General features: G+C 40.9%; 100 protein-coding genes, 1 pseudogene and 1 riboswitch (2 of these 102 running past the window's edge). Of the genes and pseudogenes, 40 read left to right on the forward strand and 61 right to left on the reverse strand.

Annotated features, from left to right (window positions below; all coding sequences use genetic code 11):
• The 3 genes in view from QR721_RS13300 to QR721_RS13310 are tightly spaced (at most 30 nt apart) and all read left to right on the forward strand, a layout consistent with a single transcriptional unit that may run on beyond the window.
• On the forward strand, positions 1-80 hold the final stretch of the coding sequence (locus QR721_RS13300; protein WP_348027783.1) for a tyrosine-type recombinase/integrase. It extends 1,948 nt beyond the left edge of the window; 80 of the gene's 2,028 nt are visible here — the last part of the coding sequence; its start codon lies off the left edge, out of view; the stop codon is at positions 78-80.
• The gene (locus QR721_RS13305) at positions 70-453 is read left to right on the forward strand and encodes a DUF6262 family protein (protein ID WP_348027785.1); all 384 of its coding nucleotides are present in this window, start codon (positions 70-72) and stop codon (positions 451-453) included. Before QR721_RS13300 ends, QR721_RS13305 begins: the two co-directional genes overlap by 11 nt.
• Before the next feature lie 30 nt (positions 454-483).
• Positions 484-1,680, forward strand: a complete 1,197-nt coding sequence (locus tag QR721_RS13310) for a hypothetical protein (RefSeq protein ID WP_348027787.1) — start codon at positions 484-486, stop codon at positions 1,678-1,680.
• 222 nt (positions 1,681-1,902) lie between these two features.
• On the opposite strand, the gene QR721_RS13315 is transcribed toward QR721_RS13310, so the two are convergent.
• The 3 genes from QR721_RS13315 to QR721_RS13325 form a co-directional block, all read right to left on the reverse strand.
• Entirely contained in the window at positions 1,903-4,347 is a 2,445-nt protein-coding gene (locus QR721_RS13315) for a DEAD/DEAH box helicase family protein (protein WP_348027789.1), read from the reverse strand.
• Between the two features lie 7 nt (positions 4,348-4,354).
• Entirely contained in the window at positions 4,355-6,274 is a 1,920-nt protein-coding gene (locus tag QR721_RS13320; protein ID WP_348027791.1) for a site-specific DNA-methyltransferase, read from the reverse strand.
• 113 nt (positions 6,275-6,387) lie between these two features.
• Entirely contained in the window at positions 6,388-6,615 is a 228-nt protein-coding gene (locus tag QR721_RS13325) for a helix-turn-helix domain-containing protein (protein ID WP_348027793.1), read from the reverse strand.
• Between the two features lie 143 nt (positions 6,616-6,758).
• On the opposite strand from QR721_RS13325, the gene QR721_RS13330 reads away from it, so the two are divergent.
• Positions 6,759-7,286, forward strand: coding sequence for a hypothetical protein (locus tag QR721_RS13330; protein WP_348027795.1), 528 nt, complete (start codon positions 6,759-6,761; stop codon positions 7,284-7,286).
• 151 nt (positions 7,287-7,437) lie between these two features.
• Positions 7,438-8,415, forward strand: coding sequence for a type IA DNA topoisomerase (locus QR721_RS13335; protein WP_348027797.1), 978 nt, complete (start codon positions 7,438-7,440; stop codon positions 8,413-8,415).
• A gap of 75 nt (positions 8,416-8,490) precedes the next feature.
• On the opposite strand, the gene QR721_RS13340 is transcribed toward QR721_RS13335, so the two are convergent.
• The 3 genes from QR721_RS13340 to fdhF all read right to left on the reverse strand — a co-directional run bounded on the left by QR721_RS13340 (position 8,491) and on the right by fdhF (position 12,315).
• Positions 8,491-8,853 carry a Na-translocating system protein MpsC family protein gene (locus QR721_RS13340; protein WP_348027799.1) on the reverse strand — a complete coding sequence of 121 codons (363 nt, stop codon included), beginning with the start codon at positions 8,851-8,853 and terminating at the stop codon, positions 8,491-8,493.
• A gap of 73 nt (positions 8,854-8,926) precedes the next feature.
• A complete protein-coding gene (locus QR721_RS13345) occupies positions 8,927-9,406 on the reverse strand; it encodes a helical membrane plugin domain-containing protein (RefSeq protein WP_348027801.1) in 480 nt (159 codons plus the stop codon).
• On the reverse strand, positions 9,406-12,315 hold the full coding sequence (fdhF, locus tag QR721_RS13350; RefSeq protein WP_431189547.1) for a formate dehydrogenase subunit alpha: 2,910 nt from the start codon (positions 12,313-12,315) through the stop codon (positions 9,406-9,408). The genes QR721_RS13345 and fdhF overlap by 1 nt, the downstream gene beginning before the upstream one ends.
• Positions 12,316-12,759: 444 nt before the next feature.
• On the opposite strand from fdhF, the gene QR721_RS13355 reads away from it, so the two are divergent.
• On the forward strand, positions 12,760-13,101 hold the full coding sequence (locus QR721_RS13355) for a DUF1811 family protein (RefSeq protein WP_348027805.1): 342 nt from the start codon (positions 12,760-12,762) through the stop codon (positions 13,099-13,101).
• Positions 13,102-13,128: 27 nt separating this feature from the next.
• Here QR721_RS13355 and QR721_RS13360 read toward each other — a convergent pair whose 3' ends face one another.
• From QR721_RS13360 to QR721_RS13370, 3 genes are all read right to left on the reverse strand, one after another.
• Positions 13,129-13,755, reverse strand: a complete 627-nt coding sequence (locus QR721_RS13360; protein WP_348027807.1) for an NAD(P)-dependent oxidoreductase — start codon at positions 13,753-13,755, stop codon at positions 13,129-13,131.
• 51 nt (positions 13,756-13,806) lie between these two features.
• A complete protein-coding gene (locus tag QR721_RS13365; protein ID WP_348029849.1) occupies positions 13,807-14,598 on the reverse strand; it encodes a nucleotidyltransferase domain-containing protein in 792 nt (263 codons plus the stop codon).
• 135 nt (positions 14,599-14,733) lie between these two features.
• A complete protein-coding gene (locus QR721_RS13370) occupies positions 14,734-15,666 on the reverse strand; it encodes an NADP-dependent oxidoreductase (RefSeq protein WP_348027809.1) in 933 nt (310 codons plus the stop codon).
• A 163-nt stretch (positions 15,667-15,829) separates the two neighbouring features.
• Between QR721_RS13370 and QR721_RS13375 the strand changes: the two genes are divergently transcribed.
• On the forward strand, positions 15,830-16,417 hold the full coding sequence (locus tag QR721_RS13375; protein WP_348027811.1) for a YdhK family protein: 588 nt from the start codon (positions 15,830-15,832) through the stop codon (positions 16,415-16,417).
• A 763-nt stretch (positions 16,418-17,180) separates the two neighbouring features.
• On the opposite strand, the gene QR721_RS13385 is transcribed toward QR721_RS13375, so the two are convergent.
• A complete protein-coding gene (locus QR721_RS13385) occupies positions 17,181-20,450 on the reverse strand; it encodes an NPCBM/NEW2 domain-containing protein (RefSeq protein ID WP_348027813.1) in 3,270 nt (1,089 codons plus the stop codon).
• Positions 20,451-20,667: 217 nt separating this feature from the next.
• Between QR721_RS13385 and QR721_RS13390 the strand changes: the two genes are divergently transcribed.
• On the forward strand, positions 20,668-21,390 hold the full coding sequence (locus QR721_RS13390) for a gamma-glutamyl-gamma-aminobutyrate hydrolase family protein (RefSeq protein ID WP_348027815.1): 723 nt from the start codon (positions 20,668-20,670) through the stop codon (positions 21,388-21,390).
• A gap of 106 nt (positions 21,391-21,496) precedes the next feature.
• Positions 21,497-22,264, forward strand: a complete 768-nt coding sequence (locus QR721_RS13395; RefSeq protein ID WP_348027817.1) for a TSUP family transporter — start codon at positions 21,497-21,499, stop codon at positions 22,262-22,264.
• Between the two features lie 82 nt (positions 22,265-22,346).
• Here the strand turns inward: QR721_RS13395 and csaA are convergent, their stop codons facing one another.
• The 4 genes from csaA to QR721_RS13415 all read right to left on the reverse strand — a co-directional run bounded on the left by csaA (position 22,347) and on the right by QR721_RS13415 (position 25,173).
• Positions 22,347-22,679 (reverse strand): chaperone CsaA, encoded by a 333-nt coding sequence (gene csaA, locus QR721_RS13400; RefSeq protein ID WP_348027819.1) that lies wholly within the window; start codon positions 22,677-22,679, stop codon positions 22,347-22,349.
• A 20-nt stretch (positions 22,680-22,699) separates the two neighbouring features.
• The gene (locus tag QR721_RS13405) at positions 22,700-23,575 is read right to left on the reverse strand and encodes a DMT family transporter (RefSeq protein ID WP_348027821.1); all 876 of its coding nucleotides are present in this window, start codon (positions 23,573-23,575) and stop codon (positions 22,700-22,702) included.
• Between the two features lie 91 nt (positions 23,576-23,666).
• The gene (locus QR721_RS13410; protein ID WP_348027823.1) at positions 23,667-24,362 is read right to left on the reverse strand and encodes a helix-turn-helix transcriptional regulator; all 696 of its coding nucleotides are present in this window, start codon (positions 24,360-24,362) and stop codon (positions 23,667-23,669) included.
• A 457-nt stretch (positions 24,363-24,819) separates the two neighbouring features.
• Complete coding sequence (locus QR721_RS13415; RefSeq protein ID WP_348027825.1) at positions 24,820-25,173, reverse strand: winged helix-turn-helix transcriptional regulator; 354 nt, start codon at positions 25,171-25,173, stop codon at positions 24,820-24,822.
• A gap of 116 nt (positions 25,174-25,289) precedes the next feature.
• Between QR721_RS13415 and QR721_RS13420 the strand changes: the two genes are divergently transcribed.
• The 3 genes from QR721_RS13420 (at position 25,290) to gshAB (ending at position 29,638) form a co-directional block, all read left to right on the forward strand.
• A complete protein-coding gene (locus tag QR721_RS13420; protein ID WP_348027827.1) occupies positions 25,290-26,405 on the forward strand; it encodes an S-(hydroxymethyl)glutathione dehydrogenase/class III alcohol dehydrogenase in 1,116 nt (371 codons plus the stop codon).
• Positions 26,406-26,409: 4 nt separating this feature from the next.
• The gene (fghA, locus tag QR721_RS13425; RefSeq protein ID WP_348027829.1) at positions 26,410-27,243 is read left to right on the forward strand and encodes an S-formylglutathione hydrolase; all 834 of its coding nucleotides are present in this window, start codon (positions 26,410-26,412) and stop codon (positions 27,241-27,243) included.
• Between the two features lie 136 nt (positions 27,244-27,379).
• Entirely contained in the window at positions 27,380-29,638 is a 2,259-nt protein-coding gene (gene gshAB / locus QR721_RS13430) for a bifunctional glutamate--cysteine ligase GshA/glutathione synthetase GshB (RefSeq protein ID WP_348027831.1), read from the forward strand.
• A 70-nt stretch (positions 29,639-29,708) separates the two neighbouring features.
• Here the strand turns inward: gshAB and QR721_RS13435 are convergent, their stop codons facing one another.
• The 4 genes from QR721_RS13435 to QR721_RS13450 all read right to left on the reverse strand — a co-directional run bounded on the left by QR721_RS13435 (position 29,709) and on the right by QR721_RS13450 (position 34,289).
• Positions 29,709-30,077 (reverse strand): DUF805 domain-containing protein, encoded by a 369-nt coding sequence (locus QR721_RS13435; protein ID WP_348027833.1) that lies wholly within the window; start codon positions 30,075-30,077, stop codon positions 29,709-29,711.
• Positions 30,078-30,196: 119 nt separating this feature from the next.
• Positions 30,197-31,363 carry an acyltransferase family protein gene (locus QR721_RS13440; protein WP_348027835.1) on the reverse strand — a complete coding sequence of 389 codons (1,167 nt, stop codon included), beginning with the start codon at positions 31,361-31,363 and terminating at the stop codon, positions 30,197-30,199.
• A 221-nt stretch (positions 31,364-31,584) separates the two neighbouring features.
• On the reverse strand, positions 31,585-31,824 hold the full coding sequence (locus QR721_RS13445; RefSeq protein ID WP_348027837.1) for a hypothetical protein: 240 nt from the start codon (positions 31,822-31,824) through the stop codon (positions 31,585-31,587).
• A 537-nt stretch (positions 31,825-32,361) separates the two neighbouring features.
• Positions 32,362-32,447: riboswitch (cyclic di-GMP riboswitch) on the reverse strand.
• 366 nt (positions 32,448-32,813) lie between these two features.
• The gene (locus QR721_RS13450; RefSeq protein ID WP_348027839.1) at positions 32,814-34,289 is read right to left on the reverse strand and encodes an MDR family MFS transporter; all 1,476 of its coding nucleotides are present in this window, start codon (positions 34,287-34,289) and stop codon (positions 32,814-32,816) included.
• A 339-nt stretch (positions 34,290-34,628) separates the two neighbouring features.
• On the opposite strand from QR721_RS13450, the gene QR721_RS13455 reads away from it, so the two are divergent.
• Positions 34,629-35,225: a TetR/AcrR family transcriptional regulator gene (locus QR721_RS13455; protein WP_348027841.1), complete on the forward strand. Its 597-nt coding sequence runs from the start codon at positions 34,629-34,631 to the stop codon at positions 35,223-35,225.
• A 130-nt stretch (positions 35,226-35,355) separates the two neighbouring features.
• Here QR721_RS13455 and QR721_RS13460 read toward each other — a convergent pair whose 3' ends face one another.
• Entirely contained in the window at positions 35,356-35,652 is a 297-nt protein-coding gene (locus QR721_RS13460; RefSeq protein ID WP_348027843.1) for a putative quinol monooxygenase, read from the reverse strand.
• Positions 35,653-35,681: 29 nt separating this feature from the next.
• A complete protein-coding gene (locus QR721_RS13465) occupies positions 35,682-36,323 on the reverse strand; it encodes a nitroreductase family protein (RefSeq protein ID WP_348027845.1) in 642 nt (213 codons plus the stop codon).
• 193 nt (positions 36,324-36,516) lie between these two features.
• Here QR721_RS13465 and QR721_RS13470 point away from each other — a divergent pair, with 193 nt between their 5' ends.
• From QR721_RS13470 to QR721_RS13480, 3 genes are all read left to right on the forward strand, one after another.
• Positions 36,517-37,179: a TetR family transcriptional regulator gene (locus QR721_RS13470; RefSeq protein ID WP_348027846.1), complete on the forward strand. Its 663-nt coding sequence runs from the start codon at positions 36,517-36,519 to the stop codon at positions 37,177-37,179.
• A gap of 575 nt (positions 37,180-37,754) precedes the next feature.
• The gene (locus tag QR721_RS13475; protein WP_348027848.1) at positions 37,755-38,594 is read left to right on the forward strand and encodes an STAS domain-containing protein; all 840 of its coding nucleotides are present in this window, start codon (positions 37,755-37,757) and stop codon (positions 38,592-38,594) included.
• 311 nt (positions 38,595-38,905) lie between these two features.
• The gene (locus tag QR721_RS13480) at positions 38,906-39,367 is read left to right on the forward strand and encodes a staygreen family protein (RefSeq protein WP_348027850.1); all 462 of its coding nucleotides are present in this window, start codon (positions 38,906-38,908) and stop codon (positions 39,365-39,367) included.
• Positions 39,368-39,545: 178 nt separating this feature from the next.
• Here the strand turns inward: QR721_RS13480 and QR721_RS13485 are convergent, their stop codons facing one another.
• The 7 genes from QR721_RS13485 to QR721_RS13515 form a co-directional block, all read right to left on the reverse strand.
• Complete coding sequence (locus QR721_RS13485) at positions 39,546-41,288, reverse strand: cache domain-containing sensor histidine kinase (RefSeq protein ID WP_348027852.1); 1,743 nt, start codon at positions 41,286-41,288, stop codon at positions 39,546-39,548.
• Entirely contained in the window at positions 41,285-42,055 is a 771-nt protein-coding gene (locus QR721_RS13490; protein ID WP_348027854.1) for a response regulator transcription factor, read from the reverse strand. The genes QR721_RS13485 and QR721_RS13490 overlap by 4 nt, the downstream gene beginning before the upstream one ends.
• A 71-nt stretch (positions 42,056-42,126) precedes the next feature.
• The gene (gene msrB / locus QR721_RS13495) at positions 42,127-43,245 is read right to left on the reverse strand and encodes a peptide-methionine (R)-S-oxide reductase MsrB (RefSeq protein WP_348027856.1); all 1,119 of its coding nucleotides are present in this window, start codon (positions 43,243-43,245) and stop codon (positions 42,127-42,129) included.
• Positions 43,246-43,264: 19 nt separating this feature from the next.
• Positions 43,265-43,759 (reverse strand): redoxin family protein, encoded by a 495-nt coding sequence (locus QR721_RS13500; RefSeq protein WP_348027858.1) that lies wholly within the window; start codon positions 43,757-43,759, stop codon positions 43,265-43,267.
• 15 nt (positions 43,760-43,774) lie between these two features.
• Entirely contained in the window at positions 43,775-44,494 is a 720-nt protein-coding gene (locus tag QR721_RS13505) for a cytochrome c biogenesis CcdA family protein (RefSeq protein ID WP_348027860.1), read from the reverse strand.
• Between the two features lie 194 nt (positions 44,495-44,688).
• Complete coding sequence (locus QR721_RS13510) at positions 44,689-46,494, reverse strand: methyl-accepting chemotaxis protein (RefSeq protein ID WP_348027862.1); 1,806 nt, start codon at positions 46,492-46,494, stop codon at positions 44,689-44,691.
• A gap of 307 nt (positions 46,495-46,801) precedes the next feature.
• Entirely contained in the window at positions 46,802-48,037 is a 1,236-nt protein-coding gene (locus QR721_RS13515; protein WP_348027864.1) for an arylsulfotransferase family protein, read from the reverse strand.
• A gap of 468 nt (positions 48,038-48,505) precedes the next feature.
• On the opposite strand from QR721_RS13515, the gene QR721_RS13520 reads away from it, so the two are divergent.
• The 3 genes from QR721_RS13520 (at position 48,506) to QR721_RS13530 (ending at position 54,898) form a co-directional block, all read left to right on the forward strand.
• Positions 48,506-49,951: a DEAD/DEAH box helicase gene (locus QR721_RS13520; RefSeq protein WP_348027866.1), complete on the forward strand. Its 1,446-nt coding sequence runs from the start codon at positions 48,506-48,508 to the stop codon at positions 49,949-49,951.
• Between the two features lie 486 nt (positions 49,952-50,437).
• A complete protein-coding gene (locus tag QR721_RS13525; RefSeq protein WP_348027868.1) occupies positions 50,438-53,233 on the forward strand; it encodes a sensor domain-containing phosphodiesterase in 2,796 nt (931 codons plus the stop codon).
• A gap of 21 nt (positions 53,234-53,254) precedes the next feature.
• Positions 53,255-54,898, forward strand: a complete 1,644-nt coding sequence (locus QR721_RS13530; RefSeq protein WP_348027870.1) for a thiamine pyrophosphate-binding protein — start codon at positions 53,255-53,257, stop codon at positions 54,896-54,898.
• A gap of 86 nt (positions 54,899-54,984) precedes the next feature.
• Here QR721_RS13530 and QR721_RS13535 read toward each other — a convergent pair whose 3' ends face one another.
• Positions 54,985-55,593: a hypothetical protein gene (locus tag QR721_RS13535; protein WP_348027872.1), complete on the reverse strand. Its 609-nt coding sequence runs from the start codon at positions 55,591-55,593 to the stop codon at positions 54,985-54,987.
• Positions 55,594-56,295: 702 nt separating this feature from the next.
• On the opposite strand from QR721_RS13535, the gene QR721_RS13540 reads away from it, so the two are divergent.
• Complete coding sequence (locus QR721_RS13540; protein ID WP_348027874.1) at positions 56,296-57,444, forward strand: serine hydrolase domain-containing protein; 1,149 nt, start codon at positions 56,296-56,298, stop codon at positions 57,442-57,444.
• A 124-nt stretch (positions 57,445-57,568) separates the two neighbouring features.
• Here the strand turns inward: QR721_RS13540 and QR721_RS13545 are convergent.
• Together QR721_RS13545 and QR721_RS13550 are read right to left on the reverse strand one after the other, a co-directional pair.
• Positions 57,569-57,844, reverse strand: a pseudogene (locus QR721_RS13545) (hypothetical protein); the annotation flags it as partial.
• Positions 57,845-58,589: 745 nt separating this feature from the next.
• On the reverse strand, positions 58,590-60,818 hold the full coding sequence (locus QR721_RS13550) for a type I restriction-modification system subunit M/S (RefSeq protein WP_348027876.1): 2,229 nt from the start codon (positions 60,816-60,818) through the stop codon (positions 58,590-58,592).
• A gap of 70 nt (positions 60,819-60,888) precedes the next feature.
• Between QR721_RS13550 and QR721_RS13555 the strand changes: the two genes are divergently transcribed.
• Positions 60,889-61,653, forward strand: a complete 765-nt coding sequence (locus QR721_RS13555) for a M48 family metallopeptidase (RefSeq protein WP_348027878.1) — start codon at positions 60,889-60,891, stop codon at positions 61,651-61,653.
• A gap of 68 nt (positions 61,654-61,721) precedes the next feature.
• Here QR721_RS13555 and QR721_RS13560 read toward each other — a convergent pair whose 3' ends face one another.
• From QR721_RS13560 to QR721_RS13570, 3 genes are read right to left on the reverse strand one after another with little or no spacing between them, the layout of a single operon-like run.
• Positions 61,722-64,655, reverse strand: coding sequence for a type I restriction endonuclease subunit R (locus tag QR721_RS13560; RefSeq protein WP_348027880.1), 2,934 nt, complete (start codon positions 64,653-64,655; stop codon positions 61,722-61,724).
• Positions 64,652-65,986, reverse strand: coding sequence for a restriction endonuclease subunit S (locus tag QR721_RS13565; RefSeq protein ID WP_348027882.1), 1,335 nt, complete (start codon positions 65,984-65,986; stop codon positions 64,652-64,654). Before QR721_RS13565 ends, QR721_RS13560 begins: the two co-directional genes overlap by 4 nt.
• Positions 65,976-67,460 (reverse strand): type I restriction-modification system subunit M, encoded by a 1,485-nt coding sequence (locus QR721_RS13570; RefSeq protein ID WP_348027884.1) that lies wholly within the window; start codon positions 67,458-67,460, stop codon positions 65,976-65,978. Before QR721_RS13570 ends, QR721_RS13565 begins: the two co-directional genes overlap by 11 nt.
• Before the next feature lie 410 nt (positions 67,461-67,870).
• Between QR721_RS13570 and QR721_RS13575 the strand changes: the two genes are divergently transcribed.
• The 4 genes from QR721_RS13575 (at position 67,871) to radC (ending at position 70,208) form a co-directional block, all read left to right on the forward strand.
• On the forward strand, positions 67,871-68,074 hold the full coding sequence (locus QR721_RS13575) for a hypothetical protein (protein WP_348027886.1): 204 nt from the start codon (positions 67,871-67,873) through the stop codon (positions 68,072-68,074).
• Between the two features lie 49 nt (positions 68,075-68,123).
• On the forward strand, positions 68,124-68,633 hold the full coding sequence (locus tag QR721_RS13580) for a hypothetical protein (RefSeq protein ID WP_348027888.1): 510 nt from the start codon (positions 68,124-68,126) through the stop codon (positions 68,631-68,633).
• Between the two features lie 25 nt (positions 68,634-68,658).
• On the forward strand, positions 68,659-69,396 hold the full coding sequence (locus QR721_RS13585; protein WP_348027890.1) for a hypothetical protein: 738 nt from the start codon (positions 68,659-68,661) through the stop codon (positions 69,394-69,396).
• A 203-nt stretch (positions 69,397-69,599) separates the two neighbouring features.
• Complete coding sequence (gene radC, locus QR721_RS13590; RefSeq protein ID WP_348027892.1) at positions 69,600-70,208, forward strand: RadC family protein; 609 nt, start codon at positions 69,600-69,602, stop codon at positions 70,206-70,208.
• Positions 70,209-70,626: 418 nt separating this feature from the next.
• Here radC and QR721_RS13595 read toward each other — a convergent pair whose 3' ends face one another.
• A complete protein-coding gene (locus QR721_RS13595; RefSeq protein ID WP_348027894.1) occupies positions 70,627-72,381 on the reverse strand; it encodes a DUF262 domain-containing protein in 1,755 nt (584 codons plus the stop codon).
• A gap of 159 nt (positions 72,382-72,540) precedes the next feature.
• Positions 72,541-73,020 (reverse strand): 23S rRNA (pseudouridine(1915)-N(3))-methyltransferase RlmH, encoded by a 480-nt coding sequence (gene rlmH / locus QR721_RS13600; RefSeq protein WP_348027896.1) that lies wholly within the window; start codon positions 73,018-73,020, stop codon positions 72,541-72,543.
• Positions 73,021-73,426: 406 nt separating this feature from the next.
• Here rlmH and QR721_RS13605 point away from each other — a divergent pair, with 406 nt between their 5' ends.
• The 6 genes from QR721_RS13605 to QR721_RS13630 all read left to right on the forward strand — a co-directional run bounded on the left by QR721_RS13605 (position 73,427) and on the right by QR721_RS13630 (position 78,512).
• Complete coding sequence (locus QR721_RS13605) at positions 73,427-74,854, forward strand: YfcC family protein (RefSeq protein WP_348027898.1); 1,428 nt, start codon at positions 73,427-73,429, stop codon at positions 74,852-74,854.
• A gap of 39 nt (positions 74,855-74,893) precedes the next feature.
• Positions 74,894-76,054, forward strand: coding sequence for a M20 metallopeptidase family protein (locus tag QR721_RS13610; protein ID WP_348027900.1), 1,161 nt, complete (start codon positions 74,894-74,896; stop codon positions 76,052-76,054).
• Positions 76,055-76,173: 119 nt separating this feature from the next.
• Complete coding sequence (gene ymzB, locus QR721_RS13615; protein ID WP_348027902.1) at positions 76,174-76,527, forward strand: protein YmzB; 354 nt, start codon at positions 76,174-76,176, stop codon at positions 76,525-76,527.
• Between the two features lie 120 nt (positions 76,528-76,647).
• Positions 76,648-77,754 (forward strand): DUF2157 domain-containing protein, encoded by a 1,107-nt coding sequence (locus QR721_RS13620; RefSeq protein WP_348027904.1) that lies wholly within the window; start codon positions 76,648-76,650, stop codon positions 77,752-77,754.
• Positions 77,747-78,289 (forward strand): GDYXXLXY domain-containing protein, encoded by a 543-nt coding sequence (locus QR721_RS13625; RefSeq protein WP_348027906.1) that lies wholly within the window; start codon positions 77,747-77,749, stop codon positions 78,287-78,289. Before QR721_RS13620 ends, QR721_RS13625 begins: the two co-directional genes overlap by 8 nt.
• 16 nt (positions 78,290-78,305) lie before the next feature.
• Positions 78,306-78,512 carry a zinc ribbon domain-containing protein gene (locus QR721_RS13630; protein WP_348027908.1) on the forward strand — a complete coding sequence of 69 codons (207 nt, stop codon included), beginning with the start codon at positions 78,306-78,308 and terminating at the stop codon, positions 78,510-78,512.
• 471 nt (positions 78,513-78,983) lie between these two features.
• Here the strand turns inward: QR721_RS13630 and QR721_RS13635 are convergent, their stop codons facing one another.
• From QR721_RS13635 to QR721_RS13715, 17 genes are all read right to left on the reverse strand, one after another.
• Positions 78,984-79,766 carry an ABC transporter permease gene (locus QR721_RS13635; RefSeq protein ID WP_348027913.1) on the reverse strand — a complete coding sequence of 261 codons (783 nt, stop codon included), beginning with the start codon at positions 79,764-79,766 and terminating at the stop codon, positions 78,984-78,986.
• The gene (locus QR721_RS13640) at positions 79,763-80,410 is read right to left on the reverse strand and encodes an ABC transporter ATP-binding protein (protein WP_348027914.1); all 648 of its coding nucleotides are present in this window, start codon (positions 80,408-80,410) and stop codon (positions 79,763-79,765) included. The genes QR721_RS13635 and QR721_RS13640 overlap by 4 nt, the downstream gene beginning before the upstream one ends.
• 149 nt (positions 80,411-80,559) lie before the next feature.
• A complete protein-coding gene (locus tag QR721_RS13645; protein ID WP_348027916.1) occupies positions 80,560-83,376 on the reverse strand; it encodes an ATP-binding protein in 2,817 nt (938 codons plus the stop codon).
• Complete coding sequence (locus QR721_RS13650; protein ID WP_348027918.1) at positions 83,373-83,732, reverse strand: response regulator transcription factor; 360 nt, start codon at positions 83,730-83,732, stop codon at positions 83,373-83,375. The genes QR721_RS13645 and QR721_RS13650 overlap by 4 nt, the downstream gene beginning before the upstream one ends.
• A 97-nt stretch (positions 83,733-83,829) precedes the next feature.
• The gene (locus QR721_RS13655; protein WP_348027920.1) at positions 83,830-85,500 is read right to left on the reverse strand and encodes a diguanylate cyclase; all 1,671 of its coding nucleotides are present in this window, start codon (positions 85,498-85,500) and stop codon (positions 83,830-83,832) included.
• Positions 85,501-85,826: 326 nt separating this feature from the next.
• Positions 85,827-86,117 carry a 4a-hydroxytetrahydrobiopterin dehydratase gene (locus tag QR721_RS13660; RefSeq protein WP_348027922.1) on the reverse strand — a complete coding sequence of 97 codons (291 nt, stop codon included), beginning with the start codon at positions 86,115-86,117 and terminating at the stop codon, positions 85,827-85,829.
• Positions 86,118-86,211: 94 nt separating this feature from the next.
• A complete protein-coding gene (locus QR721_RS13665; RefSeq protein WP_348027924.1) occupies positions 86,212-87,927 on the reverse strand; it encodes an ABC transporter ATP-binding protein in 1,716 nt (571 codons plus the stop codon).
• A gap of 337 nt (positions 87,928-88,264) precedes the next feature.
• On the reverse strand, positions 88,265-89,506 hold the full coding sequence (locus tag QR721_RS13670) for a S1C family serine protease (RefSeq protein WP_348027926.1): 1,242 nt from the start codon (positions 89,504-89,506) through the stop codon (positions 88,265-88,267).
• A 97-nt stretch (positions 89,507-89,603) separates the two neighbouring features.
• A complete protein-coding gene (locus QR721_RS13675) occupies positions 89,604-90,431 on the reverse strand; it encodes an MBL fold metallo-hydrolase (RefSeq protein WP_348027928.1) in 828 nt (275 codons plus the stop codon).
• A complete protein-coding gene (locus tag QR721_RS13680; RefSeq protein ID WP_348027930.1) occupies positions 90,428-91,366 on the reverse strand; it encodes a two-component system regulatory protein YycI in 939 nt (312 codons plus the stop codon). The genes QR721_RS13675 and QR721_RS13680 overlap by 4 nt, the downstream gene beginning before the upstream one ends.
• A 3-nt stretch (positions 91,367-91,369) precedes the next feature.
• Positions 91,370-92,662 carry a YycH family regulatory protein gene (locus QR721_RS13685; RefSeq protein WP_348027932.1) on the reverse strand — a complete coding sequence of 431 codons (1,293 nt, stop codon included), beginning with the start codon at positions 92,660-92,662 and terminating at the stop codon, positions 91,370-91,372.
• On the reverse strand, positions 92,662-94,494 hold the full coding sequence (walK, locus tag QR721_RS13690; protein WP_348027934.1) for a cell wall metabolism sensor histidine kinase WalK: 1,833 nt from the start codon (positions 94,492-94,494) through the stop codon (positions 92,662-92,664). The genes QR721_RS13685 and walK overlap by 1 nt, the downstream gene beginning before the upstream one ends.
• A 9-nt stretch (positions 94,495-94,503) precedes the next feature.
• Positions 94,504-95,205 carry a response regulator YycF gene (gene yycF / locus QR721_RS13695; RefSeq protein ID WP_348027936.1) on the reverse strand — a complete coding sequence of 234 codons (702 nt, stop codon included), beginning with the start codon at positions 95,203-95,205 and terminating at the stop codon, positions 94,504-94,506.
• Positions 95,206-95,491: 286 nt separating this feature from the next.
• Positions 95,492-96,853 carry a replicative DNA helicase gene (gene dnaB / locus QR721_RS13700; RefSeq protein ID WP_348027938.1) on the reverse strand — a complete coding sequence of 454 codons (1,362 nt, stop codon included), beginning with the start codon at positions 96,851-96,853 and terminating at the stop codon, positions 95,492-95,494.
• 135 nt (positions 96,854-96,988) lie between these two features.
• A complete protein-coding gene (gene rplI, locus QR721_RS13705; RefSeq protein WP_348027940.1) occupies positions 96,989-97,435 on the reverse strand; it encodes a 50S ribosomal protein L9 in 447 nt (148 codons plus the stop codon).
• Positions 97,432-99,417, reverse strand: coding sequence for a DHH family phosphoesterase (locus QR721_RS13710; RefSeq protein ID WP_348027942.1), 1,986 nt, complete (start codon positions 99,415-99,417; stop codon positions 97,432-97,434). The genes rplI and QR721_RS13710 overlap by 4 nt, the downstream gene beginning before the upstream one ends.
• A gap of 57 nt (positions 99,418-99,474) precedes the next feature.
• A complete protein-coding gene (locus QR721_RS13715) occupies positions 99,475-100,407 on the reverse strand; it encodes a YybS family protein (RefSeq protein WP_348027944.1) in 933 nt (310 codons plus the stop codon).
• Positions 100,408-100,578: 171 nt separating this feature from the next.
• On the opposite strand from QR721_RS13715, the gene QR721_RS13720 reads away from it, so the two are divergent.
• On the forward strand, positions 100,579-101,079 hold the full coding sequence (locus QR721_RS13720; RefSeq protein ID WP_348027946.1) for a hypothetical protein: 501 nt from the start codon (positions 100,579-100,581) through the stop codon (positions 101,077-101,079).
• A 188-nt stretch (positions 101,080-101,267) separates the two neighbouring features.
• Here QR721_RS13720 and QR721_RS13725 read toward each other — a convergent pair whose 3' ends face one another.
• Positions 101,268-102,758: a glucosyltransferase domain-containing protein gene (locus tag QR721_RS13725; RefSeq protein WP_348027948.1), complete on the reverse strand. Its 1,491-nt coding sequence runs from the start codon at positions 102,756-102,758 to the stop codon at positions 101,268-101,270.
• A 327-nt stretch (positions 102,759-103,085) separates the two neighbouring features.
• Entirely contained in the window at positions 103,086-103,760 is a 675-nt protein-coding gene (locus QR721_RS13730; RefSeq protein WP_348027950.1) for a universal stress protein, read from the reverse strand.
• Positions 103,761-103,980: 220 nt separating this feature from the next.
• On the opposite strand from QR721_RS13730, the gene QR721_RS13735 reads away from it, so the two are divergent.
• The 7 genes from QR721_RS13735 to mnhG are packed head-to-tail and all read left to right on the forward strand — an operon-like array spanning position 103,981 to position 109,732.
• A complete protein-coding gene (locus tag QR721_RS13735; RefSeq protein ID WP_348027954.1) occupies positions 103,981-106,374 on the forward strand; it encodes a Na+/H+ antiporter subunit A in 2,394 nt (797 codons plus the stop codon).
• Positions 106,371-106,793: a Na(+)/H(+) antiporter subunit B gene (locus QR721_RS13740; RefSeq protein ID WP_348027956.1), complete on the forward strand. Its 423-nt coding sequence runs from the start codon at positions 106,371-106,373 to the stop codon at positions 106,791-106,793. The genes QR721_RS13735 and QR721_RS13740 overlap by 4 nt, the downstream gene beginning before the upstream one ends.
• A 3-nt stretch (positions 106,794-106,796) precedes the next feature.
• Positions 106,797-107,135 (forward strand): Na(+)/H(+) antiporter subunit C, encoded by a 339-nt coding sequence (locus QR721_RS13745; protein WP_348027958.1) that lies wholly within the window; start codon positions 106,797-106,799, stop codon positions 107,133-107,135.
• Complete coding sequence (locus QR721_RS13750) at positions 107,128-108,609, forward strand: Na+/H+ antiporter subunit D (protein WP_348027960.1); 1,482 nt, start codon at positions 107,128-107,130, stop codon at positions 108,607-108,609. The genes QR721_RS13745 and QR721_RS13750 overlap by 8 nt, the downstream gene beginning before the upstream one ends.
• A 16-nt stretch (positions 108,610-108,625) precedes the next feature.
• A complete protein-coding gene (locus QR721_RS13755; protein ID WP_348027962.1) occupies positions 108,626-109,108 on the forward strand; it encodes a Na+/H+ antiporter subunit E in 483 nt (160 codons plus the stop codon).
• Positions 109,108-109,392: a Na(+)/H(+) antiporter subunit F1 gene (locus QR721_RS13760; RefSeq protein ID WP_348027964.1), complete on the forward strand. Its 285-nt coding sequence runs from the start codon at positions 109,108-109,110 to the stop codon at positions 109,390-109,392. Before QR721_RS13755 ends, QR721_RS13760 begins: the two co-directional genes overlap by 1 nt.
• Complete coding sequence (gene mnhG, locus QR721_RS13765) at positions 109,370-109,732, forward strand: monovalent cation/H(+) antiporter subunit G (protein ID WP_348027966.1); 363 nt, start codon at positions 109,370-109,372, stop codon at positions 109,730-109,732. The genes QR721_RS13760 and mnhG overlap by 23 nt, the downstream gene beginning before the upstream one ends.
• 167 nt (positions 109,733-109,899) lie before the next feature.
• On the opposite strand, the gene rpsR is transcribed toward mnhG, so the two are convergent.
• From rpsR to QR721_RS13800, 7 genes are all read right to left on the reverse strand, one after another.
• Positions 109,900-110,130, reverse strand: a complete 231-nt coding sequence (rpsR, locus tag QR721_RS13770) for a 30S ribosomal protein S18 (RefSeq protein WP_348027968.1) — start codon at positions 110,128-110,130, stop codon at positions 109,900-109,902.
• A 19-nt stretch (positions 110,131-110,149) separates the two neighbouring features.
• The gene (ssb, locus tag QR721_RS13775) at positions 110,150-110,707 is read right to left on the reverse strand and encodes a single-stranded DNA-binding protein (RefSeq protein ID WP_348027970.1); all 558 of its coding nucleotides are present in this window, start codon (positions 110,705-110,707) and stop codon (positions 110,150-110,152) included.
• Positions 110,708-110,732: 25 nt separating this feature from the next.
• Positions 110,733-111,023: a 30S ribosomal protein S6 gene (gene rpsF / locus QR721_RS13780; RefSeq protein WP_348027972.1), complete on the reverse strand. Its 291-nt coding sequence runs from the start codon at positions 111,021-111,023 to the stop codon at positions 110,733-110,735.
• Positions 111,024-111,203: 180 nt separating this feature from the next.
• Positions 111,204-112,304, reverse strand: coding sequence for a redox-regulated ATPase YchF (gene ychF, locus QR721_RS13785; RefSeq protein WP_348027974.1), 1,101 nt, complete (start codon positions 112,302-112,304; stop codon positions 111,204-111,206).
• 180 nt (positions 112,305-112,484) lie between these two features.
• The gene (locus QR721_RS13790; protein WP_348027976.1) at positions 112,485-112,697 is read right to left on the reverse strand and encodes a DUF951 domain-containing protein; all 213 of its coding nucleotides are present in this window, start codon (positions 112,695-112,697) and stop codon (positions 112,485-112,487) included.
• Between the two features lie 24 nt (positions 112,698-112,721).
• Positions 112,722-113,630, reverse strand: coding sequence for a mechanosensitive ion channel family protein (locus QR721_RS13795; protein WP_348027978.1), 909 nt, complete (start codon positions 113,628-113,630; stop codon positions 112,722-112,724).
• A 136-nt stretch (positions 113,631-113,766) separates the two neighbouring features.
• Positions 113,767-114,789, reverse strand: a complete 1,023-nt coding sequence (locus QR721_RS13800; protein WP_348027980.1) for a YkvI family membrane protein — start codon at positions 114,787-114,789, stop codon at positions 113,767-113,769.
• A gap of 86 nt (positions 114,790-114,875) precedes the next feature.
• Here QR721_RS13800 and yyaC point away from each other — a divergent pair, with 86 nt between their 5' ends.
• A protein-coding gene (yyaC, locus tag QR721_RS13805) for a spore protease YyaC (protein ID WP_348027982.1) crosses the window boundary here: on the forward strand, positions 114,876-115,343 show its 5' portion. 180 nt of this gene lie beyond the right edge of the window; 468 of the gene's 648 nt are visible here — the first part of the coding sequence; it begins with the start codon at positions 114,876-114,878; its stop codon lies beyond the right edge, outside the window.

The following is a 115,343-nucleotide window of genomic DNA, read 5'->3' on the forward strand; positions in this document are numbered from 1 at the left end:
CAGAAAGTGAAGGAATAAGTGGAATTTCAAAAGAAAGGCGAGAATATACAGGGGAGGAAAGGTTAAAAAATGGCAAATAAGAGTCCTAATACTAATAAAATTATCGAGTTAGCGAGACTAAAATCACATGAAACAGAGAAAAAGGTTTTTAATGCTATTAAAGCCATGATAAAAAATAAAGAGAAAATAAATTATAATAGTGTCTCTATAAAAAGCAATGTCTCCAAATCCTTTCTCTATAAAAACAGTAGTATAAGAGGAAAAATTGATATGCTTAGAGGAGAACAGTTAAAGTTAGAAAAAGTAACGAACCACAAGCCAAACACCTCTGATAAATCAAAAGATGTAATTATAGAAACCTTAAAAGGGAAAATTGAAAACCTTATAAAAGAAAACGAGAGTTTAAAAGAAGCTTTAGCAAGTAAGTATAATAATTTCTACAATAATCTTTAGTCCCATTTATTTAAAGATGAGGAATCGAAAATGAATAAAAGCCACTTAAAAAAAGACGAAATAAGGCATAATAATTTTATATCTAAAATTAACAGTTTAGTGGGTGAAGAGTATTCGGTTTTGAGTGAGTATGTTTCCTCACGCGAAAAAGTATTAATGAGGCATAATGTATGCGGCAATGAGTATTGGGTAAGAGCAAGCCATTTTACTTCCTCGGGATCAAGGTGCAAACCTTGTGCTTTTAAAGGAATAAATGGTAAGTCTCACGAACAATTTATCCTAGATGTTTATAACAAAGTAGGAAATGAATATACAGTTTTGGGAAAGTATACAAAAGCACATGAAAAAATAAAAATCCGCCATAATAAATGCGACAATGAATACTTAGTAGATCCAGCTAGCTTTTTACATGGATCTAGATGCAGAGAATGCAATCGCAAATTATTAAGTAGTTTAAAAAGAAAACAACATAGCGATTTCATTAGAGAATGTCATGATCTAGTTGGAAATGAGTATACAGTTCTTTCAGATTATATTTCGACTCATACCCATGTGAAAATGAAACATAACTATTGTGGTTATAATTTTGATGTAATGCCTTCGAATTTCCTTCGTGGCAGGAGATGCCCAAGCTGTAAAGGAGAAAAAATAAGCAAAAAAAAGACCCATACGCATACTGACTTTATAAAAAGAGTATATGAACTGGTTAAAGATGAATATAAAGTTTTAGGAACCTATGAAAGAGCAAGAAAAAAAGTACTTATTCAGCATGTAACATGCGGATATAAATACGAAGTAACGCCCTCTCATTTTGTTTTGGGTACTAGATGCCCCTTATGTAACGAAAGTAAGGGAGAACGTGTTATTAAGCAATATTTAGAGTCAAAAAAAATTAAATTTAAAAAAGAATTCTCTTTCCCAGATTGTAAGGACGTTGATCGATTAAGATTTGATTTTGCCATTTTTGATAATGTTGGTTCATTAATGTGCCTTATTGAATTTGATGGTGAGCAACATTTTAAACCTGTACATCACTTTGGCGGAGAAGAGAATTACCAATTAACACAAAAAAGGGATGAGATAAAAAATAAGTATTGTCAGGATAATAATTTAGAACTTATTAGAATTCCTTATTATGAAACGGAAGTTGAATTATTTTTGGATAAATTTTTAAGCCATAATCCTAAGGATGATGATAAAGTTGATGCTTCTAAAACACTTTTTTAACCTCGTCCTAGCATAGGACGAGGTTAAGTTCTTTTAAACTTTTGAAATTAATAAGTTACTGACAACAAACCTATTGTTAATTATTCTTACCCACATCTAAATTACTCTTCTGAGATAGTAACTTCTCTTTAAAGTCGTTTCTGAATTCCTCCTTCTCCCTTGCTTCCCTGGAATAAAATTTAATTCCTAGGAGCCTAACCTTTTCATTTTCGTTCAGAATCTCTACTCTTGGGTCTTCAGACAATTGCTCCAAAAATCTTGTTTCCACTTGTCCTTTTCAAGTAGGTGAGCTCCTTTGGGCTCCATGAATACTTGGTACGTATACTGCTCATTTTTTAAATAAAGCAGAAAGTCCGGCATAAATCCCCTAACACCATCAATTTCCGTAACTCTAACCTGTTTCTCGTTACGAATTAAATAAACCTCTTCATACTCCTCCTGTAGCTTTTCAACGTACTCTATTATAAAGTCTATCATGTCTGACTCTAAGCTATTAACAATTGCTTTATCGTAAATAAACCAATCATGTTGCCTCATTGGCCTTTCACGAATGATATCTCCCATAGTCCTACCTGAGACTTGATTAACTTGCACTACATAATCCTTTATCATAGAAGATATAGAGTATCCTTCAAATTCAGGTGTCCCCATCTGTTTCATAAAGTTATTTTTAATACTATCCTCTGCATGTCTTAGAAATTTCTCGAATATATCTAGTTGATCCTTAGGAGTCAAATCTTCTATTTCATATGCCGATGGGATAGATACATAAATTTTTAAGTTACCGAGGAAATTCTCACTTTCAATAAACTCTCTTATACTCTTTAAATGAGGAATGTATTGTGATAGGTGATTAAAATGAAAGAATGGGTTCCTTTGAATACCTTTTTGTAAAATTTCCTTCGTAAAAAAAAGTTCTATCTCTTTGCGTTCAACATTCCCTAATCTTTCTCTTCCCGTGCGATAATCTTGTTCAACAACTGAATCTAAGGTCGTTTCAAAAGCTAGATTCACTCTGTAATCCTCCAAGGTTTGGTAATATTCTTCAGAGGTTTCTATAAGGCGATTAATATAAATCTTTCCGTTCTTAAAGAAGTCATTCTTTTTAAATCCCGGTTTAAGAGTTGCCCTGAACTCTTGAATACTATCCTCCTTAATCTGTATCTGAGCAGCATCAAGTGATTTTTGCAAATTTTTTATATAGGAGTTATCGTTGATAGTATGATAGTGTAAAGTTTCAATTACCTTAAGATCGGATACGTTATAGTCTTGACGACGACGATAAGATACTTCCCCTTCCAAGCAATAAGGGTAGTATCTTGCACCTCTTCCTATAAGTTGTGCTTCACTATCCGTTATACCTTTAGTCCTTGGAGCACCTTCACTGATACGTACAATATCAAATAAATTGAGGACATCCCATCCCTCATTAAGCTTAGCTACTGCAAATATTACTCTAACCGGGTTATCCGGGCTTTCTAAAGTGTTTAGTAACAAGCTATTTTCCTCTGACAAGAATTCTTTAGAGTTAACATTTAAAACAGTTTCTTGCTTAAAATCCCATTTAATTTCTTTTATAACTTCCTCTAAATCTTTTGTCAGATAATATGTGTACATTTTTTGATATATACTTTGGCTCTTCGAATACACCAAAGAGCCCTTTTTTATAAGTCGATGAAGCTCTGGTGTATTTAATCCCTCAATAAGATCGTTAAATATACCATTGACTTCGTTAGATTTTTTTATTGTATTAGATTTAAACATAATAATTGGTTTAAGTTGTATACTATTATCTTTAGCAATATATTTGCGATACTGACTTAGTAAAATTGCTGATAGAAGCTTTTCTTCATCAGATTCATTTGCACGCAGTAAAACAACATTCTTCGAATAGCCATCTTCCATAAACCTTTTTAAATCATATTGGTACACAATTTTATTCTGGTATTTATAGAATAGCTCATCTTTTGTTAGATCAATTGTAGCCGTAAATTCTAATAGACGATTTGCTGTATTTAATGTTAATAATCGGTTAATTGTGTACTCCCATGTTCTCTCGTCTTCCTTTTGTGCTTTAGTTGAAGCATTCATATGATGTGCTTCATCAGCTAGAAGTACTATATCTGTTCCTTCAAGCGTCTCGAATGTCATTCCATTTTCACGTGGATTTGTTAGATCCTTATGTAATTTTTGTATAGTGGTCAACTTCAGGTATATTGTATTATCAGCAGGGCTTTCTGGAAAGCTGTTAACCACACGAATAGAAACTCTCCTCCCTTTAATAACAATGCCCTTTCTATTAAATAGATATTTTGGAGAGGATATATTAGTTAAATTATCAATGGTTTTCTTTATAATGGCATCACTATTCACAAAGAAGATAAAATTTTGTTTACCTTTTTCATAGAATAGATATAATATCGTTGAAGCAAGTACCATGGTTTTTCCTGACCCAGTCGCCATATGAAATAGTAAATGATTAAATGATAAATCAGCACTGTCTAATCGCTGGGTATAAATAAAATGACGTAACGCTTCTTCCTGGTAAGGTCTAAGATTATGATTAAGATTATCATTTAAGTATTCATCAAGCTCGGGTCTATAATCCATAGTTAATAGACTTTGGAAAGTTTCTTGAATACGATGATGTAATATTTCATTTTTCATATTCTTTTCATCCTTTCCCATAAAAAGATTCGTTAAATTGTCGGTCATTAGCAGAGATACAGAATTGCTCATCGTCTATTTCAGAGTAATTTAGATATAGCTGATTCATATCCAAAATTTCCAATAGTGACTTCTTCTGTTCATCTATAGATAATTTAAGGAAATCTTCATTGTCTAAAGTAACTTGATTAAGTTTTACCTGAAAGTCTAAGTAAGCACTCTCTTTCATATCATAAATCAATTTTTCTATATCATTTTGATTTGAAGCTTTTTGTATTTCATTTATATATTTATTATTTAAATTGTAAAGCTCAACATATACAAATGAACCTCCACCGTGCCAATCAACATCCTTAGAAATCCCACCCTGTTCTCCTTTAATGACTTTCTCTAAACGGGGTATAGAAATGCTTTCAATATAATCCATTTGTTCTATGCCAATAAACTTCCGATTCATTTTCAATGCTACAGCTTGAGTGGTTGCCGAACCCATAAAGAAATCTAAAACAAGGTCTCCTTCATTAGTTGTATACTCAATAATCTTTTGTAAAAGTATTTCATTTTTAGGGTATGGAAAGACTTTCTCACCGAACAAATCGACTATTTCGTCCGTTCCTTTTTTGTTAACTGCCTGCTTTAGCAAAACATCCATGGTCTGATTAATAAATTCGGTTGATACATAAGCTTTATTAAAGCCCTTTCCATATTTCTTTATTTCTTCAGATTTAAAAACCCTCATAGAGGGCTGTTTAATATTCAAAAATTCATAATCACCGGGGAAAACAATTTTTCCACGCTTTAAATAATCGTCGACAGTATCTTTAGTAACAGCCCAGCTTCTATTCGGATTAACAGGAAAACTCTCACCATTTCGCGGATTAACTAAAGTGAAATCTGAATTTGGCCTTTCTTTAGTTGAGGTCTGCTTTGTTAAATCTGATAATCTCCATTCATCATTAGGGAAGTCCTCAGAAATATAGTATTTCCTTTCTACTTCTCTTTGGAATAGCTTATCTGTTTTTGCGCTGCCTTTTGTATATACTAGAATCCAGTCATAGTCTTGGGACAACTTATAAGGAACATCACTTTTACCACTTCTTGTTTTCCTGGGGATTGTTGCAACAAAGTTTTCTCTCTCAAAGATGGAGTCCATCATTACTTTAAGATAATGCATCTCTTGATCACCAATATGCACAAATATAAGACCTTTGTCCTGCATCAGTTCTCTTGCAATTTCTAGCCTGTTCTTCATAAAAGTTAACCAAGTTGAATGGCTAAAACGATCGTTATATTTAAAAGAATCCTGTTCTGTATTATATGGTGGGTCAACATATATTAACTTTACCTTATCTGAATATCTTTCTTTTAGGCTATGTAATGCTAATAAATTATTTCCCTTTATAACAAGATTATCCTCATCTGTTATAAAATTGACTGCTTCAGTTTTATTCTCATTATACTTTCTAACGTTTACAAAAACTTTCTGTGCAAGTAGTTGGTCTATCTCCTTCTTTGCTATAATCTTATTATAATAAACTTCTTTTCTTCCTACGTTTTCCTTCTCCATACCCCCTTCTAAAATTGAATCTTTATATGGGAAATCTAATATAACATCTGAATTATAGTCCAAGTACCTTCCACCAGATGTTAAACCTATTTTATTTTGATATTTAGTATAGCTGTTAGCCCAATAATTTTTGTATCTTAGCATATCTATAAATTCATCAATCTTAAATAATAGACTGCCGGCGATCTCCACAGCGTACATTTCTCGTATCTCTTGATCGCTCAAGAGTACTTCAAGCAATTCTGGTTTATATGCTCTAAGGTCTTCTATGACCATGTTTCTTAGTAACTGTTCACCTTCCCAGTACTGTGGAAATAACTTAAGAAGACTCCCCACCTTTTTAATAAGTTGCTCTTCCATCACATAACTCCTCCAATAATCTTCAAAACCTCAGCACAATTTAATAAACGTTTTTGTATGAAATCTTACATGTATAGGTATCTCAAACTTTACAGTAATTAAGATAATAAATATTATAGGCCACATTTTTGCTCAGTCTTCGATACTAATAGGCTTGGTAATATTTCTAAGCCAGCAGCTAATACAAAAATTGTTGTTATTGTAGGTTTTCTTTTACCCCGTTCCATCAAACTGATGTATGTACGATCAAGCCCGCAAATAAAGGCTAACTCTTCTTGCGAGAGCTTCCTTTCCTTTCTAAATTCCTTCAATACCTTACCAAATACTACCTCTATCTCCATTCAGCATAGCACCACGCTCTTTTTCCTCATAATCGAAGAAATGTGCTATTCAGTCCACGGACTATGGTCTGCAAAACAGAGCGCAATATGCTACACTGATTATACTGTATCCTCTATACTACAGCCGAAATGGAGGAAAATCCATGGACAATTTAAATCAGATAATAGATGAACTAAACTTACCTACCCAATTGAAGGTGTACCTCAATTCAAGTGAACAAACTAAAGAACAACTAACAGTAGGTATTTTAAAGGAAATTGAGGATCTATATAATTTTTACCAGGCTCTTTACCTATTTGACACCTCAGAATTCAGTGCATTTACAATCACTTCTTTAAAGAGGTGTAAAGATAAAGAAACTTTTTATTATTATTTAAAAAAGGTGATTGATAGCAATGTCGACTTTAAATCAAGAGATACAGCATATAGTCATAAAGATGATTGCTTTAGTCTCCAAAAAGAGATAGTAAACAAAACATTTGAACAAGCAGTGCTAGAATTCTGCACTTATATAGATGGTGTATATAAAAGAACGGACAAACTGAATTTAACACAAACTTTTATAAACTTAGGTAAACTCGAGTTAATAACTACTCTAATTAACAACCAAAATTACGAGCAAATACTAAATGCAGGTAAACTTGTCCTTGAGAAACATAAACTTTTATAAAAAAATCCCCCCCTGTTATTAACTTTGACTATATGTTTTTAAAGAATAGAATAGTATGGGCACTAATTTCGATTTTTTTTACACTTGATATCAAGAACACCATGCGATCATCCCGACGAAGAAGCGCCCGACTGCTGCAGCTCTTGGCAAAATGTCACCGCTCGAACGTAATTTGTACGAGGAAGTTGTAAGAACAGCACTCGCCATGTTTCACCGTGACTACTCGTATACGGAAACTAAGGTGACAACAGACGTAAAAGGGCTTCCTTTCTATACAATCGGAAAGACAGAACGTGATAAAGGATGGAAAGAGATCTTCCCGGTTTCAAAGAAAAGCAAAGATTCGGAGGAGCCTGCTCTCCCTCCTCTTGAACAAAATGAAACAGTTCAAAGTGAGATTGCTGTCAAAGAAGGGAAAACTCAACCTCCTAAGCCTTACACAGAAGGTCAACTCATTACGATGATGAAAACATGCGGCAAGCTTGTAGAGGATCAGAGTGAGACAGACGTTTTAAAGGAGATTGAAGGACTTGGCACAGAGGCGACTCGAAGCGGTATTATCGAGACGATCAAGAAGCATGGATACATCTCTGTCATAAAAAATATTGTTTCCATTACGGATAAAGGACGTGTCCTTTGCCAAGCGATTGAAGGGAGCTTGCTCGCAAGCCCTTCCATGACTGCAAAATGGGAATCATATTTGCGAAAAATCGGGAATGGCGAAGGGACCGGAGAGCACTTCTTGAACAATGTATCGAAGTTCATCAACAGCATGCTTGAAGCTGTTCCGAATCAATTGGAGGGGCAGAAAATTGATATTGAGCTGCCACCTGCCGAAAAATCAAGCCGCAGAAGCTATGCACCGAAAGAAGTTGCCCCATGTCCTGCATGCGGGAATGGTACAATCTTGTCCCGAAAGTCGTTCTATGGATGCAGTAATTATAAAAATGGCTGCAAGCAGACATTCCCCGGTGTCTTTCTTAAGAAAAAGCTTACCCCGGCACAAGTGAAACTGCTTTGCACGAAAGGTCGCACGAATGTGATTAAAGGGTTTACTTCTACTGGCGGCAAGAAATTTGACGCTCCACTTGAGTTGAAAGATGGAAAGCTGATGTTGGATTTTAAATGATTAGCAGGCATCTTAATACGATGCCTGTTTTTCAAAATGGCTTTTGCTCATTCGTACTTACATCCTGTATTCCGCTCACCCCTGCTTCCTCTGCACCTCATCCTCAAACACAAACACAGTCATCGCAATATCTTCTTCAATATTCAAGTCGGAGAACAGGCGCACGACCCTCGTTCCAGTTAGTTTCTCGAATTTCACGAGTACTTCTGGCCGTTTGTAAATCTCCTTCACTAGCTTCGTTCGTGCTTCGTGTACCGTCTGTCTGCCCTGCTCTGATGTAATCATGAATTTCTCCACGTTCGTCAGATTGCCTCTCATCTCGCTGATCGCCCAGTTGCCAATGAAACGAGTACTGATCTCCTTAGGCCCATTACCGACGTATTCCTTTCTAATTTCACGGACGAGCATACTGAATTCATGCTCAAGATTTCTGCCCATAACATTTCCTCCTATTGAAAGAAGCCAAGCGTGGAGTAACTCCGACGCCTGGCATCCTGCTTTTTCTTCTATTCTACTCTTTTAATTCTTCACCGACACCTTTTAGGAGGTTGAGACCAAACCCGATAGCACGGTTAATGTCCGGGTCGTTCAGTACTTTTAAGAGGTCGAACATTTTTACCTTCGAATTGTCCTCCAGTCCTTGCTCGGCTTTCTGAAGGCCATTCGCAAGGCCAGAGACAAGCTTGCCTGTCACTTCTGGATTAAGCTCAGTCAGCGCACCGCCCGCTGCCATCGCATTATTAATCAAGTTCGTCACTGGTTCACGCAGCGCCTGATCGACGGCAATCTTTGCGACTTTTTCCTTCGCCTTCAATAGATCCTTCAAAGCTTCCAACAGCCCGCTCTCATGCAGTTCTTTCAATAAGAGCAATGTTTCCTGTAAAGAATCTTTATTCAAAGCAACTTCGGAGAGGAGGCTCTCCAAAGTCTGTTGCTGTTTCTGTTCTTCTGTCAGCTCTGTTCTAATAATTTTCTTGATCGGGCTTGCCATTAGCGGTTCCTCCTATCAAACGTGCCCGGCAGCACATGCTCATTAATATCAGCAATCGGCTCATAGTCGCCGCGCTCCCATTTGCGATAAATCTGCAGTCCCATCTGTGGTGTCCGTGTCGCATGACGATGGTTGAACTTTGGTAGCGGATTTTCTCCATCTTTCGAAATCACTTCCATGCGTGCTTTCGCCTGTTTGTACGCAGGCGTATGAGTTGCAACATCTACCGCCCCACCGGTAAGTAAGTTAACCGCACTGTCATGGCTTGTTGAGTGCATTGGTACATAAACAGTTTTGCCTTGAACACGATCCGTGACAAGGACTGGAAGCTTAATGGCACCATATGGAGAGATAAGACGAACAAGGCCACCGTCCTTTACGTCACGCTCTTCCGCAAGTTCATGGGAAATTTCAACGAACACTCTCGGGAATTTGTACTCGAGCCCTTTTGACTTGAATGTCAAATTCCCTTCATGGAAATGCTCCAGCAAACGTCCGTTGTTCAGCGACAGATCGAACTCTTCCGGGAATTCCATCGGCGGTACGTATTCAAAAATACCGAAGCGTGCCTTTTTATCTGGGAAGTTGAAACCATCCAAATACAGAACCGGTGTATCTGTTCCGTCCATCGAACCCCAAGAGAAGCTGTTCCATCCTTCAAGCACTTCGTAATTACAATGGGTAAAGAATGGTGTCAGTGAAGCCATCTCATCAAAAATCTCACTCGGATTCTCATAATTCCAGTCGAAGCCCATTTTGCAAGCGACTTCCTGGACTATCTGCCAGTCCGGCTTACTGTCACCGGCCGGTTCAAGAGCCTGATACAATCGCTGTACACGGCGCTCTGTGTTTGTGAATGTCCCTTCTTTCTCGAGTGAAGGTGCTCCCGGTAGAATGACATCTGCGAACTGAGCTGTCGTTGAGAGGAATATATCCTGCACAACGAGGAAATCAAGATTTGCCAACATATCCTGCGTATGGTTGGAATCGTGATCAACCCACGCCATATCCTCACCCATGACATACATTGCTTTCAACTTGTCATTCTCTACCGCCTCAAGCATTTGGATATTGTCCAGTCCAGGCTTAGCCGGAATCTCCACACCATAAGCTTTTTCGAACTTGTTGCGAATTTCATCGTTGGCTACTTGCTGATAGCCAGGGAAGATGTTCGGCATCGTCCCCATGTCACTTGCACCCTGTACGTTATTATGACCACGCAATGGGAAGGCTCCTGCATTTTTTCTAGCCATGTTACCTGTTGCGAGAAGCAAGTTCGCAATCGCTGCAGAGGTGTGAGAGCCGGCAATGTTCTGGGTAACACCCATTCCCCAGCAAATTGCTGTTCCGTCTGCATCTCGGATCATCTCAGCCATCTCAATTAGAACCTTTTCGGATATATTCGTAATCCTGGATGCTTCTTCTAGTGTATACGGTGCAAGCATCTCCAGGAATTCATCGTAATGGTTCACATGCTCCTTGATGAAAGCATCATCATGCCATCCTTGATCGATCATATATTTCGCCACCGCTGAAAGCCATACATAGTCGGTTCCCTGCTTCGGTCGAATAAACAAGTCTGCACGGTCGCCCATTTCATGTTTGCGTAAATCTACAGTGATCAGTTTCTGTCCATGAAGCTTATGGGCACGCTTTATTTTGGATGCAAGAACCGGATGCCCTTCAGCAGGCGCACAGCCGATCAAGATCACAAGCCCAGCTCCAGCTATATCTTTAATGGAAGCAGTGTCACCACCTATACCACCTGTCTGTTGCAGACCCCATGATGCTGGTGACTGGCAATAGCGAGAGCAGTTGTCGACGTTATTCGTTCCGAACACTTGACGGCTCAGCTTCTGCATCAGATAGTTCTCTTCATTTGTAACTTTGGAAGAAGAGATGAAACCAAGTGCATCGCTTCCGTATTTGTCCTTAATTCCACCTAATTTCTCAGCAACAAGGCTGATTGCCTCTTCCCAGCTCGCTTCAACAAAAGCATCACCTTTGCGGATAAGCGGTGTTTTCAGACGCTCTTCTGAATTAACAAAGTCCCAGCCGAATTTGCCTTTCACACAAGTAGAAACACTGTTTACTGGAGCATTTTCAGACGGCTCAATTTTCAAAATCTCACGGTCTTTTGTCCAAACTTCAAAGGAACAGCCGACACCACAGAATGTACAGACTGTCTTTGTTTTCTTCGTCCGTGTCTCGCGCATTGCTGCTTCCACTTCAGAAACCGCAAAGATCGTCTGATAATCCGGCTCTACTGCTTTGACAAGGTCAATCATCGGCGTCAGCAATTCATCTGACATTCCCGTCATGTAACCCGCGTTGCCTAGCATTGACTTTTCCATCAATGCATTACAAGGGCAGACACTTACGCACTGGCCACAAGAAACACAGGACGATTCATTGATCAGCTTGCCATTATCCCAGAGTACACGAGGCTGTTCCATTTCCCAGTCGATAAGCAGCGTTTCATTCACTTGCACATCTTGGCACACTTCAACACAGCGCCCGCACAGAATACACTGATCCGGATCGTAGCGGTAGAACGGGTGCGACATATCGACGTCATACCCCTTGGAACGGAAAGGACGTGTCTGATGCTCGACCCCCATCATTTCCGCCGTATTATGTACACGACAATTCCCGTTATTGTTATCACAGACCGTACAGTAAAGCAGATGGTTCTCCAAGATACGATCCATTGCCTCTGCCTGCGCTTCCTTTGCCGCATTCGAAACCGTCAGAATTTCCATTCCGTCTTCCACGACTGTCGAGCAGGCACGCATCATCTTGCCATCGACCTCACACATGCACGTGTCACAGCTCTGAACCGGCCCCAGTGCCTCCGAATAGCAAATATGAGGATGCTGGATATCCTGTGAAATCAAATAATCCAAAATCCGGGAGCCATCTTCAACTTCATGCTCTGTTCCATTAATGTAAACGCTCACTTTATTCGCCACAGCATTTTTCCCCCTTAAAGAAAAACTCCCCCAAAAAACAGTCGTCCTCTATGTGGATCGAGCTGCTTCTTGGGGGAGAACATCTAAGCATACGTGTATACTAGCTATCAATCCCGCAATATCGTAAGCAAACGAGACAGGATATCCGGGCAACCTACGTTACCTGATATCAATGCGTCGTTCACTGTTTCATTCATAGTATAATTATACCAGAAGTTTTGGTTTTAGAACGAAGAAATCATTTTTGTCCTGCTTTTTTGTGAAATCCTCCTAACAATGCCAAAGAATCATGCATTTAGAATAACTTTTGACAAAAAGAACGTTATACTAAGCTGATACTCAACCTACTAACGTTATCCCAAAAGAGAAAGGAGCCTCACATTGGCACATCCTTATAAAACATATACAATCCCCCAGTTCGTCGAAGAAGAGAAAATGCTCAAAGAGAAGCTCAGACAAGCAAAAATTGAAAAGAGTAAGAACCATATCGCCATCTACACAAGAAAGATTGAAATTGTGCGCTCTTTCATGCTCAACCCTGCTGACTTCCAGCAAGGTGACCTATTTGAACTTATAGAAGATCCGGATCATCTATTTGAAATAAACGAAATAAAAGGTGTATTTGCTTGGGGTTATAAAATAAATAAGGTGACTGGTGAACGCTCCTTGGAAGAAGAGGGCTTTCTACTAGCAATGCTTGGGCAAAAAACAAAATACGAGTGATCGATAGAAACCGATCACTCGTTCAAATTAATAGCATATACCGACACGCTTGCCTATAAATTCGTCGCTTCCAAGCTGTTTATACGCAAATGCAGCTGTATCTGCAACCGAAATCATCTTCCCATCTGCCGGAAGCATATCAGCTTCGACCCGATATCCCCCCGACTCTTCACCATCTGGCAAATAAGTCGGACAGACGATTGTCCAATTAAGGCTTGAGTCCTTCATAGTCTGATAAGCCCCAAGGTGATCCTCTGCCGCAGTTGTCAGCCTGCGTTTGGACTCACTCGATTGGAATCTGTATACCCCTGGATCCACCCTGCTATCAAGAATTCCAGCTGTACCAATCGTAATAAGACGCTTGATCCCATGCTGCTCCATTAGACGGATGAGTGAAGGTGTACTTCTTGATAATGTATTGTTTTTGTCCGTATTGAGCCCACTCAGGACCGCTTCAACATGTATTGTAGTCATTGCTTTTTCCAAAGCTTCCTCATCCAATATATTCCCTTGGATAATGTGAAGATGTGGATTTTGGACTGATATTTTTTCAGGAGAGCGGACAAGCGCTACAACCTCATGCCCGTCTCGCAAGGCCTTTTCCAACAGTACACTGCCGACACGGCCTGTTGCGCCTAGAAGGAGAATGTTCAATCAGACTGCCTCCTCTCTTTTCCATAAATGTCTTCCTCAAATTTACTTACTCTAACTACTCGGATAAACTTCCATCAGCGTACTTCTGAACAATGCATTTAGTGCCGGTGTCGGGTCCCCGGCCGGAGCTTTTCCTCTTTTGGAATACGCCTCAATTCGCTCCAATTCGGACTCCAAATATTCATCAATGATCGTATTACGAGACTCCGTATCCAGCTCATCGCCTTCCATTTTTCTCTTCTGCAGCTGTTCAATCTCATCTTTCAATTCACCATCTGGCAAAATGTCCTCTAACAACATCTTGAATTCAACAGGTGGTGCCGTCTTATACTTTTCAATCCATTCACAAGCAAGTGCTGCGCGCAAAGCATAGAAGTATTTCTTCGCCTTTACGATTGGACCTTGCAAATGTTCATGATAATTGCTTTCTGCTATGTTCATGTAGTGATAAAGACATGTACTCGGCTTGAAAACCATCGGCTCCAGACGTTTCAAGTCTTCGATAAAGGAATATTTCTCATAGTAGACGATACTGCTCCTGAGCCACTCCAGCAAGGAAGGATTACTCTTCCTGAAAAGCCGCAATGCCTTTGTGATTTCCCAACCGCTCATATCCAGCATTTCATCGATCGGCAATTCAATTACATTTTGCTTCGTGCCAACTCCTTGCTGATCAATGGATAAATACCAATCGGGCTGATGGATGTAAATGAACCGCACATCATAGTCGCTGTCCTGAGATGGAAATCCCCATGCTCTGCTCCCTGCGTCAATGGCAAAGAGCACTTTGACGTGGAATCTTTTTTCAACTTCCAATATTTTATCCTTAATAAGCTGTTCTATGGAAAACACCTCACTCATGTTAATTTTCCATTCGCTAATTTGATGTGTCACTCACCAGTTTAGAACTGTACGGTTCAAGTATATCAAGAAGGCGCAGAAACATTCAAAATTGTTCCTACGCCGTGACCATCATTCCTATTTTATCTCGATTATAATCTTTCCTTTTGCATGATGAGTTGCACTGAGGCTATGTGCCTCGCGAAGCCCCTCCTGTGTCAAAGGGTAAGTGTGACCGATATACGGCTTGACCTCCCCTTTATCCATCAGCTCTCCAAGCTCAGCAAGCTGCTTGCCATCCGGTTCGAGCCACATGGAGTTCGCATGGATTTGCTTTTCCTTTGCCTTCTCTTCATCAATCTGTCCAATTGTCGTGACAAGATATCCTCCTGGTTTTACCACATCATAGCTCTTCTCAAGAACCTCTCCGCCCATTGAATCCAGTACAATATCCATGTCCTTGACCACTTCCGTGAAATCCGTTGTTTTATAGTTGATAAATTCATCGACTCCGAATTCTTTCAACAAGTCTTCATTTTTCTCTGATGCTGTTGAGTATACGTAAGCTCCGAAACTTTTCGCAATCTGAATTGCAAAGCTGCCGACACCTCCGGATCCTGCCTGGATCAATACCTTGTCACCTTTTTTAATTTTCCCGTAGTCGACGAGGCATTGCCAAGCGGTCAATCCAGCAAGCGGCACAGCTGCTGCAGTATTGAAGTCGACACTTTTCGGTTTCAGTGCCACTAAATTCTCATCGACAGCTACATACTCCGCGTACGTGCCATTTTCCATCGCTGGACGTGCAAATACTTCGTCACCCACTTTAAACTGCGTCACTTTGGATCCAACTTCACTTATGACCCCTGCAGCGTCCCAGCCAAGAATGATCGGAAAATCAAGTTTGATAAAATCTTTCAAATGGCCTTCTCGCAGTTTCCAATCAATCGGATTGATTGAAGTCGCATGCATCTCTATAAGGACTTGGTTTTCATTGATTTCCGGTTTTGGCAAATCCTTATCTATAAGTTGTTCTTCTCCGCCATATTGTTCAATTACTATTGCTTTCATTTCCGCACGCTCCTTTTAAAGAATCACTTATATGTTATTCCCCATCTTCACATCTTCGAGACATCTCTTGATTTAAACTGCTTTTTTAAAAGATTGGCGAATAACCTGTCTATGGGTGTTCAGGCATATAAGTTCGGGAAATGATAGAGTTGAGGTGATCAATATGAAAAAGTTAGGGTACGGCCTTGTTTTGGTTCTCATGCTAGTCCTTGCAGCATGCGGTCATACCGAAGGCAAAGATAGTAAAAAGAAAGAAAGTACAGAGACAACAGCGGGACACCATCAAAACGAGGAGATGAGTGAAGACCATGAATCAATGGATCATTCAAGCTCTGGGGATATTCCTAAAGACCTGCAAGCAACTAAAGACCCCAAATATCCAATCGGTAGCAAAGCAACCATTGAGACAGACCATATGAAAGGTATGAAGGGTGCTAAAGCTACAATTGTAGGTGCTTTCAACACAACAGCTTACACCGTATCTTATGATCCAACGAACGGTGGCAAGAGAGTCGAGAATCATAAATGGGTCATTCAGGAGGAAATCAAAGGCGGCAACAAAGCAATGAAGCCGGGAGATCAGGTGACGCTTGAAGCAGATCACATGAAAGGTATGAAAGGTGCCAAAGCTGAGATTGGCAGTGTCAAAAACACAACCGTTTATATGATTGATTATGTCCCAACAACTGGCGGAGAAAAGGTTAAGAATCATAAGTGGGTAACCGAGGATGAACTCTCCCCTGTGAAATAGCAATATGCCCGGCTCCGTAAAGCAGATCATAGACGGAATCGGGCATTTTTCTTATGAGCCCACCCTCCTTGAGACATTTGACCATATAGTAAAAGCAGCCAAGTTCAAGGAGGATATTAAATGAATTATTACGAGGATCCTTATTACTCATATTGGGAAGAAGAAGATGCTGAAGACTTTTCCAGTTACCATGATGGGAGACAAATTTTCCCGGGTATGTTTAACCCTTCATTCCCAGGAGGAGGGTTCTTCCCTGGAACGCCCCCTGGTTTTCCTTCACCAGGGCAAGGACCAGGCGGATTCCCTAACTTTCCGGGTACCTCACCATTTCCCGGAGGAGGCCCAGGACAGTTTCCTGGAGGCCCGGGAGGTCCAGGGCAGTTTCCTGGGGGCCCAGGAGGTCCAGGACAGTTCCCCGGAGGTCCGGGAGGTCCAGGAAGCCCGGGAGGCGGCCAAAACGTACCACCTTCAAGTCCACCGCCGTCATTCACGCCGCAACTACAACAATTTCAACCAAAGGCGATTGACCCGGGAGCCATCCGCGGATGCCTCTTCAGATTCACATACGTGTGGCTGGAACGAGATGCCTTCTGGTTCTACCCTACATTTATCGGCAGAAGATCAATCTCCGGCTTTAGATGGAACGGTTTCAGATGGGTGATATTCGGGATTGACCTGAACAGGATTGTATCCTTCCAGTGCTTCTAAATTCACCAAAAAACGAGACTAGGCGAATCAGCCCGGTCTCGTTTTCTTCTTTACATTAGAATTGTACCGGCTTCATTCCCGGCTTATAGACTTGTCCAATATTCTCAACGTAATTCGTCAATGTCCCTGTAACAATTTTCATATCTTGCAAGGAAAGCTCTCCAGCCTCCAGTTTCTTCTCAACTTCTTGAGTAGTCATTACAACGTTTGCAAGCCGAATCGCCTTCATGCTTAATGAAGGCTTAACAAAAGTTGTATCCGTAATCGGCTTTGTGAACTCAAGCAAAGCACGCAAATCTTTCTCTTCCTGTGACATTGAATCAGTCGTTATGAATTTAGCATCACCCCATGCACCGTGGTCCGAACCGATCCCATTACCGCCATCATTGAGAACAAGCTTCACTTCAGAAGCACCGGTAATATCCACTTGCACAAACTTCTCTGGGGTTTTGTGCTTCATCACGCTACTGTCATATTTCTTCACACCGTCCACGTAAATCTGGAAGATGACAGAAGACATATTATTGTCAGCGACATGCTGCTCAACACCAATTCTTGCCTCGAAAGTATCAAAGCCTTTTCCGCTCACATCATAGACAACAGCAGAGTTGGCGTGTGTACCGATACCCTTTTGATAGACATTCGCCTGGATGCCGTCGAACAATTGGAGCGGCTCGCCATTAATCGTTTTATCGTATTGAGTTTGCTTATATGTGTTTGTGACAGACTTCCAAGGAATATCGCTCGCATAGACTACTTTTGATACGACTTGAACCCTCGTTTTTCCCGTTGTCTTATGGCCAGCCTGGTCTGCCACCTCATAGATAACTTCATAAGCGCCAACTTTACTCACGTCAACATTTGACTGGATAACCTTCACATTCGCTGTAATGTCTTCATTGTTAACATCGAATGCTTTCACCCTAGCGAACGGATCAAATTGGTCTCCTTTTTGAATAGTAATTGCATCAAGCACCTTCAAATGCGGTTCTGCTGTTTGCTTTTCATAGACACTACTTGATTGAGAAGCGTTTAGTTTCTTATCATAAGCGACGACTGAATACCCGTATGTCTTGCCAATCTCGGCAGACTTATCAACGTAGCTTGTATCTTTTGTAAAGCCGATTACTTTTCCATCTCGAATGATTTCATAGCCGAGGACGTCCTTCTTGGCCTCTTCTTCAATCGAGTACGAAAGTGTCACTTTTTTATCTGAAGTAACAACAGATTTGATGCTCGGTTTATATGCTTTTGTGAAGCCTTGTCCTTTGTATTGATATGCCGCTGTATGCAAATACCACAGCTTTTTATCCAGCTTCGGCAGTTTCAAAGCAGCCATCTTCTCTTTCCCTGCATCTGAAAGGGTGAATTTATAGCGATTGAAGTATTCGGTCAAGTCCGCACCCATCACTTCAGAAGAATAGAGAATCATAGTGTCGCGCTTTTGTTGCTCATTGCTTACAGCAGGTTTTCTTTCACGGTACAAGCTCTCGAGATCCGCCCAGTAGTGATCGTTTTTAATCTGCAACTGCCAGAACATCGCGAGCTTCTCAAAATAACCATAGTCGTAAAATCCTTTTGTGCTTCCGTATTCATCCGGCGACTGATTTTCGAAGATGGATGAGTACTGGACTCTATCTCCAAGTCCGCGCTTCATATAAATATAACTTGACCACATATTATTCGTGATCTCTGTCCACTCTGCAGCACTAATATCCATCTCATGGCCGAACTCATGAACAATACCCCACATAATACTGTCTATACGAGAAGGATCGAGGTAGATTGACATATCCCCGCGCTGAATGCCTACATGCTCCATGCCTGCATAAGCAGCGCCATATGGCTGCATAAGGCGGATGAAGCTCCTTGCGTTCCCTTTGGAGTGAACAGCGCTCCGTCCGTCAATGCCTGCGAATGCAAACATATCGTCCATGATGCTATTCCATGCTCGGATCGTATCTTCGGGCTGCACACCTCTTGTCACATACGCATCGTATGCACCCGTAGTTGTACCAGTAAATGTTACATTTTTCATATTCAGTTCAAAGATATCAATCATCTTGTCCTTATGAGCATCCAACTTCGTCTTGTATGCCTTCAGCTCTTTGAGGAAAGCAGCCGGGTCATCACCGGATGTGAAGATCGGGAATTTCTCACCACCAGCGATACGAACACGAGGCGCTTTTGGTTGCTCACTCGCTGTATAGGGGTTGATGAAATAAACTGCCCCACCCGGATTGCTCTTCATCGACCAGTTGTTGTCATAGATTTTCGGTACAGTAAAAGTGTTTTCGCCCGGCTTCAAATTGTAAGTACGATTCCAATTGTTGAAAGAAGCTTCCTGCTGCGTGAAGGCGATGCTCGGCAGTGGTCCATTTGGATCTGCATCTACATACACCTTGAACGTTTCACCCGGCAATGCAACAATGCCTGTCGAGAGGAAGTTCGTACCGAAACGGCTCATTCTCAATACTGTCCTCGACTGATGAACAGAGTTTCCGTTTTGCGGCAATGTCAAAATATCTTTTTTAAAATCTGCACCATTCACAATTTCCTTTGCCAAGCTCAGGCGATGAATCAAATGTGCGCGCAATGGATGCGATTCCGCCTGGGCTATGAGCTCCTCTAAATAAGAAAGGTTCGCGTATTTTTCATTTACAGCTGTCATCGTTCCGTCTGTAAACAGATTGTCGACAGTTTTCGAAAGCACATCTTCTTTATAGAAAGCAACTTCGGATGCACTTGTCCAATCCTGATGTGCCTCAACAAAGACGAACTTCACACGTTTTGCTGTCGTCTTCTTGAAAGTGTATTCCATCGTCTCCGCTGTCACATTGCCGGAGTAACTGCCTTTACCAATTAAAGCATAGTCATTACCTGATTCAGATTGAGAGGCATAAATCTCGAAAGACTTTGGAAACCCTTTTGGCTTTGTCCCATCCTGTCTCGTTGCATACGTCATTCTGTTAATTGTCTGTGGTTCTTTGAATGTAACTTCAAACTGATTTTTGAATGTGTCTGAGTTCGGCTTTCCCGTTTCCCAGAATGTGTCTGGATCCCCGTCAATGGCCCGGCTGATCACACGGTCTCCATATGTTCCGCCATTGTTTTTAATTGATTGGATTGCTTCCGCGGGTACTCGGAATGCTTTGTCGTAAGCCGCCATATCCTCAGAAGGTATTGAGAATATGCTTGAATCAATCGCAGAAGCACTCGACTCCTCAGCAAAAGCAACTTTGCTGTTCGGATACGGAAACAGATCAGAAATCGTGAAGGCTGCTGTCCCTAGCAGAATAATGGATAAAAAGAGCTTTTTCTTCATGATGCACACCTTCCTTATACATTTTTTTGTTTCGCTATTAATATCGGTATAATTTGGAATCACATCATGAGTATATTGGTACAGATTACAAAACAATTTAATGAATGGATTGAACTAAAAATATACAGATTTCACCTGTTACACACAGATTATCATTTTTACATAGGTTCTTGGGGAGAATAGAGCCACTAACACCTTTGGAAAGGGATGGATCATATTGCGACCAATCATTGGGGTCTCCGGCAATATTGAAATTGAACAGAACGGCAGATTTCCAGGCTATAAAAGCGCATTTGCCTATGATGACTATATTCAGGCAGTAGAAATGGCAGGTGGCACAGCTTGCGTAGTGCCGGTCACAACAAGAATGGAAGTCATTTCCTCACAGGCGGAGCATATAGACGGACTTCTCTTGACTGGTGGGGTGGACATTAATCCATTGTTTTATGGAGAAGAGCCGGAACAGGGCTTGAGCACAATATCTCCTGAAAGAGATGAATTTGACATTACCTTATTCCGAACGGTCATGAATCTTGGAAAGCCGGTATTCGCCATTTGCCGAGGCATCCACGTTGTCAATGTAGCGCTTGGTGGTACACTGTTTCAGGATCTGAAATCAGAACCTACTACCCACGTGAAACATGAACAATCATCAGAACCCCAAGCTATCTCCCATACGGTATATTTTGAAGAAAGTTCTTATTTCCACGGGCTATTCGGGGAAAGAGCTTTGACCAACTCCTTCCATCATCAGGCGATACGGAAACTCGCTGGAGGCATTAAAGCAGTTGGCCATGCGGCGGATGGAGTTATAGAAGCGATTCAGAACGATGACCGCTCAATTGTTGGAGTTCAGTGGCACCCTGAACGCTTAGCGAGAAATCACTTCGGGATGCTTCGTCTTTTTGAAGATTTCGTTGAGCGAACAAAAGGAAAATGAACAAGAGGAAACACCTTCAATCATGGTACACTGGAACATGTGCCTCGAAGGTGTTTTTTCGCAGATCACGATAGTTACATAAAGTAAGCTTTGAAAGGAAAAGAACATGCATCTTGATATTGAACCATCTGTACTCATTATTATAATTCTCTTCGGATTTATGGCAGCTTTTATTGACTCAATCGTAGGTGGTGGCGGACTGATTTCATTGCCTGCCCTGCTGTTCGCTGGACTAAATCCTGTTGCTGCTGTCGCTACGAACAAGCTCGCCAGCACAATGGGCGCATTGACGAGTACATATATGTTCTACCGCTCCGGCAAGCTGGATATGAAACCCATTTATAAATTGTTCCCCCTTGCCTTCTTCGGCTCAATACTCGGCTCCTGGACCGTCCATCTTATGAATCCAGAAGTGCTCAAGCCACTCATGCTCGTCATGCTTGCTGCAGTAGCCGTTTATACGTTCTTCAAGAAGGACTGGGGCAGCATTTCAACACATAGAAAACTCTCTACTCACCATCTACTGCTATTCATGGTTCTTATATTTGCCATCGGTTTCTATGACGGATTTCTCGGCCCTGGAACCGGCTCATTTCTCATATTCTCATTCCTATTGATTGGCTTTGATTTCATTAGAGCAGCCGGCAGCGCGAAGTTCCTGAACTTCGGAAGCAATATCGCAGGGTTGATGATGTTCATGTATCTAGGACAAGTCCATTATGTATACGGATTGGTTATGGGAGCGGCCCAGATTACCGGTTCCATTTGCGGCTCAAGGCTCGCAATCAGAAAAGGGACCGGCTATGTAAGAGCGTTGTTCATTGTAATGACGGTTGTGCTGTTGGCCAAAAATATGTGGGATTTTTTAAAGTAAACATTGTGTAGGGAGAAAGGTAACATTGCTTTAGCCTTTCCCCTGCTCCTAAGCTTGCTATAAATTTTCCAATTTCGCCTAACTATGAAATTTTCGTCCCATTTTCAACGACTTCGTCTGGTTTCAATAGAACGACATCCCCATCTTCTGGTACACCGCCTATTACCAATACTTCAGATTTGAAGCCAGCAATTCGCATTGGCGGAAAGTTAACGACTCCTACAACTTGGCGGCCAATAAGTTTTTCAGAATCATATCGACGCGTTATTTGAGCGGAGGATTGCTTGATGCCAATTTCCTCTCCAAAGTCAATTTCTAATTTTATTGCAGGTTTCTTCGCTTCGGGAAAAGGCATAGCATTTATAATTGTCCCAATACGCATGTCCAATTCCAGAAAATCTTCTATTTTCGCCATAGTAAATTAACCTCCGTTTTCTAGGCCGTCATTTTTTCATTTTTCGGTGACCATATTAAAATACCGATTCCAATGACTAAAAGAAAAATTCCCGTCCAAGCCGTTATATTCAGAGATTCTTCCAACACAAGGAAACCTAGTAAAGCTGCTGTCATTGGCTCCGCTAGAGCAAATGTCACTGCAGTGGATGGAGAAACATTGGATAGTCCCTTTGCAAACAGCAAGTATGCAGCACCAGTTGCTACAATACCAAGCTGAAGACTGGCAACCACACCTCTGACACTTCTAATCCAAGATAAATCATATATCAATAAGAATGGGGATAAGAAGATTGCACTAAGCGTAAATACGATAGCGACCAATGATAAAGAAGAATGATCTCCAGCTATTCCCCGGCTTATTAACGTGTAACTGGCAAAAGATAAACCAGCCCCCAGTGCCAACAAAATTCCAACCGGATCTGCACTAACCGATTCTTTATCCGCAAACAATAAAAGACAACCTATAATTGAAATCCCCGTAGAGAACCACCAGATTCTCGTCGGACGAGTATTTAAATAAGCCCACTCGATCAGCCCTGACAATATCGGAGCACTTCCAATCGCGACGACTGTACCGATGGCCACCCCCGTCGACGAAACTGCCGAGAAAAATAATGGTTGGTATAAGGCCATGCAAAAAGAGGCACCTACTATAGCTTTAATAGGCCAGTCTCTAAGACTGAGCTTCCCTGTCACAAGCACAAGAATTAATAGGAAAAGACCTCCAACTGCTAACCGAACGGCCCCAATAGAAATCGGATGTGCTGTCTCAGGAGCCAGAGCCTGTGTAGTTCCCGTCGTTCCCCAGAGCATCGCTGCAAATAATATTAGAAATGAAGAAGCTTTACCACCCATTTAATCCACTCCAACAAAAAATAAAAAAGAATCGCTGAACCTATTGTAGAAAATACACGGACAATTTTCTTCACCAAATTCAACGTTCTTTTTATCCTTTTTGAAGCTTTCTATATTTGTACGGAGGTACCTCTTCCAAATTTACAAACCACCTCGTAAATGATGACGGGTTCTCGAAGCCCAATTCCTCGCTTATCTTCGTCATAGACCATCCTGTTGAATGCAATAAATGCTTAGCCTCTTTGAGGCGCAGCTCATTAATATAAGCCTTGAGGCTTTTCCCTGTTTTCTTCTTGAACCACGATGAATAATAGACTGGATGATAATGCTCCAACTCAGCTAAGATCTCCAATCGGATAGCTTCCTTGTAGTGTTCGTGAATGTAAGCAATTGAAGCCGGGGCGGACGTTTCCAATTTGCTCGTTACATAACGGGTCAAATCAGCAAGTGAGGACTTATTCCTTCGACTCTCCGACTCTTCCATAAGCAAATAACGGATGGAATCCCACTGCCGATCCATTGTGATAAACATGCTATCTGTGTCACCCGGCAAGTATTGCGTTGGTATGTCCAAAATTAAAAATTCATTCCGATCTACAGATCGATACTTATGCTCACAATTCGGCGGGAGATAAAAACAATGTTCGGGATTCAGATTGATTTCTTGCCACTTTGTTTTAATCTCCAGCGATCCTTGAAGCGGAAAAAGAAACTGTCCGAACTCATGTTGATGCGCATTAAACTCTCTAGAGTAATTTCTTTTTTCGCAAGTTAGTACATTCTCCAATTAGCTCTCTCCTTCCTTTTCAAATACACGACCTCTTTCGCTCTATGTCACTATTTTATCATTTTCAGGAAAACTTTAAGAATAGTTGATTATAGTCCCTATTAACAACGAATTGCGAGGGAAAAATCAATGAAAATGAATAAAAATCACATCAAGTTCGCTATAGATTTGATCATGGTCATTATGTTTGTGTTCTTTTTCAATAAACAAGTGTTGGGCGGATTCCCTTATCATAAAATAGAGAAAACCTTCTAAAGCTTAGATGATTTATTAGAACCCTAGACTAACAAAAAAGGATAGATGAGCAATTTTTCAATGCACATCTATCCTTTTCTTATCCTTATATCTAAAAGCTCATAGGTACTGAGCACAATCTGTGTAAAGATGTTATCTTTCGGGTAATCTATCTTTATACTAAAAGACCGCCCAATTAGCAAAAGGCTATAGTCTATTTAACTTACGATCTACCGGCCTTTTCTGATACGAATTCACTGAACTGGTCTCCCCAGTCGCAGATAGATGTCACAACAGGCTCCAGAAGATAGCCAATTTCACTAAGTTGATATTCAACTTTTGGAGGAACAACTGGATACACAAATCTATTCACGATTTTATCATTCTCCAGCTCCCTCAGTTGCCTGATCAACATGCGCTGGTTGGCATCTGGAAGCTTTTTTTGCAATTCACTTAATCTCAATGGAGACTGCTGAAGTAGGCACCATATAATTGCTATCTTCCAACGTCCTCCTATAACCGATAAAGCCAAATCCTTGGCAGTATAGTAATCCTTACCTTTATAATTAATAGCCATGTATATTTATTCCCTTCCTTTCGTATGTATAGTGACAAAAGCGTCAGTATTGTACAGGGCATTATATTATGACAGTATAGGTATGTAAACACTTAAAAAAGAAAGAAGGGCTTCCTTTGAAAAGTAGAGCTGCTGTTGCATTTAAACCGGGTGAACCGCTTCAGATCGTTGAACTCGATGTTGAAGAGCCAAAGGCAAAAGAAGTACTTGTAAAAATCCTTTATACTTCAGTCTGCCACACAGATGCATATACATTGTCAGGTGATGACCCTGAAGGTATCTTCCCTGCTGTACTAGGCCATGAAGGTGCTGGTGTAGTTGTTGCTGTAGGAGATGAAGTTACTTCAGTAAAACCGGGCGATCATGTTATCCCGCTATATACACCTGAATGCGGAGAGTGTAAATTCTGCCGCTCTGGCAAGACAAACTTGTGCAGCGCAATTCGGGAAACTCAAGGTAAAGGTCTTATGCCTGATGGAACAACTCGCTTCTCTTACAATGGAGAGCCAATCTACCACTATATGGGAACAAGCACATTCAGTGAGTATACAGTCGTATCTGAAATCTCCCTTGTAAAAGTTGAGCCAGATGCGCCTCTTGATAAGGTCTGTCTATTCGGATGCGGTGTCACAACTGGTATTGGCGCAGTTCATAACACAGCAAAAGTTGAAGAAGGTGCTGTAACTGCTGTCTTTGGTCTCGGCGCAATCGGACTTGCCGTTATCCAAGGGTTAAAAAAGGCAAATGCCGGACGAATCATCGCTATTGACATAAATGAAAGCAAATTTGAACTTGCTGAGAAAATGGGCGCAACTGATTTTGTCAATCCTTCTAAATTCGATAAGCCAATTCAAGAAGTTATCGTTGAAATGACAGATGGCGGCGTTGATTACAGCTTCGAATGTATTGGTAATGTTGAAGTAATGAAATCCGCTCTTGAGTGCTGTCATAAAGGTTGGGGAGAGAGCATTATCATCGGTGTTGCAGGCGCAGGCAAAGAAATTCACACTCGCCCATTCCAATTAGTAACAGGCCGTGTATGGCGCGGATCAGCATTTGGCGGTGTTAAAGGACGCTCTGAATTACCTGGTATGATTGATGAATATATGAATGGTGAAATTGATTTGGATTCCTTTATTACACATCACCTGGACTTCAAAGACATCAATGAGGCATTTGATTTGCTTCATAAAGGTGAGTCCATTCGTACAATCTTGACATATGGAGAGTGAAATCATGAGTCTTGAATGCATTGATCAGCACCGTTCATTTGGCGGTGAGCAGCGCAAATACAGCCATTATTCAGACGTTCTGCATTGTGATATGAAATTCAGCCTCTATTTGCCATCCAATAAAGAGGGGAAGAAGATTCCCCTTATCTGGTGGCTATCTGGTCTGACTTGCACAGACGATAACTTCAGCCAGAAGAGTGGTTTTCAGGCACTGGCTGATAAATATCAGGCTGCTGTCATTATTCCTGACACTTCCCCTCGTGGTGAAGACGTTGCTGATGATGAAGGATGGGATCTTGGTCAAGGTGCAGGATTCTATTTGGATGCCACGCAGGAACCATGGGCAAAGCATTACAAAATGTATACGTATATCACTGAGGAATTAACATCCATTGCTACTGAACTGGTCCCTAATTTTTCTGGTGAAGAAAGCATTATGGGGCACTCAATGGGAGGGCATGGCGCTCTCGTAATCGGTATGAGAAATCCTTCAAGATTCAAGGCGATTTCTGCCTTTGCGCCAATTTCCAGCCCAAGTCAAGTTCCTTGGGGTATTAAAGCATTCTCTACTTATCTTGGAGATGACAAGACTTCCTGGAAGGAATGGGATGCTTCGGAACTCGTCAAAAAGTCCGGTATGCCACCTATCTTCGTTACACAAGGAGACAAAGATCAGTTCTATCCAGGACAGCTGGATGAAACGAACTTCTTGAACAATGCGAAGGAAGCCAATACGGAAGTGAGCTTTAACAAAGTGGAGGGCTATGACCATAGCTACTTCTTTGTATCTACTTTCCTGGATGATCATTTCGCATTCCATATAAAACACTTAAGATAATTCCCATTTCAATGTAAAATAGGGAATGAAAGATATCCACATTCAATTGTAATGTGGATATTTTTCATTACTATATTTTGTCATATTATAATTAATGCTACATAAAACAATAAGGCACTAAGGAGGTACAGTTTACATGGATTTAAAAAAAATGCTGGCCGATGCTCATGTTAAGCCATATTTATTAAAAGCTCGTTTCGGAATTGAAAAGGAAGGTCAGCGTGTTGACCTGGCAGGGAATCTAGCTGAGACGGATCATCCTGAGTGCATTGCGAAGAGAGATGAACACCCATACATTCAGCGCGACTTCGCTGAGACACAAATGGAATTGATCACACCGATCTGCGAGACATTAGAAGACCTGTTTAACTACTTATCAGCCATTCATGACGTTGCCCACCTTACCATGGGCAAGCAAGAAATGCTTTGGCCTTTAAGCATGCCTCCTCAGCTGCCGAAGAAAGAAGAAGACATTAAGATTGCGAAGTTGAAAAACTTCCAAAGCGTTTTGTATCGCCGTTCCTTATCCAAGTCCTATGGACGCCGTATACAAATGATCAGTGGCATTCACTTTAACTTTGAATTCGCTGAAGAACTGATTCAGACTCTATTCAATCTCCAATCAGAATTTAAGAATTATCGGCAATTTAAAACAGAAATTTATCTTAAGGTAACAAGAAATTATTTGCATTATCAGTGGTTCGTCACTTATTTCTACGGTGCCTCTCCTTTGAGCGAAAAGAATTTCTTTGATAACGACTGTTTAACTAAGCCAGTAAGAAGCATTAGAAACAGTAAATATGGATATTCCAATCATGACGATGTTCACGTCTCTTACAGCAGCATAGAGAAATATATAACAGACCTCACTCAGATGGTTGAAAAAGGTCTGTTAATCGAAGAAAAGGAGTTTTACTCCTCTGTTCGTTTAAGAGGCGGCCGACAAGTTGCAGATTTAGCAGATCATGGTGTCAGATATATGGAATTGCGGAATATAGATTTGAATCCTTTTGAAACAATTGGAATCAGCTATGAGCAAGCAGAGTTTCTGCATCTCTTCCTCCTTTATATGCTATGGAAAGATGAAGGCAATCATTGTGATGAGTGGGTAAAAGAAGGTGACGCCCTTAATGAAGCAGTCGCTCTTGAGCACCCACTATCACATACACAGCTTGAGCAGGATGCCAATGCAATAATTAAAGAGATGGAACAATTGGCCGAAGCATTGAACTTACCTGTATCAGACACGCTATTTGCTAATTTGAAAGAGATGCTTCAGGACCCGAGCAAGACCTTGGCTGGAAAACTCTATCAGAAGAGCGAAGAAAGCTGCCAGGCCGACCTCGCCACTTCCATTGCTAAGGAGAATTATAAATCAGCCTGGGATAAACCATATCAATTGACAGGATTTACTGATATGGAATTGTCCACTCAGATCTTAATGTCTGATGCGATCCAGCAAGGAATTAAGATTGAAATTCTTGATAGACAAGACCAATTCTTGAAGCTTCAGTTTAATGACCGTATTGAGTATGTGAAAAATGGCAATATGACGAGCAAAGACAGCTATATAGCTACCTTAATTATGGAGAATAAAACAGTAACGAAAAAAGTTCTCCAGCAGCACGGTTTTCGCGTACCAGCCGGCGAAGAATTTAATCGTATTGAACAAGCACTGCGTTCCTATGACATGTTCTCGACCAAAGCTTTTGTCGTAAAGCCAAAATCAACTAATTACGGACTTGGCATTTCAATTTTCAAGGATGGCGCAAGTCGTGAAGACTATGAAGAAGCAATCAAAATCGCCTTCCAGGAGGATTCTTCGGTACTAGTTGAGGAGTTTCTCAGTGGAACAGAATACCGCTTCTTCGTATTGGATGACAAAGTTCTCGCAATCCTACTGCGTACACCTGCAAATGTCGAAGGTGACGGCAAACGTACGATTGAGGAGCTTGTCGCCGAGAAGAATCGTGACCCGCTACGAGGAAGAGATCATCGTACACCTTTGGAGGTTATCCAGCTTGGAGAAATTGAAAAACTTATGCTGAAGGCCCAAGGGCATAAAATCGATTCAATTCCGAAGAATGGTGAAACTGTCTACTTACGTGAGAATTCCAATGTTAGCACAGGCGGAGATTCCATTGACGTAACGGATCAGATTTCTGATGATTATAAGAAAATCGCTGTTGATGCCGTCGCTGCCCTCGGAGCTAAGATTAGTGGAATTGATCTAATTATTGAGGATATAACTGTTCCCGCATCTGACAAGGGTGCTTATGGCATTATTGAGGCGAACTTCAATCCGTCCATGTACATGCATATTTATCCTTATAAAGGCGAAGGCCGACGAGTGACGACAGATATCTTGCGGTATGTGTTTCCAGAAATAAATTAAGCATTGAATCAGAGAAACATTGAAAGGCTGCCCTCCATTATTTCTATCATGGAGGGCAGCCTTATTAATTTTATATTGCTTCATACAAATCAGTTTCTATTTTTGGATTAGGACCATATTTATTCGTTCCTGGTGTACTATCTAAGCATTGGAAGACTGTCAGAATAATAGGACCTACTAGTGGAATAATATTTATTAACACCCACCAGCCACTTCTATTCGTATCATGTAGCCTTCTAACGGAAACAGCAAGATTAGGCACAATCATTCCAAAAACATAGACATATCCAATAGCCGCCGGAAGAGTGATAATTTCATTTGAAAATCCAATAATAAGTGTGAAAATGTAATTAAAAAGAACGAACATCCAATATTCTTTCCTCCGTGCTCTTCCCTGAAAATCTGCAAAATTCTTTATTGCTTTTATGTACCACTTCATTGTGTAACACCCCCATATAATGTATATATACCATTATATGGGATTACTGTGAAAACTCAACACGCTGTTCTTCTTACATGAGATTTCTTCCTCTTAAATTCCGAGCATTAAAATTGGACTTAAGAAATAACTTTCTTTGCCTGCTTTAAATCTGGTCCAGTTCTTCTGATTTTTACACCAAATACATATTGAGTGATTTTTGTACGCTTAATGATCAAATCATAAATCAACACTGAAAGTATTAAAGTAAGAATCATAATTATAAGAAACTTAGGCATAACCCCAATGTCCAACTTGATCATGTAATAACCTACCGCAACGAGTACACTTTGGTGAATAATATAGACCGGAAATGCAGCTTCATTGAAATACGGCAAAAACCTATGTTGGATATTCAAATATTTATTCCCAAAGCCGAGAATCGCAATAAGACCTAACAATACATTCAGAGATCTTAAAAAGATCAAAGAGATACCTAATATTGAAAACTCCTTCACACCTTGATTCTGAGCAACCAAAACTATCCAAAGCGGAGTCGTAATCAGTACGACGATGAGAGCTTTTAACCGAATACGGTTAAACATTTGCTGATATCTCTCGTCACTGCAAGTGATATATCCCATGAGAAGGAGAAGAAAGTAATAGAAAGGGTTTTGTCCGCCCGGAGAGGGCAGTTTTAAAGATAAAGTTAATACAATAAAAATAAGAATAAAAATGGCTGGATGACTGAGTCTCTTATGAAACTTATCGAAGAACCTCTTCCCTTTTTCACCTTTTATAGTTTGGAAAACAGGCAGCGCAGCAAAGGATAAGACAAATAAATAAAGAATGAACCATAAGTGTGCTGGTGTAAAAGTGCCAAAGTAACCTGATAAATCACTAAAATCACTGAAAAAGGATTTTAAGAAAATAAAATAAGAGTCCGGGAATTCCCCAGTATGACTCAAAATTGCAAAGTAGCCTTGAGGTGGGACAATAATTAAGATTCCAAAAAGGAGTGGTATGAACAATCTCTTAAACCTTTCTTTTATAAAGTGCTCGTTTGATTTCACACGAAGTGCATACCAGCACGCCGATCCCGCTAACCAAAAAAGCAACGGCATGAACCAAAGATTTGCTACAGAAATAAACCAGCTTAACCCCCAACTTAACTCCTCGTTTTTTACATAAAAAGGATCCCAATGATCAAAGACCCTTGCAGAGTGAAAAGGGAATAATAATAAGATTCCAAAATTTCTAAGCCAATCAATATCATACCTGCGTGTTACAATGATTTCATTTCCCATTCTCTCTCCTCCATCCCCCTGAGGATGTTGTATGTGGTTATTTAAAACAAAAATATCGTATCCTCATTCATTGATTAGGTCAATTACCTATTCGGGGACAAAAAATTATTGAGGCGCTCCCTTCCTTGTTTCAGGAAGGGGCATTCGCGTTCAATGATTCTTGTATATATTCCTTAGAAAAGCAATGGGTTAATTACGCACCTTCCTCAGAGAGGCTTACATTATCTTAGACTAACGCTCTCCAAAGAACTTCTAACCTTTTCATATGCTTTTTCAAAATTAACTAGCAGTTCTTCCCTCATCGTTTCGCTGCAAACAAAATCATACAGAAGATCATATTCTATTGCTGAATAGACCACTTCTAAACTTCTTCCAAAAGACAAATTTCGCAATTGTTCTTTAGTCATATTAGTTGCTATTTCTTCTTGGAAATACTCGACTGAACCAAATAATACTGTCAAAATAATCATCACCTTTCTATGTGCATACCATGTTGTGTCATTCAGGTTAAGGCTCAAGACCGATTAAAAAAATTAAGATTAAATATGCCGACTTTTTTGTTTATCATTATTTAAAATCATCTGAAATAACTTTTTTCTGTGTACTCTAGCCTCACGACATTTTGAACAATTTAAAAAGCGACCTCCTCTCTCATAAAACTCACTAACACACTTTCGTTCATTGCAATTGAAACAGACTTGCTTCTCTTTGGTAGCTTCCATCTTATTTCTACCTCTCTTCTTATTAATCTCGGTTCGAGTCTTCAATAGAAGTGCCATTCCTACCAAAACACCATGAGATTAAGAAGTGTCTCTGCCTCCAGTCCCACTTACTAAATTAATGAAAAACAAAATCCAGACATGAATACCTTCGGGAATATTAATTTTAGTAATTATGTAAATTATTTACTCAAAACAAAAAAATCCACCAAAAAGATGGTGGATAAATTTAAATCAATGGTTGTTCCTATAACCGATATATAAATTTATTCACAAACTTTTGGAAACCCGGCGATCCTAGTTCACAGAACCTTAGACCCGTAGCTTTGCGTCCTTACCTTTCAGTAAGTTTGCCTTTTTCATTTTTCTGTAAATAATTTTAATGAACTAATTCAGCAGTTACTCTAAAACCCCTTGACAAGTATGGTGTAGTGGCTTTTCCAAAGTAGCTTTATAGAAAATAATACATTGGCTACTCTGATAACATTTTCAGGGTATCTTATTCGCACTATATAGTCTAATAGACTCCCCTTTATAATATATCGACATTTTTCCACAACTATTTACATATTTTTTAAAACATTTTTTATTAAAGCTCGACTTTTAGATAATCACTTAGCACTAATGATAAGAAAAAAGCTACAATAACTGATTAATCTAGACATGCAATAAGTTATACACTTTAGAAAAAAAAAGAATCTTTTCTCATTGTAGAGAAAAGATTCTTATATTTAATGCCCTGCCATCATCGCAGGGTTCGTTGTTTCTGATTCATCATCCGGACCCTGTACCGGCTGCTGTTTTGGTTTGCTAAGCAATATTCCTAGTATTGCACCAATTATCGCTATTCCTGCGGCAAAGAGGAACGTATCGCCATAGGCAGCAACAGAAGCTTCAACAGGATTCTTTGTTTCGGTCATATGATCTGTGATTCTTGCCGTCAAGAGCCCAGTCATACCTGCAACCGCAAATGAAACCATTACTTGCTGCGCAGCAGTTGTTAATGGTGTTACACGACTAACAAGCTGTCTTGGAGCAGATTGAAGAACATGGGTATTAACCGGCATCATCGTCAATCCCATTCCTGCACCCAACATTACCAAACATGCAATAATGGACCCGATCGACGTATCCATTGTAATACGTGAAAGCATAAACAGTGCTGCAGCAATAATAGTTAAACCTGTCATCGCAAGAGGGCGAGCACCGATTCTATCATATAAACGACCGCCAATTGGCATCATAATACCAGATGCAATAGCTTGTGGAAGCAGAATTAGACCTGTATTTAAAGCCCCATAACCACGAACGGTCTGCAAGAATAACGGAACAATAATCATCACGCCAAACAACGCAATTTGAGCAATCCAAGCAATGACAATCCCTTTAGTAAAATTAGGTGATCTGAATACCCTCAACTCCAATAAAGGCTGTTCTTGACGGAGTTCAACGAAAATGAATATAAGGAGTGCAACGCCACCTACAATTAAACCCGTAAGTGTTTCCTTAGAAGACCAGCTCTTTCCTCCTTCACTAACGCCATAGGCAAGCATTGCGAATGCAATAGGAGCTAGTATAATTCCTAAGTAATCAAGAGAAGGAACAGTTTTGCGTTCCACTTTTGGCAAATATTTAAGACCAACTAAAAGTGCAATAATACCAATTGGCAAATTAATAAGGAAAATCCAGTGCCACGTAACGTACTCTACAAGATATCCAGCCAATACAGGACCTAACGCAGGTGCCAATAGCATTGGAACCCCAAGTGTCCCCATAATCGATCCCATCTTGTCTGGAGGAGCAAGACGGAATACAATGGCCATACCAATCGGTGCAACCATTCCACCACCCAACCCTTGAATCACTCGATAAAAAATCAACTGTTCAGGTGTGTTTGCAAAAGAGCATAAAACAGAACCGAGCGTAAACAAGATAATTGTTGTTAAAAATATCCTCTTTGCACCAAATCGGTCTGACATCCAACCAGCTAGCGGGATAACGGCTGACAATGCAAGCGTATAGCCTGTTAAAGACCACTGCATTGTGGAAACATCAGATTTAAAATCATTCACAATCCCTGGAAGGGCAACATTCATTGCCGTACTATCAAGAATAACCATTATCATACCAATAATGACTGCCAATATTGGTCCTATAATGGTCTTGATGGAAAATGTATCATTATTATTTTCGGGTATTCCAGTCATACATTCAGCTCTTTTCTTCTATCTAATTTTTCAATCCTACGTTCACGACAAATTAAGTACGTGCTCCTCTCACTCATATTTCATAAACAAGGAAAAATGCCGTGATTTCAACATTTTCTTCATTGTGTTAGAATAATTTAAACACCGTTTAAAACAATGTTCAAATAAAAATTTAACTTTTAGGCATTTAATTGTCAAGAAAAAATTACTTCATAACTAATCGGCAGCAAACTGTTCGGGCAGAAGCTTGACAGGTCACAAACAGTAGTATTATCGTGATTTTAACACCAGGCTCGACTTTCACATTAATAACTATAGTTAACTTAGGAGCGTTCCAAGATGAGCAAAGGCTCTGATAATGCAAATACGACAAAAGAGAATATCTTAAATACAACTTTGGAATTAATCACAACAGAAGGACTGGAAAATGTAACGCTGAGAAAAATTGCTGCATCAGCGAACGTAAATCTAGCTCTGATTAATTATCATTTTGGTTCAAAAGATAAATTGGTCAATGAAGCATTGAAACGATTGTTAGCTTCATTAAAAAAGCTCTTTATCATTTTGGACGATTTCAGCATGCCACCAAAGGAAAGATTAAAGACCTTCATGATTCAATATGCCAATTCAGTTTTACAATATCCTGCTCTTTTCCGAGAAGTTCTCGGTAAAGGCGATTTGATATTTGAATCCCAATTTGAATACAAAGATTACATGAGAACAATGGGCGTCAACAAAATAAAAGATACGTTGAAGGAAATTACAGGCGAGGAAGATTCAGATACACTCTCCATGATGATGGTGCAACTCCACTCGGCCATTTTCTTCCCCTCCCTCATGGCTTGCAAAAAAAATGCGCCTCTAGTCTGGAAGCAGATTCCGATAGAGACGCAGATTGATTATCTGTTTGAGCATTATTTTGCTAAGTATATTTGAGAATAAAGGGTGCAGTGACATTTGAGGGAAGCTGAAATAAAGGCTTACAATTAATGTTAAAAAAAGATCCCTGTATAAAGGGATCTTTTTTGCTGAGATTGCAAAAACATTTTATTTGAAAGTGCGAAATCTATATTTCCAATGGCTCCGCCTCAAATGCTTTAGCCTCTAATGGTGCAGTCAAAAAGTTCTTTGCATTTGCCACGAACTTGGTAAAATGCTCGCTTGAGTTATGATTGGCAACAGCTTGCATATCCTGCCAAACTTCCACCATCGTAAATACATTTTCACTTTCTGTGTCTTTTTGAAGGCGGTATGAAATATTTCCGTTTTCCTCTTTTGAGGCAGTAACTAAAGGCTTAGTTTCCTCTAAAAATAAATCCCGTTTAGCTGGATTTATATGGAGGTTTGCGTGAATAATAATCATCGAACGTCAATCCCTTCTTATTTAGATTTTTACTTCCATTGCGCGACTTGATCGATAGGCAGACGAACTGATGTATGTCCGTTATCTGCTGCTTTACCAATAGAAATGAGCATAACTGGAATGTAACGATCTTTATCCAATCCAAATACTTCTGTAACTTTGTCTTTTTCATATCCACCGATTGGATTTGTATCGTACCCATAAGCGCGGGCAGCAAGCATAATCTGCATAGATACGAGTCCACCATCTATTAAAACAACATCTTTCATGTCTTCACGTGAAATTTCTTCAAAATATCCTGAAAAGGCAGCATGAATTTCTTCTTTTACTTCTAAAGGCATAAATCCTTTCTCTACAGCTGCTCCGTAGATTTCTTCAAATTTCTCATAATTATTCATATCACCAAAAACAGCAATCACTGCTGATGATGTTTCAACTTGGGTTTGGTTAAAACGTACCAGTGGTGTAAGTGTTGCTTTTGCCTCAGGACTTTCAATCACAAGAAAACGCCATGGCTGCATATTAACGGAAGAAGGAGCACGTGTTGCTAATTTAAGAATTTCTGTCATCTCTTCCTGGCTGATCTTTACGGACTTATCATAATTTTTTATTGAACGGCGTTCTGTCACAATTTTATTGAAATCATTAGTTATTTGCGCTGTGGAAGTCATTGTTGTATCTCCTCTTTTCAGTTTGTTTTCATATACACTTTAGACAAAAATTATATAAAGTGTCTAAAATATTAACTGTATATAACCTTACTCCCCTATCTTCCAGTTGTAAACTAAAAAGATTTGGGAATATCAGGAGCCGAATGAACACGATTAAATTATGATATAATTTCCCGGTAAAGGGAGTGGTAGTTTGAAAAAAATTACACCTGATGAAAAACAGATGATGAGAAAAACCTATGTAAAAAATTTAATCCATATCATTCGGACTCAAGGATTCCTTTCCCTTACCATTCAAGATATCGCAAAAACGATGAATCTAAGCCGAGCTTCCTTGTATAACTACTTTTCTTCAAAGGAAGACATTATTATGGAGCTGACTAATCTCTGTACTGATTATATAAATGAAGCTGGTAAAACCATTTCCAATGAAGAAATATCTTATCCAATTCGTTTACAAAAAGTGTTTGAACAAGCTGTTTCTTCAGCTGTTTACGCTTCAGATATTTATTTAACTGATTTAAAAACAAGTTGTAGGCATCTTTACGATAAGAAGATGCAGTCTAGAAAAGAACAACTATCTGCCCTTCATACGTTTTATCGAAATGGGATGCATGCAGAAGTTTTTAATCAATTGAATCCCTCCATCTTGGTTATTCAGGATGAAACTGTTCTAGGAAAATTGGTGAATACAGCCTTTTTAGCGGAGGAAGAATTGTCATTGAAACAAGCTCTAGTCGATTATTATGTTGCGAAGAAAACCCAGATTCTAAAGCCTGAGTATTTACAATCCAAGGAGAATGAAGATATTAATGCAATGGTGGAAGGCATCCTCAAAAAGCTGGCAGTCATCTAATGACTAAAAAGACTCTTACTCACTGGTAAGAGTCTTTTTTATTTATCGTTTTGCAGCCAAACGTTTTAAACGAGTTTTCTTTTTAAGTTTGATGAGTAGCGCTATTTAATTACCCGGAGGACGATTTCGTTTGTATTTGTTATCGTTTTTCATGTCATTGATTTCTTCTTTGCTCTTGTTCTTTGTCTTCGGTTTTTTACCCTTTGGCATTAACAATAACCTCCCTTTTGATTTTAGTCTGTCTTATATCGTTTAAAGAATTCAGAATGCGTATAACTTAATCAGAATCCTTTATATGGGGTAATTACAATGATTTATTTCCTACGCGCTTTCAGGGAATACCTTTATGAACTTCGCAAATATTAACTTCTAAAAGGAACCTCCCGTCAGAAGCTGCCTTAAGGTATTCGATAAAAGGACAATTCTGAATCATTTGCTTACCTGATGTGTTTTGCTAAATGGTTTTAAAATATATGCTCTAAAAGGTTAAATTTGTGAATTTAACTTTAGAATGCACTACAAAGTTAGGTACTTAAAGAATTTCTTATATATAATTGAGAAAAGGGGAGAACTATATGTCATCTGAGAATCAACATCTAAGTTTTGAAGAAACCACTAGCCGTATCCTTGAGTTAATGAGCAAATTCATCAAGGTAAATACCCTATTTATCGCAAAGAATGACAACTGCACAAATCAAATAATAAAAGCCTTGAATCAGGGAGCAACTCTTGTTGAAGAAAGCAGCACACTTCCCTTTAAGGAGACCTATTGTAAATTGGCTGTTGATCATGGGAATCAACCTCTCATAATCCCTGATATCACAAAAAGCCCATTGACGGATCATCTCAATGTAACCAAGAACCTAGGAAGCGGCTGCTTTATCGGCATTCCCATTTACTATAAAAGTGGTGAGAATTACGGAACGATTTGCGGGCTGGATACGAAGCCTTTTACATTCACCGATGATCATATCGAAATGTTTCAGACCATGGCTTCTTTGTTGACAAATGCGCTTGATTTGGACAAGGCATATAGTGATATAAAAAACCTGTCCACTCCCTTAGTGCCGATCACAGAAGGAGTTGCCATCCTTCCGTTAATCGGGGAAATGAATACGTACAGATCCCAGACGATGACAGAGGTGGTTGTGAGTGAAAGCGCGCGACTCTCACTCAGTCATTTAGTGATTGATTTATCAGGATTAATCATTCTGGATGATGTAGCCGTCAACAACCTTTTGAACTTGGCTAAAATGCTGAAGTTACTGGGAGTTACAGTGGTCATCACCGGAGTTCGCCCTGACATGGCACTCCAAATCACTCATATCTCGATGGAGTTAAATGAAATCATCCTCGAAGCAAACTTGAAAAAGGCCCTTGCTTCTATCGGTTTTACTATAAAAGCTACAACATAAAGATATAGCAAACGAGCGCCGTAATTAGCTGAAGCGATTAAGAGGTGACATAAGCTAATGAACCAGCCCCTCTCCACATATAAGAGAGGGGCTGATTCATTTTTTCCAGATTAAGGAGGAGCTTAAGCCCTCCCTTTTGTAGGCATATCTTAGCTGTTGAATTGTTTCATTAACCCACCATTGTTGGTAAATACAGTGTGCTTCCTCTCTCGTTCATCAGGCGGGAGGCTTAATTTCCACACCTATCTTTATAAACGTTTTGCTTCCAAACTGAATAACATTGATAAATAGATCCAATTGGAGTTGATGACTTGAGTAAGTTCAATTCTGAGAAGCTTTTTACTGAGTACAGAGATGGTGTAACAGCCTCGAGACCAATTATTCCAAGAAAGTACACACTAACGCACTCAGATTATACTGGAGAATTATTCTTAACAATCGGAACTGAAATTGCGTGGGAACAGGTTAACCCTGACATGAGAGACGAAGTCATAGGTGAATGGAAGGCCAAAGGAAATTGTTTACACTACAACGTATTTCTATATATAGATCAAGGAGAGCATGACCTAAACACAGCTACAACGCGAAATGAAATTTTCCGACGCGAATTGCCACTTGCCTTAACGGCTATTCAATACGGTGACAGAGCTTTATTCGACTGTTATTCAGAATTAAATCACGCACCAATAATCGTATACTTTTTATCCAATTACCCTCAGTTTGCCAGGCGAGAGAATTGGGGCAGTTTTAGTCTGTACTCAAACAAGCAATAATACAGTAGGAAAAGAGCCGCTCCAAACCGTTCCAGTCAAGATCAATCATAAGAAAAAGCAACGGCTCTAACCCGGTCTGTACAGGACCATTCGTGGTTAAGAACTATTGCTTTTCTAATGAACCGCTCCTCTTAAAATAGCTTCTCTGGCGTTCCTTTCGTTGCCAAAAAACAGTATCTCAGTTTCCGTTCACCCGTTTGGGCAGCTTGATTGTCACTGTTGTCCCTTCCAGCGCGCCGGACTGAATGCTTATCCCATAGCCATCACCATAATACAGGCGGATACGTTCATCTACATTCGCAATACCTATGCCGCCAAGTTTAACACCTTCATGGCTACGTACATGCTCCAATGCGTCCATATTGAAACCCTTACCGTTGTCTTCGACTGACAGAACAATATTATCATCATGCAGAGAAGCCGCTACCTTAATCAGCCCTTTATGCGGGAGGGGGCGAATACCATGGTAAAGCGCATTTTCTACGATTGGTTGGAGAATCAGTTTCGGGATTCCCACCTCTCTCAGTTTGTCATCGCAATGAATTTCATATTGCAACTTATCGCTGTATCGCTCTTTTTGAATGAACAAATAATGACGGACGTGTTCCAGTTCATGCTCAATTGTTGTCCATTCACTGCCGCCACTTAAGGAAAGGCGGAAGAATGCAGCCAGTGCTTTTGTCAGGTCGATCACTTTCTCATGATCTCCAAACTCCGCCATCCAAATAATCGTATCCAGCGTATTATAAAGGAAGTGCGGGTTAATCTGACTGTGCAGCACATTGATCTCGGCTTTACGTAGATACTTTTCATTTTTCCTTATCTCCTGCATTAGTCCGTCAATCCGTTGCATCATGCTGTTAAAATGCCTTGCCAGACTCTCCGCCTCATAACAACCCTTCTCATCAACTGCAACTTCGGATAAACCAGTTTGCACCGCTTGCATTGCCTGTTCAAGCCGCTGGAACGGTGCGGTAACCCGCCGTGCAAACAGCCAGACACTCAACACTGAAAGTCCGAGCAGAACAAGACCGACCAAGACGAAAATTTCGATCAATTGCCTTTTTACCGCAATTAGACTGTCTTGGGAGGATACGCTGACGAGCTCCCATTCAGCATTTTTTAAATGATACGTATATGTCAGGGTGTTCTCTTTCTTGTCGTATCCTAATTGGTCAGCAACAATCCCCTTTAGCTCCTGTTGTTTCTGCTCATCCTGGAAATAGGCCGGGTTCTTATGGTAAACGACTTCCGACTGGCCGTTTAAAATAAAGGAAAATCCTTTTTCCCCAAGGTTCAGATTGGACAAATAGTCCTCGATAACTTGGTAATCCAAGTCAATGAGCAGCACTCCGATATTGTCGCCCTTTGTATCCTGAATTTCTCGGCTTATTGAGATGACCCAAGCATCCCGGTCCATTGTAAAGCCTTGCATCCTGGCAGAAGTCAGAAAAGGCTGGCCGCCCTTTGCAATTGCCTTCCGGTACCATGTTTCTTCCATCATATTCGCCGACTTGCTCATGATCAGACCCTTCTCATTAGAGATGACCTCGCCATCCTTGCTGACCATGACAACAGACTTGATGAAGCGGTCGGAGGCAAGCGTTGTATTAATCGTTTCTCGAATATCCCTTTTCAAACTCTGTGGCCGAGCTTGTCCTGAGAAATAGCGCTCAAGCTGTGGATTCTCGGCAAGCAAGCGCGAAACAGCTGTCAGCCGATCAATATAAAGATCGATGTACATACCACTTCTATTGACTGCCGTCTTCATGTTAGATTTGGTATCACCCAGCACAATCGAAGACATGCTCAAATAGAGAATTACCGCCATTGGTACGAGCGCAAGCAGGCTGGCAAGCAAATAGTGAAAGGTGATTTGTATGCGCAGTTTCCTGAATTTCTCCCTCAAATGGTGCTTCATTTCTTGGATTGCTCCTTATACCGATTCGGTGAGGTACCAAACTGCTTCTTAAAAGCTGCACTGAAATAATTCGGGTCCTCAAAGCCGACTGCAGCTGCAATTTCATATATCTTCATATCGGTGCTGAGCAGAAGAATCTTCGCCCGATCCAGCCTCGCCGTGATCATATATTGTTGAAACGTAGTGCCGTACAATGTCTTAAACAAAGAACTCAAATAGGACGGGCTGAGAGACAAGGCGTTTGCCAAATAGGAGAGTGAAAAATCCATGTCCCCGATATGGGCGTTGATTTCCTGCTGAATCTGTCTTTTGTAATTGGAAGCTTCCACTGCGCCCCCTGCTTCTGGAATCAGGCCACCCACCAGCCGTGACACTTCATGAGCACGCTTCGCCTCCTGCACCCTCGCTGTAAGCTTGCTCAAAATCTCCTGAATATCCGTCTTTGATACAGGCTTCAAAATATAATCATCCACACCTAGCTTAAGTGCAGTCAGGGCATAGTCGAAGTAATCATAACCTGTAATCATCGCAATTTTGACATCTGGCTTCAGTTCCTTGGCACGCGCAGTAAAATCCAGGCCATTCATTTTCGGCATATTGATGTCGGCGAGCACAATGTCCGGCCGGTATGTTTTAAACAATTCAAGTGCTTCCTCTCCGTCCGATGCTACATACAGGTCGGAAATTAAGAGAGCATCAAAGTCGATAAACGCGCGAATCCCACGAATGAGAAGCGGTTCATCATCGACCACAAGCAATGTATACATCGTGCTCACCCTTTCTAAAAAAAGAAAGGCAGCTACTGCCGCCCTTCTCTTGTTTTGCTATATATTCTACCTTATTTTACGAAACCCTTCAGGTGTCCGTAGCCTTTTTCATCCATCTGATCAAGCGGAACAAAATCAATTGCTGCACTGTTGATGCAGTAGCGCAAACCACCCTTGTCTTGCGGTCCATCATCAAACACATGCCCAAGATGACTGTCACCGACACGACTTCTCACTTCTGTGCGCACCATGTTGAAGCTAGTATCCTTCTTCTCGACAACGACGTCCGGCTCAATTGGTTTTGTAAAACTTGGCCAACCGCATTGGGAGTCATACTTGTCGCGACTGGAGAAAAGCGGCTCCCCAGTTGCTACATCGACATAGATACCGTCTTCAAAGAAGTCCCAGTATTTATTGTCAAAAGCGAGTTCCGTATCTCCGGTCTGTGTCACTTCGTATTGCGCCTTGGATAGTTTCTTTTTCAACTCTGCATCAGTTGGCTTTTTATAATCTTTAGGGTCTATCTGTGAAGGAACATCTTGGTCTTTCAACGAATCGAACGACACATGGCAGTAGCCATCCGGATTTTTTTCCAAGTAGTCCTGATGATATTCTTCTGCCAGCGTATAGTTCTTCAGCAGTTCTACCTCTGTAACAATCTTATCATCGTAGCGCTTCTGTTCTTTTGCCAATGCTTCCTCAATAACTTTCTTTTCCTTTGGATCTGTATAATAAATGCCGGAGCGATATTGTGTCCCGACATCATTGCCCTGCTTGTTCAAAGAAGTCGGATCAACAATTGTGAAATAGCGTTTAAGCAGCTCCTTTAAGGAGACTCGTTCCGGATCATATTTTACATGCACTGTTTCAGCATAGCCCGTATCCCCGGTCACTACTTGTTCGTAGGTCGGATTCCTTGTATCTCCATTCGCATAGCCAGACGTCACATCTGCCACTCCGTAAACCCTTGCCATATAAGCCTCGACACCCCAGAAGCAACCACCGGCAAAGTAAATATCCTTGAGTTTATCTTCGTTAAAATCGAGGCCCTTGTTCGGGTTATCCGGATATTTAGAAGAGGCTGCAGTTTCACCTGTTCCGCTTTCGGGATTTTGGCTCGCAGTGCCAAGTGAACAGCCAGCTAGCATTAGAACAAGTCCAAACAAACCCCATAGATACTTTATTTTCATATTAAACTAGCCCCTTTCCTTAGTTTAACTGATCCATTTCCTTTTTAATTTGCTCATTAGACAAATGGCCTGGCTGGGTTTTCACCAACTCTCCTTTTTCATTAATGAAAGCAGAGGTCGGATAGCCGCGTACCTTGAATTTCTTAACAACCGCCCCGCCTTCGTCAAAGAGCACTGGAAGATTGTCTGTATTGTCCACGCCTTTGAACCACTTCTTAAACGCTTCCTTATCCTTCTCATTGTTGTAATCCGGCGCAACAATAGTGAGCACTTTAAAATCCGTATCTTCCCCGGCAAGCTTGTTCACATCATCAAGCCCTGACAAACAGATCGGGCACCAGGACGCCCAGAACTTCAGATACACTTTCTTGCCTTTGTAGTCAGCCAGATTCACTGTCTTGCCGTTCATATCTTCCAAGACAAATAGTGAATCTTCTTTGCCAGCATCAGTAGTTTGTGAACAAGCTCCAAGTACAACAGCAACAGCCAGCAAGATAAGCAGTTTCTTCAACATAACAGCCGCCTCCTTTTATTGAGGAATAAGAGTCGTAAAGAAATTCAACTGATTCGTCATGAGGAAAATCCCCATGATTACAATGATTACGCCACCTGTAATTCGGATCGTTCGCAAATGACGGTTGAGCTTCTTCGTTTGCCGTAGCAGCACATCCGAGAATACCGCAAGCAATAGAAACGGAATCAGCATGCCCAGCGCATACACAAGCATGAGAAATGCACCATATGCCGCCTGTCCTTCACTCGCAGACAGCCCAAGCACCGCACCAAGAATCGGCCCAATGCACGGTGTCCAGCCGAAACTGAAAGTGAACCCGAGCAAGTACGTACCAATAAGATCCCGCTTGCCGCTCCGCTTCAAGCTGAGCTTATTCTCCCGCTCGAGAAAAGGGATACTGACCAACCCAGTCTGATGCAAACCGAGTAAAATAACTACAATGCCGCAAACAATGAGAAATCCGTCCGTATTGATCAAGCTGCCAAGCGCTCCGGCACCGAATCCAAGCAGGACAAAACTTGTCGAGAGCCCAAAGACGAAGATTACCGTTTTAAAAATGAGCCAAAGATTGATCGTCACCTTGCCAATTGTCAGCTGTCGTCCTCCTGTAGCTGTTTCACTTCCAGAGGAAAGAACTGACACATACACAGGCAACAACGGCAAAATACACGGACTGAGGAATGAGAGTACCCCGGCTATAAGTACCGAGCTTAGTACCAGCGGATCTCCAATCATCCCAGACACCTCCCTGTTTTGAATAACTATCCTAAGTTTATCCGGATTGAATGAGAAATCGTATAGAATGACTTACGGAGAATCTTAGAAATGATAAGGTGCTGAGAAAGCAGCCTTTAGAAAAAAACGAGCTTTATTGTAAAATGACTTAGCATTCTACAATAAAGCCCGAATTATAAATATAAAATAACAGCCTACTCTACACGGAAACGGTCAACACTCTGATTTAGTTCATCTGCCAGTCCATGGAGCATTGCTGCGAAGCTGGCTACCTCTTGCATGGCTGCAAGCTGCTCTTCTGACGAGGCTGCGACATGAGCAGCGTCACCCGAAGATGCATCTGTAATTTCCTCCAAGACGGCAAGCGCGTTCGCTACCAACTCACTTCCTGCTGAAAGCTGTTCTGAGGCAGCAGAAACTTCCTCAATCTGCTCTGACACATCCCGAACAGATTCTACGATTGCACGGAATGTATGCCCTGCTTTATTGGCAATCTGGGTACCCGTCTGGGCTTCTGTCATGGACTGATCCAGAGCAACGACGGTATCACTCGTGTATGCACTGATACCTTGAAGTGTGTCTGTTATCTTCTCTGAAGACGTTTTCGACTGTTCAGCAAGTTTGCCAATTTCTTTTGCCACCACAGCAAAACCTTTACCATGCTCACCTGCCCGCGATGCTTCGATCGATGCGTTGAGTGCAAGCAAATTCGTCTGATTCGCAATGTTGCTGATGAGGGCTGCCATTTCACTGACTTCGTCGCTCAAATGCTTCAGTCCATGGATAGCTTCCACCGATGTTTTCAAGTTTTGTTCAATGATACTCATTTGCGTAACAGTCGTTTCCATGTCCTTCATTCCGGCGTTTGCACTATCAGCTGTAACTGAAGCCAGTTCTGAAACGACAGAAGACGCGTCTGCAATTCGGTAAATACCTGTTGTCATTTCCTTCATGGAGTGCTGAGAATCCTTCGTATGACGCAGTTGTTCATCGAGTCCTCCAGCAATGTTTTGAATAGCTTCTGTGATTTCCTGTGTAGCTGCTTCAGTCTGAGCAGCGCTCTCTTGCAATTGAGAAGATGACGCCGCAACATCACCGGAAGATTTCTTTATGTTGTGGGTCAAATCCCGAAGTCCACTGACCATCTGATTAAACGAGCCTGCCGCCTGTCCAATCTCATTCCCGCTCAGTACAGGGATTTCCACGGTCAAGTCACCTTGTGAGGCTTGTTCAGATACTTCCGCTAAACGGACAAGCGGACGCAGCATTTTGCGAAGAATAAATGCTACGAAACCGATTAACAGTGCAACAAACAATAGACCCATCGCGATATTCGTCCAAAGAATTCGTTGAAGTTCCTTTTTGACAATCCCATAATCAAAATCGACTCCAAACAACGCAACCGGTTTGCCGTTCACGTCCTCGATCGGCGACAAATATGAGATGAACGTCCCACCTTCATCCGTATAAACATCAGTCAAGGAACTACCGTTTCTCATGGCTTCTTCGTAACCTTGAAGAAATACCGAGTCCAATTCGTATAACGATCCTAAAACTTCAATCCTCTCACCTGGCTCCCGAGCTTGCTCTGAATTATACAAGTAGGCTTTGCCATTTTCTCTAAAAATGTCCGGCGTTAATAAATAGACATCCTTTACCAATCGATTGGATTTCATGGCATTTAGAGTACGCGGAAGTTCCTCGAATGCTTCTCCTTTAAATGGCTTATGCTCAAGGATTGCCTCCGTTGCCTCAGCAACAAGCGGTTCTTTTTGCTGAGTGATGGCTTTGAAAGCCTTCCCATACTCTTCAAATTGCTGGAAATATGCCTCTCGTTGATCACGAATGGACAGGGAAATCATCAAACCGATTACCGTAATAATGAGGGCTGAGAGAACAAGTGAACTCGTAACTGCCAAACTCCTAGGCTTTGTTTTTACAGAGTCACTGTTGCTCTTAATATTTCGTAATTCTTTTCGTTTATTTAAGGAAAAACCCATTTACATTACACCTACTATTTCTGCTCTTATTTGAAATCCTAAATCAGGTAAGTCATATATAAATTATACAATTATAGTACTTTTGACGCAAAACAAATTTTAGTATAGCTTTAAAAATTAGTACCAAATAAATATATTATTTCTGATAAATGAGGTATTAAGATACAACAAAATATGAAGATAAGACGTCATTTTTGCATTACGCTCTTAGATAGAGAATAGCCATTACCTTTTAACAGCAAAGGAAAAAGCGTGTACTCACCCAACGGAGTACACGCTTTCCTTATTTCCAACCTTCTTACTTCTTTTATATCTCAGGAACCCAATCAAAAGGTACAGCTTGAGCTCGGTATACCATTGGGTTTTCAATCGTATTCGTCCCTGCCGAGGTGAAACCAGGATAAGGATTAATATATTCCCACACGATTTCGCCAGAAGCGGTAATCTGGAAGATGCGCCCATTCATCCCTTCATTGATCAAAGTGTTGCCATTTGGCAATCTCTGCACGTTTCCAACGAATGATGTATGGAATGACCAGACCGGATCGCCTGAATCTTCAGCAGTGTATTGCCATACAATTTCTTTCGTTACTGGATTAATCTCAAGAACTCTTGAACCAGCATATGTAGCAAGCGAAACTGGCGGGTAACCGGCCCCTCCCTGATTATCTAATAGAATTAAATTTCCTGCTCCAGGAAGACCTTCAGGGATTAAGTGCGGTTTATGCTGACCAGAAGTTTGATCGAGTGGACGCGGAACTTCTCTGTTCAGTAATCGATAATAAGGATTCGAATCAACACTGCTATAAGGCCCGATTCGCCACACAATATTTCCACTTTTCTTCTCAATAATCGCAACAAAATTACCTTTTCTTGAGCTAATGATGATATTGTCCGGGTGGAATACCTCATTCCTACCGTCATACCACTTGTTTGGACCTAATATCTGCGAAGTATTCAATTCAAGGTAGCCCCATGGATCTTGATCTTTTCTTTTTAAGGATTGGCGCAAATCATTCAACCCTTCTTCCGAAAACCCAAACTCTTCGATATGATCGCCTGCAAGCCAACTCCATACAATCTCTCCAGCTGGATTAACTTCATAGATGCCTTGGTCACCCACCTCTACATCACCCAATAGCGGGACAACACGAGGCTTCGTAATCAATAACAAAGTATTGCCATTAGCTAGACGCTGCCAGTCATGATTTTGTCTTGCTGCACCACTTGGAGCTTGCTCTCCCCACTTCCAAACGGGGTCACCATTCCAGTCAACCTCAGCCACAATCCTGTTACCGTAAATGCCAAAAACCAACTCTTCGATCATTTCGTATTGAACCAAGACATGACCACGCTTACCACCAATCAAATTCGGATCAATGACATCACCAGGCAGCCCTTGATAATCCCACTGATGTACTTGCTGACCTTCCATATTAATTAAATGAGTCTTTCCATCAAGTGCACTAAAGCTTATCAAAGATTGGTAAGCCTTATCCTGATCCGCATAAATCAGTCCTGAACGACGAGTTCTAGTGTTCATTCGTATCCCTCCTGAAATAAAAAAGGCTAATCAAACCATCGCCGAGTGGATAGTCTGATTAGCCTCCAGTTATCTGGTCAGCTTTATACATTAGTATTCATACCTATTTAATTGTATTTAGGATACATTAGAAATAGAATTTTGTAAACATCTATAATTCCTTTTGAATTCAATGGTTAAGGACTGTTGCTAAATCAAAGGATTTTCAGCTCAGCCATTTTCATTTACATAAGTTAGCTGCTACAGTACCAATTCGAAAAAGTTGTTTCAGGAAACTGACGCCACTACGTCCTTTCTCTTTTTAAGAATATAAGCCAGTTACCGTACGGCCATTGTTTTAAAATTTACCAAAGAAGCGTTTTGTTCCAAACTTTTCAAGTATAATGAACGATATCAGATCATGCATACAATACTTGTTGAAGAGAATTCTATACATAGGACGAAAAAACAAATAAACGGGGTTACAACATGAATAGATTAAGTTTCGCGGATTACCATGTAAGCGATGAAATAAAAAGAGCACTAGCTGTATTAAAATACGAAACTCCAACAGAAGTTCAGCGAGAAGTCATTCCACTAGCATTGGAAGATCAAGACCTCGTCGTAAAAGCTCAAACAGGAAGCGGCAAGACGGCCTCGTTTGGTATCCCTGTTACCGAAAAGGTTGAATGGGAAGAAAAGAAGCCACAGGCGTTAATTCTTACCCCTACTAGAGAGCTGGCTGTTCAAGTCCGCGAAGATATTACCAATATCGGAAGGTTTAAACGCATTAAAGCAGTCGCGCTCTACGGAAAAGAACCTTTTGCGAAACAAAAAGAAGAATTGAAACAAAAAACACATGTAGTTGTTGGTACACCTGGACGGGTCATGGACCATATTGAAAGAGAAACCCTCGCTTTAGATCAAATCAAGTACCTGATCATCGATGAAGCTGATGAAATGCTGAATAAAGGTTTCATTGATGAAGTAGAAGCGATTATTAAAAAGCTGCCTTCAAATCGCGTCAGCATGGTCTTTTCTGCTACCTTGCCCAAAGATGTTGAAAACCTTTGCCATGAGTATATGAAAGAACCGGTTCATATTGAAATTGAGTCAACTGGAGTAACGGCCAATACAATTGAACATTTCCTAATTGAAGTGAGAGAAGATGAAAAGCTTTCACTCCTCCAGGACGTCACAGTTGTAGAAAATCCAGATAGCTGTCTCATTTTCTGCAGAACAAAGGAACACGTTGAAGATGTGTATAGTGAATTGAAGGAAGCTGGATATGCTTGTGAACGACTTCATGGAGGACTGGAACAAGATGATCGATTTGGAGTCATGGAAGGTTTCAAACTGGGGAAATTCCGCTATCTCGTGGCCACCGATGTAGCTGCCAGAGGCATTGATATTGACAATGTAACACTTGTCATCAACTATGACGTTCCTATGGAAAAGGAAAGCTACGTACACCGAACCGGCAGAACCGGCCGTGCTGGAAATAAAGGAAAAGCCATTACATTTATGACACCGTATGAAGAAAAGTTTATAAAAGCAATTGAAAGATACATCGGCTTTGAAATACCAGTTATAGGAGCTCCTAATCAGAAGGAAGTAGCTGGTGGAAAAGCTGCTTTTGAAGAAAAACTGAGCAGCAAACGAATTGTAAAGAATAATAAAACAGCCCGAATCAATCAAGATATTCTGAAACTCCATTTCAATGGGGGTAAAAAGAAGAAACTCCGTGCTGTTGATTTCGTTGGGACGATTGCTAAAATCCCTGGTGTCACAGCAGAGGATATCGGCATTATCACAATCCATGATCAAATGTCGTATGTCGATATTCTGAATGGCAAAGGATCACTCGTACTACAGGCTATGGAGAATACGACAATTAAAGGGAAGAAGTTGAAAGTGAGTAAAGCGATTAAATAATAGAAACTTTATATCCCCCTCATCTCTTTGGAGTGAGGGGGATATTTGCCTTCTTTAGAATTTAAGGGATACTTCATAACTGTGAACAGGAGGCAATTCATTTTTGGTTACGTTAATTTATTCAACTTCTTTTTTTCATATACCATGTCGATCATTGGCTTTTGATCTTCTTATGATACCTTTAAAACAGAGATCCTCATACAGCAATACCGTATTGTGATTGTCACTATAATCATTCCCATAACCTTTTTCAAGAATGGATTGGCAGTGAATCTCCGAAATATATTACATTTGCTTTCTCATCAGGAATCCGTTCCTAATCATCCGGGTACATAAGCAGTAATCGGTGGCCTCCCTTAACAACTACATTTCTCTAAATCCTAACAAAATCTTTTTTGCTAAAAAAGGCTTAAGTTTTATTTCCTTTAAAATTTTATAATGTATAATTTTAGTTACTATATTTTTCTAATAAAGGATGGGTACTGCATGTGTAAAGAACAAACAAGATATTCCCGCCTTGCTAATATAACTAAATTAATCAATATGAAGCTCGAATTACGTGAAGTATTGGAACAGGTAACAATTGCAATATCAGATGAAATCGTCCGGTGTGATTCAGTCGGTATATACTTGCCGCAGGAAGATGGATCATTTAGAGGATTTGTCGGAAAACCAGAGTCTCTAAATGGTTGGACTTTAGATATGCATGTCATTGATACTGAATTCGACTTACTGGCAAAAGAAGTAATTGAAACAAAGAAAACCATATATATCCCCGATACATCAAAGGATGATCGCCCTGACCCCCGTGCAGTTGCAGGCTTTCAAATCAAATCTTTATTAGCTATTCCAATATCCTTTGAAGATGAGCTGTTTGGACTTGTATTTTTATTTGATTATGGCATACCAATGAATCTAACAGAGAATGAAATACAAACAGTTGAAGCATATGTCAATATGGCTGCTGTCGCTATACAAAATGCAAATAACCTAACTTATAAAGAGCGTCTCATTAAAGAAAAGCAGCTGCTTCTGGATGCGACGCGGGATTTATCGATGTGTTCCTCTATGCAAGAGAGTCTTGATAAATGTTTTTTCTATTTAGCTCAAGTTTTAGATACGTATAATACTGCGGTGCACTTATTAGATCCAATTGCCGAGAAAACAATTAAACCAGCAACGCTAAGCAAAAGGAGTGACTGGACAGAGGCAGAGTGGCTCCATACACATAATAAAATTAAAATCGACCAAAGTAATGACCTAGTAATGCAAGAAGTATTTGAGACACGAAAAGCTGTACTCATTCCAGATGTATTTAAAGATGCTCGACCTAATCATGATGTTTGTCGTAATTTTGGTATTAAGGGTCTACTCATGTTCCCTTTAATTTCCATGGGGGAGATTTTAGGACAAATATCCGTCGTGAATCTGGGAGAGGAGGAAGTTTCCTATTCGGAAACTAAACTACAGCTAGCCCAATCCATTATAGATGCGACAGCTGCGACTCTATCTAACCTTTTATATATGGAAAAGCAGGAAGTCATTATTGAAGAAAGAACATCTGAAATAACAGTAAAGAACCAAGAACTTGAAGTGGTTGTAGCAGAATTACAGCAACTTAGCCGAGAAAAAGAGTTAATTCTCAACTCTGCAGGTGAAGGAATATTTGGTTTAGACCTAGATCGAAACATTACATTTTGTAATCCAGCAGGCGCACACATGTTAGGTTACGAAACAGAAGACGAGTTAATTGGGAAAACAGTTAATGTTATCTTTAAAAACACAGAAACAATCCGAAGAAATAGTATGGCATATAAATTAAAATCAAATCAAAAGCACTCTTTAGAAGAAGGGGAATTTTTCAGAAAGGACAATACCAATTTCTCCGTTGAATATGTCATCTCGCAAATAGAAGAAAAAGGTGAAGTTGTTGGGGAAGTCGTCACATTTAAAGACATTACAGAGAGAAAACAACTAGAAGAAGAAATTACTTACCATGCCTATTACGACAGCTTAACCAATTTACCTAACAGAGTTCTTTTAAATGATCGGTTAGCTCAAGGAATTATCCACTCAAAAGAGAACAAAGAAAAGTTAGCCGTATTGTATTTAGATTTAGACCGCTTTAAATATGTAAATGACTCGCTTGGCCATAGTTTCGGCGATCATTTGCTTCGAGCTGTCGCCAATCGTTTACGCAATTGCGTTCCAAATACAGCAACGTTATCTCGACAAGGTGGAGATGAATTTGCCATCTGTTTACCACATATTCAAGCTAAAGATGATGTCTTGGAAGTTGTTAATAATATTATATCTGCTTTTTCTAAGCCATTTCGTTTGCTAGACAATGATATTTTTATTAAAGCGAGTATTGGTATCAGTATATACCCAGATAACGGCGATACAAAAGATACGTTAATCAAAAATGCAGATACAGCAATGTATAAATCAAAAGAGACAATAGGCTGCGGTTATCACTTCTTTAGTGAAGGCATGGATATAAGAAACTTTGAAAATATTCAACTAGAAAATGCTTTATACAAAGCTTTAGAAAATGATGAACTTGTTCTTTTGTATCAACCTCAAATCAACTATAAAACGAACCAGATTGAAGGAGTAGAAGCCTTAGTGAGATGGAACCATCCCGAACAAGGTATGATTCCACCTGGAAAGTTTATTCCGATTGCTGAAGAAACCGGACTAATTGTGCCAATCGGTGAGTGGGTCCTTACTGAAGCTTGTAAGCAGTTAAAGGCGTGGCATAATCAAGGTTTCCAATTACAAAGTGTGTCTGTGAATTTATCTGTCCTTCAGTTTGAACAAAATAATTTATTCTCCATTGTTAAAAACGTATTAGAAAAAGTAGAGTTGTCTCCGGAGTATTTACATTTAGAGCTCACGGAAAACCTTATCGTTAAAAATACAGAATTAACCTTAAAAACGATGAAACAATTAAATGGACTAGGTATTAACTTAGCCATTGATGATTTTGGCACCGGCTATTCCTCTTTAGGTTATTTAAAAAAATTGCCAATCTCCACGTTAAAAATTGATAAATCCTTCGTACAAGAAATGACCGAAGATGAAGCTGCTATTACAAATACAATCATTACATTAGCTCAAAATTTAAATCTTGAAGTCATTGCTGAAGGTGTCGAGACCTTGGAACAAGCAGAATTTCTATCTTCTCAAGATTGCTATATGATGCAAGGCTATTTTTTCAGTAAGCCTCTAACCGCTGACCAGATACTAAAAAAATACTTTTCACATAAATTTAATTAACATATAAGGAGAATGATCATCATGAAAACAGCCAGACTTGTACTAGAATATTTAAAAGAAAGCGGAGTAAAGTATATTTTTGGTATTCCAGCAGGTTCAGTCAATGCTTTTTTTGATGAGCTAAATGAAGTTTCCGAGATTACGCCAGTTGTAACAAAACATGAGGGTGCAGCTTCATATATGGCTGCAGCATATGCAAAGTATTCGAATCAATTAGCTGTTAGTATCGGTTGCAGCGGCCCAGGTGCGACAAATCTAGTAACAGGGGCCGCAAATGCCATGAGAGAACATTTACCGGTGTTATTTATTACTGGATCTGTCCCACTAAATACAATGGGGTTAAACTCTTCTCAAGAACTTGATGTTGCCCCTATCTTTGAGCCAGTGACAAAATATAGTGTATTGGTTAAAGATTCAAAGGATATTTTAACAGAAGTTGTGAAAGCGTGTGAAATCGCGCTAAGTGGTGTACCTGGACCTGTACACATTGCAATTCCACTCGATCTGCAACATGAAATCGTAGAGGATGTTACAATCCCAGCTCCAGCAAAGAGAGTGGCAATGGCGCCGGATCCGCTTAAAATTAAAAAAGCAGCTCAAGAATTATTGAATAGAGAAACTGGCTATATTTTCATTGGACAAGGCTCAAGAAACTCCATTGATCAAATAATTGAGTTAGCAGAAATGCTTGATTGGCCAATACTCACAACTCCAGTAGCCAAAGGATTCATCCCAGAAAGTCACCCACTTCTTAAAGGCATTTTCGGCTTTGCTGGTCATGAAGAACCTTCCTCTCTAATTAACGAAGGGAATGGAGAAGTATTATTGGTTGTTGGGTCAAGTTTAGGAGAAACAGCAACAAATAATTATAATGTAAATCTAACAAAAAATCGTTTTACCATCCAATTGGACTTTGACCAATCCGTATTTAATCGAAAATATACAATTGACTTGCCTGTTCTAGGTGATATCAATTTAAGCTTATCACTCCTAATTGAGGAATTGAGAGCTGCAGGTCTTAAGAGAAAAACTACTGATCCATCTGTTCAAACTAAGGGAGCCTTTGAAGAAATTACAGAGGAGTATAATACAATAAATGTCCTACTAAGCCTACAAAAATATTTGCCGGCTTCAACTAGATATACTATTGATATTGGCGAGTTTATGTCTTATGTAATTCACCATATGAAAGTTTTGGATTATACGACTTTCGATATTAACGTACATTTTGGAGCAATGGGAAGCGGTATTGGAACTGCAATTGGGTCACAATTAGCAGATCCAGAGCGACCTACTGTATGTATTACAGGTGATGGTTGCTTCTTCATGCATGGTATGGAGATTTTAACCGCTAAAGAATACAATTTACCAATCCTATTTGTTGTAATGAATAATGCCCGCTTAGGAATGGTTTATCATGGCCATTCAATGCAATTCCGTCGCACACACCCATCATTTGAGCAGGAAGCAATTAATATTAGTGCTTTAGCCGAAGCTATGAATATCCCAAGCTATAGAGTAAACAACATGCAGGAACTTAACGCGGACCTATTAAATAAATTCGAAGATTTAAATGGACCTGCAGTTCTAGAAATAGCTTTAGTCGATAATAATACACCACCAGTAGGCGATCGAGTGAAGTTTCTATCTTCTTTTGGAAAATAATATTCTATGAACCAAAAAGCCATATAGTGAGGAGGCTTCTCCCTACTATATGGCTTTTTAAATAGCTTTTATATCTTCCATTTGCTTTACAAACTTGAGAATGACTCGTGTATTACCTTACCAATGGCTTGCATTGTCTTCCCTTTAAATTGATCAGGAACTGCTTCCCCTGTAGGATTTATATAATAATAACTACCATTTTCCTTATTGTATGTGTAACCAAGATTCATTAATAATTGCTGTAGATCCATTGGAAGTCCAGATAATCCTGTCTGTTCTGTGAAATAAGTTGTTGGGTAAATTTTCACATCAACATCCCTAATGCCAGTATGCACAACAAACAAGTCTTTTTTATTGTGAACAATCCACTGGCCTTTTGAATATAAAGAAATCCTTTTCCCTTCTAAAGAAGAGATTGCATCTAAATTAACTCCGAAAATTCTATTGATCATCCCTCGAATAACCGGTCCTGTTAACTCTTCCTTACACTGATTAAGGTACGAATCAATCACGACTCTAGAAAGCAATTTGCCATCAGTTGATGAACACCCTTCAATCGCATTAACATTTTCCAATATAGGTGCCTCATCTAAATCTAACCCGAAAGTTGATTCTACAACTTCACAAACCACAGCACTATCAATTGTATTTTCAGTAGAATCTAAATGCTTATCCATCATTTCAGATTTTGACATTAAGTTCCCCCCTTTAAACTTTTACTCTCTTCTTAGAACATAGAACATCATTCACTTATTATACAGTTCACTATGCACAATCTAAAATAATTTTTTACAGGTTTTAACAAAACTTATTCAGCACTTATAGATTCAACGACTACTTGGTTGATGGGATCGAACATTTCATTTACAGATTACTTTTGAGTGCTTAATGTGCTAAGCAGCAAAGAAAAATAAGCTCATCTCAGAAGATATCAATAAATTATTTTCTCAACGTTTTCTATTGTGATTTTACATAAAATAGCCGATATTACTAGAGAGAAAGTCTCATTGCGTTATAAATGCATAAAACAATATAAAGCGAGGAAAACATGGTACATAAACATACAGTTCCAATTAGAATTATTGATAGAATCATAGAAGAAATGTTTACAGCCATGTAAAAGTACCACGACTGCCATCGAGGGAGCCACCAAAAAATAGAACGGACGAGACGTGCACTTTCTATGGAGGGACGGGTATGATAAAAGCCAGGCGCTTAAATGCAGCTTTTGGACTGAGACCCTTGGACCATAGAGGCTCCATGGAAAGTGACAAAAGTCACCACTGACTGCTTACATTTTTTATTGGTGACTCATATATTTAATGTTGGCTCTTAACTTTGGCACAAGAGGCTTTCAGTCATGGCATCCTACAGAGATTCTTGGAGGAAAATTTGTGATGTCATATTCTAAACAAAAAGGCTATTTGCAAACGTATTTTTCATACCTAAAAAAATATAATTTTTCAGTTGCATATAATGATTATGAATTTTTCCCTACCAAAAAGTTCCCATCGAGTATTACTCCATTTAATTTTAATGTATCACCCAACCAGAAAGAATTCTCAATGATAGAATATCTACATAAAGGGGTAAAGAGGACAGCTCCCTTTACAACTTTTATGGAAAATTCGGAAACCAATGCATTGATTATTATCAAAGATAACTCGATTATATATGAAGGTTATTTTAATGGTCATAAAAGAGAAACACCACACAAATTGTTTTCGATTACAAAGTCTTTCGTCTCTGCTCTTATTGGGATTGCAGTTGAACATGGAAAAATTAAAAATGTCGACGAATTAGTAAAAACCTATGTCCCAGAGATACAATTAAAAAATATTACAATTAAGCAACTGCTACAAATGGAAGCAGGAATAAAATATACAGAGGGTCATTTTCCATGGAGAGACGAGGCTAAGGTCTACCTTTATCCAGATGCTAGAAAATTAGCATTGTCCGTTGTAGAAGTTACGAATGAAAGATTCTTTCACTATAATGATTACCATTTATTATTATTAGGTCTCGTTCTTGAAAGAGCAACTGGCAAAACGATTTCAGAATACTTACATGCTAACATTTTAAGTGAATTAGGAATGGAGTTTCCGAGTTACATAATTATGGACAGTGAGAAGAGTTCATTTGAGAAAATAGAAAGTGGACTTGTTATGACAGCAATAGACTTGGCGAAGTTTGGAAGTCTTTATCTAAAAAGCGGAGAATGGGAAGGAAAGCAAATAATAGCAAAACAATGGGTACATGAATCGGTAAATCAATTAAATGTACCTGCTAATATGGAACATTTTAATTATTATAATCGTCACCCATGGGGAAAGATGTGGTTTAAGCAAAATAAAGCATACTATAAATATCTTTGGTGGGGACATAAAAATAGCCCTCAGAATAATGACTTTTTTGCTTTGGGTTCTTTAGGGCAAGTATTGTACATTAGCCCTGAAAATAACGCAGTCGCCATTCGTTTAGGGAAAAAATGGGGAGTTATGGACTGGTGGCCTACCATTCTATATAAGTTAGTTAATCTTAAATAAACGAATTCTGTTATTAGTAAATAATAAATAATCCATACCAAATATTTTTTAACCAAAGCAGGCAAGTTTTAATCCTTATAACTTGCCTGCTTTGACGTGTGATTTTTTCAAAGCTTTAAAAACCTCATTTACTTATGATACGGCTCACCGTAACGTTGGATAGGGTAAAGTAATAACAGATTATGAAATAAAGAGGCTGGGACATAACTAGCCTAAAATAAAAGAAAAAGCATTTGATCACCGATTTTTGGTGATCAAATGCTTTTTTGTCCTTACCTTTAAGATTATCTGGGGTCTGGCCGTTCCTCATGGCAGTGTATTTCCTCAAATTCACTGCCATGAACGCGAATCCCATTTCGTTTTTCACCTTTTCTTTTCCCCTTACGGAGAAACGGGTGAACGCCCTGTAAATTCACATAGCACTATCGCCACTCATTTCTATGATATCCTCTAATGCTCATAAATCAAGGAAAAGAAAGCATCTATATTATTGGTTGTATCCCCATATTATCTAGTATTTTTAGAAGTACGCGACCCGTTTCGTGACCCACTTTATTCATTTGATTAGGGTCCCCTTAATGTAAGTTAGTGTAAACAAACAGAACAAAAAAAGAATTCGTATTGTCTATATGGATTTTTATAGACTGTGTGCTGCATTTAAAGTAAATATGTCTAATTGTTATCTGTTACTTTTCTCAGAATTCATTGCCTTTATTCCGAACGATCAAAATATAGCTGCTAGCGCAACCAAAGTGAAAATATCAATTAACCAGAAATAGTAAAAATTAATTTCTAAGTACCGAAAAAAACAAACCACCTAAAGATGAAATAACACCTAAAAATATAAAAATCGGTTGAGCACTTTTTGTTTTCTTAAAAAAATTATGTATATCTCCTATTGTAAACAAAAATGCTGACAAAGATAAAAAAGCATTATTTCGTGAGGAAATTCACCATTATTTATTCTTATAATCCCCACTAATGCTAACATTGTTCCTATAATTATAATAATTACATGTACTAATGTTAAAATCCAAAATAACTCTCTCTCCTTATTAATCCTTAAACACATTATAGTTATTGATTCTGACACCAGTTTTCATTTCTTAAGGTTGAATTAGTTCACGTTAGTTTATAAGAAAGATTTAATTAAAGCTTAAATTATTTATTATTGATTGTATTACGTTATCCTGAATCGTAACGTCGGCATCTTGATCAAAGTAATATGAAACCATCCTTACACCATCTTGATTTAATCTATTATAAAAATAACAAGTATTAACCTGTGTGTTTGGACTTGGCATTAGTTTAATAAACGGGAGGAGTGCAAGCGGTTCATGGCCATCTTCTTCAAGCAAGTATAAATTCTCTATATCTAAACCATTTAATACTTCAATATTATTCTCGATAAAAGTATTTCTAGTTCCTCTTAATAATTTACAATTACAATGATATAAACCTGCACTAAAATGTCCTGTGCCTGGCTGAATTAATTGATATCCCTCATAAGCAGCACCTATTACATTTCTTAGCGAATGTAATTCTTTTTCTAATAAGACCAATCTATTTTTAGCTTCAGTACTGCTTTCAACCCCACCATGACCTTTCCAATCATTTCGGTATCCATTTGTCTTCCGTAAGACATTATATATTTGTTTAGATGAAACCATCTTTATAAAGCCTTTTCTTTTATGTTGAAACAATCGTAAGCATTGTTCGGACGAATCCTCTAATAATTGCCTTAGCTTCTTTGCCATATTTTCACCAATATGAACCCATGATCCAAAAGTTGCCCTAATTAATTTATCTGCATCAATCTCATAAATATATTTTTCATCTAAATTACTACCGTTCTTTGTATATGCACTTAGCATCAATACAACTTGAAATTGCGCAAATGCCTCAAAGAAATGTAATAAAAATTCTTTCTTCGAGGACACATCCTTTATAGCATAGTATTTATACAAGATAGATGCTAAAGGAAAGGGCAGTGTTTCTATCCATTCAGCAAATCCATCTTCCCTATTTAATTTTTCTAATCGTTTATTTAGTTGCTCATAACTGTTGGGGTAATTCCATGCCCTATCTTCGATGCTGTATAATTCATTCCTAAATTCATCAATCTTAGATTGTATGTTTAATAACTCTTGCTGCACTTTCTTTTCGGGAAGATATACATTTGCTTTCAGTAAGATGGTTTTATTAATTTTTTGAATATAAGCACCACTCATCAGACTTTCTCTAACAAGTAAACCTAATTCTGTATTGAACCATTTTGCTAAATAGGTGGTATACACGTTATCATTCAATATAATTTGAAAGTAGTTTTGTGATTTAATTTTCATTTCTTGTTGATTGTCTACTACATCTGATAAACCTATATTAGGTAGATATATTGAATTCGCTTGTTCTTTGAAAGAAACATCTTTTCTTGGTAAGCTATTTATACTGATAACTATATCTTTAAGAGGTATCGTAGTAAGATTAGTTTTGTCAACAATCCTTTTTACTTCTAATTCTTTTTCCAATCTTACATACGAAGAAAATGATACACTTTCTACTAATTTACCATTCTGGAGTATTTTACTTTCTTTTCTTTCTTTCCAATTTAGAATTACCTGTTCTAAATTCTCATTTATTAATTCGCTAATGAACAAGCCATCATACTTTTTACGGCTTAAAACTACTAGATATGTTCCAATTCCTGTATTAAATAAAGTTCCAGGAGGAAGATAGAAAGCAGAGTCTAAGTAAACACCACGATCTTCTAATATTGGTAAAATTGTATTTGGTTTTTGTCTATTGAAAAATTTTTCATTCACTACAAAAAACATTTGACCGTCCTCGCTTAACAGTTTAGACGCTTTTAATATTAATAAATGACTTAATTCAGCATTAAATATTTTATTATTTATTTCTGCTTTAGACTTCATACCCATTGGAGGTAAACCACATATTAAATCAAAAGCAGCCTCGCTTAATTCATCGAGGACTCTTAATGAATCACCTACGCTAACTTTATGCTTATCATCTTTCAGTATCAAGTTAGTAATTTTAGCAAATGTATCATTTCTACTAATTAGAACACTACTCTTAACATTTGGAGCTATTGCATCAATTAATTCACCATAAATATTCCAAGGTACTAATACATTAACATCTTTGGTTATCACTTTTCTCATAAAGTTACCAATAATTGCGGGGGCAATTACTTCACCAAAGCCATTTGATTTCCTTTGTATCTCATTAATGTCTTGGTAATTCAAATCAAAATCCTTTTCCAGTCCTTCAAGAATCAATTCATTTATATCAAGATTCCTTGCGCCTCTAGATAAGTCCGCCAAATGATTTAATTGCAATAGTTTATTATTCAATTTCTAACCTCCCGAAAAACATTTTATGTAAATTGTCAATCCGTACGGAGCTAGAAAGTAGGTTTTATTTATGTCATTCATTACTTATGGAACAACAACTATTCATTACTACCATCATAAACAAGCTCGAAAGGATATTAAGATTTCTGTTGATCTAGTTAACGGTGTTGAAGTCTATACACCAGAAAAGATAGATGAAGATAAGTTAGCAGAAATCATCAAGAAAAAAGCTTCATGGATAACAAATAAACTTCAAGAACTTGATGAAGTGCAAACATCCGTCCAGCCAATAGAATTCATAAGTGGTGAAAAGCTCCCTTATTTAGGTCGCCACTACCGACTGAAGGTTTATAAAGAAGCCATTCCAAATGCATCTTTTAAATTCAAGCAAGGACGTTTCATTGCTACCATTCCTCGTAATTGGTCACAAGAACAGGTACACCAGAAGCTAGAAGAAAAACTTATTGCATGGTACCGACAACATGGACTTAATAAAATAATCGAACGAGCAAGTATTTATCAATCCATGCTGGGTGTTGAACCCCGGTCTCTCCAATTGAAAGCACAGCATAAACGCTGGGGAACGTGCACCCCAAACGGCGATATCTATCTGAATTGGCGAATCGTGATGGCGCCCATTAGAGTGATCGACTACGTCATCGTGCATGAGTTAGCTCATTTAATCATACCTAAGCATAATGATGAATTTTGGCGTATGGTCGGAATGACTCTTCTTCATTATAAAGAAGCTAAAGAATGGTTGCGTGTACATGGAGTAGAATTACATAGCATCGGGTATTATGTAAATCCAGCCCCCTTCCATCTCATCCAGTAATTCTTGGCTTCCCCTATATAAGAGGCATAACATCTTCCTCATGATGTTATGCCTCTAGTTGTTATTAATTAAGAGTTATAATGGACCCTACCTAGCTCCATCAATTGTCTTGCTACACTCTCTACTTGTTTATTAGGAACAGCGCTTGCCCGTAGCTGCTGCTTAAGTTTTTTTCTCATTTCACGCTTCACATCTTCTTTTTCAATCCAATCAATCACTGCATTATCTTGAATAATATCAGTGATGATTTCGGTTAAATCTTTTAATCCTTCTTGTTCCATTTCAACTGGGATTTGCTTTTCCAATAACTGATAAAACGGCAGTTGCTTGGCATCTTTCAGACCGAACGACTGACTCTCCCGTTCCATATCCATCATTTCTTCTCTAATGGCATGGTATTTTTCCAGTAGTTCTTCAATCGTTAATTGTCGCGCCTTTCGTTGTTCGATCAGCTGCTCCAAACGTTCTCTAATAGATGTGTATTTTACTGGGTTCTCTTCCAGCTTGATTCGAATCTCATGTTTAATCGCATGTTCCATTTCCGCCGCTTTTGCTTCAGGAGTCTTTAATTCATCCAGTTTTTCACCAAATTTGCCGGATAAAATATTTACAGGCTCAAACAAAATCCTAGGAGTCGTTGCGTATACGTATTCTTCAATGAGTTCCCGCACCTTACCACCACAATCAGATATATCCATCGTGCCATCATCGACATAGTAACGAGACTTCGCTAGCATTCGAATCTTGCCTAACCATTTCAAGTCATCGACATAGACTTTTGCTTTTGGACTGGGCATCACCATATCCATGCTTTCAGAAAACTTCTTGAAGACTGTATTGAATGTATCGCGCACATCTTCTGGTTCCAACACCTTCAAACAGGCTTCCAGATCATCTTTTCGTATATAATCAAAGAATTGCATCACCCTGCGATGACGAGATTGTAACCGCGGAATCTCTTCATTGACATGATGCATAGCACCTTTAATATCTTCTTCATGAAAAATACCAAGCGCTTCTTCCAAGAAACGTGACACCCCATAATAATCGACAATTAAGCCATGTGTCTTCTTATCATAGGTTCGGTTCGTTCTGGCGATAGCCTGAAGCAGATTATGTTCTTTCAAAGGCCTGTCCAAATACATGACTTGTTCGATCGGTGCATCAAAGCCTGTTAAGAGCTTATCGCAGACGATTAGGAAAGCTAGCGGATCTTCATTTAATGGCTTCTTAAAACGTTGAATAATTTCCTTTTCTTCAGAACGTGACAGACCATACTGTTTCATTTCTTTCGGATTGGAAATAATGACAGCTGATTCATAATCACTTAGTTCATCCATTAATTTCTTATACTCTACTGCCGCCTTACGGGATACTGAAACAATTTGTGCTTTAAAGCCGTTTGGCTGGATATGCTGTTCATAGTGGTCAATCATATCAAGCACAACTGTTTTTAAACGCTTTGGGGAGGCACTTAATGATTCTTCTGTTACATATTTCTGTTTAATTCGTTCTTTATCTTCATCCGAATAACCACGGAAGAAACGGTCAAATAAGGTATCAATGGTCTCCCCTTGGACATGTAAGTCAATTAACCTTGCTTCATAAAAGATCGGCACCGTCGCCCCGTCTTCCACTGCTTTTTCAATGGGATACTTATCAATATAAGTTCCAAAGGTTCGTACGGTACTTTTATCTTCTTTGTCGATTGGTGTTCCTGTAAAGCCGATGTACGTTGCATTTGGCAATCCTATACGCATATTCATAGCCAATGAACTGTACTGGGAGCGGTGCGACTCATCGACTAGTACAATGACATTTTCTGAATCGGTTAGTAGCGGATAATCTTCATTTTCCTCTGGTTGGAATTTCTGAACCAATGTCATTACGGTGGAGCCTGGGCCCTGCTGTAATAACAACTTTAGCTCTTCTACTGATTCAGCTTGTTTTGGATTTGGAAATCCACATCGTTTAAAGGTAGCCGTGATTTGAGCATCGAGATCTTGACGGTCAGTTACAACAACAATGACAGGGTTCTCCAGTTGTTTAAGACGCCGTAACTTCATCGACAAAAATATCATCGAAAGCGATTTCCCGGATCCTTGTGTCGCCCATACAACCCCACCACGAGCCTGTGGGTGTTCACCAGCAAGGATTCGTTCTACAACTTTGTTCACCGCCCTATACTGCTGATAACGAGCCATTTTCTTAATCACTCGTCCATCTTCCGGTTCATAGACAATAAAGTTCAGGATAATATCAAATAGTCGCTCTTTGTCCAAGATTCCTGCCGTTAAAATATCCTGAGCTGTCGGGTTCTCCCCTACATCCTGAATTGATAACGGATAGGGTTCTTTCCATGTACTATAATGTTGTATTTTAGCTCCGATCGTACCAACCTTTGCACGATCATTACTCGTGGAAACCAGAAACTGATTATAGTGGAACAGTGCTTCATTTTCTTGTTGATAGCGACGTAACTGCTTCACTCCTTGCCCAATCTGTTCATCTGGAGGCAAGGCTGGACTTTTACATTCAATTACCACTAATGGCAAGCCATTGACATACAGCATAATATCAGGACGAATGGTATCATTCGCATGCGTATAGCTGAATTGATTGGTAATGATCATATTGTTATTGTTGATATTGTCGAAATCTATCAGTTTTACCGTCTGATTCTTCCGTCCACTCCCCACATCTTGTTGAACCGACAGCTGATTAATGAGCAGTTCATGAAAATGTTGATTCGCTTCCATTAAACTTGCTGCTTCCAGATATGTAACACTACGTACCACTTTATTTAAGTTGTTCTCATTTATCCATGGATTCAAGTGTTGAATTGCTGCTTGTAGTCGTCCTTTTAAGACAACTTCCGCTTTAGACGTGCGCTCTTTATTCAGTTCCGCTCCATGAACATATATGTAGCCAAGCTTCTGAAGTTGGTCAATCATTCGATTTTCCACTAACGTTTCTTCATCCCAAGCCTGTGCTTCAGTCATGACGGAACCTCCTCGTTATCATTGATAGGAACACGGACGTTACCTGTTAGAAGTTGTTGCATAAGACCAAGCTTTAAAATCGTAAGTTTCTTTTTCTTTAATTCTTCATTCTTAAGCATTTCATCCCAAGATGACATCATTTTTGTTATCTTTTTTTGTTCTTCTATATTCGGTAAAGTAATGGATAATTTTTTTTGATTTGTAATACCAATATAGCTTCTAGTAGACTGAGATGATAGTTTCTTCAGTGTTCCCTGAAACTTCTCACTCCGAAAATATAATGCTAGATATTCTTTTAATAATACATTTTCATTATCTATTCTATAAAAAGTTACTTGCGGAGTTAACATTACATAATCACTTACACCTGGCACAATAGCAACTCGACCAACTGTACCCTTATGAGATAACAATACATCTCCAGGATATGAAAAACCTTTCCTCAATTTTTCTGCTTGTTCTTTACTAATAAATGAACAATTCTTGATATCTACTTCACCAGAATGTAAATTATTCGCCATAATAAAAGGAATACCCTCTTTAACATAATCTGCTGACTTTGGATGAATTGAACCATGGTTTCCATCTTGTATTGATGATATTACATTTTCATTTAGTAATTCATTAAAAGTCTTTATATTCCATTCTAATGGGACTTTTCCTATTGATGTATTTTTAAATTCTGTATGTCCAATCCCTTTCGTCATTAACTGTTGTACTAATCCTTTTTTGACCGTCTCTGTTTGTTCAATGATTTGTTCTGTTTTTTCGATTGCATTATCGATGGTTAAAAGGATTGCTGCAATTTTTTGTTGTTCATTTACTGGTGGATAAGCAGTAGTAAAGCTTTGGACGTCGTACTGGTTTAAACTCGCTTGGTTAACTGCTTGTTTAGCATTAGATTCATAATATTTTTTTACAGAATAAGAACTTAATAAATAGAAGAGATACTTTGAAACAACCTTTTCATTGGGTCTAAGTAACAATAGATTCATACCATGATATAAAGTCTTTTCGGTGTCATATAAAGCAACTTTGCCTATATGTTTAACGCTATTTATGTGACTAAATAATATGTCACCTCTATGAAGCTTATATTTTTCTATATTTATTGATTCATCAATAAAACCCACCTTATTAAAGTCGATGACTCGGTTAGCGATAGTTTCTATTCGGGTAACGGGTTGACCAACCTTTTCTTGGTTCTGTTTTTCTGAAGTTCCATTTCTTATTAAACTAAGTAACTCATTTAAAGAATAAACAGTCCATCCATTGGGGATTTTACTCGTGAATGCCTTAGCTCTTTTTACTTTTTTATTTTCACTCACCATACCCCAACTCCTTTAAATACCCATACATCTTCTCTTCTATTGCTTCACGTTCTTCCTCTAGTTTCTTCAACTTATCCAATGCTGCTTTAACATCGATTTCTTCTTCCTCTTGGTTTGTATCAATATAGTGGGCAATGGTTAAATTAAAATCATTTTCTTCAATATCTTCCAAGTCAATTACTCGACAATATTTCTCCTGCTCTTCCCAAGCATCATAAGCCTGAACAATTTTATTTATATCCCCGCTACGAAGAACGTTCTGATTTTTGCCTTCTTGATAGTCTTGTGAACCATCTAAAATAAACACTTTTCCCTTTTTATCCTCTGTCTTATTTCGATTCAGGATTAAGATACAAGCTGGAATACCTGTTCCATAGAAAAGATTCGATGGCAAACCGATAATAGCTTCCACTAAATCATTCTTTAAAAGACCTTCACGAATTTTCCCCTCAGCTCCACCACGGAATAGCACACCATGTGGCATGACCACGCCTGCTTTCCCTTCATGATTAAGTGTGGACACCATGTGTTGAACAAAAGCATAGTCCCCAGCATTTTTGGGTGGTACACCAAAGCGGAACCGGCCATACTCATCCGCTTCAGCCTCTTCACGTCCCCAGTTTTTAAGTGAAAAAGGTGGATTAGCTATTACTCTGTCATATAAAAGCAATTCTTTATCATTGCCTAACAGCTTCGGCTCACGAATTGTATCTCCACGTTCAATTCGGTGATCGCTTAAACCATGTAATAACAGATTCATCTTACAGATCGCCCATGTATTCAAGTTTCGTTCTTGTCCATGCAGCGATAAATTACGTGGGTCTCCACCCCGTGATTTGATGTAGTCCACTGATTGAACAAGCATACCTCCTGAGCCGACAGTCGGGTCGCACACCCTCATTCCTTCTTCTGGTTTAATCAACTTCACAATCAGTTCAACAACCTTTGTCGGTGTGTAGAATTCGCCACCTTTTTTCCCAGCATCATCGGCGAACTGTTTAATTAAATATTCATAAGCACGTCCAAGCATATCAGGTTCCGATAGATTCTCATTACTCAATTTAATGGAAGAAAAATGTTGTATCAACTGCAGTAACAATCTATCAGGCAATTTATCCTTATCATTAAAATCAATATTAGCTAAAACACCAACTAAAGATGGGTTCTCTTCTTCAAGTGCTTCAAAGGCTTTGTTAATTGTATTACCGATATCCTGTGTCTGAATTTGAATATGTGTCCAACGTGCCCGCTCTGGAACGAAGAACTGATGTTCATCTTGGTCATACCATGCATAGTCATCATTCTCTTCCTCTTCCACATATTCTGCATGCTCAATGAACACGTCACTTAAGCGTTTTAGAAATAGTAATCCAAATATATAGTTTTTATAATCAGAGGAATCAATACTCCCTCTTAGAATATTTGCTGATTCCCATAAGTGTGATTCTAGTCCTTGCAATGTTAGCTTCGCCATATATAAACCCCCGCATATCTCTATTTACCTATTTTACAAATATATCAAAAACAGTGCTAAATAGATAGAATCGGGACTAAATGGACAGGTAAATCCCATATGGAGTTGATAATAACGCCATGCACCCGAACAGCTCAGAATCATTTGAGCGGCTGGCACTCTTCTCAAAGGTTTGTATATATTCACAAGCTACGTTCTGCAGACATCTCTAAAACCAAAAGATTGGAGGAAAAACAGCATATATTTTCTGGCAGTACCCCCACTTATATATAGAGAGGGGTACTGGCCTGTTTCATGCCCCACCCCTTTTATAAACCGTTATTTATCCATTTGGATAGATAGCGGTTTTTTTGTTTTACAGAGACGACATGCGTGGTGAGAGGAGCGCAAAAGTGAAGGGAGGTTGCCTAATGAATGAGTCACTACTTCAGATTTTGTTGAAAGCAAAGGAGTTGAATAAGTGGGTTTCAACTGAACATCTAATTAAATACAAAATCAGAGAAGTAAGTCTTATGGAACTAGAGGACGAAGGGTTGATTCTCGTTGCAAAAGGCCCTGGTTGTAGCCCGCTTGTAAAGCTCACGTTGAAAGGCTATCACTACTTCAGCAAATGATAGCGAAGATGTCATAACCAACATCTCACTAATCACAGGAGGAATATTTATGTTGAAAAGATCATGGAAACAAAATCACCCCAACACGTTTGACATACTTAATGGGAAAGGGGTTTCTACTTCGGAAGTCAGATCAATTTATCGTGCATTGCAGGACCAACATGTCGCTAATGCTCAAGGCATCGCTGAAGCAATTGAACAAAACGATTACGTAACATTGAAAATCTTGCTTGAACAAAGAAAGGGAATAACTGGTGCTATTGAAGCAACTATTCAGGATTCTAGCAAAGTACAAGTCTTCAAAGATCACATCATCGACATGCTTTCATCAAGTGCAACATTCGCTGACGAAAAAGGTCAGATAATACTCGATAGAGTCACAGACATCGTTGAGAAGGCTAACTCGAAGACTCACAATCTTGTAACAAGCACAGTTGACACCTCTGCACGCATGATAAGCAAGGGGAACCGACTGAATCATAAGACCGGGAAATTCATTTTAGACAAAGCATCTGACGGGTTATCAATGCTTTCCAGCCTGATAAAAAATAAGTTCTGAAACCTTGAAGGGAGGTGAAGTAAAATTGAGAACAGATAAACGAGCTGTCATAAATGTTTTGCCATTCACAAGCAATGCCGAAGCAGATTCACTCTGTTCTCCAAATGCTGCTCATTCCAAGCAACGCTTTAGTGAATTGCAACATGTCATTGATGGGGTGTTGGTGAAAGGAGTTGATTACGGGCTAATCAACGGCTACTCAAAACCAACGCTACTAAAGCCCGGAGCGGAGAAGTTATGTGATGTGTTCGGTTTTGCAAAAGGCACAGAGGTCGTTAATCGTATTGAAAGATGGGATGATGGAATTTTTGCATATGAAGTGAAGGTTACCCTGACACAAAAGGACAGTGGGGTGATTGAATCTGAAGGCTTGGGTTCATGCAATAGTAAAGAGTCTGCCTTTCATCATCAGGACCCTTATACAATTGTTAATAACATACTGAAGATGGCAAAGAAGCGCGCGTTGATTGATGCAGTATTATCAGCAACACAATCTAGCGGGATCTTCACTCAAGATATTGAGGATTTCTCAAAAACAAATAATATCAGCTCAGAAGAGTCGGTAACGAAAGTGCAGCTCCAAAAGATCTTTCAACTGGTCGATCAAATGAGACTGCCAACAGACGTAGCAAAAGAAATGATGAAGATGTATTTTGCAGTCGAGCGGAGTACGCAGTTAACTAAGGAACAAGCAGCAAAGTTCATCGAGGACTTGCTTATATTAAAAGATGCAAGAGACATGGATGAAGATCATCATAAATAAGAAGCACATGGATTGCCAAGCTTTCGCAATCAATGTGCTTTTTTAGTGCAAAGAATTAGGTGAGGTCATCTAGCCATGAACTCACCTACAAACTTTTATTCAGGAACAGTATATCGAAATACATGTATTCACTCAATCAGGAGAGACGTTCAACGTCTCTCCTTTTTCATTTACACAAAAACAAACATATTGGAGGAATTATAATGAACAACACAATGGACAAACAATCTTTTAGAAGCCTATTGGCAGTTACAACTCGTGAGAAGGAGGATGGATATGTGGTGAATAAATTGTTCAACCTCTACCCATCAATCCAGGAATTACTTGACGTCACAGAGGAGGAGTTGCTGCAGATTAAAGGCGTTGGACGAGCAAAGTCTAAACAGATCCTTGCTGCACTTCAGCTTGCAAACATGAACCCCTGCACAGTTGAACAAAGATTTAAAATCGGTTCTCCTGAAGATGCATATGAATATTTAAATGATATGAAGTATTTGACCCAAGAACACTTTGTTGTACTTGGTTTGAATACGAAAAATGAGATTGCCTTTCGAGAAACAGTCTTTGTTGGTTCATTAAATGCTTCAATCGTCCATCCACGTGAGACATTTAAATATCTGATTCGCCGTAGCTGTGCAAGTGCTATTGTTGCTCATAACCATCCTTCCGGCGATCCCTCTCCTAGTCATGAGGACATCCAAGTGACAAAGCGATTGGCAGAAGCCGGAAAGGTAATTGGAATAGAGGTACTTGATCACATCATTGTTGGTGCACAATCATATATTTCACTTAAAGAAAAAGGATATCTGTAAATGAATTTACCGAGAGTCGGCAATTTGTCGGCTCTCATATATCTATTGGGCTGTAATTAAGCTATCTACTAAAATTTTTGCTTACTTCCTCACATTGCTAAGTGAGAATCCCAATCTATCAGGGTTTTCTACTACTAGAATAAAACCTTAATTTTTTGCAGCATGAACTCTATGTCTCTAATACCACCAATATCGTATTTGTAACATCGGTTGATTTGATTATACAAAAATACCTCTTATATATGTTGCTGTAGATGTACGTGTTGCTCCGCCCATGTCCCTTGGTATATAAGCGTTTACTAAAGGTTGTCTGCTATTACAAAAACATATAGCAGACAACACTATCCGAAGTAAATAGACACTCTTATTACAAATTAAACGGAACGAAGTTCGAATAATCATTTATGCTTTATATCCCCTAAAAAATAGCCTTCAGCTTTGTTTTCAATAGTACTTCTCTTTCTTCAATAAACTGTGGGAAGTCAGTGAACTCTAAACAATTCTCAGGGATAAGATGTGTTTCGCACATTTTCTGAATACTGATTCCTTGTTTTTTGGATTCATGTTCTACCCATTCCTTTAGTGATCGATCCTGCTTTGACATGTTTTCGTTGGCATCAAGCATTTGTAGATTTAAAATGCTATTGTTCGAATATGCATCTAGATAAAGTTCATGTTCATTTATATCTATTCCTTTGGTCTGCAGATTCTCTTTCTTAAACTGCGAAATAGGGTGGACATGGTCTTTGTGGAAAACACCATTTTGATAGTCGAGATTTGGATATAGCAGTGCTAACAGACTGAATGCCAAATTATCATCTTTTTGAGTCAGCAGAAGATTCTCTATATATTCTTCGTTCAGAGTCATTTCCTTTGTCGTGCCTTTCAGCTTCAAAACAATTTCTTTTGCTGGGAACTGCGTAATAGTACTTTTGATCTTTTCAGCTTCAAGTTTAGTTGTGAAGACGCTACGGATGCTCATCAATACTGTATCGGCCTGTCCACCGAAGACACGAGACACAAGTGCTAAGTTAAGCCATTTTTTAATAATCTTGCGGTCGGCTTCATACTGCTTTGTGCTGACTATTTTTTGGCTGTCTCCCCTATGATACATATAATAAATAATTGGAATAAGTGCGTTCTTCGATGTCAGCGTTGAATCAAAATATCCAAATCTCTTTACCAATTGGAAAGCAGATAGAATTGAATTTCTGATGTCTTCCCAATGCTTTTCGAACACTATAGCATTATCGGAACTGAAATTCGATACTTTGAATTTTATGTCTTTACTGTGGAGATATAGAAATGTCTTTAGGATAAAGTCCTTCGTTATTGAAAAGCCCTCGTCTCTTACTTCATCAACAAGACCGTAAATTTCCTTTCTTGCATCCTTCACTGTCCAATTAGCAATAGCGATGGACATAATCAAGTCTGAGAAGCTTAATGGCTCTCCTCCACTATTAATTCGGATAAAGATGTTCAGCGCCTTGTCTAGACTCTGCTCTTTCTCAAGAAAATAGTTAATCGAGAATGTTGTATGTATTTTTTCATGAAGCTTGGCTAACGTTTCATAGGTGAATTGACTATCTTTGTACCCTTTGTTATCGAGAAACTTATTAAATTCAAAAGCATTGGCCAAGTTCATAATATCCCCAACTTTGAACCATTTCTCAGGATGACTAGCGTACTGCTTGTTAGTCAAAAATCTAAACTCATACAGAGAACCGTCCTCCGAGTCTTTCTGCGGCTCTAGAATATTTAGGTACAACTTCCGTGTCGGAATATTATCTTCATTATCCTTCCACCGGACACGTGGCTTTTTGTACGCGTAGCTACCTTTTAGACCAATGTAAATAGATGTAAGTCTTTGCTGACCGTCGAGTACAGCCGTAAAATCATGAAGCCCGTTTGTGTCCATTTCTTCATTATGTGTTTTGAAATACTCCCTGTATTCCTTCAGAAAGCGGTAGAATTTATATTCATTCTTCGTTTGCCCCTCAACTCTCCAGAACAAAAAGGAACTTATCGGATAGTCTTGCATTATGGAATCAAACAGCCATTCAATACTTTCATCGGTCCACTCGAATTCCCTTTGAATTGCAGGCAGCAAATATCTATTTTGTTCTATATTCTCGATAGCCTGGGCAATCGTAATTGGTGCTTGGAATGACATTTAACGTTCTCCCCTGTCTATTTGAACTATTTTACTATATATCCAATTTTCATCCTTGATATTTTCACATGCTTGCAGAAGGTTTTCCTCATTTATTGATGCTTCATCCTTAAGAAAAGAAATGTATAAGGAGATCCTTTCCCCCTTAGTATTTCACCCTTATTTATGGTACGGCTCTCCCTTAATAATCCTAAACCCCCGATAAACCTGCTCCACCAACACCAATCTCATCAACTGATGCGGGAATGTCATCTTCGAAAAGCTTAATGCAAAATCACTTCGCTCCCTCACCTGTTCACTCAAACCCAAGGAGCCGCCAATCACAAAGGCAATCTTGCTCTTCCCGTATGTCATAAGCTCGTCCATCTTGGCAGCGAGCTGCTCACTTGTCAGCATCTTTCCGTTAATTTCGAGCGTGATCACATATGTATCCTGATTGATATGAGATAGGATGCGTTCGCCTTCTTTCTGTTTGACGATTTCTCCTTCTGCGTCGCTCATTGTTTCGGGTGCCTTCTCGTCAGGTACTTCAACAATTTCACACTTTGCATAGGCGCCTAGGCGCTTTAAGTATTCCGCGATGCCTTGCTTTAAATACTTTTCCTTTAACTTGCCGACTGTAATGATTGTTATTTTCATGGGATCCGTCCGTTCTATGATGTTTTATCAATAATTGTCTGTTATTGTATCCAATGCACTAGATATTAAGTATTATTTTACCACATATGGTTGTATTTATAGATAATATGTCGGAACTTCTTGTGCTAATTTGTGTTTTTAATGTATTCCTCACACAAAAAAAAAACCAGAGGAACCTTCCTCTGGTTTTCGTTAGCCTTCTTAATAAAAGCGACTCTATATCAAAATTAAGAAACCATAAGTAATTGCTTACCATGACCCTATCCATGTCTTTCTCCCTCTTTCCAGTAAATTTACATTGCTAAATAGTGCGAAATTATTTATATTTTTATATATACAATGAAACGAATATTTATTCAAAAACGTATTTATATACGATTCTTAACATAAAGGAGTCCTGAACAACATGAGCGCACCTGAGATTAACAAGACTAATGAAGTTCCACCAATTAAAAAAGACAAAAAAGCAATCAATATTAATGCATTCGTCCTTCTGTTCAGTGTCATCGTCATTGCAGCGGTTCTGACATATATCATCCCAGCAGGTGAATATGACCGTATTGAAAAAGATGGACGTACGCTCGTTGTACCGAATTCTTACCATGCAGTAGACTCTGCGCACGCAGGGTTCTTTGATATTTTCCGCAGTATTCATACTGGACTCGTAAATAGCGGTGGAATCATCTTCTTCGTATTGATGGTCGGGGGTGCCTTTGGCATTCTGAAGGCGACAGGTACGCTTGATGCGCTGATGATCAGCCTGACTCGTTCTATTAAAAATAAACAATTACTTCTCATTCCTGTTCTTATGCTTTGCTTCGCAGTTGGCGGAACACTCATGGGAATGGCTGAGGAAACACTCGTTTACATTGCAATCATCACACCGCTCGTCATCGCGCTTAAGCTCGATGCAATTGTCGGTTTCGCCATCGTTTCTCTTGGGGCAAATATCGGCTTCATGAGTGCCGTTCTGAATCCTTTCAATGTCGGTGTTGCTCAATCGATCGCTGAGCTACCGACATTCTCCGGCTTCGGTCTGAGACTTGCTTTGTTGGCGACGCTTTACGTTGCTGGTGTGCTCTACGTATACCGCTACGCGAAGAAAATCCAGGCTAATCCGGAGCTCAGATTTGTCAGCGACAGCAAGAGCAGTCAGCACGTTGATGTAGATGAAAATATGAAGATGACGAAGCGCCATAAGTTGATTCTTGCCATCTTCCTTTTGAACTTCATTACACTCATTTTCGGTGTCATCCGTTACCATTGGTATATTACTGAGATTGCCGGTCTCTTCCTATTGTTCGGCATCATTATCGGCATTGTCGGGAAGCTTAAGCCTGGACAGATTGCTGACAGTTTCATTGAAGGAACAAGAGAGATGGTTGGCGGTGCGCTAATCATTGGATTCGCCCAAGCAATTCTTGTTATCGTTCAAGACGGTAAGATTGTTGACTCAATCCTTTACCATGCTTCTTTGGTACTTGGCCATTTGCCAGCGACATTGAATGCAATCGGAATGTTCATTATGCAGCTCTTCTTGAACTTCCTCGTTCCATCCGGAAGTGGACAGGCCGCTCTTACAATGCCGATCATGGCGCCGCTTGGTGACCTCATTGGTGTAACACGCCAGACCACGGTTCTTGCGTTCCAGCTTGGTGACGGGATTTCCAATTCAATCTTCCCGACAGTCGGGATTTTGCTTGCGGGCTTGGCGATTGCAGGTATACCATATACGAAGTGGGTCAAATGGGTACTGCCGTTCATTTTGATCGAGGTTGCCATCGCAGCATGCTTCCTGATCATTGCACAGCTCATCCATTACGGACCGTTTTAATTACTTCAATAGACTTACACAACGCACTGGAGGCGCATCATGTTTAACACACAATTTGCAGATAACGAACTTGTCGACTGGGCTATCGGCCAGCGCCGACATTTCCATATGTATCCGGAACTCTCCGGACAGGAATATGAGACGGCCGCCCGTGTCAAATCACTTCTTGAGGAATTCGGTATTCCGCTCCTTGACGGCTTCTCTGCTCCGAATGTGATCGGCTATTTCAAAGGTACGGAAGGCAAACGGACAATTGCGCTCAGAGCTGATATGGATGCTTTACCAATCGTCGAAGAGGGCGAGGACAGACCGTATCTTTCTACAGTTCCTGGCGTCATGCACGGCTGCGGCCATGATGGTCATACAGCGACATTGCTCGCGGCAGCTAAATGGATGAGCCAAAATCCTGAACTAGTGAAAAACAATATCATCTTGATTTTCCAAAGTTCCGAGGAAGCTTCACCAAGTGGGGCTCAGCAGCTTATGAAAGAAGGCGTCCTTGATAAAGCAGATGTCATCTACGGCATTCACTATATGTCGAATATGCCTCTCGGTCAGGTTGGCTTTGAAGAAGGCTATGCAATGGCATCAAGCGATGACTTTGACATTATCATTGAAGGTAAAGGCGGTCATGGTGGTAACCCTCATGAGACAATCGATCCGATTTACATTTCGACTCATCTCATTCAGGCATTCCAATCGATCGTAAGTCGAAACCTGAACCCGTTGAAGAGTGGGGTCATTTCTGTAGGTGGCATTTATGGCGGGGATTCATACAATGTCATTCCTGATAAGGTCACTTTGAAAGGGACAATCCGTGCACTTACTTTCGAAGGTGCAAAGACGATGATTGAGAAGACAGAGCAACTCACGAAGTCTATTTGCGAAGGTTTTGGTGCGAAGGGTCACTTCACTCTTATTGAAGGGACACCGCCACTTTATAACCATCCTGAAGCTTGTAAGACTGCTGAAAAAATTATCCGTAAGACATTCGGTGATGATTTGTTCACACCTATTGAGGCAGTTTTCGGAGCAGAAGACTTCTCTTACTATTTGAAAGAGAAGACAGGGGCTTTCGTCAATATCGGCATGCAGGGGCCAAAGAGCCAGTACCCGCATCATCATCCGAAGTTCGACTTGGATGAAGCGGCTATGCCGGCAGGGATTGAACTAATGATTAAATTCGCCTTGGAAGGCTGATCTCCAATATATTGCTATCGAACATTCCATCGTATCCGGCGCTTGTCGGAATGCGGTGGAATGTTTCTTATTAAAAAGGGAATGTTACTCAAATAGGATGCAATACAGGAGGGATTAACTTGAGTAAGCATTTTCTTTCAATGCAGGAGCTCGATGATCGTTTGAAAGCCTTGAAAGGTTCAGAGATCGAGGTTCAGAAAAAGGAACAGCAAGATTTGGACATCGTTCATATCGCACTCGATGACGTGAGATATGATAAAGACTTCCATAAGTTCGACGAGTATGAAGCGGAGTATACGTTAGAGCTGCATGGCGTAGGGACGATTGAAACAGACGTAGGCAATGCTGTTCCGCTTCCATCGCCGGTTTATGAGATTGCGCTTGATGTAGATACAATGCGTGAATATGAAGAAGATGATCATGAGTTGATCATCTCGACAGAGCGTGCGGTTTATAAAATCAAAAAAGTATAAGCAGATGAAGGCCTGACAGATGGAGATGATTCCGGATGTTTGGCTTTTTCTAATTTCCTGGGAATCTTTGCTACACAGTTATGCTATGATTTAATTAACATAATATAGGAGGTGGCAAATATGAAGCGGGTGATTGGCAAGGGTGAATTTGCTGTTCTGGAGCGTGAGTTCATATTCTTGGAAAAGCATGGTGAGCTTGAGCAAGGTAAAGCGGAACAGCTGCTTGGGCTATACGAAGCGGGTCAGGGCCATGCTGTTGATGGGAGCTCGAGATTCCTCCGTATCATGCTCGCAATTGGAGCGGCACTTGTAGGTCTTGGCATACTTTCATTTATTGCAAGCAACTGGGCCGGTCTTGATAAGCTGGCGAAATTCCTATTGCTTATATTTGGACTCATTGTATTTTATGCAGGTGGCTTTGGGCTGGAGAGACGCTATCCGAAGACTGCACGCAGTCTGTACTATATCGGAGCGGCCATTTATGGTGCCGCTATCTTCCTGATCGGGCAAATGTTCCACTTGAGTGGGGGCGCACAGAACGCTTTCATTTTATGGGGTGCAGGACTGTTGCCGCTCGCAGTTTATTTACGGGACAAGTGGGTTGGAGTCTTTGCCGCTTTAACGTTCATATTAGGGGGCGAAATCTTCTTCTGGTCCGCATCAGGTCTCGGATTACGCTACTTGCTCATTCTGTTAATCCCGTTGCTTCTTTGGGTCAATGACCGTTACTTGAATAAGTCAAAGGCAGTATTTGTACTTACAGGCCTTGCTGGCTTTTCATTCATTCATGATCTGCTGGCAGCTGTTCATGCGGACGCTTGGCTCCAGATGCTCGGATTGTTCGTGCTTGGTGTACTTCTTGTTCTGCTTCCGTTTCCGAATTACCGGACGGCCTCCAGCTGGGTCGGTTCTATCGTCTACGGAATTGCAGGCATAACGCTCACCATTCCCTATGTCTGGGAAGATGGCTTAGTTAAGAGCGGATCAGGCAATATCCCTGCCGCTATCATGGCAATTGTACTCGCAGCATTACTAATTTATCTATTGAGAAAGAACAACTTGCCGGCAATTATTGTCGTCTGCGGCTTCATATTCCGCTATTATGCCGATTTCACATTCGACTTCATGCCAAAATCGCTCTTCTTCATCATCGGCGGGCTAATTCTAATCGGATTCGGATTCTGGTTCGAACGTTCCCGCAAAGAGAGGGGTGGCCAACTTGAATAACAAAAAACGTCTACTCGGCTTCTTCGCTGTCGTGGCAGTGCCAATATTAATTTTGCTGCTAATGACTGTGAAGCCGCTTCTCGCTCTTGGCACCGGTCAGGAGATCGCACTTAAAACAAAACCTATCGACCCTCGTGATCTGCTTTATGGTGATTATGTGTATCTCTCGTATGAGATTGAAGACGTCTCTGAGGATAAACTCGATCGAGAGCTCATCAAGAAGGCTAAGAGTAATAATTACGGCAGTATTAAGATGTATGCCATCTTGAAGAAACAGGGCGATGTTTATACACTAGACCATATCACAGCGAAGAAACCGGATAAAGGTGTATACCTGATTGGCGACCTCTACGCTTATCAGGACTACACAGACAGTAAGACTAAGAGCTATAAATACGATGCAAACTACAATCTCGATCGTTATTATGTTCCGGAGAATACAGGCAAGTCACTTGAGGATAAAGCACAGAAAGGCAAACTGACTGCATATGTGAAAGTCCGGAACGGTTATGGAATCCTGACAACAATCAAATAGCAGGGGGCAGTATCAATTGGAGAGCAAAAAAGGATGCATCAAATGTGGCAGTACAAAAGCAGCGAAGAAAGATGTTGCCATGACAGGAACTGGACTTTCAAAAATGTTCGATATTCAGCACAACCAATTCACAGTCGTCTACTGCACAAGCTGCGGTTACTCTGAGTTTTACAACAAGAACAGCTCAACCGGGAGTAATATTCTAGATTTGTTCTTTGGATAAACAAAAAGAGGCTGGGACACAACTAAAAATGCCTGTGTAAAAGACGAACAATAGACTAGAACCAATAGTTAAGACACCGGTTGCAACCCGCCGGATTTCCGCTGCAGGCGAACGCTTTCCACGGGCATGGCTTCAGCTAAATTCCAAGCAAAGAACGCCTGGAATATTATCTTCAGCTCATGCTATTCCCGTTGGAGTCGTCGCCTTCCACTCCAATCCTGGACAGAACTCCGGACATAGCGGAGAAAAGATGCGAGACTCCCGTGGGAAGAACAAGCATACTGAGACAGTGAGGCGCTTGCGCCACAGTGGCTCAGTGCTTGCCCACAGGAAAGCGAGCATTCTTTTCGTAGCGGTGGCTTACCTCAAAATACTTTTATCTATACTCAAAATGAAGAACCCGAACTAAGGCAAATTTTCTTTGCATTAGTTCGGGTTCTCTATAAGCTAAGACACTTCAGCCATTGGCCATTATTTCACCAGCTGACCGCGTTCATTGAAAAATGTCTTATAGCCGAACAGGACAAAAATGATGACAGAAAGCGCTACAGCTCCAGCGATGCCGAGCATGATTGCAATTTGATATTCAATTGAAACGAGTGGTGAAGCACCCCCGAGGATCTGACCAGTCATCATCCCAGGCAAAAAGACGATACCCATGCCGACCATATTGTTGATTGTCGGCATCATCGCCGAGTCGAATGCACGGTTGGCGATGTCCTTCGTCGCTTCTTTCGGTGTCGCACCAAGCATGAGGGCACCTTCAACTAGCGATTTTCGTGACTCCATTTCATTCATAAATGTATTCACGCCAAGTGTGATGCCAGTCATCGAGTTACCAACAATCATACCGGCGATTGGAATGACATACGTAGGTTTGTACCACGGTGAAAGGCCAATAACGACTAGGAGGAAGTAGGCGATGCTGAACAGAGTACCAGCAAGCATCGAGATGGCGATGAGATTTTTCATCGGTTTGCTCAAATCATACTTCAGCCGCTTGAAAATCGTATAGATTGCAAAACTCACCATAACGGCTAGAATGCCAATTGTATACCAGGGATTTGCATTTTTAAAAACATATTCAAGGATGTATCCGACAATTACAAGCTGTACAGACATGCGCAGGGTGGAGATGATGATTTCACGTTCACGGTTGATTCCGCGCCAGCGTACAATTGCAATCAAAATAAGGATAAACAAATAAGCTGCAGCTAAGCGCCACCATTCAATATTGATCAGTTCCGATTTCATCTATTCACCCCTCCTGCCTGAACAACTTTTCCCGCTTCCAACTTGACGACATATTCGCCAAATGCATCAACAATTGCTTGAGCATGGGTTACCATGATGACACTCTGGCCATTTTCTCTGAACTTGGCAAGGACATCGTGCATAATGTCGTGAGCAGTATCCTCATCTAGCGCAGAAGTTGGCTCATCCAACAGAAGTGCCTTTGGTGATAGAAGCAACACACGTGCAAAGGCAAGACGCTGCTTCTCGCCTCCGGACAAATCATCCGCATCGTCGTCGAGGCTCTTATTAAGCCGTACGACCTCAAGCGAACGCTTCATCTCCTCATCTGTCGCCGGATCTGCACCTGCGTATTTGCGTCCAATATTCAAATTCTCTCTAATTGTTCCATCAAAAATAGATGGGGTCTGTTGGAGCATGGTGACCTCACGCCGTAACTGTACGAGGTCCATCTTACTTAAAGCATCCCCATCAGCATAAACTTCTCCAGAATCTGGGCTAATCATGCCGTTTAGAAGCTTCATCAATGTTGTCTTACCGCTCCCGCTCTTCCCAATAATGCAGACAACCTTGTCTCCGGGAATCTTCAAGTTTTCAATATCAAGTATTTGCTTGTATTTCACATTTTCCAAACGAAATTCCAATACTTATCCAGCCTCCTTCTGTTTAAAGTTCGACAGGCGATCTGTTGCCATTCATATCTCTTACCCGGACACCAATTAAGCAAAACGAAAGGGCAGACAGACAGCAAAAATACTATCTGACTGCCCTGTGGCGATATGAGACTCAACCCTTATTGTGCACTCTCAGTTTCCAAGAATACTTCAAGCGTTTCTTCGAGCTCAGAAGGGTGACACGGCATCGTCAAATAGTGCTCAATTCCATAAGCTCTTACCTTTTCCTCATCTAGGTCTGGCGTACTTAAGACGACTAGTGGAGTATGTTCTGTCTGTTCATTGCTCTTCAGCACCCGAACCAATTCCCATCCATTAACTTCATCGTCAGTAGAAAAGTCAATGAGTACACCGTCTAACTGCAAATTCGTCTTTTGTACATCTTCACAGAAGTGCAGCGGATTGCAATAATGGATAATTGGGAACCCCTTTGATTTCAGTTGTTCCGAAATTATCATTGCCACATTTGGTTCATCCTCAATAATGGCTACTTTGCCTTTAGTCGTTTGCCACTCGGCATGCTTCTTCTCCAATGGCAAAGTAAAACTTACAGTTGTCCCGATTCCTTCTTCGGATTCGATCCATATTTCACCCTTATGATCACCAATAATTTCACGGGAAATTGCAAGCCCCAGACCGGTTCCTCCTACTTTTCTCTGTTCACTATTATCGACACGATGAAATTTTGTAAACAGTTTTTTTAGTTCAGATTCAGGAATACCCATGCCATGGTCAAGGATTTGTATAAGAATATGATCCTCGTTTCCGACGAGTCTGATCTCGACTTCTCCACCACCAGGTGAAAACTTCATTGCATTACCAACGAGATTTGTAAACACTTGTTCAATCCGTCCTGCATCACCGAGGATGCTGTCATGTATAGTTTCATCTATTATACGGATTTTATGATTCTGATCAGCACAGAATCGGGCGAGGACATCAATTACAAGCTCACTCAAACGGACCGGTTCCATTTGATAATCTTGCTTACCGGCTTCCATACGCTGAATATCCAGGAAGTTATCAATGAGATTTGTCAGCCTTTTCGCTTCTCGATGAATCGTCTCAAGATACTTATGGCGCCGTTCCACTTTTAGATCTTTCGTCAATAGAAGTTCAGTAAAGCCGAGCACACTAGATAGTGGTGTGCGTAGTTCATGACTTACTGTGCTGACAAGCTCTGATTTCATACGGTCAATTTCATGTTCTTTCGTTATATCACGGTGAACGAGAAGGGTGCGGACACGCTTTCCAGCTCTGTATACTGGAGAAGCATACACTGCCATATGCCTGTCACCGATTTCATAATGGAAGGACTTATCTTCCATCTCCGGATAGTCGACTGCCTCTGCAAAATAAGCTGCAAGTTCCTCAGGCTGTTCACACTGCTTTAGGAAAATATCAGTCCACTCTCTATAAGAGATCTTTTGGCGGTTTCTCCATTCTGCAAATCCTTCGCACGACACGTACTTTTCCAAAGTCTCATTGTATTGAAGCATACTGCCATCCATATCAACTAGCTGGATACCTTCATTTATGTTCTGGACAATGTCCAAATTCAGAAGACGGGCCATTTCGACTTCTTCATACAGATAGATTCGTCCAATTGCAAGACCCATCCGGCTCATAAGACCCTTGATCTCATCAATTTCGTATTCAGAAAATGGCGTCCCAAGTCGAGTTGCGGCAAATACAGCGACAACCTCATGATCTGCATTCAAAACACTGCAATACAAATCGTAAGCATCAAATGCCTGTTCGGCAAAACCAGTTTCTTCTGGGTTTGATGCACGTTTGATGACATACGCACTCTCTTCATGAAGACGTATCCAATTCACATTGTTCCCTGTTTCCACTAGGGTATCAACAACTTGCCTTGTTACATTGCTGCTCGCATAAACTTTTTCCTCTTTGAACCAGAAAATACTGCGATCAAAAGGAAACTGTGCATTCAGGAAGTCTAAAAAGATTTTGCAGAGCTCGTTTTTATCCAGTGTAAAAGTCAAATGATGATTCAATTTATTCAGACGTTCCAGTGAATCATTTGCCGTTTTAACGCGGCAAAGGCTCTCCTCGATTTTTGTCTGCTGTTCCTCTAGCTCCCCTTGCTGGGCCATAAGCTCCTCATTATGTGCCATCAGATCTTCCTCTTTAGCACGAATCGTTTCAACCATCTTTCGGAATGAGTGTGTCAGACGTCCAATTTCGTCATCTGTCTTACGCTTTGGCAGCTGTACAGCATTGCCCATTGCTATCTGTTCAGTGGCCTTCTCCAGCTCCTCAATTGGACGGATGATTCGGTTTATGATGACTCCTACAAGGGGCAATAATAGAAGCAAGAACCCAGCAGAAAACATACTGGAGATAATTGTGTCTTTTCTTGATTTTTCAAGTCTCTCTGCTTCAAGGGCATGAATATGCTTATGGTATTGATCTTTAAAATTTGCTGTACTCTTCAATTCTCCATTGATCACTGAGCCTGCATAATCTTTGTGAATTGCCTCAACTGCTTCTGCATCTCCGGCCTTCATACTCTTAACTGTCGTTGGAAGAATATCATCCCGATATTTTATATAAAAACTCTCAAGTCTGTTGATGAACTTCCTTTCCTTACTGTTCAAGTCCAGCTCTTTAAAGTCAGTGATCTGATGTCCCAACTTTACAATATCCTGGTCTAACATAAGCTTCTCTGTTCCGCTATTAAAAGCAACATAGCCGCGCCCGCGGAGAATCATACTGTTCAGCGTCGAGTCGATAGCTTCAACAACTTCATAATGCTCTTTTAACTCGTCACCCTTCTTGGCAAATTTTCCCTGCTGATGCTCTATATATGAATAATAAATGACTGATGTTGCAATTAATGCAAGGAATACAGAGATGACGGTTGCCAAATAGCGCAATCGGATACTTTCTTCAATTTTACTGTTTTTCATCATCCGATAATTTCCTTTACATAACCCATCAGTTCAATTGGACTGAAAGGCTTGGACATCATATGGCCGGCTCCCGCAGCCCGCATTTTCTCTTTATCTTTCTCTTGTGTTTTCGCGGTCAGCATAAGAACTTCGAGTTTTTCTTTTCTTTCTGCTGAAAGTTTTTCCAACACTTCAATCCCAGTCATCTGTGGCATCATATAATCAAGAATAACGAGATCATAATTGCCTGTCTCAAGTTTTTGAAGTGCTGCTACCCCATCTTCCGCCTCATCAACGACATAGCCGAAATCCTCGATCGTATCCGTTATTAGCATACGCAGTATTTCCTCATCATCTGCGATTAGAATGCTCTTCATATTGTTTTTTCCCTTCTCGTCAAATTCCCCTTGGAACCCAAAGATTTTGCAGTCTTCGAATACCAGAAAGCCTTCTATAATAGAACCTTACTGCAGATCAAAGAAGCATACGCTGGGCAAGTCTGTCCATGCGAGCAATAACCTCAAGAACATTGAATGGCTTGAACAAATAGTCATCCGCGCCTTTCTCAAGCGCCTGAACAATGTTATGCTCATCCGATCTGGCCGACAGCATGGAAACGACAATATTCTTATCCGGGTAGTCATCTCGGATTTTCGTCAGAACTTCAATTCCATCCAACTTCGGCATCATGCCGTCCAGCAGGATTATGTACTGATCCTTTGGACTGTACCATCCACTATTCAGAAACTCCTCGCCATCGGCATAAGCATGAACCTGTACTTCCATATACTCATGGCTCTTCCAAGTGCTGAAGCCTTTTTCAAGAATTGTCCGCACGAATTCATCGTCATCAACGATAACCAAATGAAGGGTACGAAGATTGTTCTGCTGTTCCAGCTGATTATGGAGGGTTACTTGGTTCCGTCCGCAAGCCTTGCTTTTGTATAGCGCCTGATCTGCCTTTTCAAGTAGATCATCCTTTGATTCATCAGGACTTTCTGTTGCCGCAATGCCTGCTGAGAACGTGCATTGGAATTCGACTCCCTGTTCCTCCGCTGTAAACACTTCAGCCGCAAATGCTTCACGCATTTGCTCTACAAGCCTGAATGCCTCGGCTTCTCCTGTTTCGCTCAAACTAATGACGAACTCCTCGCCTCCAAAGCGGAAAATTTTATCCTGTTCGCGAGTCAGTGATGTACACACACTTACAAGCCCTTTTAAGACCTGATCTCCAGTCAGATGTCCGTATGTATCATTCACGCTCTTAAAATGATCAACATCGAGCATAACAAGAGTAAAGGTCCGGCCCTCTCTCTTGTAGGAATCCATTTGCTGGTCAAGTGTTCTATTCATATGTTTGCGATTGAGCGCACCTGTCAGTTCGTCAATCGTTGTAATTCTCTCAATGTCCTTCTGCCAGGTGAATCGATTCCTCATATATACTTTGAACAGTTTCATATCGAGCGGTTTGACAAAGTAGCCGCTAGCACCAATTTCATAAGATTCAATTTCATATTGAACTCCTGAATCAAACCCCGTAAAGACGATTGGTGTCATATTCATCCGCAAAACAGAAACGAAGGAGAGCAGACTCTCCTCTCCCATATCGAAAGCCATTCTAAAATCACAGATGACAAAACCAGGACGGGTCCTGTAAAACATTTCCACCCCTTTATCCATTGCTATAGCGATTAGGACGACATAACCTTCATTTTCAAGCTCTTCCTTTAGTTTGCTTGAGAACTCAAGACTCGAATCGATGATAAGGATGATTCTCCCATCAGTGTCCGTATCTGATATGGACGTTTGCTGTCGCCCACTCGGAGCTTTCCGTGCAAACAGGTCATTCTCCTCCTGCCATTCAGCAATCAGGCCTTTTTCCATAATAAGCTGATCAATCAATGGACTGAGATAGAAAGCCCACTCCTCCGGCTGCCACAGCTTAACACCTTCAGCCGATAATGATTCAAGCAAGCTTCCCGAAATTCGAGATAAGTCCTCTAGTCCAATCGTGCCTGCCGTCCCTTTTATTCTATGGAGAAAGGCGTATATTTCTTTTTCCGTTATTTCCGGCTGCCCGCTCCATTTTTGAATTACCATATCCATCTGCTCGATAAGCATGTTCGCATACTTTTTCCTGAACAACGTAAAGACCTCCTGCCATCCTCGCCTTTGGAAATTGACAAGCGATCGCAGTAACCATCGCAAGCATTCTTCCTCGGAAAAGACACTCTATATAAAATCCAGCTAATCAGATTTTGACCATACTTGCCTGCTTAGGACATGGTGATTTATCAGCCGCTCTTTTATATTTCCATACTGATATTATAGCAATTATCAAGAATATTTGATGCTTCAATATACAAAATTCACCAATAATTCCCTATGAGAGAGGAATTATTGATGAATTTAAGTTTATTTCCCGGGAAATATGTCGAATATAGGGAAATAGTTTAATAGTCTTTCATGAGTCACTCACTATCTCCGTAAAGGAAATCAAAATAAGTTGCTGTCTCAAAATCCTTCTTCGTCAGCGCATTCTCACACCAGGTGAACAAGCTTAAAGTAACTTTGTTATAATTCACTTCAATAATAGGATGATGGTCCTTCGATTCAGAATAGATGGAAATCCCATTCACAAAGCCGATTGCTTTCGGAAAATCCGGAAATTCATACGTGCGTTCAATCTTCCCACCCGTTTTCTTCCAATCTCGCAAACGTTTCAGTTCGCTCGCAATATCTTCTGCATTCTGCTTTTTCATCTGAATCTCTCCTTCTCCTGATTGGCCCCAGTTTACCACTGCTTCTTCTATGGCACAAAAAAAAGACTGCTCCATCTTTGGAGCAGTCTTTTAATCAGCGCATTTGAACGTTATGCAAGTTTGCAAAAATACCATTCTTCGCAAGCAGTTCCTCATGCGTTCCTTCTTCTGCAATTCCATCTTTCGTCACAACAAGAATACGGTCCGCATTCTTAATTGTAGCCAGACGGTGGGCAATGACCAATGTCGTACGATTAACGGCTAGATCATTAAGCGCCTGTTGAATGATCATTTCTGTCTCAGTATCAAGTGCTGAAGTTGCTTCATCCAGGATGAGAATAGGCGGGTTCTTCAAGAACATGCGGGCAATTGCAATTCGCTGTTTTTGCCCTCCGGAGAGTTTGAGTCCGCGTTCGCCAATCTCTGTTTCATAGCCGTTTGGCAAGTCTTTGATGAACTCTTCCATATGTGCCTTGCGTGCCGCTTCACGGATTTCCTCATCTGTCGCATTCAGATTACCATAAGCGATATTCTCTTTCAATGTGCCTGCAAAAAGGAATACATCTTGTTGAACTATTCCGATCTGTTTACGCAGAGAACTCTTTTTCAAGTCACGGATGTCTATTCCATCAATTCTGATATTGCCTTTATCGACATCATAAAATCTTGGAATTAGAGAACAGATTGTCGTCTTGCCGGCACCTGATGGCCCAACGAGCGCTACTGTTTCACCCGGTTTAATACCGATATTAATATCATTCAAAACCGGTTTGTGTGCGCGCTCATAACTGAAGGTAACGTTGTCGAACTTGATTTCACCATGCAAGTTGGCAACCTCTCTCGCATCCGGTTTATCCTTCACATCTGGAGTTACGTCAATCAATTCAGTGAAGCGACGGAATCCAGCCATACCTCTCGGATACATTTCAAGCAATGCGCTCACTTTCTCTATTGGACGGAATAGAACTTGAACATAGAGGACGAATCCAACGAGTTCACCAGAGGAAAGTTTATTTGTGAATGTGAACCAGGAGCCGACAACAAGTACAACTAGTACGACTAGGCGCATCATCATATAGATGTTTGAATTAACGAACGCCATCACTTTATATGCGCTCGCTTTTGCTTTTCGGAAACGATAGTTGTTTTTTGTAAAGCGCTTATTCTCATATGCTTCGTTTGTGAAGGACTGTACAACGCGCACACCAGATACGGAATCTTCAACTTGCGCATTGACGTCTGCAATGTCTTCATACATATGCTTCCAGGCACGGCTCATCCGTTTGTTTCCATAAGAAATAAGCACGACCAGGATTGGAGCAACAATAAGAATAATAAGAGCAAGCTCGACATTTACTTTGAACATGATGATGAACGCACCAACGAATGTCATAATGGCGATGAAGAAATCTTCCGGTCCATGGTGGGCAAGCTCACCAATATCAAAAAGATCATTCGTAAACCGGCTCATTATATGGCCCGTTTTCGTATTGTCGAAGAAACGGAACGATTGCTTCTGAACGTGCTGGAACAATTCCTCCCGCATATCTGTTTCGATATTCAGCCCAAGCAAATGACCCCAGTACGTAACAATATACTGCAGTGCCGTGCTAAGCAAGTAAATCAGGACCAGGAGGATCGCTACTGTCGTAATAAGATTCCAGTTCCCTTCAGGCAGCAATTTATCAATGAACCACTGTACCGCAAGCGGGAATGCGAGCTCCAGAAGTGCAACGATGATTGCACTTGTAAAGTCAATAATGAACAACCGCTTATGTGGCCGGTAATATGAGAAAAAACGTCGAATCATGATGGCACTTCCTTTCACTTTTATTATGTTCCGGCGTGAAATTTGGCATGCTTTCTTATTCTAAGTCGATTTCTGCCAAATAGCAACCTGACTGCCCACAGCAAAAAGAGTCAAATCGTGGATGAATTCATCACTTCTCCCAAAGTTGTCCACAAAACTGTCCACATATGCACAAATGTTCCTGTTTATCTTGTATTATTTTTCCCTTCTGCCCCTATATATTGAAATGTACCTTATAATCCACATTTTGTGCATAACCTGAAATAAATGTGGATAAGAAAACCCGGCATTGCGCTAAACTTGGCGCAAATGCCGGGTTGTCAACATGTTTATAATTTTAATCTGACTGTTTTCCAAGTGTTACAGTTGTTTCATGTTTCTTTCCAGAGCGATAATACGTCATCTTCACTTTATCGCCTACTTGTTTCTCTTGGTACAGTACTTTTCGCAGATCGACGACACTTTTGATTTCCTTGCCGCCAAACTCTGTGATTACATCAAGCCTTCTGATTCCTGCCTTGCCAGCAGGCGAAAGCGGTTCGACACTCCATACATAAATGCCCGACGTCACACTTTCAGGGAGTTTTAATGTTTGCTTCCACTCTGTCTTCGGAACCTCTTCAATTGAATAGGCCTCAACTCCAAGGAATGGACGAGTCACTTTCCCTGTACTTTCTAATTGGTTAATAATCGGGATAGCTGTATCGATTGGAATAGCAAAACCGATTCCTTCTACTGCTGCCTGATTGATTTTCATTGAATTAATACCAATCAGTTTGCCGTCAATGTCGATAAGCGCCCCGCCACTGTTACCGGGATTGATGGCGGCATCCGTTTGCAGTACCTCTGACTGCCAATCGGGATTACCGTCGCCATTCAAATCTTCTGGTATCGTCCGTTCTTTTCCGCTGATCACACCTTGTGTGACAGACCCTGCGAACATCGGTCCAAGCGGGTTGCCGATTGCGATCGCCGGCTCTCCGACCTTGACTGCATTTGATGAGCCAAGTTCGATTGCCTTGTCAATCTTGCTTCCATCGACCTGAAGTACAGCGAGGTCCGTGAAAGCATCGGTACCGAGCAGTTTGGCACTGAGTTTCTTATTATTCGCAAGTGTGACTTCAAGTTCGTCTGCGTCTTTGACAACATGATTATTCGTTACAATATAAGCATTCTTGCCGTCCTTTTTATAGACAACACCAGAACCTGTACCAGCTTCGCCTTCCTTCTCACTCTGCTGCCAGAAGTCCTTGCTCTTCTGAAGATTCGTCACACCAACAACAGCCGGAGAAACCTTCTCAACAACCTTTGTCACTTGTGAAGAGACATCGACTTGGACTGTTTTCTGACTTGTCACTTTCCCATTGTTGCCGGAAGTGCCGTTGCTTTCTGTTGCTGTGTCAGGTGCCGATATAATGCCTGAACGAACAAGTGCAGGCAACGCTGCGGTCACAAGCAGAATCCCAATGATGATACCAAGCAATACAGGAATGAGCCAGCTGTTCTTCCGTCTGCGCGGTTCACCCGGTCTGTAGCCCGGCGGCTCGCCATGGCGGCTATTTTCATCATAATAATCCAACTGCACCCCTCCTTACTCGTTCGATCAAAAATCTACCATACATTATACCCGGTTTGCCTGCTTTGTAACCTGCTAAGCAACTGTGCTATCCAAAGTATTAGCCAATATGCGGAAGTTCACTTTTCAAATGTGCAAAGCCTTCACCGATTTGTCGCATGGCAGTCGGTTTATGCGGATCTGTATCCTGAACATCAATCCGAATTCCCCGTTCTTCCAGTACTTGGCTCACAGCCATGTGCGCAAGGTCTTTCATATTATTATCAAGGCTAAGATGGGCGAGATAAACACATTCTGTGCGGTCTGTTATACACTCGCTCAGTGCCAATCCACTGTCTTCATTCGAAATATGTCCATAGTCACCAAGAATTCTGCGCTTTACATTCCACGGATAGCGCCCCATCCGCAGCATTTCGACATCGTGATTCGCTTCGAATATATAAGCATCCGCGTCTTCCACTGTCTTCTTGACCCGCTCTGACACATAACCCGTATCCGTTACAAGTGCCACTTTTTTTCCTCCAGAACGGAAAGTAAAGAACATCGGCTCGGCCGCATCATGTGAAACACCGAATGATTCAATTTCCATATCGCCAAAGGTCCGTACTGTCTCTGTTTCAAAATGAAACTTCTGATCAACTGAGAGTTTGCCGAGTGAACTTTCCATCGCCTGCCATGTTTTAGCGTTAGCGTAGATTGGAAGATTGTACTTGCGTGCAAGTACACCGAGACCCTTAATATGATCACTATGCTCATGAGTTACGAGAATGCCCGACAGTCCATAAGGATCGACGTCTGCTTCCTTGAATAGGGCATCCATCTTCTTGCCACTGTGACCAACATCGACGAGCCACTTTTCCTGTTCCGATTCTATATAAAACGCGTTACCCGTGCTTCCTGATGTAAGCACACTGAAGCGCAGTGTCATGATTTTTCACCCCGATTGATCAATTCCAGTCTCTCTTTCAACGTCTGAAGAAGCCTTTCCTTCAGCTTGCCATCGAACTCTGTTTTTTCGATTCTATCAATATCTTCTTCAATCGTATTTTTCATAAAGAGTGTTTCATCGCTTTGGATGACATAACCCTCAATCGCATTAACAAAGAAATTCTTACTTCCGTCTTTATCATTAACAGCAAGCTTCCAAGTCGGTACAAATACTTGAACTCCATTTCTCAATGGCACTCTCGTATAGAAGACGAGGTCTGCTCGCTTGATTTCAGACCCAGAACTAAGCTGGTTTGACTTATATAACGTCTCAACAGCTTTAACCGGCTTAATAAGCTTCTCAGCTTCGTTATTCGTATCATCCGGTTTGGCAAGCATCGTCTGGGTATAACTTGTAATCTCGTTCTTATCATTAAGAAAAACGAGAATCATACCGTTTTGATTAAAGTAGACAGGGCGGTCCATTTTCTTTTGAAAGAAGACAAGCACATTTAATTTCTTATCCCATGTCCAAAATTCATATTCATCCGGGTGAATAATATTATTACCAATAATATTATCTATTTCGTCGTTCTTAACGCCCTTCGGCAAAGCAATTGGTTTATCAAAAATGGAAAGAATGAATTTCCCATCTATTGCAATACTTTGCTGATTCGGCAAGTCCTTAAGCTGTTTGCTTTCAGACTCGCTCAGAGCATGCTGCCGTACCCTTATAAAAGACTCTTTGTATTCCTGGTCAGGCAAATCCCCAACCTTAATGTTCTCTCTTGCAAGCTGTTCCTCAATAGTAGAATCCGGGCGGTCCTGCACACTCAGATCATCTTCCTTCTGCTTGTTGAAATACTGATAGAGCAGATAGACATCTAGAACGAGGAAGCAGATGATGAAGAGTGTTTTGATCTGATTCCACTGCATGATCTAAGCCGCCCCTTCCTCATTACGGAGTTTATTAATTTTAATCTCTTGCCAGTTCCCCTTATAATCCATGAACCAGCTGGGTCTGAGAATAACGCTATGAGCATCTGATTCTGGATACTCGAGATGATATCCAATACGAATATCCTGAATCCCGGATAAATCATAATCGGAATTTTCCTTGAGTGCCCGGATCAACTCCTGACCCGATGGAAGTGTAATGGGATCCCCTCCAAGTGAATTGTTCAGCGAGAACAGGGGACGGCGATACTTATAGAGCTGGTCATTACGCCAAATTTGTTCTATTGTCGCAAGTCCATTATTGTTAAAAACCTCATAACCCTTGTAATACATTTTATATCGAACCGTATTGGTCTTCGGATCAACTTGGAAGAGATTGTAATCCGCTGTCCAGCCTTTATGTTCATTGATGTTCGTAGCACTTTTATCAATCAGATCAGCAGGATCCATAGATACTTTATTTGACTCAATTGGATTGATATACTCCATACTTCTCTTATTCTGAAGGATACGCATGCCTCGCTGGCCATCAAGATAATAGGCTTCTCCTGTGTTCTTGCTAACCATTGACGGCTTCTTAAACAGTGCATTAACGAATTTCTTCTCATCAATCATCTGCGCACCCATGGAACGCTGCAGCACTGTCTGTTCTCCCTTCGGAATGTAGATCGGTGCCGGCCCATCGCCGAAGGGAATATAATCAATCAGGTCATTTCCAGTTTCAAAGTAGGACATTAGCCGTTTGTACTGGACTGTATCATTAATTGTAGCCGTTGCTTCATAGGCACCATCTGCAGAAAGGAACTTAATCTGCATTGCTGTAGAAGCCTGGTTGAAAGTGATAAATGCACGGTTAAACGACCAAGCGGGCAAGAATACCTCATCATCCATCGTAAACAGGCTGCTCAGCAGTTTCATCGGAACCGGAGTCGGATATCTTACCTCAATCTCATTCCGCTTCTTACGATTCCATTCAGCTTCACCTGTCGAGAAATCGTGCAATGACCAAAAACTCATTTCTATATAAAATTCTTTCTCGTCTTTCGGGAATTCAAATCCTTTCACTGAATCCCGATTATGAAAGAGCACTTGATTCGGATCAATAATATCCTTTTTCTTATACTCCTTACCGCCGACGTCAACCTCATTAACATATGAAGAACTGTACAGCCGCTCCTTGTAGCGCGGCGATTCATTCCACAGGCTGAGCGTCAGCAGGAGACTCACAACGACAAGGAAAAAAAGTGCAATCGACTTGAATGTCTCCATCTTCATTATTTATCCCTCCGCTTTGCGTTCATCAGCGGCAATGCAAAATGTATCGTCGTTCCCTTACCTAATTCACTTTCAGCCCAGATTCTACCGTAATGTGCCTCAACAATTTCTTTGGATATCGCTAGACCAAGTCCGGTTCCGCCAAGTTTGCGAGTGCGTGCCTTGTCAGTCCGGTAGAAACGTTCAAAAATCTTATCCGTTTTATCATAGTCAATACCGATTCCTTGGTCGCTGATGCTGACCATGAGTTGCTGGCGCAATTTAGCCGCCTTGAATCCGACAATTCCCCCGCCTGGTGAATACTTGATCGCATTGGAGATAATATTGTCGAGTACTTGCGTCATCTTATCGCGGTCAATCCAGACAAAGAATGGACCCTCAGGCAGTTGGCGTTCCAACGTAATATTCGATTCTTCATCAAGATTCATTTCAAATCGATCAATTACCTGATTCATAAACGTAATAAAATCAACACGTACTTTTTTCAATGCATGTTCCTTATTATCCATGCGTGACAACTGCAACAAGTCATTGACCATACGGATCATCCGGTCTGTCTCTGTCTGAGCGACATTAAGGAAATTCGGAGCAATCTTTTTATCTTCCCAAGCACCATCAAGCAATGCTTCGAGATAGCTACGCATCGTCGTAAGTGGTGTGCGGAGCTCATGAGATACATTGGAAACAAATTCGCGGCGTTCCCGCTCATCTTTCTCTTGTTCTGTAACATCACTGATTACTGTAATGAAGCCTGTTATATCGTCCTCATCGTCGGAAACAGTCGAGAAGTTGGCTCTGATGAGCGATATATCATCGTCTTCACTGAAATCAATAATTGTCGAACCGCCTTCCTGAAGTTCATCAACATCTACAATCTTCTCTTCAAGTTGAAGAACATCAAGAAGAAACTCGCCAATTGCAGTATCCGGACGACGGCCGAGCAATTTGCCCGCAGCTTCATTCATAAGCGTAACTGCGCCAGTTTTATCCGCCGCAATTACACCATCAGACATGTTGGCAAGTACGGAACTCAACTTGCGTTCCTCTTCTTCAATTGTCTGGTAGGAATGCTTCAGCTTGTCGTTCAGATCATTAAATGTCTCGGCAAGCTGGCCAATTTCGTCACTTCCATATACATTTACCTTCTGGGTGAAGTCCCCAGTCGCCATGATTTGGGCCTGGCGCCGCATTTCGAGAATTGGCTTTGTAATCGTTCTTGCTACAAGAATCCCGATAAAGGCAGAAACAATGATTGCAAGAATGGAACCCTTGAAGAAAATTTCATTAATATTCTCGAGCTGGTTATACACACCTTCCAGCGATGCTTCCAAATAGATGACACCTGCAGTCGTACCGTCATCATAGCGGATTGGGGCGGCCTTTACATAGAGCCGGTGGTCAGTCCCCGCCTGCAGTACTCTCTCCTCACTCGGCGTACCGAAAAGGAGTACTTTTTGGACCATATCCTCTGTCGTCTTCTTGCCAATGACATCCATATTCTGATAGTCATTCGTTGCCAGTACACGGCTCTGATTGTTAATTACGAGTAATTTCGTAATCGACTCCGGCTTTATTTCATCGACGATATTCTGCATATCCTGTTCTAACGTCAGGCCCCCATCTTCAGGCCTCTCTTTTTTGAAGGCCTGTTCAAGGTTATATGTGAGCAGCTTCACTCGGTCATTGATCGATGTTTTAAAGTTATCGATCAGTTCTGTTTCAAGCTGTCTGACGAAATAGGAACCGATAACCTGAATTGCGACAAGAAGCAAGAGGATGTAAATAATGATGAACTTCAGCTGGATGGATTTGAAAAAGCCCACCTTGTTCATCTTACGTCTCTACTCCTGCTCAGGATTGCGCAAATAATAGCCGACTCCGCGGCGCGTTACGATCCAAGACGGGTTGCTCGGATTCTCTTCAATCTTCTCACGCAATCTTCTTACTGTTACATCAACTGTCCGTACATCGCCGAAATAGTCATAACCCCAAACCGTCTCGAGCAAATGCTCACGTGTCATTACTTGTCCGATATGACGGGCCAAATAATGCAGCAATTCAAACTCACGATGTGTCAGATCGACTTGTTCACCGTTTCTTGATACTGAATACGCTTCCGGGTGTACGGTAAGCGAACCGATTTCAATATCTTTCGATTCAGAACCTTCATCCTCCGGCACTTGCTGCTGACGTCGCAGATTCGCTTTAACACGTGCAATCAATTCACGGTTGCTGAACGGCTTTGTCACATAATCATCCGCTCCGAGCTCAAGTCCAAGCACTTTATCGATCTCGGAATCTTTCGCAGTCAACATGATGATCGGCATCGTCTGTGTCTTGCGAATTTCACGGCATACTTCATTGCCGTCTTTCCCCGGCAACATCAAATCGAGCAGAACGAGGTCCGGACGCTCCTCTTCAGCTAATTCAATAGCCGTTTCACCATCATTTGCCACGAGCACTTCATAACCTTCTTTTTCAAGATTGAATTTCAATATATCTGCAATTGGTTGTTCATCATCCACTACTAAAATCTTACTCAAAAGAACACATCCTTCTCTATTAGTTCATCTATGACCAAACTTTGAAAATCCTTAGCATGTAGGTAAATTGAGCAGACTATCATTCTCTCTATTTTACCGTAATTTGCAGAAAAAGTCTTTGTTCAGAAAGTACCATATTAACAGACTATCGACATGAAAACACTAGATTCTCTAGTGCAAAGGCCGGGTGAATGTCCCGATCCCGGCAAATAGGCAGCGGATAATCTTTTCCCACACAAAAAAGCACGAACCTCTCTAATGAGGTTCGTACCTTCTTTGCCAGGCACTAGGCCGGCGGGATATCACTGTCGCTGTACCGGTGATCAAGATCGACGAACTTATTGTACTCTTTCACGAAGGCAAGTTCGACTGTTCCAACTGGACCGTTACGCTGCTTTGATATGATAATTTCAATAATGTTCTGTTTCTCCGACTCGGTATCGTAATAGTCGTCGCGATACAGGAAGCCGACGATATCGGCATCCTGCTCAATGCTCCCGGATTCACGCAAGTCGGACATCATTGGGCGCTTGTCCTGACGTGATTCCACACCACGAGATAGCTGGGAAAGTGCGATAACCGGCACTTGAAGTTCACGGGCGAGCGCCTTAAGGGAACGAGAAATCTCCGATACTTCCTGCTGGCGGTTTTCCTGATTGCGTGAACTTCCCTGAATAAGCTGCAAGTAATCGATCATGATCATGCCCAACCCATGCTCTTGCTTAAGGCGGCGGCATTTTGATCGGATTTCCCCAACTCGGATACCTGCTGAGTCATCTATGAAAATACCAGCATTCGAAAGACTTCCCATCGCCATTGCCAGTTTGCTCCAGTCCTCGGCTTCAAGGTTCCCTGTTCGAAGTCTTTGAGCGTCAATATTGCCCTCGGCGCAAAGCATACGGGAAACGAGCTGATCTGCCCCCATCTCCAGACTGAAAATCGCTACATTTTCATCTGTATTAACCGCTACATTTTGAGCGACGTTCAGAGCGAACGCCGTCTTACCAACGGATGGGCGAGCCGCAATAATGATCAGATCATTCGGCTGGAACCCTGAAGTAATACGATCCAGATCACGGAATCCTGTTGGTACCCCTGTCGTGTCGCCTTTGCGATTGTGCAACTGCTCGATATTGTCATAAACATCGATTAGTACATCTTTTACTGCTTTAAAAGCTCCGCTATTGCGTCGATTGGATACCTCGAGAATGTTCTTCTCCGCCTCATTGAGGGCGTCTTCTACCTCATCCTCTTTCTCATAACTTATCGTTACAATATCGGTCGCTGTCCGGATCAGTCTCCTGAGCAGAGCTTTCTCTTCTACAATCTTACTGTAATAACCGATGTTCGCAGCTGTTGGTACACTTTCTGCCAGTTCTGTTAAATACGAAACACCGCCGACTTCCTCAAGCGTATTCTGGTTGGCAAGCAATGTCGTCACCGTGACAAGGTCAATCGGTTCCCCCTTGTCTGACAGTGTGACCATTGCTTGAAAAATCCGCTGATGCCCTGCTCTATAAAAATCATCGGACATGAGAATCTCAGAGGCAGTCGAGAAAGCTTCCGGCGCAAGAAAAACAGCCCCGAGTACAGCTTGTTCGGCCTCTATATTGTGAGGCGGTGTCCGGTCATTCCACATCTCACTCATTTGCATCTCCCTCACTTTTGGAAACCACTGCAACCAACAAAAAAAGACCCGCCAGGCGGATCCCGACCGTTTTTGCAAGCAGGAAGAGGAGAGAGGATGAACCTCCCTGCCCGTCCGTACTAGCCAAACAGAGTCTTACTGCTCCTTAACGTGAACTTTAACAGAGCCTTCCACTTCGTGATGCAATTTCACGGGAACAGTCGTATAGCCGAGCGCACGAATTGGTTCTGCTAGCTCGATTTTACGCTTGTCAATCTTATAACCAAACTGTTTCTTCAGTTCATCTGCAATCTGTTTGCTCGTAATGGAGCCGAAAAGACGTCCGCCTTCACCGGATTTTGTCTTAATTTCAACAGTCAAATCCGCAAGATTATCTTTCAAGTTGATTGCTTCTTCCTTCTCTTGCTGTTCTTGCTGGGCTTGTTTCTTCTTTTCATTTTTCAAGGTATTCAAGTTAGCAGCTGTCGCTTCAACAGCAACGCCTTTCTTCAAGAGAAAGTTGCGTGCATAGCCTTCAGATACTTCCTTGATTTCACCCTTCTTGCCTGTACCTTTTACATCTTTTGTGAAAATGACTTTCATGAAGTTTCTCCTCCTTCAAAATACTCATCTATAATTTCCTTCAAAAGAATTTCAGCATCTTTTACAGTTGTATCTTCAATTTGCGTAGCAGCGTTTGTCAAATGACCGCCACCGTTCATTCTTTCCATAATGACTTGGACGTTGACATCCCCAAGGGAGCGGGCGCTAATTCCGACTCGGTCATCAGTGCGCTTCGTAATTACGAAGGATGCATTGATACCGCTCATTGTGAGCAGAGTGTCTGCAGCCTGAGCAATAAGGACGGAATCATAGGCGACATCTTCTTCTCCTTTGGCAATGGCAATACTGCCGCGATACACGGTCGTCTGTTCAATAAGTCTGCTGCGCTTCACATACACTTCCAGATCTTCCTTCATGAAACGCTGAACAAGAACAGTGTCCGCACCTTTCGAGCGGAGATAAGAAGCTGCATCAAATGTGCGTGAGCCCGTTCTGAGCGTGAAGCTCTTCGTATCAACGATAATCCCCGCAAGCAGTGCTGTTGCTTCAAGCATTGACAGCTTCCGCTTCTTCGGCTGGTATTCCAGCAATTCCGTGACTAGTTCCGCTGTAGAGGACGCATACGGTTCCATATAAACAAGTGTCGGATTTTCGATAAAATCCTCACCGCGTCTATGATGGTCAATGACAACTTTGTAATCTGTCTTATTAAGCAGCTTATCATAAGCTACCATGAACGGACGGTGTGTATCTACAACAATAACAAGTGTCCGCTCTGTCATCATCGCTTCCGCTTCATCCGGACTGATGAACGACTCCCAAAGATTTTCATCTTCCTTGATCGCCTCAATAAGGCGGTTCACCCCGGTATGTACATCATCCGGGTCAAAGATGATATAGCCATCGACTTCGTTACGTTTACAAATGTTCAGTACACCCATTGCAGCACCGATTGCATCCATATCTGGTGCCTTATGTCCCATAATGATGACATTATCACTCGCCTGTATCAGACCTTTCAGCGCGTGAGAGATAACACGAGCGCGAACTCGAGTGCGTTTTTCCATAGGGTTCGTTTTACCACCGTAGAACCTTACTTTCCCGCTATCATCCTTGATTGCTACCTGGTCACCACCACGACCGAGAGCCAAATCAAGATTCGACTGGGCGAGCTGACCGAGCTGCGGAAGTGAAATATTCCCTGCTCCGACACCGATACTGAGTGTTACTGGATTGTTCTGTTCCGTATTCATCTCACGGACGATATCAAGCACATCGAAATTCCCTGCTTCAAGTTTTTCAAGAATCGCATTATTACCGACAGCGAGGAACCGTTCCTGTGAAGTACGTTTTAAATAGAGCCCATATTGATGCGACCAATCATTCAATGCTGCAGTCACCTGGGAGTTCAGCTGACTTTTCATCGTGTCGTCCATCGTCTGGGTAATCTCTTCATAGTTATCAAGATAAATAATTGCGAGCATTGTCTGTTCCGCATAATAACGGTTTTCGATTCCTGCCTGCTTCGTCCGGTCAAACAAGTAAAGAAGACGCTCTTCCCGCTTAATCGTCGTCTGGAACATAACATCGCCAAGCGAAATCCACACTTCCTGTTTATTCTCTTTGATCATTGGGATCAATTCATCAGAAAGTGCGTGGAGAAAACAGCCTACAAGTGTTTCTTCATCTGTAAGTCCCTCAGCAAACTGGTTCAAATAACTATTCGTCCACTCGATTTTGTAATCTTCGCTATAGAGAATAATTCCGATTGGCATCTCAAGAAGTGCTTCTTCTCCAACCTTCTTGATTCGATATGAAAGCGTCGAAATATATTGCTCCGTCTCACTCTGCAGCATCTTTTCCCTTTGAACACTATAATAAAAGGAAGCCGCTACGAAGAATGTCATTACTAGACCAATTGTCCACGAATTGAACCAGACGAGAGCGAGCAATATGATCGATACAGCATAGATGATCCATAAATGCCTGTTCAGATCCGGCTTCTTCTGTAAATCGGGCATAACATTCAGCTCCTAATGCGTGACTACCATTATTTTTTCATTCAGCCTGCTAATGCGTCACTGTTTTGGGGGAATTCGTTCCCGCAGGCGCAGCCCGATATCGAGAACTCCAATAAAACGGACAATGTAAAGAACAGGCGGCAAAATCAGCGCAATAATCGTAATGATTGCCGGCCAGACCGTGGCAATCTTCTTTTTCCAACTGAAGTGGAACAAGAAGGAGATTCCTTGTAAAATCACAAGGACTTCAAGCAGAATCATTGCATTGGTAGCAATGATATAGAGAACCGTCCCAGGCTCTCTTACAGCGAATGCAAAGACAATTGCAGCCAAGTACAACCATACAACCCCAGAAGGCAGCTGCAAATCCCTGAATCTTGGGAACTTCAGCTTTTTGCCATCAATACGATTTAATAGCTTGAATGCAAGCCATGTCACAATGAACGCTGCGACTCCTGAAGTGAGAATAAGACTGGCTGGAACAAGATCCTTAATCAGATTTGCTTGACTTAAGAAAAGGTCTGCTTGTTCCTTGGAAGCTCCTGTGCTCTCCAGCATCTTTATGCTCGTCTTCGTATACTGGTTCACTGCCTCATCAACTAGTTTAAGCACATTTACTTGGAAGAGCAATTGTGCTGCGGCCATCATGACAACAGTAGAAGCTGCAAAGCCGGCTGTACCTTTCATAACGGCCTCGTATGGGCTTGCTTTTTTAAAAATCGCATGCCCGATCAGCACGCCCCCAATTCCCGTTGCAAAAGCAATAGGTATGGATACAGGCGGTACAATAAATGCAGAAATGATTAGAGCACCTGCAATAATGAGCAGGGAAGACTGCAAACCATGCCGTGCCGCATATATGACAAAAGGCAGCGGTGTGACGAGGAGAATAAAAATCCGGATCACAGGGACAAATAGTGAAGCGACGAGCAAAATCGCAAATATCCCAATCATCAGGGCACCCTCGGTCACTTTCCTCGATTGATTCATTTTTTCACCTCTTGCATGGCACTAAGTCCATGCATATTCTTATTGTGCAATTTAATTATATAAAGTTGCGAACTATTATAATATGATAACAGATTTTACAGCAAATATGTTAACAGAAGCCGTCTGTTCTAATGATATACTGGACTCAAACAGATGTGGAGGGTCGATTGCATGCAATTGTGGGGAATTTTCCTATTCAGCTCACAGCTTCCCAGCAAAAAGGCTATGTTCAAACTGAACCGAACTGGGATGGACTGGGCAATTATTTACCTTTGTATCATGACAGCAATCATTTCAATTCCAGGATTCTTCAGCTCCGATCAGTTCGACTTCGGACTAAACCTAGTCTTCCGGCTAATATATTTTTTTATATTTTATTATATACCGCTCCTTCTTATGGTAATTCTCGCCCTTTCCATCATTTCTTGGGCCGCACTCTTGATTGCGAAATGGCAGCAACGTAAATTCCGCTTTCAGACAATGTGGAAGCTTGGTGTGTTTGCTGCAACTTGGCCTGTCATGGTCTGCACTGTGATTTCTTTCACTTCACTATCGGCATGGCTTATGGTCCTCGTGTCCAGCCTATTTATTTTCCTCCAGCTTTGTATCATGATTCAGCACTATCCTCCACGACGAAGCAAAGAGCATAATAAAGGACGTGAATCTGTATGAATGATTCGCGTCCTTTTTTGCTGGCTGCAGCTGTTTTAATGGCAGATTCTTTGTACTTTCTGGATTATTCCTTATAGTTGTTGATCTATTCTAACGGCTGCATCATTTATTCTGCTCTCTTAGCGCAGAATTCTAACACTTTTATAAAAATACCCGGTGTCAGTTCCCTTCTGACTCCGGGTATTTAATCATTTCGAAAGACGAACAACCATCGTATGATCAATTACTTTTACATAATCACCGTATGGATAGGCATTCATTTTCTTAAAATCTGTACTCTTTCTGATCTGTGCCTTTTTCTCCTCATCAGCAATTTCATATGGTCTGCCGAGATAGTAGTTGAAGAAACGTACATAATGGTCTTCAAAGCTAAGAAAAGCATCCGAGGAAGCACCCATGATCACGGGCAGTGTCTTAATATTATCTGACTCCTTTTGCGCCTTCCCATATATATAGATTTCATGAATGGAACCATCATTTAAAGCATCCATCCGATTCATAATCTCATTTGCAGTAAAATAGGACTTTTCATAGCTCATCTGCATTTGTGTATAAGCGATGTTTGCATTTACGAAATTATGATAACTCAATAATGCAAAGACAGGGATCACCGTATAAACAATTACCTTTGGAATTCGGATTTTCAGCTTTGTCAGCATAAGAACAGCAAGGAAATATATAAAATAACTATTAATCATCATCAGTGTATGATATTGGACACTTTCAGAGACATAATAGTAAATATGAGTTGCGACAAAAAGGGCTAGCCCAAAAAATACGAGTCCGATCAGTTTGCCAATTTTAAATCTATTCATTAAAATGACGATAAATGTCAGCAAGATAAGAAGGACTAGGAATATAGCATTTAATAGAAGATAAAATGAGAATTCCTTGGAACCCATGAATAACAGACCGAGCGTCTTGAATGTTTTTACAAATGCCTGTACATATCCTTCTGCATCCAACAAACCGACACTGTTCACACCTTGATAGTTAGACAGTTCCAACCCCCAGAAAGTAAGGTTCAGCTTATTGACAACGAAGTAGACAATACCTCCAATTATGACACTCAGACTGAACTTCCTAATGACCCTCAACAGATTGACAAAATGCTCTTCATCAAGAAGATAACGTTTGAATATATAAAGCAGAAAAACAATAATAGCTGTACTTAGATAAACTTGGTAAATCCCCATACTGAGGCTAATCAGGAGCCCCGATAGCAATAAAGTTCTTCTTCCCCTGACAGAGATGTACACAGCAAGAATACCAAGTAAAAAACTTAGAAAATAAACATCGGCCCACTCCATGTACGCAAAAGTAGCTGTAACGGCTGGAAAGCTTGTCAATAGAACAGATGCCAATACAATATACAATGGTTTTTCAATCTCAAAAAGGTCTGTTAGCAAAGCAACCGACAGCGATAAAAACAAAAGTGAAAGCAGAGCAACGACCCAAGGCAGTGAGTACTCCGAAGATATTGTATTAGCCAATGGGCCAGATAACCATCTACCTGTATGAGACATGCCCCTTATACTGGCTTTAATCAGATACATGCTGTCCCAGTTCGGCAAATGATTTACAAACTTGTACATATGAATTAGTAAACCAGATAAGACTGTCGCCACCATGGCAATCAGTGTTGATCTCTTTTTAAAAAATACTTTTATTGACCCCACAATTTTTCCCCTTTTATGTATGTCTCCCTCCATAATAGTAAAAAAGCTCTTATGTCACAACCTTAATTGTTTTTTTCTTCCGCCTGACTCATTAAATTGAAGTTATAGAAAAAAGGCTCACCTTAACCCCTGTTAATATGCATTATTGAAAGTAAGAGGGATTTGTTGTGAACCACATTCGATAAAAATATAGGAGTTCTAAATTATTACTGGCCAGGCCTCTTATCATGAAGAGGATTAGGTTATCACGAAGTCCGACAAAATTATATAAACAGAAAAGACTTACTAACCTGTTTCTCTTGCGGATTAAGCTTTAAGGCAAGTGCTTTATAGCTGCTTGGGTAAACGTTCTGGGGTTTCAATACAATCACCGGTTACACTAAGTTCATAAGTTTTGCCTTGATAAATAAATTTAAAAATCCCTTTATTGAAGTCCGTACCGGTTTCTTTATAAAAAATACCTTCATGAAGAAAGTCTCCTGGATGGTGAAAGCTAAGACGAATGTCTTTTGAGTCCTTATCTTGCACAAGGTAGCAACGGACCCCTTTATCATACATAGCGTCTTCTCGATTCTTGATCGTTCTATCTACAGCAACAATATGAATGTCTGCAAAAGTCAGTTCACGTAATAACGCATTCGTAAAGGAGCCTTTGGTAATCTCTTCCCAGCGATTTTGCGGAGATTGCCCAATAATCACTTGTGTAATGTCATAGGTGTTGACAACCTCGGCAATAGCCTTGGTGGAGCTTCTCTTTTCGTTATCGCGAACGATAAATTCCTCTGCATCGAGCTGTTCAGATAAATGTGACCACTCTTTAATAAAATCAGACTTTTCCGCATCGAATTCATCTTGCGGGAGAGAATCAACAGTAAGGACGAACAACGGGCAGTCGAGCAAACTAGCTAGTTTATGTCCTCTTTTAATCAATCTTTCACCATTTGGTCCGTAAAAAACACAGACTAGTATCTTCTCGTCCATACGACCCTTTGCCATCTTCATTTTTTCCATCACCTCAATTATTACCTTTGCTCTCAGATTGCATATAGCATACAGGAATCAATACAAATTAGCTATAGAAGCTAAAATTCGAATTGTGACAATTTCGTATCTTTTCGGATGATTGGGTGGAAAATGCTTTATAATTAACTTAATCATCGTTTTTCCCTTGCTTCAAGCATAGGAAAAAGGTGAAATTGCATATCGTTTGGAGTGGTTGCCTTTGATTCCAATCTTCTTAATTATTGCCACACCGTTTATAGCAGCATTTCTCATCCTTATTTCGCGAAACACAATCGCGAAAAATTACCTCGGGTGGTTTGTACTTGCCTTTCCGCTGATACTATTTGCTTCTCTCTGTACGTATATCCCTTCAATTTCCAAGGGAAAGAACTTTATAGAAACCGTGCAGTGGATTCCATCATTTGATTTATACCTCTCAGCCTATGCAGACGGTCTTTCCCTGCTATTCGGTCTTCTGATCACTGGAATTGGAAGCCTTGTCATTCTCTACTCCATTTACTATATGAAATCTGAACAGTCGCTTCATGTATTCTATATATACCTATTGCTCTTCATGGGTGCGATGCTCGGGGTAGTCTTTTCAGATCATATGCTCGTCCTTTATACGTTCTGGGAACTGACTAGTGTTACTTCCTTCCTGCTGATTGCCTTTTGGTATCATCGCAAACGTTCTCGTTACGGTGCTCTTAAATCCATGTTGATAACCGTCTTCGGAGGGATTGGCATGCTTGTCGCCTTCCTGATGATTCATCAAGTTACTGGTACATTTAGTATCCGCGAAACAATCGAGCAGGTGAACATCCTGCAAAACCATCCTTTGTTTGTACCCGTGATGCTTCTTCTCTTGTTTGGAGCATTTACGAAGTCTGCTCAATTTCCATTCCACATTTGGCTCCCCGATGCAATGGAAGCACCAACGCCTGTTAGTAGCTATCTGCACTCTGCTACGATGGTCAAGGCTGGAATTTTCCTTGTTGCTCGCTTTACGCCTCTCTTTGGCGGAAGTACACTCTGGTTCTGGATTATCACGGTTACAGGGATGGTCACAATGCTATGGGGTTCTTTCATTGCAATCAGGCAACGAGATCTTAAAGCATTGCTTGCGTACTCCACAGTCAGTCAGCTTGGTCTGATAATGAGTCTGCTTGGCATCGGTTCGTATGCATTGCATACAGGAAATATCGGCCTGACAGGCTTTTCTGGAACAGCACTTTTTGCAGCTCTATTCCACCTTATCAACCACTCCACCTTTAAAGGTTCATTATTCATGGTCGTCGGAATTGTTGATTCTACTGTGGGGACAAGAGATCTAAAAAGACTCGGTGGCCTGTATATCATGATGCCGATCACATTTGTTATCACCCTTATCAGCAGCTTTTCAATGGCTGGTCTGCCACCCTTCAACGGATTCCTGAGTAAAGAAATGTTTTTCACCGAGGTGTTGAAGGTGAACGAGCTAAGTATATTCTCTTTAGAAACATGGGGTATTTTCTTGCCAGTCATAGCTGTTGCAGCAAGTGTGATGACATTTGTCTATTCAATGATTATTGTATTCCAGACATTTTTAGGTAAGCATCAACCCGACTTGCTTAACCAAAAGGCGAAAGAAGCTCCGATTGGCATGCTCATTGCTCCGGCACTTCTCGCAATAATCATCATATTGATTTTCATCTGGCCGAACGTTCTCGGCGACTACATCATTTACCCGGCACTCTTAAGCATAATGCCAAGTGCTCCGCAAATGAATCCGCTTACAATATCAGTCTGGCATGGCTGGACGCCTGAACTGTTCATGACTTTTGCTGTTATCTTGCTTGGCATCTTAATTACTGCTTTTCTTTCCGTTTGGAAAAAAATATATCGATTGCTCCCAGACGGATTGACAATCGATGCTCTTTATCAAAAAATACTCAGTTCTCTTGAACACATTGCGGGTAGTAGTACACGTCTCTACATGACCGGGTATACGACTGACTATCTGGTCTATGTGTATGTCTCGTTTGCTCTTCTCATCAGTCCAATGCTATTTGTACAAGGCGGATTCCAGATTGACTTTTCGCGTGATGCACCTCTAGAGCTTTTTGAGGTGATCATGACCGCTGTAATGATTACTTCAGCAATCGGTATTGTCCTTTCAAGAACACGGCTTACATCAGTCATTTTCAATGGAGTTCTAGGTTATTCCATTTCCTTCTTCTTCGTGTTGTTCCGTGCACCAGATCTTGCGCTCACCCAACTTGTTGTCGAAACCGTAACGACAGCCTTGTTTCTTGCGAGTTTCTACTTCCTGCCTTCTCTTAAAATTGAGAACACAACTAAGAAGAAACGTGTTTCAAAATTACTAATCGCAACAGCAACAGGTACGATTTTCACAATTACAGCTCTTGCTGTGAAGAGCTTTGTTCAATTTGATTCCATTTCTTCATTCTTTGAAGACTCCGTCCAACTTTCTGGCGGAGAGAACATAGTTAATGCAATTCTAGGCGATTTCCGAGCCTTTGATACGATGCTCGAAGCAATTGTATTGTTTATTGCAGGTCTCGGTGTCTATGTTCTTATTAAAGTGACAGGACATAGGAGGGAGAACAGATGAAAATAAATGATGTCATACTGCGAGCTGCTGCAAAAATTGTCGTTTTCATCATATTGACATTTGCAGTCTACCTTTTCTTCTCTGGGCATGACGGGCCAGGTGGTGGGTTCGTCGGCGGCCTCATGCTTGGGTCAGCCCTTGTCTTGCTCCTACTCGCCTTTGATATAGAAACAATAACAAGAGGGTTGCCCATTGACCTTAAGATTGTAGCAGCAGTCGGTGCTCTTATTGTCGTAGGGACAGGTGCCGCTGCTCTAATCTTTGACAAGCCTTTTTTGAACATGAGTTCCTTCAAACTGCACCTGCCCATTTTCAACCAAGTGAAAATCAGCACGATGACATTGTTTGAAGCCGGTGTAGCACTCGCAGTCTTCGGTGTTGTCGTAACTATAATTACAAGCATAAGCAAGGATGTTTAGCCTATGGAAACTATGATGATTATCCTATCCGGGGTTCTTGTAACTGTCGGAACCTATTTGTTACTGTCAAAATCACTCCTTAGAGTCATCCTTGGGACCTCTGTGCTTTCCCACGCTGTCCACATTCTATTAATGGCGCTAGGCGGTTTGAAGACAGGGCGTGAACCCCTTGTCGGCAAGCCGGAGGACGCCTATGTCGACGCGCTGCCGCAAGCACTTATTTTAACCGCTATTGTAATCGGTTTCGCGGTCACTGCCATATTCCTTGTCGTTGCCTACAAGACCTATCAGGAGACAGGTTACGACCAGATTGATCAGCTAAGGAGGTCGAATCATGAATAACATCATTGTACTGCCGGTACTCGTTCCGCTCCTTACGGCCATAACGCTTGTCTTTTTCAGGAGATACATCCATTTGCAGCGATCAATTAGCGTTTTGGCCCTAATCATTACCTCAGGTATATCCATTTATGTTCTTGAAAAAATCCAGGTACACGGTGTACTGCGTCTCGACTTTGGAGGTTGGAAACCCCCGTACGGAATTTTATTCGTAGCTGATTCCTTTGCAATGCTGCTTGTTGCTGTTGGAAGCTTCGTAGCTGCAATTTGCTTAATGTTTGCATTTGGATCAATTGGGAGAGACCTCGAGTCAAAGTATTTCTATTCATTCTCTCTGTTCCTTGTCGCAGGAGTAAACGGTTCCTTCTTAACCGGTGATCTGTTCAATCTTTTTGTTTGTTTTGAAGTGTTGCTTGTCGCTTCATATGTACTTCTCTTTATCGCTGGAGGCAAGAGTCAGCTTACAGCATCTATAACTTACATTACGGTCAATGTAATTTCTTCATGGTTCTTCCTTGTGTCTATCGGCTTTTTATATGGCACAGTCGGCACTCTGAATATGGCCCATCTCTCAGAAAGAATCGCAGAAGCAGGGCAAACACCATTACTCACTACAATAAGCCTGCTGTTCCTGCTTGTATTCGGTATTAAAGCAGGTTTACTCCTATATATATGGCTGCCTGATTCGTACAGTGTACTGCCACCAGCGATTGCTGCTCTATTCGGGGCCCTTCTTACAAAAGTTGGAATCTATGCGGTTTTCCGCTTTTTCACCCTGCTTTTCTATCACGAACCACAAGTGACACACAAGCTGATAGGGATTCTAGCCGTTATAACTATTGTCGGTGGATGTCTCGGTTCTATAGCCTATCACAGTATTCAAAAGGTTATCGTATACAACGTCGTTATCGCTGTAGGCTTTATTTTTCTTGCTCTCGCTGTTTCAACAGAAGCCGCACTGCAAGGAGCCATTTATTACCTTATGCACGATATGATTGTAAAAGCTCTTCTCTTCATGATTGGTGGAATGGTGGTAATTGCAACGGGCACAACACGAATGGAAAAGATGAGTGGACTGATTGGTAATTACCCGCTTCTTGGTGTGCTTTATTTCATCACTATGCTCTCCCTTGCCGGAATTCCACCCTTTTCCGGATTCATAGGGAAGTTCCTGATTGGTGAAGGCGCAATAGAAAACGGTTCTTATGTATTATTGGCTTTTGCCTTTTTATCAAGCTTACTCGTACTCTATTCGCTCGTTCGAGTGTTCCTCAGCTGTTTTTGGGGAGAGACGATTATTGGTGAGGATGAGAAGGTAAAGTTGCCTGCCAGTCTTTATATACCCTCTGTCATTCTTACAATCGGGACCATTGCTCTTGGTTTGGGAGCAGAGATATTTACCAGCTATGTAACAGCGGCGACTGATGTACTTATGAATCCTAAAATATATATTGAAGCTGTCTTAAACCGCAATTAAAAAGAGGTGAACGCTCATGCCCATGCAATTTCTTCTGAACATATGTATCGCATTTCTATGGATGTTCCTTCAGGATGAGGCACATTTCAGCTTCTACACGTTATCGGCCGGCTATGTCGTCGGAATTTTCATAGTCTTTCTGATGCACCGGTTTTTCGGTAAACCTTTCTATCTAAAGCGATTCTATGCAACGATGAAACTTATTCTTATCTTTATCTCAGAGCTGTTTCACTCCAGTGCTTTCGTTATTAGATATATCGTCTCGCCTATTCGGAGAATGGAGCCTGGTATTTTCAGGTACGAGACATCGCTTGAAGGGGAATGGGAAGTACCACTCCTAGCCATGCTCTTGACCCTGACTCCAGGATCAGTCGTCATGGAAGTAACACCTGAGGGTAATGCTTTTTATATTCATGCGATGGACCTTTCTAGCTCAAAAGAAAATCTAATTCGCTCGCTAGGACGTTTTGAGAAGGCAATTATGGAGGTGACTCGCTAATGATTAACTATATTCTTATTGTCTCCGTTACACTATTTACCATAGCTATTGCTCTTGCGCTTTTAAGGATCATTCTTGGCCCAACTATCCCAGACCGTGTTGTCGCCATGGACATGATGGGTGTCAATGTTATCTCGGTCATTGCTACAGTCACTGTTCTTTTTAAAACGAAGGCATTTCTTGAATCTATTCTTGTCATCGGCCTTCTTGCCTTCATCAGCACAATTGCCCTATCCAGGTTCATAGAAAGGGGCGTTATTATTGAGCATAAGCGTAATCAGTGAATATATAGGTGCTCTACTTATCCTTTTTGCAAGTATCATCAGCGTTATCAGTGCAATCGGTGTATTGCGTTTCCCCGATGTATACACAAGAGCTCATGCAGCTACAAAAAGTACGACACTAGCTGTATTATCCGCATTGCTCGGAGCCCTCATTTGTATCTGGGCAACCGAAGCTTACATTAGTATCAGGCTATTACTGGGTATCGTATTTGTCTTTATTACAGCTCCAGTTGCTGGGCACTTAATCATTCGAGCTGCCTACAGATCAGGCGTTGAACTGGATGAATCGACAGTCACTGATGAATTAAAAGATGTATTAAGAGAGAAACGCTCAGAATAAGCACATAAGATATACTTGAAAGGTGAAATGTAGGCAGCTCAATCTCATAATAAAAGGATAGTTTTACAAGGGACCTACTAATCAACATCCAAAGAACAAAAAAAAGACCTTCTCAGATCGAACAGCTCTCATGGAGCGATCCGACTGGAAAGGCCTTTTTTAATTGCTTACTCAGCTACGAATGGCAACAAAGCCATTGTGCGAGCACGTTTGATTGCTTTAGTCAATTTACGCTGGTATTTCGCTGAAGTACCAGTTACACGGCGTGGAAGAATCTTGCCACGCTCAGAGATGAAACGACGAAGCAAATCTACATCTTTGTAATCGATGTGTGTGATTCCGTTTGAAGTGAAGAAACACACTTTACGACGCTTAGCGCGTCCGCGACGTACTGCCATCAGGGATCACTCCTCTTTTTTAGAATGGTAAATCATCGTCCGATATATCAATGGGTTCTCCGCTATCCTTGAACGGATCGTCATCCCGACGATTGTTATTCGGGTACTGATTCTGCTGCTGGAAACCTCCGCCACGATTCGGTTCCTGGGAGAAGCCTCCCTGGCCGCCGAAACCGCCGCCTTGGTTACCTTGGTTGCCTTGTCCACCAAAACCACCCTGGTCGGCTTGATTAAAGCCACCTGGTGCACCTTGGCCGCCCTTGGCTTCAAGGAACTGGACACTGTCCGCAACAACTTCAGTTACATAAACCATTTTGCCATCTTTATCTTCATAACGACGTGTCTGCAAACGGCCGTCTACGCCAATCTGGTTCCCTTTTTTCATAAAGTTCGCCAAATTCTCCGCTTGACGGCGCCATGTAACACAGTCAATGAAATCAGCTTCACGGTTGCCCTGCTGATTAGAAAATGGACGGTTCACTGCAATATTGAAGTTGGCAACAGCCACGCCATTAGGTGTATAACGCAAGTCAGGATCCCTCGTCAATCTGCCGACCAGAACGACACGATTCAACATGAGAACCACCCCTTAGATTATGATCTTATTGATCGTCTTCGCGCACAGCAATGTGGCGGATAATATCATCAGAGAACTTAGCAAGACGGTCGAATTCCGAAATTGCTTCGTTTCCGCTGTTTACGTTGATAATAACATAGTAGCCATCACGGTACTTGTTGATTTCGTAAGCAAGGCGCTTCTTGCCAACCTCTTTTACGTTTTCAATTTCCGCACCGTTGTCAGTAAGAATTCCGTTGAAACGCTCGATTAGAGCTTTCTGGGCTTCCTCTTCAATGTCCGGGCGGATGATGTACATGATTTCGTATTTTCTCATCCGTTACACCTCCTTTTGGTCTGGAACGGCTCTTTCTCTAAAAGGAAAGAGCAAGGAGTAATCCGATTTCAATTACTCTATTCACAAGATAACATTATAGCAAAGCTTTCTGGTTAGTGCAACATCTATTCGGGGGAAACTGACTTTTTTTATACAAATATAGCCTTGGGCTGCTTCCAATTAAACATTGAAGCGGAAGTGAATGACATCGCCGTCCTGGACGATGTACTCTTTGCCCTCAAGACGAACTTTTCCATTCTCACGAGCTTTACCCATTGTACCTGCTGCTAGCAAATCTTCATATGAAACTGTTTCAGCACGGATAAAACCGCGTTCGAAGTCAGTATGGATAATACCTGCAGCCTGTGGCGCTTTGATGCCTTTACGGAAAGTCCAAGCACGCACTTCCTGCTCACCCGCAGTGAAGTATGTCGCAAGTCCAAGAAGGTGATAAGAAGCTTTGATCAGCTTGTCCAAGCCTGATTCAGAAATACCAAGGTCCTCAAGGAACATCGACTTTTCATCTTCGTCAAGTTCAGAAATCTCTTCCTCAACACGAGCGCAGACAACGATTACTTCAGCGCCTTCCTTTTCGGCATAATCTCTAACCTTTTGTACGTTTTCATTGCTATCAGGATCAGCTACTTCATCTTCGGCCACATTCGCCACATACAGTGTCGGCTTAGAAGTAAGAAGGTGAAGACCTTTAACAATTTTCTGCTGTTCATCCGTGAACTCAAGCGCACGAACAGGCTTCTCTTCTTCGAGTCCTGTCTTGATCTTCTCCAGAATTTCAAATTCCTGCACTGCATCCTTATCTTTCTGGCGAGCCAACTTTTCTACACGCTGGAAACGCTTTGTTACAGACTCAAGGTCTGCAAGGATCAGTTCAAGGTTGATGACTTCGATATCATCAATCGGATCGACTTTACCAGATACGTGTGTAATATTTTCGTCCACGAAACAACGGACAACCTGGCAAATCGCGTCAACTTGACGAATATGTGAAAGGAATTGGTTTCCAAGACCTTCACCTTTGCTGGCACCTTTTACGATTCCCGCAATATCTGTAAACTCAAATGTTGTTGGTACAGTTTTCTTCGGCTTTACAAGTTCTGTCAATTTATCTAGTCGCTCATCAGGTACTTCAACAATGCCCACATTCGGATCAATTGTTGCAAACGGATAGTTCGCTGCTTCAGCGCCCGCCTGTGTAATTGCATTGAAAAGCGTAGACTTCCCGACGTTCGGAAGCCCGACGATTCCTGCTGTTAGTGCCATGGCATGATTCAACTCCTTAAGGATTCCATTCAATTAAACGCGTAGATTCATTATAGATTTAAGCAAGGTGAAAGACAAGCAGCGAAAAAAGGAGAAACAGGCTAAACACTCAGCCTATTCCTCCGTCTTTTCGTACAGTTATACAATTTTAAATCGCTAACTACAGTTTGTTTTTCAATTTCACTCTGCTTCAGTAGTTGCTGGAGCCTTTTCAAGCACCTTTTTTAGCTTTTTTGTGAACTCACGACGCGGGATCATTACACTATGTCCGCAGCCTTCACACTTTATGCGAATATCCGCTCCCATACGTATGATTTTCCAGCGATTTTCCCCACATGGATGAGGTTTCTTCATCTGCACAATATCGTTCAGGCCAAACTCTTTCTCAGCCATTCATCCTGCTCCTCCACTATATGATCATTCTCTGCCTCGCAACGGTTCAGGGACTGGTTCCACCTTTGCCTTCTCGTCACTTCGCGAATACATGACAAGGCGTGGAGATGGAATTTCGATCCCTTCGCTGTACAGCCGTTCCTGGATTTCCTTCCGGATCATACGTGCACCTGCCCATTGATAAACTGGCAACGTATCAGCAATAACTCGTACGACATAATGCGAAACCTCTAATGTCTGAACACCGATCACTTCAGGTACAGAGAGAATCTCCTCATACTTATCAGGCAGTCCTTTTACGACTTCATCGATTACTTGTTCAGCTTTCGCCATATTGCTTTCGTATGGAATATTGACATCTACAACAGCTCGTCCATTATAAATGGAGTAATTCGTCACTTGATCAATATTACCATTAGGAATAACATTCAGCTCGCCTGTCCAACTCTGAATCTTCGTCGTACGCAATCCGATTTCCTCAACAGTTCCCTCTACACCAGAAGTACTTACATAATCACCAACACCAAATTGGTCTTCAAAGATGATGAAGAATCCTGAAATGACGTCCTTCACAAGACTCTGAGCCCCAAAACCGATTGCCAAGCCTGCTACTCCAGCTCCTGCAAGTAATGGTCCAACTTTGATTGTCAATGTATCCAATACCATTGTAAACGCAGTAAAGTATACTACATATGTAATGATATTCTGAATTAGCTTCTTAATTGTCGATTCGCGGCGTTCCGATATGCGTAATGGTCCCTTTTTATGATTGTGAAAAAGGTGATCAATAATCTTTTTGCTTACTTTGATTAGAATCGAGGCCAGAATCATAATGATGATAATCTTTAAAGCGCTTCCGCCTAATTTGATCCACAGTTCTGGTCCCGTGAGAAAGTCCCAAGCTGTAGCCACTTCTTTGTTTACTGATTGCAAATGAATCCCTCCAACGATGCCCCAAATGCTCCAGATGTCCTTTTCTTTCTATTTGTTCTCATTCTAGAAGCGTTTCCAATGAAAGGCAAGTGTTTACCTTCCTATTTCTACCCTTTTATCAGGTTGGGAAACGTTGTTAGTCCACTTGCTTATCTCCCTTCCAAATTGGATACAGTATCAATCTTGTGAGCATATACAGATTGATTATGCCATATACCGGGTACGTATATTTTACGAGGGAGGAGAAGCCAAAAGCTGTAAGTGGTAACATCAAGAGTAAGGCGATCGCAGCAATGAACCACATTGGCTTTCTAAAGTAGCTTTGAAGCCTGCTCACAATTCCAAGGATTCCAGAAGCAGCTGTTGTAAAAATGGCAAACCACAAAAGAATCGACATAATCATGAGCATATAAGATGGATAGTGTTGCAAAATCGCAAATAGCGGAATCTCATAGAGAAGCATTTCATCGGCAATTTCTATAAGCCCGGCATTATATATATAAGAGATGAATCCGAGGATGAGGCCGCTCCCTATACTTGCAATCAGAACCTCTCCCTTTGTTTTAATCTCCTTTCCGACAGCCCCAAGCACCGCAAGTAAAGGCAAAATATTCAGCGCAGTAAATGGGAAAGCAGCTGCCCAGTTGTCCTGCTTTTTCCAATCAGCAAAGAGCGATACTCCCTGGTCACCTGTGAATAGAAACAATACGTACAGAAGGCCTCCAATTAATAAGGGCAAAAGCAGACTGTTCAGTGCAACGATTCCGTTTATTCCCTTGGCAAACAGTAACACAAGAACAACTGCAAGGAATCCGACACCCCACCAATAAGGAATATTGAATGCCTGTCCAGTTGCACCACTACCTGCAATCATGACAATAGTAATCGTACCAAGATAGAGGAAAATTAACAGGTCATAGACTTTTGCCAGTCGACGCCCAATAATTTTATTTAAAAGAGGCTGATAATCGGTCGTCTTCATATTCCGGCTTTGATTCATAATTACTGCACAACAGAATGTAAACAACAAAGCGAACAGTGCAATGGCTAGTCCACTTTCATATCCGAAAAACTGCCAAAGTTCCCTGCCTGATGCATAGCCAGCACCAATTGCCGTCCCAATGATCAAGAACATCCATTTGAATCCTGCTTTCCACATGCAAAGAACCCCCACCATTCTGATTACGTGTATAGCTCCTGAGAAAAAGCCGTATACTATAACAATATGTCTGTGGAGGATAAGCTATGAATACAAAAAGGCAAATAAATGGCAGTTCACATATTCGTATGCTTCACGATGACACGAATCTCACTGAACTGATAAGTAACAAAGTAATTTCTTGGTTACCTGATACTCCTTGTGATTATATTGTTGTCTTTATTGGTACTGACCGGTCCACTGGGGACGCCCTTGGTCCTCTGGCCGGAACACTTTTCACAGAACGCAAACCAAGCAATATGACTGTCTATGGAACTCTTCACAAACCTGTACATGCAACGAATCTAGAGGCCTATTTAAAGCATATCGAAGAGACACACTACAATCCTTTCATCATTGCAGTCGATGCCTGCCTTGGGAAAAGCTCTTCAGTCGGTTGTATTACTGCGGAGCATGGCCCTTTAAAACCAGGTACAGCACTTAATAAAAAGCTGCCGGATGTAGGAGATATTCATTTGACAGGTATCGTTAATATGAGTGGCTTCATGGAGTAT

Origin of the sequence: Aciduricibacillus chroicocephali (genome assembly GCF_030762805.1) — a bacterium.
Classification (GTDB): Bacteria; Bacillota; Bacilli; order Bacillales; family Amphibacillaceae; genus Aciduricibacillus; species Aciduricibacillus chroicocephali.

What these genes read in the sequence shown, in the direction of transcription:
- QR721_RS13305 (WP_348027785.1), top strand. Translation starts at nt 70, where the DNA reads ATGGCAAATAAGAGTCCTAATACTAATAAAATTATCGAGTTAGCGAGA.
- QR721_RS13310 (WP_348027787.1), top strand. Translation starts at nt 484, where the DNA reads ATGAATAAAAGCCACTTAAAAAAAGACGAAATAAGGCATAATAATTTT.
- QR721_RS13315 (WP_348027789.1), bottom strand. Translation starts at nt 4,347, where the DNA reads ATGAAAAATGAAATATTACATCATCGTATTCAAGAAACTTTCCAAAGT.
- QR721_RS13320 (WP_348027791.1), bottom strand. Translation starts at nt 6,274, where the DNA reads ATGGAAGAGCAACTTATTAAAAAGGTGGGGAGTCTTCTTAAGTTATTT.
- QR721_RS13325 (WP_348027793.1), bottom strand. Translation starts at nt 6,615, where the DNA reads ATGGAGATAGAGGTAGTATTTGGTAAGGTATTGAAGGAATTTAGAAAG.
- QR721_RS13330 (WP_348027795.1), top strand. Translation starts at nt 6,759, where the DNA reads ATGGACAATTTAAATCAGATAATAGATGAACTAAACTTACCTACCCAA.
- QR721_RS13335 (WP_348027797.1), top strand. Translation starts at nt 7,438, where the DNA reads ATGTCACCGCTCGAACGTAATTTGTACGAGGAAGTTGTAAGAACAGCA.
- QR721_RS13340 (WP_348027799.1), bottom strand. Translation starts at nt 8,853, where the DNA reads ATGGGCAGAAATCTTGAGCATGAATTCAGTATGCTCGTCCGTGAAATT.
- QR721_RS13345 (WP_348027801.1), bottom strand. Translation starts at nt 9,406, where the DNA reads ATGGCAAGCCCGATCAAGAAAATTATTAGAACAGAGCTGACAGAAGAA.
- QR721_RS13370 (WP_348027809.1), bottom strand. Translation starts at nt 15,666, where the DNA reads ATGAAAGCAATAGTAATTGAACAATATGGCGGAGAAGAACAACTTATA.
- QR721_RS13375 (WP_348027811.1), top strand. Translation starts at nt 15,830, where the DNA reads ATGAAAAAGTTAGGGTACGGCCTTGTTTTGGTTCTCATGCTAGTCCTT.
- QR721_RS13385 (WP_348027813.1), bottom strand. Translation starts at nt 20,450, where the DNA reads ATGAAGAAAAAGCTCTTTTTATCCATTATTCTGCTAGGGACAGCAGCC.
- QR721_RS13395 (WP_348027817.1), top strand. Translation starts at nt 21,497, where the DNA reads ATGCATCTTGATATTGAACCATCTGTACTCATTATTATAATTCTCTTC.
- csaA (WP_348027819.1), bottom strand. Translation starts at nt 22,679, where the DNA reads ATGGCGAAAATAGAAGATTTTCTGGAATTGGACATGCGTATTGGGACA.
- QR721_RS13405 (WP_348027821.1), bottom strand. Translation starts at nt 23,575, where the DNA reads ATGGGTGGTAAAGCTTCTTCATTTCTAATATTATTTGCAGCGATGCTC.
- QR721_RS13415 (WP_348027825.1), bottom strand. Translation starts at nt 25,173, where the DNA reads ATGGCTATTAATTATAAAGGTAAGGATTACTATACTGCCAAGGATTTG.
- fghA (WP_348027829.1), top strand. Translation starts at nt 26,410, where the DNA reads ATGAGTCTTGAATGCATTGATCAGCACCGTTCATTTGGCGGTGAGCAG.
- gshAB (WP_348027831.1), top strand. Translation starts at nt 27,380, where the DNA reads ATGGATTTAAAAAAAATGCTGGCCGATGCTCATGTTAAGCCATATTTA.
- QR721_RS13435 (WP_348027833.1), bottom strand. Translation starts at nt 30,077, where the DNA reads ATGAAGTGGTACATAAAAGCAATAAAGAATTTTGCAGATTTTCAGGGA.
- QR721_RS13440 (WP_348027835.1), bottom strand. Translation starts at nt 31,363, where the DNA reads ATGGGAAATGAAATCATTGTAACACGCAGGTATGATATTGATTGGCTT.
- QR721_RS13450 (WP_348027839.1), bottom strand. Translation starts at nt 34,289, where the DNA reads ATGACTGGAATACCCGAAAATAATAATGATACATTTTCCATCAAGACC.
- QR721_RS13455 (WP_348027841.1), top strand. Translation starts at nt 34,629, where the DNA reads ATGAGCAAAGGCTCTGATAATGCAAATACGACAAAAGAGAATATCTTA.
- QR721_RS13460 (WP_348027843.1), bottom strand. Translation starts at nt 35,652, where the DNA reads ATGATTATTATTCACGCAAACCTCCATATAAATCCAGCTAAACGGGAT.
- QR721_RS13465 (WP_348027845.1), bottom strand. Translation starts at nt 36,323, where the DNA reads ATGACTTCCACAGCGCAAATAACTAATGATTTCAATAAAATTGTGACA.
- QR721_RS13475 (WP_348027848.1), top strand. Translation starts at nt 37,755, where the DNA reads ATGTCATCTGAGAATCAACATCTAAGTTTTGAAGAAACCACTAGCCGT.
- QR721_RS13485 (WP_348027852.1), bottom strand. Translation starts at nt 41,288, where the DNA reads ATGAAGCACCATTTGAGGGAGAAATTCAGGAAACTGCGCATACAAATC.
- QR721_RS13490 (WP_348027854.1), bottom strand. Translation starts at nt 42,055, where the DNA reads ATGTATACATTGCTTGTGGTCGATGATGAACCGCTTCTCATTCGTGGG.
- msrB (WP_348027856.1), bottom strand. Translation starts at nt 43,245, where the DNA reads ATGAAAATAAAGTATCTATGGGGTTTGTTTGGACTTGTTCTAATGCTA.
- QR721_RS13500 (WP_348027858.1), bottom strand. Translation starts at nt 43,759, where the DNA reads ATGTTGAAGAAACTGCTTATCTTGCTGGCTGTTGCTGTTGTACTTGGA.
- QR721_RS13505 (WP_348027860.1), bottom strand. Translation starts at nt 44,494, where the DNA reads ATGATTGGAGATCCGCTGGTACTAAGCTCGGTACTTATAGCCGGGGTA.
- QR721_RS13510 (WP_348027862.1), bottom strand. Translation starts at nt 46,494, where the DNA reads ATGGGTTTTTCCTTAAATAAACGAAAAGAATTACGAAATATTAAGAGC.
- QR721_RS13515 (WP_348027864.1), bottom strand. Translation starts at nt 48,037, where the DNA reads ATGAACACTAGAACTCGTCGTTCAGGACTGATTTATGCGGATCAGGAT.
- QR721_RS13520 (WP_348027866.1), top strand. Translation starts at nt 48,506, where the DNA reads ATGAATAGATTAAGTTTCGCGGATTACCATGTAAGCGATGAAATAAAA.
- QR721_RS13525 (WP_348027868.1), top strand. Translation starts at nt 50,438, where the DNA reads ATGTGTAAAGAACAAACAAGATATTCCCGCCTTGCTAATATAACTAAA.
- QR721_RS13530 (WP_348027870.1), top strand. Translation starts at nt 53,255, where the DNA reads ATGAAAACAGCCAGACTTGTACTAGAATATTTAAAAGAAAGCGGAGTA.
- QR721_RS13535 (WP_348027872.1), bottom strand. Translation starts at nt 55,593, where the DNA reads ATGTCAAAATCTGAAATGATGGATAAGCATTTAGATTCTACTGAAAAT.
- QR721_RS13540 (WP_348027874.1), top strand. Translation starts at nt 56,296, where the DNA reads ATGTCATATTCTAAACAAAAAGGCTATTTGCAAACGTATTTTTCATAC.
- QR721_RS13555 (WP_348027878.1), top strand. Translation starts at nt 60,889, where the DNA reads ATGTCATTCATTACTTATGGAACAACAACTATTCATTACTACCATCAT.
- QR721_RS13560 (WP_348027880.1), bottom strand. Translation starts at nt 64,655, where the DNA reads ATGACTGAAGCACAGGCTTGGGATGAAGAAACGTTAGTGGAAAATCGA.
- QR721_RS13565 (WP_348027882.1), bottom strand. Translation starts at nt 65,986, where the DNA reads ATGGTGAGTGAAAATAAAAAAGTAAAAAGAGCTAAGGCATTCACGAGT.
- QR721_RS13570 (WP_348027884.1), bottom strand. Translation starts at nt 67,460, where the DNA reads ATGGCGAAGCTAACATTGCAAGGACTAGAATCACACTTATGGGAATCA.
- QR721_RS13575 (WP_348027886.1), top strand. Translation starts at nt 67,871, where the DNA reads ATGAATGAGTCACTACTTCAGATTTTGTTGAAAGCAAAGGAGTTGAAT.
- QR721_RS13580 (WP_348027888.1), top strand. Translation starts at nt 68,124, where the DNA reads ATGTTGAAAAGATCATGGAAACAAAATCACCCCAACACGTTTGACATA.
- radC (WP_348027892.1), top strand. Translation starts at nt 69,600, where the DNA reads ATGAACAACACAATGGACAAACAATCTTTTAGAAGCCTATTGGCAGTT.
- QR721_RS13595 (WP_348027894.1), bottom strand. Translation starts at nt 72,381, where the DNA reads ATGTCATTCCAAGCACCAATTACGATTGCCCAGGCTATCGAGAATATA.
- rlmH (WP_348027896.1), bottom strand. Translation starts at nt 73,020, where the DNA reads ATGAAAATAACAATCATTACAGTCGGCAAGTTAAAGGAAAAGTATTTA.
- QR721_RS13605 (WP_348027898.1), top strand. Translation starts at nt 73,427, where the DNA reads ATGAGCGCACCTGAGATTAACAAGACTAATGAAGTTCCACCAATTAAA.
- QR721_RS13610 (WP_348027900.1), top strand. Translation starts at nt 74,894, where the DNA reads ATGTTTAACACACAATTTGCAGATAACGAACTTGTCGACTGGGCTATC.
- QR721_RS13620 (WP_348027904.1), top strand. Translation starts at nt 76,648, where the DNA reads ATGAAGCGGGTGATTGGCAAGGGTGAATTTGCTGTTCTGGAGCGTGAG.
- QR721_RS13635 (WP_348027913.1), bottom strand. Translation starts at nt 79,766, where the DNA reads ATGAAATCGGAACTGATCAATATTGAATGGTGGCGCTTAGCTGCAGCT.
- QR721_RS13645 (WP_348027916.1), bottom strand. Translation starts at nt 83,376, where the DNA reads ATGATGAAAAACAGTAAAATTGAAGAAAGTATCCGATTGCGCTATTTG.
- QR721_RS13650 (WP_348027918.1), bottom strand. Translation starts at nt 83,732, where the DNA reads ATGAAGAGCATTCTAATCGCAGATGATGAGGAAATACTGCGTATGCTA.
- QR721_RS13660 (WP_348027922.1), bottom strand. Translation starts at nt 86,117, where the DNA reads ATGAAAAAGCAGAATGCAGAAGATATTGCGAGCGAACTGAAACGTTTG.
- QR721_RS13665 (WP_348027924.1), bottom strand. Translation starts at nt 87,927, where the DNA reads ATGATTCGACGTTTTTTCTCATATTACCGGCCACATAAGCGGTTGTTC.
- QR721_RS13675 (WP_348027928.1), bottom strand. Translation starts at nt 90,431, where the DNA reads ATGACACTGCGCTTCAGTGTGCTTACATCAGGAAGCACGGGTAACGCG.
- QR721_RS13680 (WP_348027930.1), bottom strand. Translation starts at nt 91,366, where the DNA reads ATGCAGTGGAATCAGATCAAAACACTCTTCATCATCTGCTTCCTCGTT.
- QR721_RS13685 (WP_348027932.1), bottom strand. Translation starts at nt 92,662, where the DNA reads ATGAAGATGGAGACATTCAAGTCGATTGCACTTTTTTTCCTTGTCGTT.
- walK (WP_348027934.1), bottom strand. Translation starts at nt 94,494, where the DNA reads ATGAACAAGGTGGGCTTTTTCAAATCCATCCAGCTGAAGTTCATCATT.
- dnaB (WP_348027938.1), bottom strand. Translation starts at nt 96,853, where the DNA reads ATGAGTGAGATGTGGAATGACCGGACACCGCCTCACAATATAGAGGCC.
- rplI (WP_348027940.1), bottom strand. Translation starts at nt 97,435, where the DNA reads ATGAAAGTCATTTTCACAAAAGATGTAAAAGGTACAGGCAAGAAGGGT.
- QR721_RS13710 (WP_348027942.1), bottom strand. Translation starts at nt 99,417, where the DNA reads ATGCCCGATTTACAGAAGAAGCCGGATCTGAACAGGCATTTATGGATC.
- QR721_RS13715 (WP_348027944.1), bottom strand. Translation starts at nt 100,407, where the DNA reads ATGAATCAATCGAGGAAAGTGACCGAGGGTGCCCTGATGATTGGGATA.
- QR721_RS13720 (WP_348027946.1), top strand. Translation starts at nt 100,579, where the DNA reads ATGCAATTGTGGGGAATTTTCCTATTCAGCTCACAGCTTCCCAGCAAA.
- QR721_RS13730 (WP_348027950.1), bottom strand. Translation starts at nt 103,760, where the DNA reads ATGAAGATGGCAAAGGGTCGTATGGACGAGAAGATACTAGTCTGTGTT.
- QR721_RS13740 (WP_348027956.1), top strand. Translation starts at nt 106,371, where the DNA reads ATGAAAATAAATGATGTCATACTGCGAGCTGCTGCAAAAATTGTCGTT.
- QR721_RS13745 (WP_348027958.1), top strand. Translation starts at nt 106,797, where the DNA reads ATGGAAACTATGATGATTATCCTATCCGGGGTTCTTGTAACTGTCGGA.
- QR721_RS13750 (WP_348027960.1), top strand. Translation starts at nt 107,128, where the DNA reads ATGAATAACATCATTGTACTGCCGGTACTCGTTCCGCTCCTTACGGCC.
- QR721_RS13755 (WP_348027962.1), top strand. Translation starts at nt 108,626, where the DNA reads ATGCCCATGCAATTTCTTCTGAACATATGTATCGCATTTCTATGGATG.
- QR721_RS13760 (WP_348027964.1), top strand. Translation starts at nt 109,108, where the DNA reads ATGATTAACTATATTCTTATTGTCTCCGTTACACTATTTACCATAGCT.
- rpsR (WP_348027968.1), bottom strand. Translation starts at nt 110,130, where the DNA reads ATGGCAGTACGTCGCGGACGCGCTAAGCGTCGTAAAGTGTGTTTCTTC.
- ssb (WP_348027970.1), bottom strand. Translation starts at nt 110,707, where the DNA reads ATGTTGAATCGTGTCGTTCTGGTCGGCAGATTGACGAGGGATCCTGAC.
- rpsF (WP_348027972.1), bottom strand. Translation starts at nt 111,023, where the DNA reads ATGAGAAAATACGAAATCATGTACATCATCCGCCCGGACATTGAAGAG.
- ychF (WP_348027974.1), bottom strand. Translation starts at nt 112,304, where the DNA reads ATGGCACTAACAGCAGGAATCGTCGGGCTTCCGAACGTCGGGAAGTCT.
- QR721_RS13790 (WP_348027976.1), bottom strand. Translation starts at nt 112,697, where the DNA reads ATGGCTGAGAAAGAGTTTGGCCTGAACGATATTGTGCAGATGAAGAAA.
- QR721_RS13800 (WP_348027980.1), bottom strand. Translation starts at nt 114,789, where the DNA reads ATGTGGAAAGCAGGATTCAAATGGATGTTCTTGATCATTGGGACGGCA.